Source organism: Chryseobacterium sp. HNCC26DJ239 (assembly GCF_057180445.1).
In genome coordinates this window covers 57,672-173,014 of record NZ_JBXUGJ010000007.1, presented here as the reverse complement: position 1 = coordinate 173,014, position 115,343 = coordinate 57,672, and the positions used below count along the sequence as shown (strand labels likewise).

Below are 115,343 nucleotides of genomic sequence, written 5' to 3'. Positions count from 1 at the left end.
TGTGCATCTAAAGCAATCATCCCGATTGTATCGTGATTTTCAATATTTACGATAGGTTGATATTTACTATTTTTCAGCCATTCTTTCCATTCTTTTTCGGAATCTGCTGTTAAAAGATTTTCTTTTTTAAACCCTTGAGAAATGGCAAACTGAAAAGCTCCATCTCCCACCAACATTACGTGAGGCGTCTTCTCCATCACCGCTCTTGCAACAGAAATTGGGTTTTTTATGTTTTCAAGACAAGCTACAGAACCAATATTATAATTTTCATCCATAATACAGGCATCCAAAGTTACTCTTCCGTCTCTGTCTGGGCGACCTCCATAACCAACACTTCTTTCATTAGGATCTTCTTCCACCAAACGTACTCCTTTTTCTACAGCATCCAAAGCACGACCGCCTTTTCCTAAGATTTCCCAGGCTTCTTCATTGGTTTTCAAACCAAAATTCCATGTGGAAAGAACGATGGGTTTCCCCAGTGAAGAACTTTTGTTTTCGGATGAACCTTTAGCCATCAAATCCAACGGATTTACCGCTAAAGCTAAGGAAGCAATCATTGATTTTTTTATGAACTTTCTTCTGCTCTGCATATTAGATTTATTTAATTTCGAAATTAGTGATTTTAGACATACTAAAAAATAAAAAAAGCGATGGCAAAACCATCGCTACAATTAGATTTATTGAAAAATTTAATGAGGTAATTTGTCTCTGAAATATCCATACACCCAAGTTCCCAAAACAGCACTCGTTAAAGTAACGATAACTGCGAAAGCTCCTGTTCCTATCTGAGCAAAAAGCGGCCCTGGACAAGCTCCTGTAACTGCCCAACCAAACCCAAAAATAAGCCCTCCATAAATTTGCCCTTTATTGAATTTCTTTGGAGCAATCTTTATAGTCTCTCCATAAATGGTTTTAATTTTAAATTTCTTGATGAGAAAAACGGAAATCATTCCCGTTAATACCGCGCTGCCAATTACTCCATACATGTGGAAAGATTGCAAGCGAAACATCTCCTGAATTCTAAACCAACTGATAATTTCTGCTTTTACAAATACAATCCCGAATAAAATCCCTACAACTAGGTATTTAATATTATGATACCATTTGTGTTGCAACTCGCTTTCGTTAACGCAAATGGTGTCTTGGTGACGTATATCTTCTGTTTCTTGTAACATTTTTTATTAATTATTAAAGTGAAAGAATAAGAGGCAGGATTACATTTGCCATTAAAAAACCTCCCGCCATAAAGCAAATTGTTGCCACTAATGATGGCCATTGCAAGTTAGAAAGCCCCATAATTGCATGGCCGCTTGTACAGCCACCTGCGTATCGGGTTCCGAAACCTACTAAAAACCCTCCTACAACCATGGTAACGAAACCTCTTAAGGTTAAAAGACTTGCAAAATTCATCAACTGAACAGGAACGAGGTTGCTAAAATCTGTGATTCCGTACGTTGTCAATTCTGCTTTCAATTGAGGGTTTACTGAAATCTCACCTGGATTTACGAGATATTGTGAGGCTAAAATTCCGCCCAGAAAAATTCCGAAAACGAAGAATAAGTTCCACCATTCTTTTTTCCAATCGTATTTAAAAAAACTAATATTTGCAGGAATGCACGCTGCACAAATATGTCGTAATGAAGAGCTAATTCCGAAAGATTTGTTTCCTAAAATAAGCAATGTAGGAACGGTAAGACCAATAATAGGGCCTGCAATATACCAAGGCCAAGGTTCTTTTATAATTTCTAACATAGAAATTGATTTGTTATTTAATTATTTTTTTCTTTTTAAATTGACAGAAAATAAAATTCTGAACCGTATTGAAAGGAGTTATATGATTTTGTTTAAAAGATCTTATCAACTCGAAATCTTCTAAAAAAACATTTTGTAAACGCTCTGCATCGTATTGTACAATGGGCAATCCGCTGCATTTTTGCGGCCCTTCAAAAGAAAACGCACCGATAATCATTATATCACTCACTGCATTTTTAACGATGTCTACATATTTTTTTATATCATTTTCTTCTGTAAGGAAATGAAAAGTGGCTCTGTCGTGCCATATATCGTAGGTCGCTTCGGTTTCAAATTCGCGAATATCTGAGGTAATAAACTGTACGTGTTCGGCTTTGCTTCCTAATCTTTTTTTTGCCTTTTGTAAAGCTTTAGAAGAAATATCCAAGACAGAAAGACTTTCGAATCCTCTTTCAAGCAAAAAATCTATTAATGTCCCATCGCCACCTCCAATATCAATGATTTTTGAAGTCTTATCTGCTGCTGCATTTTCAATAAGCTCTAAAGAAGTTTCGGGAATTTCTTGCGTCCAGCTTACTTCATTAGAATTTTTGGTTTCATATACATTTTCCCAATGGTTTTTATAACCTTCATTTTCAGAATTTTTCATTTTCTTATCGTAGATTTCTTATGATTTTTCAATCATTTTTTGCATTTCAACTAATATAAGGAAAAACCTTAGTTTGGCAAACGAAGTCACTTTTTGGAACTTCTGTTTGAGAGATCGCCGAAAAACCTCCTGCAATTTCACTAAAATTTCTATATCCTCTCGCCTGTAAAATACTTGCTGCCATCATACTTCTGTAGCCTCCTGCACAATGCAGATAAAAATGCTCGTTAGAATCTAGTGTATTTATCCAATCGTTAATGTACGCTAAAGGTTTATTAAAAGCATTATCAACGTGTTCTGCATTATATTCAGACTCTTTTCTTACATCGATAATGGTAGCGTTATTTTCAGAAATTTCTTTTTCAAATTGCTGAGCAGAAATTCTGTTGACTGTATCGATTTCTTTACCGCTATTTTTCCAAGATTCAAAACCGCCTTCAAGAAAACCAATTACTTCATCAAACCCTACTCGCGAAAGCCTTGTAACCGCTTCCTCTTCTTGATTTTTGTCGGCAATTAACAAAATTGGTTGTCTTACATCTACAACTAAAGCTCCTACCCAAGGTGCAAAATCTCCATTGAGGCCAATATTTACAGATTGAGGAACAAAACCTTTTGCAAAATCTTCATTGTTTCTTACATCCAACAACAAGGCTCCTGTTTGCTCTGCAGTTTCCTCGAATTTTTCAGGGGAAAGAGCGTGCAATCCTTTAGACAAAACATCATCAAAACTTTCGTAGCCTTTTTTATTCATCGCTACATTCATCCCAAAATAAGCAGGTGGCGGAAGAAGCCCGTCTGTAACCGCTTTCACAAAACTTTCTTTGTCTTTTTGGTTTAGCGCATAATTTGTCTTTTTCTGGTTTCCTAAAGTATCAAGTGTTTCCTTCTGCATATTTTTTCCGCAAGCAGAACCTGCTCCGTGGGCGGGATATACTATGATATCGTCATCTAATGGCAATATTTTTTGATATAAACTATCGTACAGCAAACCTGCTAATTCTTCTTGTGTAAGATTCGCCGCTTTTTGTGCCAAATCTGGTCTACCAACATCTCCCAAAAACAAAGTATCTCCACTGAATAATGCGACATCTTTACCGGTCTCATTACTCAATAAATAAGAAGAACTTTCCATTGTGTGACCAGGTGTGTGAAGAACTTTTATTTTGATATTTCCTATTGAGAAAACCTGTTGATCTTTAGCTATAATGGCTTCAAACTCTGGTTTTGCAGTTGGCCCGTAAACAATAGGCGCATTTGTTTTTTTACTTAAATCTACATGACCGCTCACGAAATCTGCGTGAAAATGGGTTTCGAAAATATACTTTAAAACAACACCATCTTTTTTTAATCTTTCGATATAAGGCTGTGTTTCTCTAAGCGGGTCAATAATTGCAGCTTCACCATTTGAAACGATGTAATATGCTCCCTGAGCAAGACATCCTGTATAAATTTGTTCTATATTCATTGTAATCATTTTTTTGTTATTTATTGATGCAAAATTCTGTGTTTAAATATTTCTGCACAGCTACTTTTGTTACAGAAGGGATTTTTTAATTAAATAAAAAGTTCTTTTACAATAATGTAAATTCCCATGACGAGAATAAACCATCCAAAAGCTGGTTTCAGTTTTTTACCATCTATTTTTTTTGAAAGTTGAGAGCCAATTAAAATCCCTACAATCGCAATAGATGATATCGTTGCCAGAAGCTTCCAATCAACTTCAACATTTTTTACTGAAGAGAAAAAACCTATTAAAGAGTTAAGTGAAATAATTACCAAAGATGTTCCTATTGCCACTTTCATGGGTGTTTTAAGGAGATTTACCAATGCAGGAATTATCATAAAACCACCACCCGCTCCTACAAGTCCTGTTAAAACACCAACCACAGAACCTTCTCCTGCTGCTAAGAGCGTCTTATTTTTTTCGACAGCACTATTTTGCAATTCAGGGCTTTTCTTAATCATTTTATAAGAAGCTAAAATCATTAAAACAGCGAAAATGATAAGAAGTAAAATATCTTTGGTTATTACAAAATTGCTGATGCTGAAAACCTCATCTGGAATGAGTGGTACAAGAAAATTTCTGGTAAAAAAAATGGAAATAATAGAAGGTATCCCAAAAATAAAGGCAGTTTTAAGATTTACCAAACCTTTTTTGAAGTAAGAAAGTGAACCAACAACACTGCTAATTCCGACAATAAAAAGTGAATATTCCGTTGCGATAAAAGCATCTAAGCCAAACAAATAGACCAATACAGGAACGGTAAGAATACTTCCGCCACCACCAATTAATCCTAAAGAAATCCCTATTAAAACTGACGCGATATAACCAAAAATTTCCATTTACTTTTATTTATGATGCAAAAATGGAAATCTTTGGCAACCTGTACAGCTACTTTTGTTACATAAGAAAAATTAGTTTTAGGAAAGCGTAATTTTATTGCGTCCTAACTTCAGTTTTCCAGAATCTTCAAGTTGTTTTAGAAGTCTAGAAACCACCACTCGTGCAGTTCCCAATTCGTTGGCAAGCTGTTCGTGAGTAATGATAATGGTTTTTGAGCCAAGATTTTCAGATTTTTTAAACAAAAGAGTAAGCAATCTTTCGTCTACTTTTTTGAAAGCGATTGCGTTAATAATATCGAGAAGCTCTTCAAAACGCTTATGATACAGCCTGAAAATATAATCTAACCACTCCGGATGTTCTTTAATAAAAAGCGAAACTTTGTCGACTGGTAAAAACAAAATCTCTGCATCTTCCTCTACTTCGGCTTTTACGATGCTTTTTTCATTGTGCATTCCCCCCAAAAAAGACATAATGCAGCTTTCTCCCGCTTTAATATAATACAAAAGAATTTCACGGCCATCTTCTTCGGTTCGTATTACCTTAATCATCCCCTTCATTACAATAGGAATCGAGCGAATAGACGAATTTTCATCTAAAATAATATCGCCTTCATGATACATTTTAGTGACTCCATTTTCATAGAGTTTTTCTACCAAATCTGGCGACGAAGTAAATTCAGAAGAAAGTATAGAATCTTGCATAATTCAAAAAATTTCGTGCTTCTAATGTACGCCAATTTCATCAACAAAAAGCCAGGCTTTAGAATCGGCTCCAGGATTTCCGGCAGGGATAATTCCAGCGTTTTCTATTTTAATTTTTATAAATTTTGCTTGCTGATTGCCGATATTTACTTTCATTTTTCCTTTTGTGGAAAGTATTTCTTCCTTACTAATTTCTTTAACGGTTTTAAAGTTTTCACCATCATCAGAAACTTGTATTGTTGCAGATTTTGCTAAATGAATCCAGCTTCCTTTATTGTCTAAAGTATTAAAATAAACCTCAGAAAGCGGAGTTTTTTTTCCCAAATCGATAGTGGCAACAACATCTTTCCCTTGGAAACCTAACCAAGTTTTTCCTAACTGTTTTTGATTTCCAACAATCCCATCAACCAAAGTAAAAGCCCCTCCAAAAGAATAATTTTCACTTGGTTGCTGTTCTAATGCAATCTTTTTACCCGTTGTTTTTGATGGTACAAAATCTTGCGAAGAGATAGCGCTTTTCAATTCGCCATTTTCAAAATATGCAGATTTTATCGTCATCGGTTTTAGTACCTCAATCGCGTTAGAATAAGAAGGAGATTGTGCGGTAGGAACTGTTCCGTCAATCGTAAAATGAATTTCGTTTGGGTTTTGTGAAGTCGATAATTCGTAGGCAACTCCATTTTGCGCCGGAATCACTTTTCCATTAATATTATAAATACTTTTAGCATAGTTCACACCCATTTTGTCTAAATATTTAAAATGATTGATAACCCTGCTTTCAAATTCTTTGTAATTATCTGGTTTTGAGGTTCCCCAAGCAACTTCCGAAAGTGCAAAAAGTCTCGGAAAAATCATGTATTGAACTTGCTTAAAATCAAGGACATATTCCGTCCAAAGATTGGCTTGAACGCCTAAAATAAATTTCGACTGCTCAGAATTTAATTCCTCGGGAATTGGGTTGTACGAATAGACTTTATCTAAAGGCGTGAAGCCACCAAAAGCATTTGGTTCTGTTTGTGGGTCGCCTTGATAATGGTCGAAATAACAGTAAGAACCGGGTGTCATTACTGCAAAATGGCTGGATTTCGCGGCTTCCACTCCGCCTTTAATACCAGTCCAACTCATCACCGCTGCATTTGGAGCAAGGCCACCTTCCAAAATTTCGTCCCAGCCAATAATTTTTCTTCCTTTTGAATTCACATATTTTTCAATTCTTTGAATGAAATAGCTTTGTAAACCATGTTCATCTTTCAGATTGTTTTTCTTAATTAAATCTTGGCAATGCACACATTCTTTCCAACGGGTTTTGGGACATTCATCACCTCCGATGTGAATGTATTGTGAGGGAAATAAAGTCATTACTTCATCCAAAACATTTTCTAAAAAAGTAAAAGTCTCCTCTTTCGGGCAAAAAACATCATCAAAAACGCCCCATTTTGTAGCCGATTCGAAAGGACCTTTTGTACAAGCCAATTCTGGATAAGCCGAAAGAGCCGCCAAAGCGTGACCCGGCATTTCTATCTCCGGAACTATCGTAATATGTCTTTCCTGAGCATATTTTACAACATCTTTTATCTGTTTTTGCGTATAAAAATAAGGACCGTAAGGTTTTCCGTCGAAAGTATTATCTACATATGCACCAATCATCGATTCTTTACGTTTTGAACCAATTTCAGTGAGTTTTGGATATTTTTTAATTTCAATTCTCCAACCTTGATCGTCGGTTAAATGCCAATGAAAAGTATTCAGTTTGTACATAGCCAAATAGTCGATGTACTGCTTCACTTCTTCAACGGTGAAAAAATGGCGGCAAACGTCGAGGTGCATTCCACGCCAAGCAAATTTGGGTGAATCTTGGATTTTGAGAGCAGGAATTTTCCCGTCTTTTGAAGTTTCAATTAATTGTAAAAGCGTTTGAATGCCTTGAAAAAGACCTTCAGAGTTTTTTCCAATAACCAAAATCATTTCATCGCTAACATCTAAAATGTAATTTGAATTAAACTCTTGTTTATTATCAATTTTTAAATCTTTATTTAATAGTAGAGAAATAAAATTGGGTTTTACTTTTTTTATATTTTTAGATAAATCTTTGGAGTAAATTTTCTTAAATTTTTCAGTAAAGTATTTGTATTCGTTAGATTTTTTGTCACCTACGAGAAGTGTATTCTCATTGATCTCAAAATTACCTGTTTTTAATTCAACTTTCTGTGGATAAGGGATTAAGTTTAATTGTTTTTGAGCATTGATAAATCCTAAAAAAAACAGAAAAATAAGTAGAAAGTTGTTTCGCATTGATGTTTGGTTAAATCGATTTTACGTCTGAATTTTTATCACAAATTTCAAAAATTTCCAGACGAGTAAAAATACTCATTTTTTTAGATTAGAAAAATTAGGTATTTCATGTAAGAATCAGCCAGTTTTGAGGATAAAAAAAATCACCAGAAAAATTTCTGATGATTTTAAGGATAAGCTGTTTAGTTTTATAGTTGTTGTTTTAGTCTTTCTTAAGAGCTTTATAAGTTTCTGTTTTACCGTCTTCAAATTTTACTTTCACGAAGTAAAGTCCAGATTTCAAATCTCCTAAATACACCTTTCCTGAAGGAGTTTTAAGTGTTTTCACCACTCTTCCAGAAGTATCAGATACAATGAAACTCTCGATTGCTTTTTCTGTATTTATATTGACATAATCTGTAAAAGGATTAGGATAAAAAGCAAGTTCTTTTTTACCATTTAAAGTTTCATTGGTTGCTAAAAGTGCGTCTTCCCAATATAGATCATCAATGTAATATGTTTTTCCGTCTGCAGAATTTCTAATAGCCAATCTTGCTCCAGCCGGAACTGTGTTGGGAATATCTAAAGTATACTCAGACAATGTACTTGTTGGAGAGATTACACCTAAAGGAGTAAAAGTACTTAAATCTGCAGCATTGGTCATATATCCAACATGCAATCCACTCCCTCCTGTTGATGAAACTCTTGCAAAAAAACGTAATCTGTGAGTTCCTAAATTTACATTTGAAAACTCAGGCATTACAGCAATCAAAGGTGTCTGAGCTGTAGTACACTGCAAATACAAGTTATTCGGCGTACTGTTAACATAAGTATTGTGTATATACTCAGTTCCTGGTGTAGTCTGTGGGATATTTAAGAACCAACAATTTGGAACTGTATTTTTAAGAATAACCGTACTGTTATATCCATCAAAATTTTCGTAAAAACTAGCTACTGGTAAACATGCTGTTGAAAAAACTACCGGATTGGGAATCCAAGTTCCAATATCAGTTGTTGTACATTTAGCTCTCATCCAAAAATAATATTTTGTACCCGTTGCTAAACCCGTAATAGAAGCTGTATTACCCGTAGTACTATAAGAGTTACTTGCTGTAAGCACCGTTGACGATGTTGGAGCTACGTTATTTGTAGAATAATAAATATCATATCCTGCATTGGGGTTAGATACAGAAGTTGTCCAGCTTAAAGATATCGAGTTATAGCCAATAGCTGTAGGTACAATAGCTGATGGAGGAAAGCAAGAAGGAGCTTCAAATAAATAAGTTAAGCCATTATCCGGCATTCCTGGAGGAGAATTCACTGTATGAATCTGTTGATAATCTGCACTTGTTGCCGAAAGCAGAGAAGAACTAAATAGTTGGTTAGATGCATTTATTCTTACAAGAAAATCAGCAGTGGTAGATCCTCTAAGACCAACTTGTCTTGAACTACCCGAGCTTACAGTTCCAATTAAGTTACTTCCTGAACCGTAAACAAATGCTACATTATTTGTAGTTTCAAAAAGCTGAACTTGAAAAGAAAACGCGTACACACTGGTGGTAGATGTTGAAGCTACAGGTCTGAAATTTTGCCATTCTATTACAAAAACTCTGTTAGGAGCTGTACCTCTAACTTCTTTCGTTATTCTTCCAGTTACCCCGTTAATTCCAGCAAATGAAGAACTACTTCCTGCACAGGGAGAGATTACTCCTTCAAAAGAACTTGTATTGCCTAAAGGCGCCGATAACCCAGTTGCAGGTACCGTTGCACCAAAAGTAATAAAACCTTTTGCAGACACATTAAATGCAGTATTTGCAAGATAATTTATATTATTAAATTTAAAATCAAAAGGAAGAAGTACACTATAAACACCACTACTCAAATTACCAGCAGTAGTATTATCTGTAGCAACTGCAATATCTACACCCCCTGTAATCGGGGTATAAGTTCCAACAGACTGGCTAAAAAGATAATTATTGATAACCTGCCCAAACATCAAATTACTTTGAGCAAAAAAAGCAAAAACAAGCAAAAAAGCTTTCAGGGTTCTGCTGGTTTTCAAAGTTGTTGATTTAAAAAAAAATTTAGTTTCTATCATACTCTCTAGTATTTTTGTTTGCAACCAAAAGTAAGCTAAAAACCGCTCCTATTGACTATAAAAAGCCTTTTCACGCTATCAAAATTCTAGAAATAAGGCATCGATTGTGGTCTCAGACGCGTCATTTAGGGGAAGTATTCTTTTAGAATTGAGCATGAAAAAGCCGAAAAGATTGTTTTCTTTTCGGCTTTCTGAGTATTTTTCTATTTATTTTAAAATTCCATCTCCGGAATTTCACCTTCAATAATCAAATTTGCTTCAGTAGATTGAATAATATGTTCCACTGAAACTCCCGGAGCTCTCTCAATAAGTTTGAAACCTTCAGGCGTTACATCCAAAACAGCAAGTTCAGTAACCACCCTTTTAACGCAGTTTACCCCAGTTAAAGGAAGCGTACATTTTTTTAGAATTTTACTTTCTCCTGCTTTGTTTACATGCATCATCGCAACGATGATATTTTCTGCAGAAGCAACCAAATCCATCGCTCCTCCCATTCCTTTTACCATTTTTCCAGGAATTTTCCAGTTGGCGATGTCACCGTTTTCGGCAACTTCCATGGCTCCTAAAATTGTAAGGTCTACTTTCTGCGAACGAATCATCCCAAAACTAAATGCTGAATCGAAAAATGAACCTCCATCTAAAATAGTTATCGTCTGTTTTCCTGCATTAATAATATCTGCATCTTCCTCTCCCTCAAAAGGAAAAGGCCCCATTCCTAAAACTCCGTTTTCACTTTGAAATTCTACAGAAAGATTCTCCGGAACATAATTGGCAACCAATGTTGGAATGCCTATTCCTAAATTTACATAATATCCGTCTTTTACTTCTCTTGCAATTCTTTGTGCGATTTGTTCTTTCGTTAGCATAGCATAATCTTATCCTGCCAAATTAACCATTTTTTCAGAACTATGAAATATTTTTTCCTTCTTATGCTACACTCTATTTCGCGTTACAAAATGTTGTAAATTTGTAAGCTTTTTAATTACAATAATGAAAATACTTTTAAAATATTTAAAACCATATAAATGGCTCATTATAGCCTCGCTACTTTTAGCATCTATTAATCAGGTTTTTTCTCTCTTTGCCCCTGCAATAACAGGAAATATATTAGACAAACTCGTTACACACCCCAATTTTTTTGATAAAGAAAAAATGCTTCCTAGAAACATGGATGAATATCTCTATGGAACCAGCATTTATCACGGAGTTTTCTATTTTTTAGGACTTTTAGTAGGAACCGCAATGGTGAGCAGAATTGCCAAAGCTTTTCAGGATTATGTCGTGAATGTGATTATTCAGAAATTTGGGGCTAAAATTTTCACCGATGGTTTAAAACACTCCATGAGACTTCCTTTTCAAGAATTTGAAGACCAAAGAAGTGGCGAAACGCTTTCTATTTTAACCAAAGTAAGAGAAGATTCTGTAAAATTTATCAATAATTTTATCAATGTCTTTTTCGGGATTTTGGTGAGTATTATTTTTGTTTCAGTTTACGCCATCCGTTTGCATTGGTCTATAATGCCCGTTTATGTTGTAGGAATTATTCTAATTGCAGTGGTAACTAACCTATTAAGTAAAAGAATAAAAACCATACAGAAAAATATTGTTTCAGAAACCACCAATTTAGCAGGAAGTACTACCGAAAGTCTTAGAAATATTGAAATTGTAAAAAGTTTAGGACTTACCAATCAAGAAGTTGAGCGTCTCAACAACAACACGTATAAAATCCTCAATTTAGAATTAAGAAAAGTAAAAAGTATTCGCTCTTTAAGCTTCGTACAGGGAACTTTGGTGAATTTCCTGCAACAAACCATTACTTTTACATTGCTTTTGCTAATTTTTAAAAATATCGTAACACCAGGACAATATCTTTCACTCATGTTTTACGGTTTCTTTATTTTCGGGCCGATGCAAGAAATTGGAAACATCATAATTTCTTATCGCGAAGCTCAAGCCTCACTCAATAATTTTGATAGGGTGATGAAAAAAGAAGTAGAGCCCAAACCTGAAAAGCCTAAGAAAATTGGCGCAATTGAAGAACTTGAATTCCAAGAAGTATCTTTCCAACATCAAACAGCGCATTACAAAGCTTTAAATTCAATTTCATTTAATGTAAAAAACGGAGAAACCATCGCCTTTGTCGGACCAAGTGGTTCAGGGAAAAGTACCTTGGTAAAATTGCTTGTAGGTTTGTATCGACCGAAAGAAGGTTCTATTTTATACAATAATATCAACGGAAAAGAATTCGATTTTGATGAATTGAGAAACCAAATTGGATTTGTAACACAAGACACACAACTTTTTGCAGGAACTATTCGTGAAAATTTGCTTTTTGTAAATCCTAAAGCAACCGAAGAAGATTTACAATTGGCCTTAAAAAAATCAAGCTGCACTGCACTTTTAGAACGTGCCGAAAAAGGTATCGAAACCGTTATTGGTGAAGGCGGACTAAAACTAAGCGGCGGTGAAAAACAAAGAATCGCTATCGCAAGAGCTTTGCTTAGAAAACCTCATTTATTGATTTTTGATGAAGCAACTTCCGCTTTAGACAGTATTACGGAAGAAGAAATTACGACAACCATAAAAGAAATTTCGAAAGAAAAAGAGCAAATTACCGTTCTTATCGCTCACCGTTTGAGTACGATTATGCACGCAGACCGAATTTTTGTTTTGGAACGCGGGCAAATCGTTGAAACCGGTTCTCACCTAGACCTTATTGAAGAAAAAGGCTTGTATTACGCCATGTGGAGACAACAAATTGGGGAAAGAAAACCTACGGAATTGCCCTTAAATACAAAAGATTCAAAAGATATTTAGTTTTTTAGTGAATCAACACTTTTTTAATTACAGAAACAACTTTTCTTAATTGAAAACTGAAATTCCTCCTTTGTCGGAATGACAGCTCACTTAGAAGTATGTAAAACAAAACTACCCTGAAAATTGATTTCAGGGTAGTTTTTTATGGTTAAAAAGAAATTTAGTTTCTTTTTCTTACAGTTCTCTGTTCGATTCTCTTTTCGTAATTCTCGCCTTGGAAAATTCTTTGAATCATAATTCCTGGAATATGAATTTCGTTGGGGTCTAATTGCCCCGGTTCTACCAATTCTTCTACTTCTGCGATGGTAATTTTCCCAGCTCCCGCCATTGGATGATTAAAATTTCTTGCCGAACCTTTGAAAATTAAGTTCCCTGCATGATCGCCTTTCCAAGCTTTTACGATAGAATAATCTGCCTCGAAAGCGTGTTCCAAAATATGCGGTTTTCCTTTGAAATCTTTTACTTCTTTACCTTCGGCTACTTCAGTTCCGAAACCTGCAGGTGTGTAAAATGCCGGAATTCCCGCTTGTGCTGCTCTACATTTTTCAGCTAAAGTTCCTTGTGGAGTAAGCTCTACTTCCAATTCGCCAGAAAGCATTTGTCTTTCGAACTCCGCATTTTCTCCCACATACGACGAAATCATTTTCTTGATTTGTCTTTTGTGAAGCAACAGTCCTAAACCAAAATCGTCTACTCCTGCGTTATTCGAAATGCAAGTAAGGTCTTTTACATCACTCTCTACCAATGCGTTAATTGAATTTTCTGGAATACCACACAACCCAAAACCGCCTAACATTAATGTCATCCCGTCTTCGATTCCTGCAATGGCTTCCTGAGCATTTTTTACTCTTTTATCGATCATTTTTCTGAATTAAATTTGAAGGTATTAAATTAGTATTTTTATTTGAAACTCAAAATTTTTGTTTTTAACGCATACTTCGACAAACTCAGTAGCCAGCGCAAAGATTTTTTTTGAAATTTTTCTGCATATTTTTCGGTCGCAAAGGCGTTTCACTCAGCTAAGAAAACTTTTGGTCGATGAAGTCGAAGAATGTTAGTTTGGAATTAATCAAAAAATTTATTGATTTTCTTAAAAATTGAAAAGTGAAAAAAACACATTTCTTTCGCGTGAGGGATGGAAGCGGCATCCTTTTTTTGGTTGTGGAGGGAAAGCTTTGGCAACCAAAAAAAGATACAGCGTACAGCCCGACCTGAATGAGGAAATGGAGCGCGAGCGAAGCGAGCGCGTAATGACCGAATGAAGGACACGCCCGAATTTATGGGTAATAAGTAATAGGTGATGTGTAATCATTCCATGAATGATGAATGATGAATGATGAATGATGGATTATAAGTTATGGATAATGAGGTTTTTATGAAATGTGATTTTTCTAAAATATTTTCTGTAAAGTATTTGTTATTATGAATATTTGTTTTATTTTTGCAACCTGTTATTCAACCTCTAGCGATAGTCGTGTAAGTTGCTTAGCTTAAACTTTTTATTTATTAATAATGGATTTATTAAAGTACGTACAAGACCAGTACATTACAAAAAAAGAATTCCCTGAATTCAAAGCGGGAGACACAATCACTGTGTATTACGAGATTAAAGAAGGTCAAAAAACTAGAACTCAGTTCTTCAAAGGTACAGTTATTCAATTGAGAGGAACTGGTGCTACTAAAACTTTCACCATCAGAAAAATGTCTGGTGATGTAGGTGTAGAAAGAGTTTTCCCTATCAACATGCCAGCTTTACAAAAAATTGAAGTTGACAGAAGAGGTAGAGTTAGAAGATCTAGAATCTACTACTTCAGAGATCTTAGAGGTAAGAAAGCGAGAATTAAAGACGCTGCTTACAAAAAGAAGTAATTCAGACAACAACACATACGAAAAGAGGCTTTCAGTTTTGAAAGCCTCTTTTTATTTTTGGGTTTTGAAAGTTTTTTTCTAAAACCACCCCGTATTAATTTTCTTCGAAAATTAATCCACGCCTCCACAGGAGAGGAATTTCAGGTACAAATTATATTTCAGGACGTTAACTTAAAACTTTCCTCGACTGTCTTCCAATTTCCTTACTTTATAAAATCATATAGAGCATTCCAAAATTTATCGTACACTTCGATATGAGGAAGATGACCTACGTTTTCAATTTCAACTAATTTAGAACCGGCAATTTGCTGTTGTGTTTTCTTTCCTAATTCTTGATATTGCCCCATTTTAGGCTGTAATTCTTTCGGCGCTCTGTCTTTTCCTATTGCGGTTCTGTCTCTGTTTCCTATAATTAATAAAGTGGGGACTTTTATGTTTTTAAACTCGTAGCAGACTGGCTGATTGTAAATCATATCCGAAGTTAAAGCCGCATTCCAAGCTACTTTGGGATAATCTGGATGGATTGTCCAACCTGCAATTAAATCAAGCCACGGTTGATATTCTTCTTTCCATTTATTATCGTAATAGAATTTAAGTTGATAATTTTTATAAGTTTCAGCAGTATTTTTTAGCTCTGCAGCATACGCTTTATCTAAAGTTTGATACGAAGCAAATGTTTTGTAATCTTCCAAGCCAATCGGATTTTCGAGAATCAGTTTTTCTACTTTTTCAGGATAAAGCAAAGTAAATCTTGTCGCAACCATCCCTCCCATTGAATGACCTAGAACAATTGCTTTTTCGATTTTTAATTCATCTAAAATTGCTTTAGTATTATCTGCTAATTGGGAAAAAGAAAATTGATAAGATTCAGGCTTAGAAGATTTCCCAAACCCAATTTGATCAGGAATTATAACACGAAATCCTTTGCTTAAAAGATCTTTTGCTGTTTTTTCCCAATACGCACCATTAAAATTCTTGCCATGAAGTAGCATTATTGTTTTCCCGTTTGCTTTTTGAGGCTTCACATCCATATATGCCATTTTCAAATTTTGTTTCTGAGATTGAAGCTCTAAATAATGAACTTCAAAAGGATATTGATAATTGGAAAGTGTGGCATCTAAAGGTTTAATTTGGCTAAAAGTAACCATAGGCAACATTGTAAAATAACTATATAAGATAGCTTTTCTAAAATTCAGCATAATCTATATTTTATTTACCATAATTACAAAAAACATACTAAAAAGAAAAAACTAGAAATAAAAAAGGATCAGCAATGCCGATCCTTTAAAAATTATTTTTAAGGTATTTTATTTCTTAATCAATAGTTTTGAAGAAGTGTCAATTCCTAATCCTTTTACTTTAACGATATAAGTTCCGTTAATTAAATTAGTCGTATTAATAGCTTTTTTCTCGTCAGCAGATACCTTGTATTCAGAAGCTACCAATTTTCCGCTCATATCAAAAATCTCAACATTTACTTTACCCATAGTATTCTTAGGGAAATTGATGTAAAATTCATTTTTAGCAGGATTTGGATAGATAGAAATCGTATTAGATTTTACATCTTTCACTTCATCGGTAGACAATACACATTCAGTAGGAACTGTGAAATCTTCAAACTGATCATTAATATCTGTATTACTACCTCCATTTGCATAAATCCCAAGCCCTCTGGCAGCGAATACTCTCCAAATCATACATTTGTCTTCACCATTAGTCGTAGCCATTTCTGCTTGTAAAATAGCAGTTCTACCATTAATAAAGTTTGGATTACAAACTTGCAACTTAAGAGCATCGGTCACTAGTTTAAGAACCCTTGCACTACCAGTGGTTGTACTTGAAGTAACGTCAGAAGCGTATCCATATTTTTCAACATATTTCCAGTGAAGATCCCACAACATCGTAGCCCATACAAAACCGATTGAGTGTACATCCGGCACTACAAATCCATTTGCATTAGTATATTCCATTCCATTGGTACTACCGTAAGTAAAACCATTAACAGCAAAATTTGGTGAATATTTTGCTGGACGAATACCTCCGCCAGTACTTCCTTCACCATTTACATATGTTGCCATTCCTCTTGGAACAGAAGCAGTAGCGCCTGGTTGATTAGTAAGCATTAAAGCAAAGAAATCTGACCAGCCTTCTCCCATCTGTTCTTTTGTAGTTGCAGACTGAAGACAAGTATATCCATTTCCTGTTAATCGGTTAGAAATACCGTGACCATATTCGTGTATTACAACACCATTATCGAAACTTCCATCTGGAGTGACAGCTAAAGCAGGATCATTTTTAAGAGTTACATTTACTGTTGTACCTGCTGTCATTAATCCTTTTATATATTCCCCTTCAGTATTCCCTATTAAAACAGCTGGAATGGTAATTGTAGCATCTGTTCCAGACATATTACCAACTGTGTCTCCGTTTGTAGCATTATTATAAATAATAACAGCTGTTGCTCCGGCTAATTGTGCATTCTTTACTTTTACCGTAAAATTACACGTACCTCTTTCTACAATACCAATTTTATTCGTGAGTGATCCGGCAGGAATTGTTGTACAGCCATCAAGTACACTAGATAATTGTACATTCCCTGTAACTCCAGTAGCTGTAAGAGTAGGGCCAAAAGTAGTATTTACACCCGCAATTGGCTGTCTTGGAACTGCGGCAGTTGGTGCATTATAGAAAAATATTCTATTTGAGGTAGACCACAAATACATTTGCATCCTAGGCTTTGACCCATCAGCAGGAGTAGAGAAATTAGCGTTATTCAAATTAGTATTTGGAGCAGGAATTTGTGAACCATCTTGTGATTCAGCATTTACATAATCGTTTCCAACTCCACCTAAATTAAAATTTGTTTGCTGAAAGTTTCTTGATACCTCTGTAAATCCAAATTTATAAAAAACATCATGTACTTTATTATTTACGTAAAACAAATTGGTCGTGGCCGCATCTTGTTGAGTAGCAGGTGCTGCATTTATATTAAAAGGAAAATTAAAATTTCGAGAAGCGCCACCATCAGGCGATGCCCCTACAGTATTTGTATTCATCAAATCCAAATATGCATGAACATTATTTCCTCTTGTTATTGTATAATGTGTTGTACCGTCATAATGCCAACCTTCCGGCGAAGAAGCTACAATCCAAGGATTTGAAACCAACGCTCTAGAACCAAATGTTGGAGCCTCTACAGGGAAAGGAAAAATATTATACGATGCAGGATCCGGAACTAAGAGATTAAAAGAACTTTCGGTAGATGTACCCAACAAAGGTCCAACAAACTTCTCTTCAGCTGAGTGATCATGACTATATGCTCCCGGAAGAAATGTACATGAAAGATTTAGATCTTGTTTAGATAAAACAGCTCCGTTATTAGCATCAACAATAAAGTTCCAAAGGCTTGCAGATTTTGGATCTTGAACTGTTACTTGATAGCCTAATTTTAAATTATCTTCATGGTTAATGTACAGTAGATTTTGCTTTACAAATTTGCTATTATCTAAATCTTTGTCTAATGGCTTTAGAATAGTAAAGTTTTTAACCTCTTCATTACCTAAATTAGCAGATACTACATTAAGAGCTGCTTGTGGGGTAAGTGATGGAGTATTTGAGGTTGATAAATTATAGTTTTTAATAAAAGTATCATTAAAAAACATAACCTTTCCATCTCTCACTAAAGCTGAACCAACTGCATTAATAATTGGTAAACCTTTGTATAATTGCTGAAATTTAACAACATCACCATTCATAGACTCTGAATGATCCACAACATCCACTGCTAGATCTGTAAGATCTGCTTTTTTATACTCACGAATCGTATTCTGTGAAATATAATTACCTAAGAGCTGCTTATAGTCCTGTCCATACGCATTTGATATTGCGCTGAAGGATAAAGTTACAGCAAATAAAAGAGGTAGAGTTAGCTTTTTCATATCGATTATTAAAGCGCCAAATTTACAAATAATTATCAATTAATAATCACTTTTAATTTAAAATTAACATCTTTCTTAACACGCTTTTTATTAACTCATTAATAATAGAAATCTTTTTTAATTTTGTATTAATTAACAAGGTTCTACAAAACAAAAAAAACCACTCCGAAGAGTGGCTTTATAATTGGAAAATTGGGCTGAGATTATTTACCTCCTTCCATTTTCTTTTTCAATTCTGCTAATGCATCGATATCTCCAAGAGTTGATCTTTCTTCGTTGTTTGAAGAAGAAACAACATTTCTAGATGAGTTTTCTCTTACATTCTTTTTCTCTTCGTCTCTGAAGATACCTGTGTGAGATACTACTACTCTCTTGAATTCTTTGTTGAATTCGATTACTTTGAACTCAGCAGTTTCACCTTTCTTGATTTTAGATCCGTCTTCCTTCTCTAATAATCTTGATGGGCAGAATGCTTCAACTTCAGCATCTTCGAACTGTACAGAAGCTCCTTTATCGTGAACTTCTACTGCAGAACCTGTGTGAACAGTTCCTTCAGCATATTTAGTTTCGAATTTATCCCATGGATTTTCTGTTAATTGTTTGTGACCTAGAGACAATCTTCTAGCTTGGATGTCTAGTTCTAGAACTACAACATCTAATTTATCACCAACTGCACAGAATTCAGATGGATGCTTGATTTTCTTAGTCCAAGAAAGATCAGAGATATAGATAAGACCATCGATACCTTCTTCCAATTCTACGAATACACCGAAGTTTGTAAAGTTTCTTACAGTTCCAACGTGTTGAGAACCTACTGGATACTTAGCTTCGATATTTTCCCATGGATCTTTAGATAATTGTTTCATACCTAAAGAGATTTTTCTGTCTTCTCTGTCTAAAGTAAGTACTTCAGCTTCCACTTCGTCACCTACTTTTACAAAGTCACCTGCAGATCTCAAGTGAGTAGACCAAGACATTTCAGAAACGTGGATCAATCCTTCTACACCTGGAGCAATTTCTACGAATGCACCATAGTCAGCAAGAACAACTACTTTTCCTTTTACTTTGTCTCCAACTTTCAAGTCAGCAGAAAGAGCATCCCAAGGATGAGCTTCTAATTGCTTCATACCCAATTGGATTCTAGTTTTCTCATCATCAAAATCAAGGATTACAACTTTTACAGTTTGTCCGTCCTCAAGGATTTCAGATGGGTGGTTTACTCTAGACCAAGAAAGATCTGTGATGTGGATTAATCCATCAACACCTCCTAAGTCGATGAATACACCGTAAGAAGTAATATTCTTAACTGTACCTTCAAGAACTTGTCCTTTCTCTAATTGAGCGATGATTTCTTTTTTCTGACCTTCGATATCTGCTTCGATCAATGCTTTGTGAGATACCACTACGTTTTTGAACTCAGGGTTGATTTTCACAACTTTGAACTCCATAGTTTTACCTACGAATTGATCGTAATCTTTAATTGGCTTAACGTCAATTTGAGAACCAGGTAAGAATGCTTCGATACCGTGTACGTCTACGATCATACCACCTTTAGTTCTAGATTTCACAAAACCGTTTACGATTTCACCTGTTTCGTGAAGTTCGTTTACTTTATCCCAAGCTTTAAGAGTTCTAGCTTTTTTGTGAGATAATTGTAATTGTCCTGTTTTGTCTTCTCTTCTGTCTACCATTACTTCAACTTCGTCTCCTACTTTAAGACCTTGGTTGTAACGGAATTCGTTTAGAGAAATTACACCTTCAGATTTGAAGTTGATGTCTACGATAGCTTCTTTATCAGTTAATCTTACAACTTTACCAACTAAAACGTCGTTATCGTCTAGGTTGTTTAAAGATCCGTTGTAGATTTCTTCTAAATCGCTTTTTTCTTTTCTCGCATCTGCATCAAGACCTGATTCGAAAGAATCCCAATCAAATTGTTCTGGTGCTACGTTTTGGTTTAATAAAACCTCTGCTGAATTTGTCTCTTTTGACATTTTCTAAAAAATTTGTATTCCTTCTTTTTTAATGGTCTAAATAAATGCGGTTTTAAAAAATACGGAAGTAATTAATTATTAATATTTTACTCTTTCAGACCTGTCCACAAAAAGTGACTGCAAAAATACAAAAAAAAATTAAATTTTTATATACAATTTAACATCTATAAAATGGTTGAATTTTTAGACAAAAAAAACAGAACCATTTGCATGGCTCTGTCCAAAAAAAAGAAAAATAAAAATCAATTCAAAGATTCCACAATTGTGGTGTTGAGAATGATTTTAGACATGAAATTGCTCATATTATCACACAAAGGATTTCCTGAGCTACTATTGTGTGCAACACCTCCATAATATATACTTTGCGTGGATGTGTTTGAGGTTGAAGAAATGTTTTTCGCCATTACTTTTATGGTATGGCTCCCTAATGATAAATTATTTACTAAGCCATTAAGTATAAATTTGTGCCAAGAGCAAGTAAAATTTTCTGCAGTTTTATGATATTTTCTTGTCACCACAAGTTTATCATCAACAAAAATTCCTATTGCATATTCATAAAACTCATTGGTTGTTTTATCAATTTGAGTCATTCCTTCCACAGTGAAGGCAAAAGAATTGTTTACTCTTGTAAATGTTCTTGATTCATTAATTCCCAAAGAAGTCCAACCTGTGGTTCCCGTACCCAAAGTAATAGCACCAGGAGAATATCCTGTAATTATAATATTTCCCGGAGAGACTGCGCTCGCAATGGTTATTATATCAAGTTTTGCAGCTACCTGTTCTTTATTGAGTGTTGCAAGCCATTTTCCAGATTCAAAATTAACCAGAGACTGTGGCAAAGTAGCACTTGTATTGGTATTAAAAACTATATATCCGTTTTGAGGACTTGGAACGGTAAGAATATCTGTATTAGAAGCCAAAGCAACTCTTGGATACAGTAAACCTTTGTCGTTTGAATCTAATTTTAAAATCGCACTATTATCCACAACTGGCGTTGCCACTTTATCACTTATTACCACCTGCGATAAAAATAAGGTAGGCATAAAAATGATTGCATAAATTAAAACTTTCATATTTGCGTTGTATGTGTTTTAGTATTGAAGAGGTTGACTGAGTAAAACAATTGCACTTATTGCTGCTTCATCATTAGAAATTGTTGTACACGAAGCTGATTTCTGCCCATAATTCATCATTGTTGGAGTACTTCCTGATCTATTCATTACAGCAAGTTGAATAGTATGATTGCCTACTGATAAATTTTCTTTAAACCCAGTAATGGTAAATTCTTGAAAAGAACATGTAGTATCCGTAACCAAGGTTGCTGCTTTTACCATTACCAATTCATTATCGATAAAAATCCCGAGAGCAAAATTTCTATTTTCTGAGGTTGATCCTGTATTATTCTGCTGCACCATACCTGTGAAGGTAATTAATACACTATTTACCGATCTATCAACGGTAATCGTAAATGGTGTACTTTCTGGAATCTGCAACCAAGGCGAGGCAAGCGAGGCTCCCAATACAAAAGGAGCTAAACTTCCTGTATCTGCATTATTCACATTGGTGGCAACTCCTGAAGGATAAATGCGAGAATAATATTTAGTCATCCCCAACAAAAGATTAATATTAGAATCATTAAAATAATGCGTCCACGAAGTACCATCCCAATAACACATTCCAACACCTCCCGGAAAATTTGCATTGGTATTATAAACCAATAGAGAAACAGCGGGTGCACTATTTAGAAAACTATAATCTGAAATATTATTTTCATTAAGAGAAACCTTTGGAATCATCACTGCCTTATTGGTAGAAACAAGGTCTAATAAAGCCGAATTATCTGGTGTTGCTGTACCTATTCCCACATTAGAATTCTGCCCAAACATACATCCTGCGATGAGAAGTGCAAAAGTCATTACAATTTTTTTCATAAAACGAATGGTGCTAAGATTTTTCAGTAACTTTTAAAAACATATGCATCTTGGTCATATCTGTATTGGTTGTACTCGCCAAAGAGCCACCAAAGCGCCACTGTGTGGACGAAGAATAATCATTCGCGCGCATAGAAACATAGGTTTTAATAGAATGCGTTCCCACAGAAAGATTTTTAAAAAGTGTATTGATTGAGAAAAAATCGTATTGATTACTTCTCGCGTATCTCACAGAATAATTTCTTACACTTACCAAGACACCATCTAAAAAAACACCTATTGCGTAAGTATATGTCTTTGAAAGATCTACGTTATTATTATTTGCCTGTACCATCCCCTCATTAATCACAAATACGGTATTATTTGCTTGCGTAATGGTAATATCTTTTGACATTCCCGGAACGGTAGTCCAAACTGTACCTGGAAGAGAATTCTCAGCATAATTGAGCGCACCTTGAATGGTATTAATATCTACAACCGAAGTATTAGAAACTCTATACGTTTGAGTAATACCTAATAAAGAAGATACATTTTTAGAATCTACCAACTCACTCCACTTGCTTCCATCCCAATAATTAAAGCCTTTTTTACCAGAATAATTATTATACGCCACTAGACCTACCGCAGGATTGGTAACAGGAATTGGCGAGTTTGCATTAGGAATGGTAAGATTGGGAATTAAAATCCCTTTGTTTGTAGAATTTACTTTCAGAAGTAAGTTACTCTCAACAGAAGTGGTGCCTATCCCAATTTGAGAGTAAGTTTGAATGGAGGCCGTTAGAAAACAACCCATCATCCAACACGATAATCTTTTTTTCATGTCTAAAATATTTGTGTTTGCGTTTGTTAATATTTTCAACCAACTTGCGCTTACAAATATATTTTATTTAGACAAATGATAAAATATTATAGAAAATATAAATCAAAAACGATTTAAAAACTAAATAATTAAACAAAAAAAATAGCTTTAAATTTAAAATTTAAAGCTATTCAGTTTTTATAGAAGCTTCAAGTGAAGTGTTCAAAATTTCTAATTCTTCTTTTGTGATATCTCTCCATTTTCCGACAGGAATATCAAGTTTCAAATTCATAATTCGAATACGTTTTAATTTTTTCACTTCATAACCTAAATATTCACACATTCTTCTAATCTGTCTATTTAAACCTTGAGTAAGAACAATTCGGAAATGCATATCGTCTATTTTTTCTACTTCACACTTCTTTGTAACCGTATCAAGAATAGGAACACCATTTCTCATTTTCTCTAAAAACCTAGGATTAATGGGCTTATCGACACGTACTATGTATTCTTTTTCGTGATTATTTTTAGACCTTAGAATCTTATTTACGATATCTCCGTCGCTGGTTAGGATAATTAACCCTTCACTTGGCTTATCAAGTCTTCCTACAGGAAAAATTCTTTTGGGATGATTGATAAAATCAATGATATTATTCTTTTCTCTGTGAGAATCTGTGGTACAAACAATACCAATTGGCTTGTTAAAAACGATATAAACATGGCTTTCCTGTGGCTCACGGATCGGTTTTCCGTCAACTTCCACCAAATCTTCATCTGAAACTTTAGTACCTAATTCAGGAATTACTCCATTAATAGTGATTCTTCCTTCTTCTAATAATTTGTCTGCCGCTCTTCTTGAGCAGTAGCCAACTTCAGAAAGATATTTATTGATGCGCGTCTTTTCCATTAGTCGATTCCTTCTATGGTGTAATTTTTATTGCTGAAAACGGTGATTCCGTAACTTAACCCTACAAAAAACGGATTAATCCCTCCAAATTTATATCCTTCAAAAAAAATCCCTCCTTCTTGGCTCAATCTTTTTGAATAAGAAATTTGAAGTCCAAATCTAGCGCCCCAAAACTCTGAATTTGAAACGGCTGAATTATTAATTTGCTTACCATAATTCAAATCGATATAAAATGCCTCATCACCGGGACCGAAAATAATTTTTGGCTGAATAACCCAATACACAAGATGAAAATTATCTTTTATGTAACTGTACTTCAAACCCGTTCCAAGTGCAAAGTTAGGAAGAAAATTATATCCTCCCACCGCAGTAATTCCATAAGTAAATCTGCGCAAAGGCTGTGGTTCTATGTACTGCGTGTTATTAATAACTTCTTGTTCTTTTTTCAAGTTAAAACCTGCATTAATAGAAGGATTAAAATAAAAACCCATGATTGGTTTCTCATCTGGATTTACCTGCGAAAAAGCAACACAAGACATTGCTAAAAAGCAAAAAATAAATATTTTTTTCATTATAAATTTTCGAATCTGTATTCGTTATCTAAATAATCTGAAGTAGCATCTTCTACATTATACTCCCCGATTTTTGTTCTGCGTAACTGTGTAAGATACGCTCCTACTCCCAATTCTTGCCCAATATCGTGTGCAAGACTACGGATATAAGTACCTTTTGAGCAACCTACCATAAAACTTATCAAAGGAAGATTAATTTCTACATCTTTTATATAATGAATGGTTGTTTTTCTAGACTTCATTTCTACTTCTTCACCTGCTCTTGCCAAATCATAGGCTCTTTGACCATCAATTTTTATCGCTGAAAAAACAGGTGGCTTCTGTTCGATTTCTCCTAAAAATTTTTCTAAAGCTTGGTGTACTTTTTCTTCGGTGATGGCTGAAATATCTTGCGGTAAAATTTCCGGCTTTTCAGTGTCGTAAGATTCTGTTTGAACGCCGATTTTTATTTCTGTCCAATACTCCTTTGGCGCATCTTGAATTTCAGGGATTTTCTTGGTGAATTTCCCTGTACACACAATAAGCAAACCTGTTGCTCGTGGATCTAGAGTTCCGGCGTGCCCAATTTTAAATTTCTTTGGAAGCCCAAATTCTCTTTTGAGTTTGTACTTCATTTTGTTTACCGCCTGAAAGGAAGTCCAATCGAGTGGTTTATCTAGTAAAAATATATGTCCGGATTGTAGTTGTTCGTCAGTCATGATGATGAGTAATGAGTAATTGGTAATGCTATAAACTTAAATCGGGTTAAAAAACTTCAAGTTGTACTTATACTACTTTGCAGCCCGGCCTGAGTGGAGCTCTTTTTGCCGCAGCAAAGCGGAGGCAAAAAAGCGGGAATACTTCGACAAGCTCAGCATAAATTACAGACGGAAATAGCTGCCCAAGAAAATATAAGTAATGAGTAATTGGTAATGATAAATGATTATTTGAAAAAATAAAAGTAAATCAGCAAAGCAATTCCGACAAAAATACGATACCAACCCCAAGGTTTGAAACCATATTTATTTAAAACACCAATAAAAGCTTTGATTGCAATTAATGCCGTGATAAATGCCACTACATTCCCAACTACGAAGACTAAAATATGTTCTTGAGAAGAAAGAATCATTTCATAACCTTTCATTGGAGTTGCAGTTTCTTTTCCCCAAGTTTTTACAAAAACTGAATATACAGTCACCGCCAACATGGTAGGAACTGCCAAGAAAAACGAAAATTCTGCAGCAGCTTTTCTGGTTAAACCTTGCGTCATCCCACCAATAATAGATGCAGCACTTCTACTCGTTCCCGGCATCATCGCAAGACATTGCCAAAAACCAATAGCAACTGCTTTTTTAATGGAAATTCCTTTTTCATCATCAATTTTAGGATTTTTAAACCATTGGTCTGCAAACAAAAGCACGACTCCACCCAAAACTAAAACGGAAGAAATTGCAATTTGATTTCCTAGAACCGCTTCAATCATATCATCAAAAATATATCCCAAAACCAATGCAGGAATTACCGCAAAAGCAAGTTTATAATAAAACTTAATATTTTGAAAGTCGAAAAACTTCTTCCAATACGCTACAACCACCGATAAAATTGCTCCAAACTGAATAGAAACCTGGAACATTTTTAAGAATTCGTCTTCTTTAAGCCCCATAATATTGGCTGTAAAGCCCATATGAGCTGTGGAAGAAATTGGAAGATATTCGGTAAGACCTTCTACGATAGCAATGATAATTGCCTTTAGTAAATCCATGTGATTTTTTTAATAGGATGTGAGAATACAAAAAAGCAAAAGATTCAAATGAATATTCAAATCTTTTGTTTTATTATTTTGCTGATAAATCTTTATTTTCTTTTTAAGATTGCATACACTTCAATTGCAAAACCAATCACAATAAAAAGTGGCGCCAATCTAATTCTGCGGAATGAGAAAATATCATCATTCCATACATTGGGATCAAATTTACCATCCACGGTATTTGCATCTGCTCCCATCATCAGAAGAAAACCAACTACTATGAAAGCAATACCAATAAGCATCCACTTATAATTTTGCGCTCCAAAATAGAATGTATTTTCTTGCGGTTTTTCGTTTTCTTTTCCGAAGTCGGATGCCGAAAACTTGGTTGTTTTTTTGCTCATCTATTTATTTATGAATAATATAAATCGTCTACGTTGGTTCTTAAGAATCTCCAAGTCGCAATTACTGTACTTACCACGGTGATAAAAATACCAACAAATAACACTAAAAGCACTAGCGTAAAATAATTACTGGTGTCTTGCACAAAAGACTGCCCAATTGTGTCGGTAAAGTAATACCAAACCCCAAAAAGCGCAACTAGCCCCAAAGCAGAACCAACAGCTCCCAAAACCAAAGCTTCTAGTACAAAAGGCTTCAGAATGAATCTTCTCTTTGCTCCTACCAACTGCATGGTTTTAATAATGAATCTTTTAGAGAATATTTTAAGTCTTATGGAATTATTAATTAAAACAATTGCAAGAACCAGAAAAAGAAGAGAAAACCCTAAAATCCATTTTAAAATTCTGCTCAAATTGTTGTAAACCTCTACCATTAAGCTGCTGTCGTTTTTTACATCAACAATACCCGGAACGGTTTTTATAACTTTTATTGCTTCTTCAATTTTTAAAGGATCTACATATTCTGGCTTCAAAGAAATCTCTACCGATGAAGGGAAAATATTTTCTTCGAAAAGAGCATCGCTATCGATCCCCATACTTTTTTTAGCTTCTTCTGCAGCTTTTTCTCGTGAGATGTAAATTGCTTTTTTTACCGGAGTTAATGACTGAATCTGCTTAAAAGCTTCCGCCTCTAGTTTGGCAATCTTTGCAGAATCTTTTGCATCGTAGTTTTGATCGTAGTACGCATTTACCACCAACTGCTCTTTAATATAGTCTGAATATTTTTGGGCATTAATCAAGATAAGCCCCATTAAACCCATTAAAAACAATACCAAAGCAATACTTACAACTACCGTAATATTACTAGACCTAAGTCTCTTTTTATTAAATTCATCTACAGTTCTTGCCATTAAGAATAAAATTTTTGGCTAAAATAGAAAAAATCTTCCGAAATTTGAGGCGAAAAATAGATTTTCACTGTTAACAAAATCATAAATACTTTGAGTGTAAGAGCAAAAAAACATCTTGGCCAACACTTTCTTACGGATGAAAATATCGCAAGAAAAATTGTGGAGGGCCTAAGTTTCGAGAACTACAAAAACATTATGGAAGTAGGTCCCGGAATGGGCGTACTTACAAAATACCTTTTGGAAAAAGAACAAAATATCTACCTTGCTGAGATCGATAAAGAGTCTATAGAATATCTAAAACAAAACTATTCTAAAACCAATGAAGACACTTTTGTAGGAGATTTTCTAAAGCAGGATTTTGCCTTTTTAAACGGCGAAGAAATTGCCATTATAGGAAATTTCCCTTATAATATTTCTTCGCAGATTCTTTTTCAGATTGTAGATCACTACGAATTGATCCCAGAAATGGTAGGAATGTTCCAAAAAGAGGTTGCTGAAAGAACTGCTGCTGTGCCGCGTACAAAAGACTATGGGATACTTTCTGTGTTAATACAGGCTTATTATGATGTAAGCTATCTTTTCACAGTACACGAAAACGTTTTCAACCCGCCACCAAAAGTAAAATCTGGAGTAATACGACTGGTTAGAAACCCTAAAGAAGGTCTTACAGGAAACGAGGTTTTATTTAAGCAAATCGTAAAAGCTGGTTTCAACCAAAGAAGAAAAAAACTTTCTAATGCGTTAAAAGTTTTAAATATTCCTGAAGCTTTAAAAACACATGAGTTTTTAGATAAAAGAGCAGAAGAATTGAGTGTTGCAGACTTCATCAACTTCACAAAACTCTGGAAATAAAATCTTTAGATCATTCTAACAACAAAAAAAACCTTCAGGCTATTTCCTGAAGGTTTTTTTTATTATTAGAACGTTAGTTATTCTCTGTTTTTCAGCATAATCCAACCTGAAGTACTCATCTGAGTTTTAGTTTTACTGTATTCAAAATTAAATTTGTACCAGTAAGTTCCCGTCGGTAGTTTCTTACCTCCTACTGTACCGTTCCAAATTGGCGTTTCTTTAGTAAATCTAAACATTTCTGCTCCGTATCTATCGTAGATAGATCCTTGGAAGTTCTTAAAGCTGCCCAAAGAAGTAAGATCAATCACATCATTTACCCCATCCTGATTCGGTGTAATTACGTTACTAATATGGAAAGTAAAGAACTCTAATGTACCAACACAAGTTGTACCCTTTGTTCTTACATATAAAGTATAATTGGCGTTATCTAAAAGATTAGGGAAAACATTAGAATCTTGCCAAGTTTGCCCATCTATAGAATATTCCGCACTCATCGGAATATTATTCATATTCGGAATCGTTGCATTCGCTGTAATCGTATTGTTTTCGTAATTAATATTGGTAAAGAAAGGAGTTGCTGCAGCGTGTACTTTTACTTCAAAAGTTTTTGCACAAATTCCATTATCAATAGTTACCGAATAAATCCCAATCTGGTTTACAGTGATGGTTTGCGTTGTTGCACCAGTACTCCAAACATAGGTGTAATTTGTACCTGCACCGGCATCCAAAACCATAGTATCACCAATACACATTTCAACATCTTTTAGAGGTGATGTAATAGCAGGAACAACCTCTACAGTAAATGTAGCAGGGACCAATGATGGACATCCTAAACTTCCTACCGCATATACTTGAAACGTCTGAGTTTGATTTAAAGTAACTGTTTGTGTATTACCCGTTCCTGGGAAATTAACCCAATCATAAGTAACACCTCCTGAAGCCGTAAGCGTAATTGTCTCTCCCGGGCAAACCCTAACTCTCGTTGAAGTAAGTTGCGCAACAGGTCTATTTTCTTTTGCCAAAGTAAGTTCCACTACTTTTCGGCAATAATCTTCATTATATACAACAGCGTAAATAACCTGTCCATTTGCACCATTAAAATTCAACGGAGTCTGAATATAGTTATTATTAAACGCCATCGCATCTGCCTGATTTACGTACCATCTAAAATGAGCACCTACCGTAGGACTTATTAAAGGTATTGAATTACTCAAATCAAATGTTGTAATATCTGGTGTTGCACAGAGACGTAAAGTTGCATCTTGAGCAAGAGGCGTTGAACCTCCATGAATAGTTACAGAAGCTGTTCCTGGACATGGATTTCCAGGTAAGGTAACCTCAATGGTATATGTTCCAGGGTTTATCGCTGTAATTGATGTGGTAGTTGCACCTGGAATTGCTGTTCCATTATAGAACCATTGATAATTTAAGTTCGGGCTATTAACAGAAGCATTGATAACCGTTGGCGCCAAATCACAAACGTTTATATCTGATGGAATTACCGCACCACTTGGATCTTGTAATTCTACGCCAATATTAAACGAACCTCCTTCTAGAAAAACTGCAGAATCATAAGAACTATCTGTTGCATCTGCAATAACCATTTTAAAATGATAAGCAACACCCGCCGTAACAGTAGCAGTAGCTTCTAGAGGAATTGTTCTCCCGTTGAAATTAGTCTCCGTTGGCCCAGTATTATACCCTCCAAAATAGGTAGCATTTACTGCTGCGCAAGATCCCGCAATGGCCGGGTGAATATTTGTAACACTTACAGGTCCCGCTCCCGCTGGTAAAACCGCCATATTTTGATATGGAGCTGTACTTCCCACAGGTCTTAACAACAAAGCAAATGAATCTGAATAATTACAAGGGAAACCTCCTGTGTACTCTTCAGAAGCCATTAAATAATTAAATTTAATTTGACTTGTTGTAGGAACAAAATCAAATTCTAAAATAACGGCATCGTTAAGAGAGCCTGAAGGATTTGTGGCAGCCACCAAATCTGGATCACTTCCTGTCGGTAAATCGTCACCAACAACTCCAGTCACAACAGTGTTTCCAGCATTTCTTACGTAACCTGTTTGTAAAATAATTCCATCTTTAAATGGAAAATTGGTTGTCCCACGATGAAAGTACCCCCAAGATCTATTTTGATCTGTAACGGGTAAATTAGGACTTACCGTCACATTAGAGATATTCGGTACAAAGCAAGAGCCCGGTCCTGAAGACACAAGCACATCTCTTACAAGCTGTAACGGCGTATAAGCTGATTCCGGATAACTTGCAGCGTTAACATCAATGAAAACTCCCGCCTTCTTTGATGCTTCTGAAATCACTTCTTTCTGAGGCTTTCTTGGCTCGATTTTTTGAGCACTAAGCCCACAAGCCAGAAAACTGCCGATTAAAAACAGTAGATTTTTCGTCATATAATTTTTCCTTTCAACAAATTTAATTTTTTTTTAAATAAACCACACCAAAAAGAATTTATTTTAACAAAAAAAATAACCTTTCTTTTGAAAGGTTATTAAATATCTAGTTTCTATTCTTTACCAAGATCCATCCATTGCGTAATTCAATCTTTTTACTTACTGGGTTTTCCCACTGTACTTTGTACCAATAGCTTCCTGTTGGGATATTCATTCCTCGTAGAGTTCCATCCCAGATTAGATTATTTTTAGATGCACGGAAAATTTCTGCCCCGTAGCGATCAAACACAGAAGCCGAGAAGTTATTATATCCTGAAATTCCAGAGAAATCAACCCCCTCATTTATTCCATCACGATTCGGAGTAATTGCATTTACTACAACAAAAGTAAAAAACTCTGTTGTATTGCTACATTCGGCATTTTGATTTCTAACTCTAAGAGTATAGCTTAAATTATCAGAAACATTATAGAATATATTAGAAGTTTGCCAATTTAAACCATTATCGATAGAATACTCTAAAACAGAATTGTTAGGATTCGATGCAAAAATCGTTAAAACATGATCAGCATAAGTAACGTTTGTAAACTGTGGCAATGCAGGATTTAACAATTGAGCAGTATATACTTTCGTACAAGTTCCGTTACTAATTGTTACGGTATAAGTTCCTGTTACAGCTGTAGAAATGGTTTGCGTTGTTGCCCCCGTACTCCAAATATAAGTATAATTAGGACCTGAACCTGCATCAAGAGTTCCCTCGTCTCCTGCACAAACATACACATCCTGTAAATTTGAAGTAATTGCTGGTACAACCTGGATAGTTACTGTTGCCGCAATATTGTTGGTACAGCCATTGCCCCCCAAAGCGTAAACTTGATACGTAGTTGTCGTTGTAGGTGAAACAACTTGTGTATTTCCATTTCCTGTAAGACCAACCCAATTATAAGTAACACCACCACTTGCAGTAAGAGTTACAGATTCTCCTGCACAAATTTTTGTTTTTGAAGCAACTAACGCTGCTGTTGGCGGACCTACAATAATTGTAATAGTTGCTGGCTGAGTAGATACACATCCATTTGCACCAACTGCAGCCACTGTATATGATGTCGTTACGGTTGGGGAAACGACTTGTGTATTTCCATTTCCTGGAAGGCCTGTCCAATTATATGTTGCACCTCCAGAAGCAGTAAGAGTTACCGATTCTCCTGGACAAATTTGCGGAACATTCGCTGTAACTATAGTTGTAGGAGCAACCGTATTTACCGTAACAGTTGTATTCGCAGTGTACGTACACACTAAATTGCCTGGTTGATTGGTATTAGTAACCGTTAAAGTATAGGTTCCTGCCGCATTCACTACAGGATTTAAAGTTGTTCCTCCCGATACAATATTACCTCCACCAGTTGTAGTCCAAACAACTGTTGATCCCGTCGGAATTGTTGATGCAGAAGCATTTAATGTAATCTGTGGCGTTGTACAAGTAATCGTTGCAGGTGCTGCAATATTAAGCGTTGTTACAGCTGTCATATTAAGCTGCAATGAAACCACATACGAACAAGCACCATTTACCACCCTCACATAAACAGTCTGATTTCCTGGACTCGAGAATGTTGTAGGTGTTGCAATAGTATTAGTATTTCCTGCATTGGCATCAGCTTGATTAACATAGTACGAAAATGTAACTCCAGAAGCCGAAGTAATTTGCGTTTGCGCTTGCGTCAAATCATAAACCGCCCCGCTCGGCGAGTAACATGCTAAAAGACTTGCATTCTGAACGGTAATTGGTTGTGTAACTACAATCGTAATTGTTGCTGGCGCCGATGATTGGCATCCATTTGCACTAATTGCCGTAACAGAATACGTTGTAGTTGTGGTAGGATTTACTGTTTGAGTATTTCCAGTCCCTGGAAGTGTGCCCCAATTATAAGTAGCGCCACCACCTGCAGTTAAAACCACTGATTCACCAGAACAAATTTGAACTTTTGAAGCAGTAAGAGTAGTTGCAGGAGCTGTTGTATTCGCTATTACAGTAACGTTCGAAGTGAAAGTACATGTTAAGTTTCCTGGCTGTGTTGTATTAGCAACCGTTAAAGTATATGTTCCCGCCGCATTCACTACTGGCGATAGCGTTGTTCCTCCCGAAACGATGTTACCACCACCCGAAGCTGTCCATGTAATTGTAGATCCTGCTGGAACCGTTGATGAAGATGCATTTAAAGTAATCTGAGGAGTTGTACAGGTAATTGTTGCAGGAGCTGCAATATTAAGTGTTGTAACCGGAGTCATATTAAGCTGAAGCGTTACAACATAAGTACAAGCTCCATTTTTTACCTGAACATACACAGTTTGATTTCCAGGGCTTGAATAAGCTGTTGGATTCGCAATAGTATTTGTGTTACCTGCATTTGCATCAGCTTGATTTACATAATATGCAAAAGTAGCTCCGGCAGCTGTTGTAATTTGAGATTGTGCTGAAGTTAAATTATAAACTGCACCAGTAGGAGAATAACAATTTAAAAGTGTTGCATTCTGAACAGTAATAGGCTGCGTAACTTCTATCGTTATGGTTGCAGGAGCTGAAGAACAACCATTAGCTCCAACAGCAACTACAGAATAGGTCGTTGTTGTTGTAGGACTCACTGTTTGGGTACTTCCCGTTCCAGGAAGAGTTCCCCAATTATAGGTAGAACCTCCACCGGCAGTTAACGTAACAGATTCGCCAGAACAAATCTGAACTTTAGATGCTGCAAGTGTTGCAGTAGGTGCATTACTATTTCCTGTTACAGTAACTGTTGCTGTCCCTGTACAGTTTAAATTTCCAGGTTGATAGGTATTAGAAATTGTAAGAGTATAAGTTCCAGGTGCGTTAATAACCGGATTTAATGTATTTGCACCAGAAACTATATTTCCACCAACTGTTGTCCAAGCAAAAGTTGCACCTGTTGAGTAAACAGAAGCACTCGCATCAAGAGTAATTTGAGGAGTCGTACACGTAAGAGCTGGTGGAGCAACAATAGAAGCTGTTATTTGTGGAGCTTTTACAAGTTGCAATTGAGCTACTTTAGAACAGAAACCATTTTTAACTAATACATATATTGTTTGACCACCTACACTTGAATATGCGGTAGGATTGGCAATCGTATTTGTATTTCCCGCATTTGCGTCCGCTAGATTTTGGTAGTAAGAATACGTAACTCCTGGCGTCGAACTTATTGCCGACTGAGCGGCCGTTAAATCATAAATTGCATTTCCCGAAGTGTAACAAGCGGTTAAGGTTGCATTTTGAACAGTAGGCGAAGTTCCTCCAACTATTGTAACAGAAGCTGTTCCCGGACATGAACTCCCCGGAAACATCACCACTACTTGATAAACACCAGGCTGAGTTGCCGTGTATGTTGCATTGATCGCTCCTGGAATTGCCACATTATTTAGATACCACTGATAAGTAGCGCTTGTTGATTGCACCGATGCTGTAAAAGTTTGCGGAGCATTATCACAAACATTAATTGATGACGGCAACTGGACACCATTCGGCCCTTGAATTTGAACCCCAATATCAAAAGATCCCGCTTCTAAAAATACTCCTGAATCATATGCTGAATCTTGATAATCTGCCAAAACCATTTTAATATGATAAGCCTGTCCTGCAACAACATTCGCTGTAGCAGTCATAGGAACCGTTCTTCCACTAAAATTAGTTTCAATGTTTGCCGTATTTTGTCCTCCGAAATATTGAGCATTCTTTGGTCCACAAGCATAGGTACTGGGAATTATATTAGTAACACTCACCGGTCCTGCTCCACCAGGTAACACAGCAAGATTGGTATAAGTAGTTCCACCCACAGGTTTTAACAACAAAGCAAAACCATCAGTTATACTACAAGGGAAATTACCCTCATATTCTTCAGAGGCAAAAATATACCTAAAAGAAATTTGATTAGCTGTTGGAACAAAATCAAATTCAATAAAAGATGCATCTTTCAAAACTGTAGGAGATAAGTTTAAAGCATCCGCAAGATCAGCATCACCTTGAACTGAAAGCACATCACTTAACTGCCCTGCTTGAAAATTATTACCTGTTTTTCTTGCATGCCCTGTTGATAGTACAATTCCATTAGTAAATGGAAAATTTGTGGTACCTTTATGAAAATACCCCCAACTTCTCGCCTGATCAGTAGCTGAAAGATTGGGAGACACAACGACATTACTTATATTTGGAGTAGCACAAGTAGAGTTTCCTGCAATTAATACATTAGTGACCAACTGTGTAATACTATATGATGATTGCGGATAAGATGGTGCATTTACGTCAATAAACGCTCCTACCTTCATCGTTTCTGATGTAGGCTGCTTTAAAACCTGCTTAGTTCTATTCTGTGAAAACAAAACATTTGTAGATAATAATATAGATAAAGCCAAAAATAGATTTCTTGTACTTTGTAAGACCATTTTTTTAGATTATTTACAACAAAAATAGCATTTTTTTTTAAGCCATTTAGTTTATATGAATTTTAGTTTATCATTATTACAAATAAACGACCTGTAACAACATTGATAAAAACAAAAAAGCCGACCTAAAAAAAGTCGACTTGGAAAAAAATTATTAAGGATTATTCAAAGTTTTTCAGCAAAATCCATCCCGTTTTAACCGTAGTTTGTTTACTTGCAGGATCTTCAAAAGTAATTTGATACCAGTAAGAAGCCGTTGGTAATTTCTTTGCTTGAAAATAACCATCCCAATACGGTCTAATTTTTTCGTATTTATAAACCACTTTTCCGTATCTATCAGAAACACTTGCCGTGAAATTTCTATTCCCAGCAACACCTCTAAAATCTATTTTATCATTTACATTATCACCATTTGGAGTAATTACATTTTGCATATTAAATGTATAATACTGTAATGATCCTACACAACTTGTGGTTTTAACTCTTACTTGAAGATAGATCAAAGTATTTTTAGGCACATTCGTAAAAGTATTTGAATTCTGCCATGTTAACCCGTTATTCATTGAGTATTCTAAAGCTCCATTACTAGGGTTACTTACATTAACAACAATATTATCATTATTGTAATCTACTTTTGTAATTACAGGAGGAACCGCAATATTTACCTGTGTAGAATAGACCTTACTACAAACACCATTATTAATAGTTACAGAATAAACACCTCCTACTCCTACTGTAATTGTCTGCGTAGTAGCACCTGTACTCCACTGATAAGTATAATTTGGACCTGAACCCGCGTCTAAAGTAATATTATCTCCATTACAAATCCATCCACCTGTTAAATTTGAAGTAATAGCTGGAACAACTTCGATTGTCACACCAGCAGGCTGTAGAGATTTGCAACCCTGCGCACCAATCGCATACACAGTATACGTTGTCGTTACTGACGGGCTTACAGTTCTAACCCCACCATTTGTATTAACATCTCCCCATTGATAATTTACCCCCCCTGTCGCTGTTAGAACAACAGATTCGCCTTGACAAATTCTTAGCTTGGAAGATGCAATCACAGCCACCGGAGTCTCTTCTTTTCTTAAGGTTAGCAATGCCACTTTCGAACAAAATGCCCCATTGGAGACATTAACATAGATAATCTGACCATCAGTTCCGTTAAAACTTGTTGGATTTGTAATAAAACTATTATTCCCAGCGACAGCATCAGCTTGCGTTAAATAATACTTAAAGATTGCACCAGGAGTAGTACTGATTAAAGGCTTCGCATCATCGAGATTAAATGTAAAATTACTCGTAGTACTGCATAACTTTAATACTGCATTCTGTACAGTCGGACTTGTTCCACCAACAATTGTAATACTTGCTTCGGCAGGACAATTTTGTCCAGGAATAGAAATCTTCACGGTATAAACACCCGGACTTGTCGCTGTATAATTTACATTCGTAGCTCCTGGAATTATTACATTATCCTTATACCACTGGAATGTCATTCCGGGAGTTGTAGCTACCAAAGCTTTTAAAACTTGTGGTGTATTATCACACACATTAAGAGTTTTTGGTAAAGGATTTCCTGCAGCATCAACAATCGTTACTCCTATATCAAAAGATCCAGCTTCAAGAAATACAGCAGAATCATAAATTGTATCACGAGCATCTGCAATAACCATTTTAATATGGTAAGACTGACCCGGAATTACAGTAGCTTCAGCTGTAAGAGGCACCGTTCTTCCATTATAATTGGTTGCATTAGGCAATAAAGAACCAAAATATTGTGCATTTACCGGTCCACAAGAAAAACTCGCAGGTAGAATATTAGGCACAGAAACCAATCCTGCTCCTCCCGGAAGTACTGCTAGATTTGTATAAGTAGATCCCGCAGTATTGGGCTTAAGTAACAATGCAAAAGCATCATCAAACTGCAAAGGCGGACAAGGATAACTACCTTCGTACTCATGAGAAGCAAAAATATACCTGAATTTCATCTGAGAACTTGTAGGGACAAAATCAAATTCTAAAACACAAGCATTATTGATGTTTGTAACCCCAATTGCAGCACTCAAATCAGCATCAAAGCTTCCTCCATTATTATCACTCATGGAAGCTTGAGCAGTGTTCCCTGCTTTGCGAGCATATCCTGTTGATAGTACAATTCCCTCTTGAAAAGGGAAATTAGACGTTCCTCTATGAAAATATCCCCATGCTCTATCTGTATTTGTAACGGGTTGATTGGGAGTTACTGAAACATTAGAAATATTGGGTGCACCACAACCATTTCCCGCTCCTACAAGAATGTTGGTTACCAATTGTGTTGGAGTATAAGTACTGCCTACGTACGGAGCAACATTTACATCAATGAAATCTCCCGCTTTTGCGGTAGAAGGGATTTTTTTTGGGATTTCTACTCTTGTCTGCGCATAACCAAATACACAAAAAAACAAGAACAGAAAACAACTCATTTTAAAGTAGTTTTTCGATCTATAATTTAACATTTTCCTATTATTTATTCAAAAATAGGAAAAATCTCTCAAAACACTTGCATAATAACAAAAAATACAATTGAAAATGAGAAAGATATACAATCAATAAAACAAATCAATGAACAAAGTATTTTATTAATTAAAAAACAAATAAAAGATAAAAAATCTATCAAAGCTTAACAATGCTTCAAAAATAAACTTTATTACATTTTTTAAATATTTTTCAAAACCCCTTAAAAAAACATGGGAAAGAAGAAGAATTATTCAGATTTTAGATCATCAAGCTTATTTTGAAGCTCACGTATCTTATCTTTTAACAATTTTATTTCATTTTTATTGGTACTAACACTGCTTTTTAGCATCACATTTTTTGCACGCTCAATATGATCGTCATCTTCGTCTTCCTCGTCATTAATTTCTTCGATATCTTCCTGAATATCTTCAATATCCTCACTAATCTCTTCCAGATCTTCAGAAATCTCTTCAATATCTTCACTAATTTCCTCAATATCTTCCTGAATATCTTCAATATCCTCCTGAATATCTTCAATTTTTTCGTGACTCTTATTCACCGACATTTGGATTAAAATCGAAAGATAAATCGCCTCCAAAGAAAGCACAGTCGTTAAAACCAGAAGCATTTTATCAAAATCTACAATCTTAAAAACAGGCAATAAAAATGCTGTAAGAAAGAAAAGCGTATGAATTATTAATGACGGAATTGAACCAATCCAAGAAGTAATTCCATCGGCAAGTTTTTCTAAAAGTTCTATTTTTTCTTGTGGTGATTTCATTTTTTTCTGTTTTAAAGCAATTCTTTAGTCACTCCCAATCCAAACAAAGCAAAATCATATTTTGCGGGATCTTTATCATCAAATTTTCGTATCGCTACATCCAATTCTTCCACTGTTTTCCAATCGTTTTGCGTTCTTGTTACCAATCCCAATTTCCTGGAAATATTTCCGGTATGCACATCCAACGGAATTGAAAGATGCTTTTGATCTATTTTTTGCCAAATTCCCAAGTCTACGCCGCGATTGTCTTTTCTCGTCATCCACCTTAAAAACATGATAATTCGCTTCGAAGACGAGTTTTTATAAGGTGAACTTACGTGTTTGTGCGTTCTGTGTTTTTCAACACCTAAAAATTTCTGTCTAAACCTTTCAATGGAATGTTGAAAATTATTTTCGTTTTCATGCACCAAAAACAAGTCTTCAAGACTTCTGTTTTCAGTATAAATTTCTTTAAATCTGGAAATAAAATAGCCAAAATCTTCTCCATTAAAAGTTCTGTGAATGCTTTTATCTTTAATGGCATTCAAATCAGATTCGGAATGATTTAAAACGAAATCATAAGGAGAATTTCCCATAATTTCAAGCATTTTATCTGCAGATTTTATAATCGATTTTCTATTTCCCCAAGAAATTGTCGCTGCCAAAAAACCTGCAATTTCAATATCTTGCTTCAAATTAAAACGATGCGGAATCTGAACAGGATCATCCTGAATAAACTCTACATTATTATAAACATCTGCTTTTTCGTCAAGAAAATCTTTTAATTCTGAAAAATTCAACATCATTATTTCAAGGTTAAAGCTAAGATTTAATTTAAATCTTCACCGCTTCCAAAGCTTTTGGAAGATAAGTATTTGGGAAAACCTGTCTTGCTTCGTCGGTAAAAACGGTTAAATCTCCGTAACGATTAGAAAAATGCCCCAAAATTAACTTATCAACATCAGCTTTTTTAGCAATTGTTGCAGCCTCCAAAGCGGTGGTATGACCGGTATAATCTGCCATTTCTTTCAAATCGTGCAAAAACGTTGCTTCATGATACAAAACCGTTACGTTTTTAATAATAGGAATTACACTTTCCAAATATCTTGTATCACTGCAAAACGCATACGAAACAGAAGGAGCCGGGTCGGTCGTTAAAGTTTCATTTTTTAAAACATAACCATCGCTCAGAACAAAATCTTTTCCGGCTTTCAAATTATGATAATCGCAAGTTTCAATTTCAGCATATTTCGAAACTTCTTCCATATTAATATGGCGTTCTTTCGGTTTTTCTTTAAACAAATATCCGTTGCAATAAATTCTGTGATCTAGCGGAATTGTGTACACTTCCACCCTATTGTCTTCATAAATTTTCTCTGATTCTTTCTTATCCAATTCATGATACACCACTTCAAAACCTTGATGTGTTTCTGTGATAGAAAAAATAGTTTCAAGCATTTTTTTAATCCCTTTCGGACCATAAACATGAAGCGGAACTTCTCTCCCCAAAAGTCTGAAAGATGCAATTAAACCAGGCAAACCAAAACAATGGTCGCCATGAAGATGAGATATAAAAATATGATTAATCTTCGAAAATCTAGCTTTTGCTTTTCTCAACTGAACCTGAGTTCCCTCGCCGCAATCGATAAGAAAACAACGCTCTTCCATTTCTAAAAGTTGCGCCGTTGGCGAAGTATTCACCGTCGGAATAGCCGAATTAAAGCCTAATATTGTTAAATAAGTACTCAAATCAATAGTTTATTATGGCAAATGTACGATAAAAGGTTGAGGTTGAGGTTGAGACTAAACAATTCCATTGTAAAGAAAATTAAACTTAAAATCCAACACCTTTAACCTTAACCTTAACCTTAACCTTAACCTAATCTTTCAAAAATTCCAAAAACAAATCCAACGCTTGTTTTCTGTGGCTGATTTTATTTTTATCTTCAGGATTCATCTCTGCGAAAGTAATTTCGTAATTATCCGGAACGAAAATTGGGTCGTAGCCAAAACCTTGAAACCCTTTATTTTCATGAATTAAATTTCCATGAACTCTTCCATCGAAATATTTTGCTCCGTTTTCATCATAATAACATAAAACCGTGATGAAATAAGCCTTTCTATTTTCCACACCTTCCATTTCGCCTAAAACTTTTTCAATGTTTTTTGCAAAATCATGGTTTCCTGCATAGCGAGCCGAAAAAATCCCCGGTCTTCCGTCTAAAGCTTCCACAACTAATCCGCTATCGTCTCCCAAACTTGGAATTCCTGTTTTTTCAAAACAATATTTAGCTTTAATTAAAGCATTGGCATTGAAAGAATCACCATCTTCAACAATTTCGTCGTGCAACTCGTAATCGGCTAAACTTTTTACTAAAAATTGATCGCCTAAAATCTGCTGAATTTCTTCTTTCTTGTGAAGGTTATGTGTTGCTACTAATATTTCCATTTTTATTTTTTTATTTAAACACAAAAAGCACATTTTTTTTTCATGAACATCACCGATGTTGTCGGTAAATTTCGGCTGATTATGTTATGATTTTTAGATTTAAAATTCGTGAATATTGGTGTAAAATATTCGTAAGATTTGTGGCTAAACTTTAATCAAATTTCAGTATATCGCACTTTATTTCTGAACACAAACAAATAAAAGAATATTGAGAATAATACAATTCCAATTCCTAAAAGCATCCATTCTGAAACATTAAAAGCTTCCGCGAAACTTTCTTTTTGTGTATAAAAAAATAAAATTGCCGAACAAAGATTATTGAAACCATGCAAAAGCATCGGTAAAAGCAAAGACTTTGTTTTATAGTACACCAAACCTAAAACACAACCCAACAAAGTTGCCCCCACAAATTGCCAAGGATTTCCATGAATTAACCCAAACAAAATACTTGAAAGTAAAATAGCTTTCCAAGGTTCTACTCCGTTATTTATCATACCTTTTTGCATAATTCCGCGGAAAATAATTTCCTCGAAAATAGGCGCCATAATTACCGCAGTAATAACCATTACTGCTTGGTCGTGGACAAGATTCGACATTAATCCTTCAAAAAATTTATAAAAATCTCCAAAAAAAGGTCCCGTTGTAGGAATTTGAGAAGTCACAAACTCGCCAACCAACATCATTCCAAACATCATCGGAAAAATGAGCAGATAAGTCGAAAAATTAGTAGGTGAAAAATTGAAATTCAACTTCTTTCCCGTTTTTGGTCGAACCACTAGAAAATCAAAAGATGCAATAATTGAAGGAAAAATTATCGCATTTCCTACCATCAAAAACCATGGTTTCTGCATGAAATCTATTTCAAAAATAACTTTTAAAATTAATGCTGAAAAATGAACCAACAAGCTCGACACAATATATCCTGCGAACATTATAACGCCGCCAAACCAGTCGAAAATATATTTTGAATCTTTCGTTTGCTCCATAAATTCTGATTATTTTTAAAACGAAGCAAAGATAATTGATTTAAAACGAAAATCATGTTCACGACTATTTTTTAGAACACCATTCTTCTTTTTGTCAATCCGAAGCAATACGTTTTATCTATCACAATTTTCTGTATTTAAAATTTAATCAAACTATCTTTGCAGCTCAATTTTTCTTTGCATGGACAGCTCTTTAAACCGCACAGAGAATGTAAATCTACAACTCATCACTTACGTTTGCTTTACATTTATTGGCTATTTCATTATTGGCTTATCACTTTCTGTACTTCCTATTTTCATCAATAAAAGTTTAGGATTCAGTCTTTTAATTGCGGGAATTGTGATTAGCTTACAATACATATCTACATTTTTTCTCAGAGCGTATTCAGGGAAAATTATCGACGGAAAAGGTCCAAAACCAGCGGTTTTATTCAGCATGCTTGGATTTTCTTTAACAGGAATTTTTCTCATTTTAGCATATTATTTCAAATTTTCTCCTATTTTAAGTCTCATTTTCCTAATTATTACCAGACTTTTAACCGGTTGTGCCGAAGGAATGGTGGGAGCAAGCCCCATCAATTGGGCAATTATGGCTTTAGGAGAAAAACATACTGCAAAAATTATTTCATACAACGGAATTGCTTGTTACGGAGCTTTAGCTATTGGTGCTTCTTTAGGCGTAACAATAGAGCAGGAATTCAGCTTATATGGAATTGGAATTCTTTCCATTATTTTAGGGATTTTAGGTTTTCTTTTTGCTAAAACGAAAGAAAATAAAACCAACGAAAGCCAAAAAGAAACTCAATCTTTCTGGAAAGTTTTGGGAAAAGTAGCTCCTTTTGGCGTTTGTCTGGCTTTAGGAGGAATTGGTTTTGCAAGTATTTCTACATTTATCACTTTATATTACAACCATTTCCATTGGAACAACGGTGCTTTGTGTCTTTCCGTTTTTGGGGCACTATTCGTTGCGGGAAGATTGGTTTTCAGTAATGTTATCAATAATTATGGCGGAATTAAAGTTTCTATCGCCTGTCTTTTAGTTGAAACGATTGGTTTACTTATTATTGCGTTTGCAAATACGGCACAAATCGCTTTAATCGGAGCCGGCGTTACAGGTCTTGGTTTTTCACTAATTTTTCCAGCTTTAGGGGTGGTTGCCATCAAAAGCGTTCCTCCTTCCAACCAAGGTTCTGCTTTGGCGGGTTATGGACTTTTCATTGATATTTCTCTCGGTGTTGCAGGACCAATTATTGGAAGCGTTGCAGATTATTTCGGGATGCAATTTATCTTTCCTTTCAGTGCAGCAATGGTTTTCATTGGTTTAGGTTTAGCCTATTTCTTAAAAAGAAAAACGAATTTGAGTAAAATTGAGGATTAATTTTAATGTCCCACAGATTACACATATCTTCACAGAAAAAATCTTCTCAACTCTTTTTTGAACTTCTGCACGCAATCATTTAAACTTAAAGCATAACAAATTCTTTTGTGACTTTTGCGGTTAAAAAAATCTCCCACAGATTTTACTAATAAAAAAATTCTTTGTGTGATAGGACTTCATCCTATCCTATAGTAATGCGTCCCTTCGGGACTATAATAGAAAATCTTTGATTTTTAAAAACTCATGTGCTCTAAAATATTCTCAATTATTTTAAACTAAAACTCATGTGACTAATGTGTCAAAATCTCCCACAGATTTTCACAGATTAAAAACAAACCTGTTTTGAGTTTTTATTTTCACAGTGATAAACTTTTATAAAATCATATAAATCTTTTGTGACTTTTGCGGTTAAAAACAAGTTATTACAATTTAGAAATCCGATTTTCAGAATCCGATAAAAATCACGATTTTTGCAACTTCAAAATACGATATGTCAGACTTAATCAAAGAAATACAAAAAAGAAAAACCTTCGGAATTATCTCTCACCCCGATGCCGGAAAAACCACCCTTACCGAGAAATTACTACTTTTTGGAGGAGCAATTCAGGAAGCAGGTGCGGTAAAATCGAATAAAATTAAAAAGGGAGCAACTTCCGATTTCATGGAAATTGAGAGACAGAGAGGGATTTCTGTGGCAACTTCCGTGTTGGCTTTTGAATATAGAGACCACAAAATCAACATTCTCGATACGCCTGGTCACAAAGATTTCGCAGAAGATACATACAGAACTTTAACGGCTGTAGATTCCGTAATCGTTGTAATCGACGTTGCAAAAGGGGTTGAGGAACAAACTGAAAAACTAGTTCAGGTTTGTAGAATGAGGAATATCCCAATGTTGGTATTCATCAATAAACTTGACCGTGAAGGTAAAGATGCTTTCGATTTATTGGATGAAGTTGAACAGAAACTTGGTCTTACGGTTTGTCCGCTTTCTTTGCCAATCGGTATGGGAAGTGACTTCCAGGGAATTTATAATATTTGGGAAAACAACATTCAGCTTTTCTTGGAAGAGAAAAAACAGAAAGTTGGAGACACGATGAAGTTTGACGACATCAACGATGCTTCTATCGATGAAGTAATTGGTGAAAAAGCAGCGACAACATTAAGAGAAGAACTCGATTTAGTACAATCTGTTTACCCTGAATTTAATCGTGAAGATTATATGAAAGGAGATTTACAACCCGTTTTCTTTGGTTCTGCATTGAATAATTTTGGAGTTCGTGAGTTGTTGGATGCCTTTATCGACATCGCACCAATGCCACAACCAAAAGAAAGCGATACGCGTATTGTAAAACCTGAGGAAAACTCTTTCACCGGATTTGTATTTAAAATTCACGCCAATATGGACCCGAAACACAGAGACCGTTTGGCTTTCGTGAAAATTGTTTCCGGAACATTTAAAAGAAACGAAAACTATCTTTTGGTAAGAGAAGGCAAAAAGATGAAATTCTCTTCACCAAACGCATTCTTTGCAGATAAAAAAGAGGTGGTAGACGAAAGTTTCCCTGGAGATATTGTTGGACTTCACGATACAGGAAGTTTCAGAATTGGAGATACTTTGACTGGAGGTGAGAAACTGAGCTTTAAAGGAATTCCGAGTTTTTCTCCGGAACATTTTAGATATATTAACAATAACGACCCACTGAAGGCTAAACAATTGGCAAAAGGTATCGACCAATTAATGGACGAAGGTGTTGCACAGCTGTTTACGCTTGAAATGAACGGTAGAAAAATCATCGGAACAGTGGGTGCTCTTCAGTACGAAGTTATCCAATACCGTTTGGAGCACGAATACGGTGCAAAATGTACTTATGAGCCACTTTCTATGCACAAAGCTTGTTGGGTAGAAGCCGATGAAAAATCTGATGAATTCAGAGAGTTTGCGAGGTTGAAGCAAAGATTCTTGGCAAGAGACAAATACAATCAATTGGTATTCCTTGCAGATTCTTCGTTCACGATTCACATGACGCAGGAGAAATTCCCGAATGTGAAATTGCACTTCATTAGTGAATTTAGAAACGCTTAAAAGAATTAAACTTGATATACAATCCGCAGATTTTTCTGCGGATTTTTTTGTTGTTTTGTAATCTGAATAATTCTAATCATTAAAGACATAATGCCAAAATCAGAATTCGAATACTTAGAATTTCAAAACACCTTAGAAGAACTTACAAAAACAGGCAGTCCGAACATAAAACTCGGTCTATTCTCAATGTTCACCATAAACATAAGCTCCAAACCGTTTTATGGAAGAATTATAAAAAACCAATTCAAGATTACTAAAAATGCTAAAATAAATCTCGCTTACTGTTCTATTCAGGGATATTTTAAAAAGAGTGGCAAAGTAACAGAGGTACAATATGAAGTAATTCAAAATCAATTTGCAAAGTTCTGGCATAAATTCTATCCTATATTTATTAATTTCATTGCGTTAATTTCATTAGGTTGTTTAATTTCAGAAGACGAAGATATAGACTTTAGAAAACTCCTTTCATGGAAACCAATACTTATAATCGTGCTCGCAGAAGCGTTTTTATTTCTTGCGCCAACTTTTCTTTTCAAGTTTAAAATTCGAAAATTTGAAAAAGAATTCAAACGAAAAATGAAAATTATCGATGAAATAAAACCAAATCACTCTTTGTAAAACCTCAAAACCTATTTTACAAAACACAAAAAATCAATTACTTAAAAATTTACATTTAGAAAACATTTCCTTTACAAACATTACAAGAAATTACCCGATAGCTTTACATCAACAAAATTAAACGTTATGAAAAAAGCTATTTTGCTACTTGCAATATCAAGTACATTTATCATGTGTAAAAAGGGAGAAGCTGCAACTGAACCCATAAGTGAAGCGCTACAAAATGCAGACAGCACCCTATCTGATTTCTCTGAAAAAGCAGAAAAAATTCATGAAGAAACTGAAGCCGTTTTCGATTCTGCACAGGTGAAAATTAAAGATTTCGACCAAACTTCAAAAGATTTAAAAGAAAAATTTGAAAAAACCACCTCTTCTATCGATTCTTTGGGTGACAAAATTTCCAATGTAAAATTCGATTCTAAACCGTCTATCAAAAAAGACTCAACTGAGAAAAAAGAAGAAAAAATTGTAGTGAATGTTCCTGCTCCAAAAGTAATTAAGGAAACAAAAATCGTTTATAAAAACACAGAAAAACCGCAAAACAACGCGATAAGTTTTCTAAAAAAGACTGCCAATCTTGAAGTTGAGGTTAATAATACGTATGATGCAAAAAATTACGTCGAAAATCAAATTAAAAAATACGACGGAAAAGTAAGAAGCGAAAACTTACGAGTGAATAGCGACGATAGCAAAACAGCGTACTTGAGGTTGCAAATTCCATTAGATAATTTTGATTATTTTATGGATGATGTAACTTACAATTTTGGAAACATCATAGATAAAACCATCAGCAGTTCAGGCGAAAAATATGTTGGAAAAACCATCTGCGACATCGATATTACTTTATACGGAAACGAAAAAAATGCGGAAGTTGCTGTAACAAAGCCTGAAACTTTTGGCGGAAAATTTTCATCAGGAATAGATTCTGGATGGGATGTCATTACAGGAATTTTCCTATTCTTTGTTCCGTTTTGGCCATTATTTCTTGCCGGAGGAATTGGATATTATTTTTACAAAAAGAAGAGAAATAAAGGGTCTGAAGAGGCTTCAGAAAAAATTTAATGAAATTTTAATGATTCGATAAGAATAATTGAATTATGATTTGTATTTTTGCACCGCATTATTGGTTAAGCAATTTGACCCATAATTTTATATAAAAGTTTGTGTTTAGTTACAGCAAAGGCTTTCAGAATACTGAAAGCCTTTGTTATTTTATCTAAAAAGAGGTTGCTTATTTCGCAATACTTCTAGAAATTACAATTTTCTGAATTTCTGAAGTTCCTTCATAAATCTGCGTAATCTTCGCGTCTCTCATCATTCTTTCTACGTGATATTCTTTCACATATCCGTATCCACCGTGAATTTGAACGGCTTCAATTGTAGTATCCATCGCCACTTGAGAAGCGTAAAGTTTTGCCATTGCACCACTTTCAGAAATATCTTTACCTGCATCTTTCTCACAAGCTGCCTTGAAGCAAAGCATTCTCGCAGCAGTAATCTGAGTTGCCATATCTGCCAATTTGAAAGCAATTGCTTGGTGATTAATAATTTCAGTTTTGAAAGCTTTTCTGGTTTTAGCATATTTCAAAGCCAATTCGTAAGCTCCAGAAGCAATCCCTAAAGCCTGAGAAGCAATACCAATTCTACCTCCGTTCAACACAGCCATTGCAAAGTTGAAACCGAAACCATCTTCCCCGATTCTGTTTTCTTTAGGAACTTTTACATTGTTGAAAATCAAAGAATGCGTATCACTTCCTCTGATTCCTAATTTATCTTCTTTAAGACCAATTTCGAAACCTTCCCATCCTTTTTCTACGATGAAAGCGTTGATTCCTTTATGTTTCTTTTCAGGATCTGTTTGTGCAATTACGATGTAATATGAAGCTGTACCCCCGTTTGTGATCCAGTTTTTAATACCATTTAAAAGATAATAATCTCCTTTATCTTCAGCTGTTGTTTTTTGTGAAGTAGCATCAGAACCTGCTTCTGGCTCAGAAAGAGCGAAAGCTCCAATTACTTCTCCGCTTGCTAAAGGCGTAAGATATTTTACTTTTTGTTCTTCAGACGCAAATTTTTCAAGACCTGCGCAAACCAGAGAGTTGTTTACAGACATTACAACGGCTGCAGAAGCATCTACTTTTGCAATTTCTTCCATTGCTAAAACGTAAGAAACGCTATCCATACCTGCACCACCGTATTTAGGGTCTACCATCATTCCTAGAAGCCCCATTTCCCCCATTTTCTTTACCTGTTCCGCAGGAAACTTCTGATCGCGATCTCTTTCGATTACTCCCGGTAAAAGTTCGTTTTGTGCAAAATCTCTTGCTGCCTGCTGAATCATCAGCTGTTCTTCTGATAAATTAAAGTCCATAAAAATTTTCGAATTATATGGTCGCTAATTTACACTTTTTAGGCAAATATGAAAACTATAATTTTTTGATACTTTTTTTGAAGGAATAATATTTGAACTTCATTTTATTGTCTCTTCAAAAAAAGTTCATTTTTATTATGCCAAAAACAGCTTATATTACCTTTTATTAAAAGAAAGTTCTGCAGTTAAAAAAAATGCTTATATTTAAATTTATTAAAAATCATACAAAAGATTATGACGATTAAAAGATTATTTGATATCCCACAACATGCTTTAGAAAACTATCCTAAAGACGATATGTTTGTGACGAAATACAATGGCGAATGGAGAAAAACGTCTACTCATGAATTTATTTATGAAGCCAATAAAATATCAAGAGGACTCCTAAAGCTAGGCATAAAACCGGGTGACAAAATTGCTCTCATTACCACCAATTCTCGCACAGAATGGGCGATTATGGATCTTGGTCTATCTCAAATTGGCGTTATTTCAGTTCCTGTTTATCCAAGTATTTCGCCTGAAGATTACGAATTTATCTTTAGCAATGCAGAGATTAAATACTGTTTTGTATCCGACAAAACGTTACTAGATAAAGTAATGAAAGTGAAACACAACATCCCAAGTTTACAGGGAGTTTTTACTTTCGATACTATTTCTGGTGCAGCAAACTGGCGAGAAATTCTAGACCTTGGTGAAGACGATTCTACACAAATTGAAGTGGAAGATTTGGCAAAAGCCATCAATCCAGAAGATATAGCAACTATAATTTACACTTCAGGAACCACAGGAAGACCAAAAGGAGTAATTCTTACCCACGAAAATATTGTTTCCAACGTTTTGGGCTCTGTTCCAAGAATTCCGAGAAAGAAAAGTCTAGATTATAAAGATACCCGAGTTTTAAGTTTTCTTCCGATTTGCCACATTTTTGAGAGAATGCTTTTCTATCTTTTTCAATACAATGGTTTTTCGATTTATTTCGCGGAAAGCATTGATAAAATGGGCGAAAACGTAAAAGAAGTAAAACCACATTACATGAGCGTTGTACCAAGATTGGTAGAGAAAGTGTACGATAAAATCTACGCAACAGGCTCTTCTGCTGGTGGTTTGAAGCAAAAAATATTCTTCTGGGCTTTAGATTTAATTCAAAAAAAGAAAACGGTTTCTAAACCTTCAGGTTTACAGGAAATTATTGCCGATAAATTGGTTTTCAAAAAATGGAGAGAAGGTTTGGGAGGAGAAATTGTAACTTTAGTTTCGGGTTCTGCAGCACTTTCTACAAGGTTAAATTTAATGTTCCAAAATGCGGGAATTCCTATTCTTGAAGGATATGGTTTAACGGAAACATCACCTGTAATTTCGGTAAACGCATTCGGAAAAATGAAAATCGGAACAGTAGGACAACCTTTGGATAATCTGAAAGTAAAAATTCAGGAAGATGGTGAAATTACAGTGAAAGGCCCCTCTGTTTTTAAAGGATATTTCAAAAATGAAGAGCAAACGAAAGAATCTTTCACAGAAGATGGTTTCTTTAAAACTGGTGATATAGGGCACATCGACAGCGATGGATTTTTACAAATTACCGACCGTAAAAAGGAAATGTTCAAAACCTCTGGAGGAAAATATATTGCTCCTCAAACCATTGAAAATCTAGCGAAAGCTTCAAAATTCATCGAACAGATTATGGTGGTTGGAGATGGCGAAAAAATGCCAACCGCTTTAGTACAGCCCGATTTTGAATTTGCTAAAAGCTGGGCAATGCGAAACAATATTACCATCGGAACCACTCCAAAAGAAATTGCACAAAACAGCCAACTTAAAGATAGAATTACCAAGGAAATTGAAGGCATAAACCAACATCTTGGAAATTGGGAGCAAATTAAAAAAATTGAATTAACCCCAGAAATCTGGAGCATTGAAGCTGGACTTTTAACCCCAACTTTAAAGCTGAAAAGAAAGGCTATTAAAGAGAAATTTATTGATTTGTACAATAGAATGTATGGTCATGAAGGATAAAAATAAAACCGCTTCTTTTGAGGCGGTTTTTTTATATTTAATTTCTTAGTACATAATTTTTGTAAATTCATTACGTAAACCTTACATTCAAATAAATTACATGTATTTTCAATCTTCTAAAAAAGAAAAATCTTACCCTATATAATTTCACAAAAAAAGACCGGAAAAAATCCCGGTCTTTATATTTTAGAATGTAATTCTTAGAATTTAATTACAGATTTCATTCTTTCAGTCTCTTCGATAACCAATTCGTCGTCTACCAAGATTTTTCCTGAATGCTCATCGATAATGATTTTCTTTCTCTGAGCGATTTCCATTTGCTTTTGTGGTGGAATTGTGAAGAAAGATCCTTTTGGAGCTCCTCTTTCAAGACCTACAACTGCAAGACCGTTAATAGAGTTTGTTCTGATTCTGTTGTAAGAAGCCAACAATCTATCGTCGATTTTTGAAGCATATTCTTTAGACTGCTCAATAAGATATTCTTCTTCTTTTTGAGTTTCAGAAATAAGACCTTCCAACTCTTCTTTTTTGAATTTAAGGTGGTTTTTAAGATCTTCGATTTTGCTATTCAGCTCATCTAAAGTTTCGTTTTTGTGAGCAATTTTAGCTCCAAATTCTTTAATTCTTTTTTCAGCAAGCTGAATTTCAAGCTCCTGATATTCGATTTCTTTTCCTAAAGCTTCAAATTCTTTATTGTTTCTTACGCTATCTTGCTGAGATTTGTATTTTTCAATTAAAGATTTTGCATGGTTGATCACTTCATTTTTAGTATTGATTTGATCATTTTGCTCTTTAATATCCGCATGGAATTTTTCAGCTCTTTTTTCAAGACCTGCGATCTCGATATCAAGATCTTCCACTTCGATTGGCAATTCTCCTCTTGTATTTCGGATTTCATCCAATCTGGAATCAATGATCTGCAAATCATATAAAGCTCTCAATTTTTCTTCAACTGAAATATCGGTGGTTTTTGCCATATCTAAAGGAAATAATTTACTGGGTTTGTTTTTTCGTTAGATTTCAAGACTGCAAATGTACTAAAAATTTGTGACAAAATTTCAAATAATTGTTCACTTACCCATTGCTCAGATTCATAATGCCCCACATCACAAAGCAACATCTTAGATTCTGCAGAAAAATAGTCGTGGTATTTTAAATCTCCTGTAAGATAGGCGTCGCATTTTTTAGAAAGCGCAGCTTTAATTCCGCTCGCACCAGAACCACCCAAAACGCCTACTCTTTTAATTTTTTTATCTGTAAATTGAGAATGCTTAATGAGATCTATGCTAAATTTTTCTTTAACAAATTTTAAAAAATCTACCTCATTCATTTCCTCTTCAAACTCACCAAACATTCCGAGACCTGCATAATGATTTTCGTTGTCTAAACTATAAATTTGATGCGCTACTTCTTCATATGGATGGGCATTTTTCATCGCCGCAACGATTCTATATTGTTTGAAAGATTCAAAAATCACAGAAAGCAATACCTCATCTGCGTTTTCGCGTACGTTTTGCGTTCCAGAGAATGGATTTGAACCTTCTATCGGTCTAAAAGTACCTTCTCCTGCAATTTTAAAACTGCATTGGTCATAAAAGCCAATATTTCCTGCGCCCGCTTCAAACAAGGCTTCTTTAACAGTTTCAGCATGATCTTTCGGAACAAAAACAGTAAGTTGTTTCAAATTATTTTTCTTTGGCTGAAGAATCTGAAGGTTTTTCAATCCTAATTGTTGGCAAATTCCGGCGTTTACACCAAAATAGTCATTATCCCATGCAGTGTGAATCGCATAGATTGCAATTTTATTTTCAATAGCCTTCAATACTGCTTTTTCGACATAATTTTTCCCTGTTAAAGATTTTAACCCTGAAAAAATAATCGGATGAAAACACACTATTAAATTGCAGTTTTTAGCAACAGCTTCCTCGACCACTTTTTCTAACGCATCATGACAAACGAGTATCCCACTCACATTTCTCTCCGGAACTCCGCACAGAAGGCCAACGTTATCAAAATCTTCTGCTTGTGCAATTTGTATTCTTTTTTCTATTTTTGAGATTACCTCTTGTATTGTCATTTTATTCTGTAAGTTTGTTACGAAATTACTTAATATTTACTGAAACAAAAAACTGATGGAAAGAGAGCACAATCTAATTCCCGGAGATCAATTATGGAAAAGATTTTTATACCGAGTCATCTATCGTGCAGACACAAGATTAGGTATGCTTTTCGATGTAGTCTTACTTATTTTGATTCTTTGCAGCACCTTGATCGTGATGATGGAGAGCGTGCCCAATCTGGATAAGAAATTCCACCGCATTTTTATTATTTCTGAATGGATTATTTCTATTCTTTTTACCATTGAATACGCATTGAGAATCGCGGTACTTAAAAACAAGAAAAACTACATTTTCAGTTTTTTTGGTATTATCGACTTGCTTTCGCTCGTTCCGTTTTTCTTAAGTTTTTTCTTCCCTATTACCAAATATTTCCTCATTTTCAGAATGCTTAGAATGCTGCGCGTTTTCAGGGTATTCAACCTAATGGATTTTATGAATGACGGAACGGTAATTATGAGAGCATTAAAAAACAGCTCAAGAAAAATCTACATCTTTCTTTTGTTCCTTATAATCTTTTCGGTTATTGTAGGCTCTATGATGTTTATGGTAGAAGGCGGCAGACCTGGTTTCGACAATATACCGCAATCGATTTACTGGGCAGTAGTTACCGTAACTACAGTTGGTTATGGAGATGTCTCTCCTATTACTCCCATGGGAAAATTTTTCGCCGTAATCTTAATGTTGGCTGGTTACTCTATCATTGCAGTTCCTACTGGTATTGTAACTGCCGAAATGCGCAACAAAAGACAAAACAAAGAACTTGTATGCGATCGTTGCGGAAATGAAGACATAGATGATGATGCAAGATATTGTAAACAGTGTGGCAAGAAATTAGCTTAGCATTAATTATGATCTAAATTTCACATAATTAATACGCTAAATCATGGAACCAATACAAAAAAACAAACCCAACGCACTTGTCATTACATTAATTGCTCTAGTTGCCTTAATGATCGTAATTTACTTTATTCTGGTGATGTTTTTCCCTGCTATTTTCGACGGACTGAGTACAGGTGAATTGCAACCAGTACCCTCTAAATAATTCTTAAATATTAAATAAAAAAACAGATGACTTTTTGAGACATCTGTTTTTTTACTATATAATTGATTCCTAATTTATTTTTTAATAACTTTTTGAGTTTGCTGAGAACCGTCTTTCATTTTTAGAATTAAAAGATACATTCCAGAACTAAGCTCTGCCATTCTTAAAGCAGAATCTACCTTATCAAATCTTTTAACAATTCTTCCATTGAAATCTGCAACAGAAACCGATTGTACTTTTTCAGAATTTTTAATATTTATAACATCTGTAAAAGGATTTGGATATACAGCAATTTTATCTTCAACCTTACTATTTTCATTAGTGGCAAGATTTACAATTTGCTCTACGGTAAAATTATCAATAAAGAAATCATAATCTTCAGCATCGTTTACTACACCATCAGAGCCAATAAATGCAAAGAAAGTACTTGCAGAATTATAATTCGTAAGATCTAACGAAAACTGAGTTGATGTATTGGATGGCGCATTAGAAGCATTCCATGTTTGTAAAGCCGTCCAAGTAGAGCCTCCATTTGTAGAAATTGCAAAAGTAAGCGTATCATCTGAACCCATTGCAGAAGCTACTGTATCTCCCCAAGCTGTAACTGCGTAATCAAATTTCACTCTATAACCACCTGCAGATAAATTAAACTCATTACTTTTCAACCAACCCACAGTATCCTGATAATATAAATTAATCTTCATTGATTGGTTTGAACCAGAATTTAAGAAATCATCCGAATACCAATTGGTAATAGTATCAGTTGGTCCCGATGCAAGAGTTCCACCCGATGCTTGTGACCAACAAGGTGAAGGATCAACGCTAAAATCATTTGTATAAGATGGAACTACAGCCGCACAAGGAGTTGTAAAGGATGTATAAAGTGACCACGCGCTTTTCTCGGTTGTACTGCATACAGAACGCACCCAGACTCTATAATTAGTTGTTGCCGATAAATTTATAAGAGGAACTGAAACAACACCCGCTCCCACACTTCCCGTTGCCGCAGTAGTGGCAGTAGGAGATGCAAAATTTGATGAATAATAATATTCGTACCCTGAAGAAGGCGCAGATGGAGGCGCTGTCCACTGAAGATTTGCCGTAAAAGCAGTAACCGCTGAAACATTTACACCAGAAGGAGCAAGACAACTTGGTGCAGCAGCAATAGACACAGTATAATCATGAGCTTCACCATAGCCATCCAAATTACATGGTATAGGTTCGGTATAATATCTATCCGCAACTCTCATTCTATGATTACCGACAGGTGCAGTAGCAGGAATTGCAATGATTGAGTTGGTTACATTTGTTGTTCCATCATAAGTGCTCGTTCCTGAACCCACCAGTTCTGAGGTTCCATCAAAGGTTCCATCATTATTGAAATCAATCCAAATTTTAACATACTGACTTCCGTATCCGTGGGTAACGCTGAAGTCATAATTCAAACCCGCATTTAAAGTAATAGTTTGCGCCGTATAATCTCCATAGGCATTTGCAGAACAACCTGTAGAAGAATGAGTAAAAGATGCAGAAGAAATTTGAAAACTATCAATAACATCCCCATAGTCGCATCCACTAGAAAATTCAGGAGTGCAGTAAGTTTGTGCAAAGGAAAGGGCACCAATAAGCACCCCTGCAACCGATAAGCATTTTTTCATATTCAATATTTTAATGATACCGGCTAAATTATAAAAATATCCTAAAGAAAAAGCATATTCAATACAAAAACAATACGCAATTACACTTATTTACAATAAATATTATTTTTTTACAAGTTTAATAACAGATGTAGTATTATCTTTTTTCTTAATAGCAACAAAATACTGTCCTGCAACCATATTAGTTACATCAATTTTCGACACAGCATTTTCCTCTGTCTTAACAATTTTGCCTGTAACATCAAAGATCTGAACAGATTTTATCATTTCAGATTTGGAAATAATAAAATAATCACTTGTTGGATTTGGATAGAGATAAATAGCATCATTTACCTCAATATTATCTACTGTAGACAAACTAGCATTACTTTCCACAGTAAAATTATCTACGAAAAATTGATAATCCTGAGAATCTACAACTGAACCATCTGATGCAAAAAATGCAAAAACAGTATTCGCAGAATTATAGCTTGAAAGATTTAAAGAAAACTGATTATTAGTATTTGAAGGCGTATTTGAAGCGTTCCACGTCTGAAGTGCTGTCCAACTCGTCCCCCCATTGGTAGATACCAACAACTGTACAACATCATCTGACCCCATCGCCGATGAAGAAGTACTATTAAAAGCAGTAATTCCGTAATTAAATTTCAATGTATAACCTCCAGAAGACAAATTAAATACAGGACTCTTAAGCCACCCTCTACGATTCTGATCAAACAAATTTATAGAAGCCGCACCGGTGTAGTTTATGTTTAAAAAACCATCTTCTACCCAGTAAACATCAGTTCCTGAAGGTCCTGTTGCTGCCGATCCACCTGAAGCCTGCGACCAACAAGAACCAGGAAAAGTATTAAAATTATTTGTGTACGAAGGGGTGATTGACAAGCATGGTGTAGCAAAGCTTAATACAGCCGACCAAGAACTTTTCGATGCAGAGCTGCAAACCGAACGCACCCAAACATAATAATTTGTAGCAGGAGAAACCGCTAAAGTTGCATTTAAAACTCCTGCACCAACACTTCCCGTTGCCACCGTTGAAGAAACCGGAACCGAAGAATTGGTTGATAAAAAATATTCATATCCTAAAGAAGCTTGACTTGCAGAAGCAGACCATGATAAGGTAGCTGATGAAGAAGTAATGTTTGAAACCAAAAGATTATCGGGAGCCAAACAGGAAGGAGTACCTCCAATAGAAACAGTATAGTCGTGAGCTTCACCAAAACCATCTATATTACATGGAAGAGGCTGATATTCGAAGCGATCTGCAACTCTCATTCGGTAAAGCCCAGAAGCAATTGTTGAAGGAATTGAAATCGTTCCATTTGTAACATCTACATTCGCAACAAAAGCACTTGATCCTGTAGCCACCAATTCTGGAGCAGTATCAGTAAAAGTTCCATCGTTATTAAAATCAATCCAAATTCTAACATTTTGCTGACTAAAACCATGGGTTGTGCTAAAGGCATAATTAACACCTGCACTTAAATTAATGGTTTGCGAAGTATAATCCCCATAGGAACTAGGAGAACATCCTGTATTTTGATGATTAAATCCAACGGAAGGAATTGAAAAGCTATCTATTTGATCACCCTGGTTACAACCATAAAAAAAACCAGGAGCACAGTAGGTTTGTCCTGAAAAACAACAACTTAAAAACAAAAACAACAACAATAAATGTTTATTCATTACAAAATTTAATAAAATAAATGCAAATTTATGAAAACTTAAAATATATAACCTAATACGAATATAAAAATTAAAAAAGCCGATAGCATTTATACTATCGGCTTGAATTAATTAAGCAGAATTTATTTATCTCTTAATAGCTTTAACAGTCTGTCTAGAACCGTCGTTCATATTTAAAATCACGAGATACATACCTGCATTTAGATCTCCTAAACGTAAAGTAGATTCTGGTTTTTGAATTGTTTTCACAATTTTACCAGACATATCAGAAATCATAATAGATTTTACATCTTTCACATCCGAAATTGTAAGTAAATCTGTAAAAGGATTTGGATAAGCTTTTACCTCCTCCTTTTTAACACTCTCTAAAGTTGCAAGATTCGTACAACCTTGAGTTATTGAAACACTATAATTTCCTATTCTAGCAGCAGTATATCCTGTTAACAAAATATAATAAGTTGTACCTGCAACACCTGTAAATGTAACAGTTGGAGAATTATAAAGATTCGATGTACAACCACTATCAGCATAACCTACACCAACAGTATTACTGAAACAAGTAAGGGCAGAACAAGAACCTGTATAAACCCTCAAATATGCATCATACTGAGTTCCACAAGCATCCACCACAATTGGTCCATTTTCTGTTGCGCTTACAGTAAACCAAACCCCCTTATAACTCGCAGTTGTCCCTGAACTTCCACAAGTAGAAGTAGGTAGCGCATCATCTGTAGCCAAAGCATTGTTACCTTGAACAGTCCCACCACAACTAATTGCAGTAGCTGTTGCACAAGTATCGTTAGATGGAACGGTAGGAGTTGTTACAGCAATCTGGAAACTAGAAGTTGTAGTACTTGTACTAGTACTTGAATATACCCTCACATAATACGTCTGGCCAATAGTAAGATTTTGTAGTAACATACTCGAATTCCCTAAACCTCCATCAAAACATGAAACCGCAGTTAAGCTTCCACAAGCTCCTGAATATATTTGAGTGGTTGTAGCATTATCCGAATATAAAACTTGTACAAAATGCGTCGTAGCCGATGCAGTAAAAGAATACCATACGTCATCATTAATTCCAGAAGCGCTACAACCAGGCGTAGTTCCAGTACTTTGAGTTGCACTTACCGTTGAACCTGTAACAAACGTGCTTGTGTCATTAGTACTTACGGTTAGGCTCGTAGCATTTGCGCAATCATCATTAGTTGGTGGCGGCGGTGGTGTTCCAATACAAATATTAAATGTATTAGCATAGATGGATGTTGTATTTGTATTAGAATTATAAACTCTTACATAATAAACCTGTCCAGGAGTAAGCCCCGTAAGATTTGTCGTAGTTGTAGTACCACATTTTATGCTTGTCAAAGAACCACATGCTCCACTAAACACCTGCGTATATAAACTTGTTGAAGAAGAATTCCCTACAGACAAAACATTGGACAACACCACCGTATGCGCTGTACCGATAGCAGTAAAAGAATACCACACATCATCATCAGGAGTTCCTGTACAAGTACCTACTGCAACATTTGAATTAGTTGCCGAAAGTGTTGTTCCTGCTACAGGAGCAGAACATGTTAAAGTAGAATTAACCACTAAAGATGTTGCAGATGAACAATCATCATTCGCTGGAGCAGCAGGAAGTGTTCCTACGCAAACATCAAAGTTATGTGCATAAAAAGTAGCACCAGAATTAACCTCGTAGGTATAAACTCTTACATAGTAAGTTTGCCCTACCGTTAAACCTGTTAAATATGAAAAATTAGTATTAGAGCTAATACAATTTAAACTTGTTAAAGTACCACAAACACCACTAAACACCTGTGAGTATAGAGAAGATGAAGACGAAGTACCTACTGAAACCACATTTTTCAACTGTATTGTATGAGCCGTAGATGTAGCCGTAAATTTATACCAAACATCATCATCAGCTGTTCCAGAACAAGATCCCAAAGCTACACCAGAACTTGTACCTCCTAATGTTGTACCCGAGGTAACAGCACCACAATTCATATCCGGATTTACATTTAATGAAATTGCATTAGCACATTCATCATTTACCGGAGGTGCCGGAGGTGTACTTACACAAATATTAAAGCTTGCACTAGCTGTTGCCGCTGCAGAATATGTGTAAACTCTAATGTAATAAGTCTGTCCTACAGTAAGACCTGTAACAGTGTTTGATTCTAGATCTGAACACAACATACTTGTCATATTACCACAAGATCCAGATAACACTTGAAAGTACATATCTGTAATACCAGTTGTTGTTCCCGTGGAAACAATGTTAGACAATGTAACAATATGACTTGGCGAAGTTGCAACAAATGTGAACCAAACATCGTCATTTGGTGTCACGAGACATGATGTTGCCGCCATTGACATCGATGACCCTAATGTATTCCCAGACGTAGTAGCAGTACATGTTAATGAAGGATTCACAGTTAATACAACTGCATTCACACATTCGTCATTTGCAGGAGGAACTGCTGTTCCTGTAGTGAAATTTCTTTCAGTACATCCACTCGACACATTAGCTCCCTGGTAAGATTTAACAGTATAAAAATACTGCGTAGACGGATTTAAATTGCTAGCAAATGTGTATGTAAGAACATTACCCAGATCAATATTATTTAAAATATCAGTTCCACCAGCAGTAGTACCTACAGATAATTTATATCCTGTAACACCTGCTACCGAAGACCACGTAATCGTAGGCTTAAGAGATGTTCCCACTGCGGCGGTTGCCGGTTGAGAGACAGAAGGACATGGTACTGCTATAGTTGTAAACGATGATTCTATACAACCAGTAGCACTTCCAATATTATTTGATGGTATAACTGTTGCGTAATATGTCGTAGCATAATTAAGTTGATTTGAACTAGAAAAAGCATACGAAGTATTTAACCCGGCATTATAAGCATTAAGAACATTGATTCCACCACTTGTAGTACCAAGATTAACATTATATGTATGAGCATTAGAAACCGCACCCCAAGTAAGTGTTGGCGTAATAGATACACCAGTTGCAGCATTCGCAGGCGCAGTTAAGGTACTACACGCAGGCACTACAGTTGCTGGCGGCATCGTTACATTAAAACCAATCAATGGTCTACGATAATCACTTGATCCCAATGTAGCCCCAAATGCAGAAGTAGTATTAGAATATTTTGTTGTATTAGAATTAGAAGTATTAACACATGGTGAAGTATATTCATAATTCCAAGAAATTGAGGCTGCTTGGGCAGTAGTCTGCACATATTCTAAGTAAACAGCTAAATTACTTCCAGAAGTATAAACGAAGTTTGTGGAATGTGCAAATTCTTTCCACCCTTCTGCACTACCAACAGCAGCTTGCGGATTAGAATCGTAAACCAAAGTTGCAGATCCAATTTCTGTAGACCAAGTCGGAGAAGTTGAACCAAAATCTGTAGCAGTTACATTTTTAAGATAAATCTTAAAAGTTGTATCCGCATTTAAAGCACCGGTTGTTGTAACCCTCTTAAAAAATGTTGAGGTAAATGTTCCACCAGCAACTGCAGACAACTGCGATGCAGGAATAATAAAGGCCGTTCGGTTTTTACTGTTTGCAGTTGCTACGCTATTCATCGGGCCATACGTGTTAGATCCAAGATTAGAGCAACTAGAAACCGTAAACCCTTGCGCCAAATACATTTGGCAGGCAAAAACACCTACCAAAAGCATAAACAAAAAGTTTAATTTTCTCATACTTATTTTAATTTTTAAAACTGGCTTTAAAATTATATTTTTTCAACGAAATTCATTCAATTTATTTCAAATTATCATCCAAAATATAATTAATATAAATTATTATTAAACAATCATTTAATTTAACATAATTATCAAAAAATCGTAACACATTGTTTATTAGTCTATTAATTTATTAGACTTTTAGATTTTGTATTAAAATCATAAATAACTCCACAAAAACGCATTAAAAAAAATCTCCATAAAAACATGTAAACCAATGCATAAAAACAAAAAAAGGGATGAAAAATCATCCCCTTATCATATTTTTTTTCACCATTAATTAAGGTAAAACTCGTATTTATTCATCAACTGAATATTTTGTATTAAATCACTGTTTAAATTTACAGAGTACTTCATAGATTGAACCTCAATATGCTGCATGGTAAAATCGTCGTCGTAATCTCTTATATAAAACTTCAACTTTTGATTTCCTTGATTCCGTTCTAAAACATTTCTAAAAAAGTTCAAATCTTCCGGTCTGAAATCCATCACATCCATCACCAAAGAAATACTTTTTGCAAATCGCTCGAATGCTTCCTGAAGCTCGATCACTTCATTCACATTCACAAATACACGCCCGTCTTTTACCTGAGCAAATTTTATTTTCAAAATCACAAAACGCTGTACTTCCAATTTTTCCTTCAACTTCATATAATCTCTGTCTCCAAGCCTGAAAGAGTACGAACCAGAGTAATCTTCTAAAGTAAGGAAAGCCACTTTTTCGCCACTTCTGAAACCGTCTTTCACGACATATTCTGTAATCAATCCGGCAACAGTGTATTCTTTTCCGCCACCGCCATTTTCTCTTTCTTTTTGCAGTGTTTTCCAGTCTTTTTTCTTTTCTTCAAACAGTTCTTCTTGCTTGTTTGCAAAAGCTATTTCCTTGTAAGCATCGACCTCATCGAGATTTAAAAACAGAAAATTCCCTTTGGGTTCAGCTTTTTTAGTTACTTCTTCAATTATTTCCTCTTCTTCGCCTGCAACAATATCATCAACGACAATTTCCGTTAAATCTGCCACTTCATCAACTGAATCTTTTTCAAGAATCGGAGCTTCATCGGTTACAATTTTTGCTTCCTCGTCTTTTTCTAAAATTGCTTTTTTAGACAAACTTCCCTGCATAAACTGAAACTGATATTTAAATTCATCCAAAGGATGCGCAGAAAGATAGAAGCCAATGGTTTCTTTTTCTTTATTAAGCTTATGCATATTCGGCCATTCCGGACAAGGGGCAAGTTTTGGCTGCTCAATTTGAACTTCCTCTGCAAAATCTGCAAAAAGAGAGTTTTCCATCTCGTTTTTACTTTCCTGGAAGCTTTGTCCGTAGCGAATTAATCGTTCCAAATTTGTTCTTCCCGCCATATCAATATCGAAATACTGACCTCTGTGAAAAGAATCCAATTCATCAAAAGCACCTGCAACCACCAAACTTTCTGCCACTCTTTTATTCATTTGAGAAGGCAAAATCCTTTCAAAGAAATCATAAATATTTCTAAATCTTCCGTTTTCACGTTCTCTCGTAATGGCTTCACTTGGCCCTTCTCCAATTCCTTTAATCGCACCTAAACCAAAGCGAATCTGCCCTTTTTCATTTACCGAAAATTTATATTGAGATTCATTTACATCCGGCCCTAAAACATCAACACCCATACTTTTACAATCTTCCATGAACATGGTAATCGATTCTGTATTGTTGATGTTATTACTCATTACACTCGCCATATATTCAGCAGGATAATTCGCTTTTAAAAACGCAGTTTGATACGCAATAAAAGCATAACAAGTAGAGTGAGATTTGTTGAAGGCATACTCCGCAAAGGCTTTCCAGTCGTTCCAGATTTTTTCTAATCTTTCTTCATCCAGATTATTTTTCCTTCCTCCTTCAATAAATTTTGGGTACATTTTATTCAGAACGTCAATCTGTTTTTTACCCATCGCTTTTCTCAAAGTATCGGCTTCACCTTTGGTGAAATTTGCCAATTTTTGAGACAGCAACATTACCTGCTCCTGATAAACGGTAATTCCGTAAGTTTCCTTTAAATATTCTTCGGTTTCTGGTAAATCGTAGACAATTTCTTCAATCCCGTGTTTTCTGTTGATAAAGTTTGGAATATATTTAATAGGACCCGGTCTATACAATGCGTTCATGGCAATAAGGTCGGCAAAAACTGTTGGTTTAAGCTCTCTCATGTACTTTTGCATTCCGGGACTTTCATATTGGAAAATCCCCACCGTTCTTCCTTCTTTAAATAACTGATAGGTTTTGGTATCATCCAAAGGAATCAAATCTGGGTCGATATCAACTCCGTGTCTTGCTTTTACAATTTTTAAAGCATCTTTAATAATGGTTAAAGTTCTCAGACCCAAAAAGTCCATCTTCAAAAGACCTGCACTTTCCGCCACCGAGTTATCAAACTGAGATACCAAAATATCAGCATCTTTTGCCGCAATCGTTACCGGAACCAGATTACTCACATCTTCCGGTGTAATAATTACTCCACAAGCATGAATCCCTGTATTTCTAATGCAACCTTCCATTTTTTTAGCACTTGCTAAAACCCCATGTCGAGGGTCTTCCGGACTGCTTAGAACCAGCTTCATTTCATCAACAAGTTGCTGTTCTTCTGGTTTTAATTTATCGTATTTAGATAAAGCTTTCGCGATGTTCATCCCCGGTGTTGAAGGAATCAATTTCGCAATATTATTGGTATCCGGAATCGGAACATCTAAAACTCTTCCCGCATCTTTAATTGCCGATTTTCCACCCAAAACCGAGTATGTAATAATCTGTGCAACCTGCGTTTTACCATATTTTTCGACAACCCATTTAATGATTTTATCACGACCTTCATCATCAAAGTCAATATCAATATCGGGCATCGAAACCCTTTCCGGATTCAAGAATCTCTCAAAAAGGAGGTCGTATTTAATTGGGTCTACATTAGTAATCCCAATACAATAGGCAACTGCAGAACCAGCTGCAGAACCACGACCTGGACCAACCCAAACTCCCATTTTTCGGGCTTCATTACAGAAATCCTGAACAATTAAGAAATAACCAGGATAACCCGTATTTGCAATAACTTCAAGCTCGAAATCCAAACGCTCCTTTACATCGGGAGTTATTCCGTCATCGCCATATCTTTTTCTCGCTCCTTCGTAAGTTAGGTGCGTTAAATATGCCATTTCACCACGTTTTCCGCCATCTACATCGTCTTCCGGATGAATAAATTCTTCTGGAATATCAAATTTTGGAAGGAGAACGTCTCTTTTTAAAGTATAAGGTTTAAATTTCGCTGTAAATTCTTCATACGCTTCAAACGCATCGGGATAAGCAAGAAAAGCTTCTTTAATTTCTTCTGCAGTTTTTATATAATATTCGGAAGTTGCTAATCCTCTTCTCTTTCCAAAACCTTTACCAACGGGCGTTGTAAGCTTTTCACCGTCTTTAATACAACTTACAATATCCTGAATATTAGAATCATCTTTATTTGAATAGTAAGTTTCGTTTTGTGCTAAAATTTTAACATTATATTTATCTGCAAAGTGCAGTAAAACGTCATTCAAATGCTCTTCTTCAGGAAGTTTATGGTTTTGAATCTGTACATAAAAATCATCCTGAAAAGTATCTTTCCACCACTTGAAAAGTTCCTCCCCTTTTTGTTCACCCGTATTTAAAATTGCATCGGGAACATCACCGTTGATTCCTGAAGTTAAAGCGATTATTCCTTCTTTATATTCAGCAATCAACTCACGACTTATCCTTGGAACTCCGAAATAAAATCCTTTTAAAAATCCAATACTCGAAAGTTTTGCTAAATTTTTATATCCGTTAAAGTCTTTTGCCAATAAAACCACCTGCGTTCTTCTGTCGGGGTCGTCTTTGGTAAACTGTTTTTGCTCGTATCGGTCTGAAATATAAAACTCGCAGCCCACCACAGGAATTAAAGGTTCGGAAGGCGGTTCAACTTCTGTAAACTCCTCTCCTTTTTCTTCTGCTTCCTGTTTTTTTGCTAAATATTCTTTATGTTTTTTTGCCCTGTCTCCATTTGCACCTTCAACTGCCGAAACAAATTTGAAAGCTCCCATCATATTTCCTAAATCGACCATTCCGACTGCTGGAAAATTATCATCAGTTGCTTTTTTAATTAAATCATTAATTCCCGAAGTCGCCTGCAAAGTTGAAAACACACTGTGATTGTTGAAGTTGAAATATCTTCCTAAATCAATCTCATCAACACTTCCGAAATCCTGTTGTTTTTTCTTATTGTTGAAATCTGCAACCTGCCTTCTGATAACTATTTCAAAAGGTTTTATCGGGTCTGGATATAGCGTTTTAAAATAAGCTAATTGGTCTTCAGAAACTTTTAAAACTTCCGCAGGAATTACGCCAATTCTCATCATTTCGAAGAAAACCTGAGCTGTTGCGTTTACGTCGGCTGCTGCGTTGTGCGCTTCATCAAATTTATGACCGTAAAGCTTTTCGTACAACTCTTCCAATTTTGGAGATTTGTAACGACCGCCTTTTCCACCTCCAAGTTTACAATAATCTGTTCCCAAAACCATTGTATCGGCTCTTGGTTTTTCCTGAAGATTGTCTGTAATATTTTTTCGGTAAAATTCTGCACCAACGATATTGTAATCGAACTCTACATTGTGACCAGAAACTACCCTTACTCTTTCTAAAACCTTAGAGAATTCGTGTAAAACTTCTTCTAGATCACGACCTTCTTCGTTGGCAATTTTCGTCGTAATCCCGTGAATTCTTGCGGCGTTGAAGGGAATATCATATCCTTCAGGTTTAATGATATAATCCTGATTTTCAATTAAAGTTCCGTTATCATCATGCAATTGCCAAGCAATCTGAACCATTCTTGGCCAATTGTCTGAATCTGAAAGTGGTGCGTTGAAATTCTTTGGTAAACCTGTGGTTTCCGTATCAAAAACTAAGTACATTTTAAATTTTTGCCTTTTTTATTTTGAAAAAAGAGAATGTAAAGTTATGGTAATTTTTTGTGTTTTGAAATTTGTTTAGTCTAAAAAAATAATGAATATACGTTAACATTTTCGTAAGCTCAAAATTTGTTAAAACCATCAAAAATTCCTATAACAATTTAAAAATCAATTAAATAATCATAAACACTAACAATTGTTCGGATTTCTAATTTTATGTATATTTGCTCGCTATGGAAAATACACTTCACGAAAAAGTTTCTCAAGATATATTATTAAAAGCTTACAACCACATGATGCTTGCCAAAGCAATGGCAGATATTTACGAAGAAAACAGAAATGTTTGTAAATATGTACACAGTACATCTAGAGGTCACGAAGCGATTCAATTGGCAACCGCCTATCAACTACAAAAAGAAGACTGGGTTTCTCCTTATTACAGAGACGAAAGTATTCTTTTAGGAATCGGTTTTGAGCCTTATCAATTGATGCTACAGCTTTTAGCAAAAGCAGAAGATCCTTTTTCTGGAGGTAGGTCTTACTATTCTCACCCTTCAAGCAGAGACGAAAATAAACCTAAAATAATTCATCAAAGTTCTGCAACAGGAATGCAGACAATTCCTACAACAGGAGTTGCACAGGGAATTAAATATATTCAGGATTTCAACTTACAGCAATTCGAAAACAACCCAGTTGTCGTTTGTAGCTTAGGAGACAATTCTGTAACAGAAGGTGAAGTAAGCGAAGCTTTTCAGTTTGCAGCTTTACACCAGCTTCCTATTATTTTCTTGGTTCAAGACAACGAATGGGGTATTTCTGTAACAAAAGACGAAGCAAGAACTTGTGACGCTTACGATTTTGTAGCAGGTTTTGAAGGTTTAGGCAGAATGAGAGTAGACGGAACTGACTTTGTAGAAAGTTTCGAAGTGATGAAAAAAGCCGTTGATTTTGTAAGAACAGAAAGAAAACCTTTGGTTGTTTGTGCTAAAACCGTTCTTATCGGTCATCATACTTCTGGGGTAAGAAGAGAATTTTACAGAGACGAGGAAGATTTAACAAAACACAGAGCAAAAGACCCAGGAAATATCCTAAGAAATCAATTGCTTGAAGCGGGTGTTGATGAAGAACTTCTAAAACAAATCACCAAAAAAGCACGTTTGGAAGCTGAAGAAGCTTTCGACAGAGCACAAAAAGCCGAAGACCCAAAACCGGAAACGGTAATGAACCATGTTTTTGCACCTACTCCAATTACTGAAGAAGTAGGAACGCGCGAACCTGAAGGTGGAGAAAAAATAGTGATGGTAGATGCGGCAATTCATGCGATTCAAGAGTTGATGTGGAAACATCCAGAAGCATTATTGTACGGACAAGATGTTGGTGAAAGAATTGGTGGTGTTTTCCGTGAAACGGTTACTTTAGGAAAGAAATTTGGAAGCAAAAGAGTTTTCAATACAGCCATTCAAGAAGCATATATCATTGGTTCGACTGCCGGAATGAGTGCAGTTGGCTTAAAACCTATTGTTGAAGTTCAGTTTGCCGATTATATTTATCCGGGAATCAACCAATTGATTACTGAAATTTCAAAATCGAGTTATTTAAGTCAAGGAAAATATCCTGTAAGTAACATTATCCGTGTTCCAATCGGCGCTTACGGCGGTGGCGGACCTTATCACAGTGGAAGTGTTGAAAGTATTTTAGCTAATATTAAAGGAATAAAAATCGCTTATCCAAGCAACGCTGCAGATTTCAAAGGTTTATTGAAAGCAGCTTATTACGACCCGAATCCTGTGGTAATGTTGGAGCACAAAGGTTTATACTGGAGTAAAGTTCCAGGAACGGAAGACGCAAAAACTATTGAGCCTGCTGAAGATTATATTTTACCTTTCGGAAAAGGAAAAGTAATTATCGAAGCAGACAAAAACGAAACCGAAAAAGGAAGAACTTTATTGGTTGTAACCTACGGAATGGGCGTTTATTGGGCGAAAGAAGCTGCGAAAAACTTCAACGGAAGAATTGAAGTTATCGACTTAAGAACTATTATTCCTTTGGACGAAGAATTGGTTTTCGAAAGAGTAAAAGCACACGGAAAATGTATCGTTTTAACAGAAGAACAATTGAATAATTCTTTTGCTGAAGCTTTTGCACACAGAATCTCTAAAAACTGTTTCAAATATTTGGATGCACCGGTTGAAACGATGGGTTCTCTAAATACACCTGCAGTTCCTATCAATTTAGTTTTGGAAAAAGAAATGCTTCCAAACGCAGAAAAATTAACTGCCAAAATCGAAGAATTGCTGAAATATTAATTCAACTCAGAAAAAAATATCAACCTCTAAAATTTTTTAGAGGTTTTTTTGTGGCAATTTCTTACTTTTAATCAACTTTTTTAAAAAAACAGGAATGATTACTACAAAATATTTAAGCTACAGATATATAATGAACTTAGCCGGTTTCCATATTATATGGCTTACTGCGTGGTGTACATTTGTTTCGGCTGTTTTTTATTTTTTAGAGTGGCATTGGATGACGATTCCTTGGGTACCTGTTGCGTTAATTGGTACTGCAGTGGCATTTTTTGTTGGTTTTAAAAACAATCAAGCATACGACCGACTTTGGGAAGCCCGAAAAATATGGGGAGCCATCGTAAATGTAAGCCGTTCTTTCACCTCCATGTTGTATGGTTTTGATACTGAAAATGCCGATGCCGGAATTACAAAAATTCAGAAAAGAAAACTTGTTTATCGACATATTGCATGGCTTTATACGCTTAGAGAACAGCTTCTGGAGCCAACAGAATGGGAGCACCTAAAACTTAAAGGTCATTTTGGTTCTATCAACGAAAAACGAAATAGATTAATAAAAGCAGGTTTCTCAGATTACAGCAGAACACATCTTTTTCAGAAAAAATATCTTTCAGACGAAGAATTTGAAGCATTGGATATATACAAAAACTTTGCAACATTCCTGAATTCTCAACAGGCAAAGGATTTGAACGCATTAAAAAACAGCGGCGCTATTACAGATTTTAATCACATGCAATTACAAAGCTGTTTAAATGATTTATTCGATTGCCAAGGACAAAGTGAACGAATTAAAAAATTTCCTTCGCCAAGACAGTTTGCCAATTCTGGGTTTATTTTTATCGTAATATTTATTATTCTTTTGCCACTTGGTTTGGTGAGCGAATTTAGTACATTAGGAGCATGGGGAATTTGGTCCTGCATTCCGTTTTGCGTTGTTGTAGGCTGGATATATATTGTGATGGAGTTGGTTGGAGATTATTCCGAAAATCCTTTTTCTGGATTAATGTTCGACATTCCTATGCTTTCAATTTGCAGAACCATAGAAATTGACCTTCTGCAAATAGTGGGCGAAAAAGATTTACCAGAATCTATCACTGCTAAAAATGGTGTCATTATCTAAATTCATAATTGGTTTAAAATAAAATAATTCATTAAGATTTGTTAACTTTTTAAACTTTAAAGAAAAAAAATTAATGATATCAATCAAGCTTATTGCTTACAATTAGATTTACCTTTTTATTTAATCATTTTTAAACCTTCATAATCCTGAAGGGCTTAATTTACTTATTAACAATCTAAAACCTCAAGAAATTTACAGGACAATTTCCGTAGTATTTTTTACCTCAGAAATTGTGAAAGCACTGTGCGTACTTGCAATATGTTGCAAAGTAGTTAATTTTGAGAGCATAAAATTTCTGTAATCTTCCATATCACGAACGCAGATTTTAAGGATATAATCGTAATCGCCACTTACGTGAAAGCACTCTGTAACTTCGTGAAGATTCAACACCTCTTTTTCGAACTGAATCACAAACTCCTTTTTGTGTTGTGTAAGTTTAACATGGCATAAAACAACAAACTTTTTGTCGACTTTCTTTTTATCGACAATCGCCACATATTTTGAAATAACTCCAGAATTTTCGAGCTTTTTGATACGCTCATAAACTGCCGTAACCGACAAACCTAGCTTGTAAGCAAGTTCTTTGGTGGTTTGTTTGCAATCTTCCTGAAGATATTTCAGTATTTTCTTATCAGAATCATCAAAAGTCATAGATAAATTTTTGTTAAAGATTTAAAAAGCTCAAATATAACAAACATATTTTCTATTAAAATAAATTATGCCAGATTTATAATCTAAAATTTAAATTAATTCTTGTAAAAACAGCGGAACATTTTCATATTTATAAAAAATAAAAATCGATATGCAAGACTTTAAAGCAGCCAACGAAATTCAGGATTTGCAATACTTTGGCGAATTTGGCGGGGTAAACCCATCAATTTCTGATAGCTCTACCTATACTTTCCTTTCTGCTAAAACGATGTTCGACACATTTGAAGGAAATGCAGACGGTTGCTATTTATATTCCAGACATTCTTCTCCAATGAATTTATATCTTGGTGAAGCATTAGCAAAAATGGAAAATACAGAATCTGCAAACGTTACTGCTTCCGGAATGGGCGCCATTACTTCGGTTTTAATGCAACTGTGCAAAGCAGGAGATCATATTATTTCGAGCAGAACAATCTATGGTGGAACGTATGCTTTTCTAAAAAACTTTCTTCCTCCTTTCAATATTACAACCACTTTTGTAGACATTAACAACTTTGAGTCTATAGAAAACTCTATCCACGAAAACACAAAAATTATATATTGCGAAACCGTAAGCAACCCACTTCTTGAAGTTGCAGACTTAAGAAAATTAGCAGAAATATGTAAAAAACACAATCTAAAACTGGTTGTAGACAACACATTTTCGCCGCTTACGATTTCGCCTACACTTTTAGGTGCAGATGTTGTAATCCACAGTTTAACAAAATTCATTAACGGTAGTAGCGACACAGTTGGAGGTGTTTATTGCGGAACGAAGGAATTCATTAATGCAACAAAAAATGTAAACGACGGCGCTTGTATGCTTCTCGGGCCAACAATGGACAGTTTCCGTTCGGCAAGTATTCTTAAAAATCTAAGAACGCTTCATATTAGAATGAAACAACACAGCCACAACGCTTTATTCCTAGCTGAAAGATTTGAAAAAGACGGTTTAAAAGTTTCGTATCCAGGATTGCCTTCTCATAAAAACCATGAACTTATGAAAAGTATGATGCATAATGAATACGGATTTGGTGGATTATTAACAATCGACGCAGGAACAACCGAAAAAGCCAACGAATTGATGGAAATGATGCAAAGAGAAAACTTAGGATACTTAGCCGTAAGTTTAGGATTTTATAAAACTTTATTCTCGTGCTCCGGAAGCTCCACATCATCAGAAATTCCTGAGGAAGAACGTGAAGCAATGGGAATTTCAGACGGCTTGATAAGATTCTCCATCGGTCTTGATAACGACATTGAAAGAACTTACGAAAAAATGAAAGAATGCATGATAAAAACAGGCGTTCTACAGGAAGAAACCATATCATCCATATTCTAAATATATTTTTATAAAAGCTGTTGAAATTCAACAGCTTTTATTATTTTTTTTTAAAGCAAAATCAAACTTTGTGAAAATGTTTCGGGAACGCATCTTCTGGTTTTTTCTTGAAAATATTCAGCAAAATCCACGATTGTAAAAAACCATATCCATACGAAAACATCTGAATATAAGTAGAAACAACCGCCATTGCAGCAATCGAAATATTTTTAGTCACAATCATAGCATGTACAAAAACCATAAACGTGTACAAACCATACATCGAAAGAATAAAACCTTGTCTAAGGATAAAATATTCTAAAAATCCTAAAATATATCCCAACAAAAACAAACTAGGAAACGCAAAAGAAATCTTTACATAATTAGGATGTCTTTGGTTCAGAATAGGTCTTGCGCAACCGAATTGATAGACTTGTTTTGAAAATTTACCAAAATCTACTCTTCTTTTATGATACACTGCAATGGTATCGAAGAACGCCGTAGTAAAGCCATTTTCCCAAAGCGTCATCGACAAATCTGGGTCTTCGCCGATTCTCATTTCAGAGAAACCGCCCACTTTTTCAAATACTTCTTTTTTCACGCCCATATTAAAACTTCTGGGCTGAAATTTAGAAACCGCCTTTTTATTCCCACGAATTCCGCCCGTTGTAAAAACAGAAGTCATGGAATAAGAAATCGCTTTTTGCATTAAATTGAACCCTTTATGCGCTTTATCTGCACCACCAAAAGCATCACACGGAATTTCCACAATGCTTCTTTTGATGTTTTCAATATAATCTTTCTCTACAATTACGTCGCTATCCACAAAAACCAACCAATCGTTTGCGGCTCTTTTTGCACCGTAATTTCTCGACAAACCAGGTCCGGAATTATCTTTTCTGAAATATTTAATCGTTAAAATATCTTCAAATTGATGAATGGTAGGTTTTAAATCGACAAAAGAACCATCATCTACAATAATGATTTCAAAATCCTTATCAGATTGTGCATTGAGAGAGTTGAGCAACTCGAAAAGCTCGTCTTTTCGGTTAAAAATAGCGACAACAATAGAAATAGTAGGTTTCAAATTGAAAATTTTTCAAAATTACTTATTTGAAAAGGAATCTCAATGTATTTTAAAATAATTTATGATTTAAAACTACATCATAAACTTGAAATAAATCATCAAAACAACTGAAATAGCAAGCAAAAGGAAAGAAATTGTAAACAAAAGAAATTTCCAAACACTTTTAAAATAGAAAAGATTGAGGTGATACAATGAAAAAAACACCATGAAAGAAAACGCAAAACCCGCAAGCGCACAAAGAAGAATTGTTTGTACTAAATTTTCTTTTGGTAAAGGATTTTTAAAAACAAAAAAATAAAGAATGGAAGCCATCAAAAGAAAGCTTCCACTCCATAATTCTATTTTATATCTTGATTTTTTATGAGGTTTTTTATCATGATTCAATGTTGAAGAAGAGCTTAAAGAACTACCAAAATTCAACAAATCTCCAATTATATTCAAACCATCAAGAAAATCAAAAGGCATATTTATTTTTCTTCCAGTTTATGAACTTTTTTCGTTCCTTCATACATTTCGTACTGTAAAAATCGGGTTTCCAATTTACCGTTGAAAAGCTTGATTTTCCTTGAAGGACGAAGCCCAATTTTCTTTACCGCTTCCAAATCTGAGGAAATCAGCCAAGCCAAAGTGTTTGGATAATTGGTTTTGAAAGTATCTCCTATTTTTTTGTAGAAATCGTCATCATTAATAGAAATTCTCTCGTCATAAGGTGGGTTGAACACCATCAACAAAGGGAATAGCTCTTTTTTAGAATCGAAAAAGTTTTGTTTTCTTACCTCAATTACATCTTCCAATTCGGCAGATTCAATATTGGTTCTTGCCGCATTCAACATTCTTGCATCGATGTCGTAGCCTACAATTTTCCCTGTGAATTCTTTCACACGATTAATTCTGAATTCTTTTATTTTTCTGAATAATTCAGCATCATAATTATTCCAATTCTGGAATGCAAAACCTCTTCTGAAAATCTGCGCCGGCAAATCCAAAGCAATCATCGCAGCTTCAATTAAAAGCGTCCCAGAACCACACATTGGGTCTAGGAAGTTTCCTTTTCCGTCCCAACCTGCCAATTGCAACATTCCGCTTGCCAAAACTTCGTTAATCGGAGCTTGACCCTGCTCTCTTCTATACCCCCTTTTAAACAAAGGGTCGCCCGAAGAATCCAACGAAATTGTCACCAATTCTCTATCGATATGAAGATGAAATTTAATCTCTGGATTTCTTGTTTCAATGTTCGGTCTTCTTTTAAATTTATCTTGAAAATAATCTACAATCGCGTCTTTCATTTTTAAAGTCACAAATTGCGAATGCTTGAAAGTCTCAGAATTCACCGTAGAATCGATGGCAAAAGTCTGGTCTACATCCATAAAATCTTCCCAAGGAAATTGTGAAAGTTTATTATAAAACTGATGCTGATTAAAAGCTTTAAACTCATAAACAGGCACCAAAATCTTTAATGCAGTACGTGCAGAATAGTTAATTTTGTACAGAAAACCAAGGTCTCCTTCACAGTTTACAGCCCTGTTTTTTAATTCTACATTACGGCCTCCTAGTTTTTTAATTTCTTCAAAAAGAATCTGCTCTAGTCCGAAAAAAGTTTTAATCTGTATCTTAATGTTTTCTGTATCCATTTTGCAAAAATAACGATTTTAGTTGTTGGTTGTCAGAATATAGTTCATGGAATCTTTGCATCTAATAAAAACCATCAACAAACAAACATTAAACATCAACCAAAAAAGACTATTTTTGCAGCATGGAATGGTTCGAGTCTTGGTTTGACACCCCTTATTATCATATTCTCTACAGCAACAGAGATTATACAGAAGCTGAAAATTTTATTACTCAGCTTACTGCAGAATTACAACTTCCGAAATCTTCGGAAATTATCGATTTGGCTTGCGGAAAAGGCAGACATTCGGTTTTTCTGAATAAATTAGGATATAAAGTTCTCGGTCTTGACCTTTCAAGACAAAGTATTGAGCACAACAAACAATTTGAAAACGAAAATCTTCAATTTAAAGTTCATGATATGCGCGACAAAGTACAACATGAGCCTGTAGATGCGGTTTTCAACCTGTTTACGAGTTTTGGATATTTTGATTCTGAAGATGATGACCGAAAGGTTTTCGAATCTGTTTCAGACATTTTAAAACCGGGTGGCTATTTTGTTTTAGACTATCTTAATGAAAATTATGTAAGAAAAATGATTGTTTCCGACTCTAAAATCGAGCGCGAAAATATTGAATTTTCTATCTCTAAAAAAATTGAAAATCAACACGTTGTAAAAGACATTAAATTTACAGCAGACGGAAGAGATTTCAACTTTTTTGAAAAAGTAAAACTTCACACACCCGAATCTATTCAAAAATATGCTGAAGATAACGGTTTCGAAAGAATTAAAATCTGGGGAGATTATCAACTGAATGATTTCAACAGAGAAGATTCTACGAGATGCATCAATTTATTCAGAAAGAAATAATTTTTGTAGCAAATCTTTTTTTATAAAAAGAAAAAGCTCCGTAGGAGCGACACCTTTGTAAAATATTATAGTACTTGGTTGAATAATGATTTCAAACATTATTTTTTTGATTTTGACATTGTTTTCCATTTATTCCGCAATTAAGTTTGGGTGGACGAATAGCCATACTCCTCCCCCACAGTTTATCATTTCGTTGTTATTATTTTTTTTAGGTTTACTTTTTATTTTGTTTAAAAAAAGACTATTTGCAAAAACTATTGATTTTGGAATTCATTTAATTTTGATTGCCGTAAATTTGCTGATTGTTCTATTTTGTTTATTTCCGATATTAAAATAATGATAGTTTTCTTACTTATATTAAGTGTTCTTGTTGGGGTTTTCCTTGGAAAGTTTTTTGGGCAGAAAGAAAAATTTGCAAAGAATTTACTGATTCTAAGCGCAGGTTTTTTAATTACCATTTGCCTGAATGAAGTTTTCCCTGAAGTGTACCATTATCACAATGAAGAAGGTATAAATCTTGGGATTTTCGTGATTGGAGGAGTTCTTCTTCAAATGATTTTGGAAGCTTTAACCAAAGGTTTTGAACATGGCCATTTCCATCATCACAACGAAAACAATATTCTTCCGATGGCGCTTATGGTGGGACTTTTCATCCATGCGTTTATCGAGGGAATTCCTTTAGCGAATGAGAAAGATGCATTTTCGCCGTATCTTTTAGGAATTGTATTTCACAATCTTCCGATTTCGTTTATTTTGGGAGCGTTTTTATTCAACAGAAAAGGTACAAAAACATCTTATCCATCGATGCTCATCGTAGCTTTATTTGCTTTGGCATCACCTTTTGGAATGTTTTTAGGAAATTATTTCAACCCAAATTGGCAACCGTATTTCTTAGCCATTGTTGGCGGAATTTTCCTTCACATTTCTTCGGTAATTATTTTTGAAAGCAACAAAAACCACAATATTAATTGGACTAAGATTGGACTTGTAATCGTGGGGGTTTCATTAGCTTTGTTAATGCACGTTTTCCATTCTCACGAACATCTACATTAAATACATTTCCATAGAAAATAAAAAAAAGCTCCGCAATTATTTTGCGGAGCTTTTGTATGTAAAATGATTGTCTGTTCTTTAGAACTTCCAACCAAATGTAATATAGAAATTATTGATTACGTTTTTCACATCAGAAACCACGTAAGAAGAGCTACTAATTAAGCTTGTTGGCGAATAATAGCCAGCTTCCCAATTTGTCGACGAATCAACTTCTCCATACAAGAAAGGATTGCTGTATTTTGAGCTAATATTTTGGTAAGAAGCATCAATATAGAACGATTTGAAATCATATCCCAAACCGAAAGACAAAGCATTTCTATTACTTAACATCATATTGTTATAAGATTGATCTGCAACGTCTCCGTTATTAGCAAATCTACTTACTGTAAGCGCATCAAAAGGACTTGCCGAATAAGCATAACCTCCTCTTATTCTAAATTGTTTTACACGATACTCACTTCCAACTCTAACTTCCGATAAGTTTTTAGCATTGTCATCAAAGAAATTGTTAAGCTCTGCTTCTGCACCTCCGTAAACTTTATATGAAGGCTTCGTTAATCCAATAGTATAGTCTACATTTAAAGAGAAATTTTTACTTGCCACGAAAGCAGCACTCACTGTTGCTTTCATAGGGGATGTAAGCTTTCTGTTTTCAACAGCATAATCATCTCCGTATTGAGGATCATTGTAGAAGTTATAACTTCTATCGATGTCCCAAAAAGTTGGAGTTTCTATAGCTGCCCCTAATCTGAAATAAGGATTCAGTTTTCCGATAACCCCAAATGAAGCAGAAAAACCTGTTGATCTTTCATAGAATGGAGTATTTTGTTTGTTGAAATAATCTATGCTTCCATTTTGTAAAGATTGAAATGCTGCAGTATCAGATTGATCCATTGATACATTAGAGAAGTTCAAACCCATCCCTAAATAAAGGTTGTGGTTGTAATTTGCTCCTATCCCAAAACTTGTTTTAGACTGATACCCATATCTATCGTAAGCATGTCTTGCTAAATACGAACTGTTATTGGCATCAAAATCATAAATTAAATTACTATTTCCAGGCGTTTCAATATAATTATCCAAAGCTCTGTTTGAGTAATTAACACCTACATTTACGAACTTCCAAGCACTTTCCGTCATTAATTGAAAAGTCATCACACCTCCAACATTTCCAAGATCTCCGTTGTTTATTTTATATCCAACAGAAGAACCTGCATAACTGGATGTGTTCTTATTAGAGGTAATAGAAAGCGTCGCAGCAATTTCTCCAGAAATAGCAACTCCTAAACCTGCAGGGTTGGTTAAAAGAGCATTGGCATCTCCTCCTAAAGCTCCATTTGCACCTGCCATTGCATTGAATTTTGCCGAACCTCCCATTTGGGTGTTAGAGTACACATCAACTGTGTTCCTGATAAGTGATACATCCTGTGCCTGAGCAAAAAAAACTGCAGACACAGACATGATGATTAAAGATTTTTTTAACATTACTATTTAGAATATGTTGAATTTATTACTATCTACCTCCACGGAAGCCACCACCGCCACCGCCACTGCGGAAGCCGCCACCACCTACAGAACCGCCGCCGCCTCTAAAGCCGCCACCGCCTGAACTAGGAGAATTCCAACCTCCATTTGATCTTGGTGTAGTATCATTTCTAAAGCCCCCATTATTATTAGGATTATATCTTGGCTGAGATTGACTGTTATAATCAGGTCTTGTACCCGTATTATTTCTGAAGCCACCCTGTTGTGGTCTATTATAGCCAGATTGCGGTCTAGTCCCTGTTGTATTTGGATTTCTAAATCCTGTATTTCCTTGATTTCTAAATCCTCCTGTATTGTTAGAGTTTCTAAACCCTGAATTGTTTGAAACTCTATTACCGTTTGCTCCAGAATTTCTAAAGCCATAACCAGGTAATGTATTTCTACTTACAATATTAGAGTTTCTGTTTGTAAAGCCATATCCATTAGCACGACTTCTTCTATACATTGGGCTATAGTAACCTCCTCCATAGTATCCGCCACCATAGTAACCAGCACCCCATCCCCAATAAGGATTTCCGTAATACGGGCTATACCATCCCCAGTAAGGATAGCCCCAACCCCAGCCGTTGTTCCAGCCCCAATATGAGCCACCCCAGCCCCAGCCGAATGACATACCCATACCCCAGCCGTAACCGCCGTAGCCACCATACCATCCCATTCCCCAAGGACCACCCCAACCCCAATAGTTGTTGTAGTTGTAATAGTTGGTTTCACTTCCTGCATAAATTCCCCAGTCAGAATCTGTACCAGTTTGATCATAGCTAGAATTCCAAGAATTGTAAAGGTTATTTTGTTCTTGGTTTGTTGCCTCTGCATTTTGAATTGTTGTATTCTCATCTGCGTAGTAATCATAAGACTCACCAACTTTATTTCCTCCTTCATTTACAATTACCCCTTCTGGTAATGTATCTTTATTAGGATCATAATAAACCCCATCCGTCTCACTGTAACCTCCCATCTGTGCACCACAAGAAACAAGAAGCAACCCACTTGAAATTGCTAAAATCCCTTTCGATTTAAGCATCCCCAGTAAATTTTTATGTATATTTTTTTTCATGATAACGTAAAAATTTTTTATTTAAATTATATTTGCATTTTGTACTAAAAATTTCCAAACAAGTTGGTTACAAAAATCTATCAAAAATAGATTTTTATTTTTAGATTAAAAAATTTTAGAAAAGTTAAAAAAATTAAAAAAATATTAATGGCAAAATTAACTTCAAGAAGCGAAGATTACAGCAAGTGGTATAATGAGCTAGTGGTGAAAGCAGATTTAGCTGAAGCATCAGGAGTGAGAGGGATGATGGTGATTAAACCTTACGGGTATGCTATCTGGGAAAAAATGCGTGACGAAATGGATAAAAAATTCAAAGAAACTGGTCACGTAAATGCATACTTTCCGCTTTTTGTACCCAAAAGCTTATTTGAAGCTGAAGAAAAAAACGCTGAAGGTTTTGCTAAAGAATGTGCTGTAGTAACTCATTACAGACTTAAAAACGATCCTGATAATCCAGGAAAACTTATCGTAGATCCCGAAGCTAAACTAGAAGAAGAACTTATTGTACGTCCTACTTCCGAAGCAATTATATGGAATACTTATAAAGGATGGATTCAATCTTATAGAGATTTACCTTTATTAATTAATCAATGGGCAAACGTTGTTCGTTGGGAAATGAGAACTCGTCTTTTCCTGAGAACGGCAGAATTCCTTTGGCAAGAAGGTCACACTGCACATGCTACAAAAGATGAAGCCATTGAAGAAGCAGAAAAAATGAATAAAGTATATGCAGATTTTGCCGAAAACTTTATGGCAATCCCTGTTGTACAAGGTCTTAAAACGCCTTCAGAAAGATTTGCTGGCGCAGATGAAACGTATTGCATTGAAGCTTTAATGCAAGACGGAAAAGCGCTTCAAGCAGGAACTTCTCACTTCTTAGGACAAAATTTTGCTAAAGCTTTCGACGTAAAATTCACCAACAAAGAAGGAAAAATTGAACACGCTTGGGCAACTTCTTGGGGAACATCAACTCGTTTGATGGGTGCTTTAATTATGACGCATTCCGACGATTTTGGTTTAGTTTTACCTCCAACCTTGGCGCCAATTCAGGTAGTAATTGTTCCTATCTTCAAAGGAGAAGAGCAATTAGAACAAATAAGCGAAGTAGCTTTAGATATTAAGGCGAAGCTTCAAGCAAAAGGAATTTCTGTGAAATTCGACAACGATACACAAAACAAACCAGGTTGGAAATTTGCTGAGTACGAACTGAAAGGTGTTCCGTTGAGAATTGCGATGGGGCCAAGAGATCTTGAAAATAAATCGGTAGAAATTGCAAGAAGAGACAATCTTACTAAGGAAACAGTTTCAATTGAAGGTTTAGACAACTACGTAGAAGATCTGTTGAAAACCATTCAAAAAGATATTTTCGAAAAAGCTTTAAACTACAGAAAAGAACATATTACAAAAGTGGATTCTTATGAAGAGTTTAAAAAAGTTTTAGAAGAAAAAGGAGGTTTCATCTATGCACATTGGGACGGAACTGCAGAAGAAGAAGAGCAAATAAAAGATGAAACTAAAGCAACAATTAGATGTATTCCTTTAGATGATGATATTGAAGAAGGAGTTTCTTTAATCTCAGGAAAACCTTCAGCAAGAAGAGTGTTGTTTGCTAAAGCATACTAAAATTCAATTTATATACAATATAAAAGGTCGCAATTAGCGGCCTTTTTTCGTTTTATCATAACATCAAATTAATTTAACATAATTTATATTTAATACATGAAAAACAGCATTAATCATGAAAAAAATTAATCAAAAATAAAGTTTTTTATTTTTTTTAATAATTGGACAGATTTTTGTTAACTTTAAAAAACATTAATTTTAAACACAACTATTATGTCATCAAAACTTATTGAACTCATTAAAAGTCAGCTCAGTCCGGCTTTAATTCAGCAAACGGCTTTACAACTTGGGGAAAGCGAATCCGGAATTTCTAAAGCCATTGGAGGCTTACTTCCTGCTGTTCTTGGCGGCTTAGCAGATAATTCTGGCAATTCTTCCATCATCGATTCAATTCTTAAAAGTGGAAGTACCGAAACACTATCAAACCTCAATGAAAGCACTACTGAAAACAGCTGGATTTCAAATCTCGTACAGTCTATTTTTGGCAACCAGCTCTCTCCTCTTATCAATTCCATCGCGTCGTTTGCAGGAATTAGCACCAATTCTACCAGTAGCCTTTTAAATCTAGTTACTGGAGCTACCACTGGTTCTGTCGCAAAATTTGCACAAGAAAATAATCTAGACAACACACAAGTTTCAAATCTGTTAAGCGAACAGAAAACTTGGCTTTCAGGGTTATTACCTGCAGGATTATCTCTTTCAGCCTTAAACTTAGGAAACTGGGCAAAAGGTTATGGTTTTGAAGGCAACGAAAATCCCGCAACTAGAGCCACAGAAACAACCCCACATGCCGAAGTTACAAGAAGTATCGCAGATGAAGGCACTTTCCCAAACAGAAACGACAACGAAGGTGGCTCTATCTGGAAATGGCTTTTACCTCTAATTTTATTACTTTGTGTAGGATATTTTGTCTGGAAACAATGCGAGAAAAAAGAAACCACCACCACTACAACTGCTAAAGATTCTACCACTGTAGTTTCTGATACAATGAATGCCAACTCCAGTGATTCCAATATGAGTACATCAACAACGAAAACTGATGAGAGTATCGATTTGAACGGAATCACCTTAATGGGATACAAAGACGGAATGGAAGACAAAATGATTGCTTTCCTAAAATCTGATGGATACAAAAATGCAGCTGATGACGCTGCATTAAAAGAAGTTTGGTATGATTTCGACCATGTAAACTTCAAAATGGGTAGTTCTACAGAATTGGAAGCTGGATCTGAAGGTCAGCTTGAAAACTTAGCTAAAATTTTAAAAGCTTTCCCTGATGCAAAAATAAAAATTGGAGGCTACACCGATAAAACTGGAAACGAAGCAAGCAACGTAAAACTTTCCACAGCAAGAGCTAATTTCATCAAAGATTGGTTAACAAAAAATGGTGTTGGCGCACAAGTTTTAGGAGCAGAAGGATACGGAAGTTCATTTGCGAAAGTAGACGCTTCAGCTTCTGATGAAGAAAGAGCTTCAGACAGAAAAATGTCTGTAAGATTCGCTAAATAAGTTCTTTAGAACTATTAAAAATTAAATCCCGGAAATATTTTCTGGGATTTTTCATGTCTAAATATTTCTCAGTTTATATAGATTTAAGTACATTTGTTAGTCATTTCTAACATTTATGAATTTGAATTTAAAAAACGCTTGGCGAAAAGATAAAACGCTCCACTCTTTACCTGAAGTATATTCTTCGGTAAAAATCCCTAAAAACGGCAGTTTTTGGAGAAAATACCTTGCTTTTGCAGGACCCGGTTTAATGGTTGCAGTTGGTTACATGGATCCTGGAAACTGGGCAACAGATATTGCGGGAGGTTCGCAATTTGGCTACACATTGCTCTCTGTTATTTTAATCTCGAATATTTTTGCGATGGTTTTGCAACATCTTTCTGTGAAATTAGGAGTAGTTGCAGAACGAGATCTTGCACAAGCTTGTAGAGATCATTTCAAACCCACAACCAATTTTATACTTTGGGTTTTTTGTGAAATTGCCATTGCGGCATGCGATCTCGCAGAAGTTATCGGTTCGGCAATTGCTCTCAATCTCCTTTTTGGAATTCCTTTAACCTGGGGAATTGTGATTACAACAATTGATGTTTTAATTATTCTACTGCTTCAAGCAAGAGGTTTTCGCTGGATAGAAAGTATCGTTGGAGGTTTAATTTTTATCATTTTAGGATGTTTTATTTATGAATTAATCATTTCAAAACCTGCATTAAATGAAGTTTTTGGAGGATTAATACCTAAAAAAGAAATTATTTCAAATCCTGCAATGCTCTACATTGCCATTGGGATTTTAGGCGCAACTGTAATGCCCCATAATCTATATTTGCACAGCAGCATCGTACAAACAAGAGATTACGACCGAACTCGTGAAGGTAAAAAAGAAGCCATAAAATTTGCGACTTTAGATTCTTCGGTATCTTTAATTTTAGCGTTTTTCATTAATGCAGCCATTTTAATTTTAGCCGCTGCAACCTTTCACACTAGCGGAAATACGCACATTGCAGACATTCATGACGCCTACAAAATGCTAACCCCAATTTTAGGAGCTTCTATGGCAAGTATTGCATTTGCGATTGCACTTTTAGCTTCTGGACAAAACTCTACTTTAACAGGAACTTTAGCCGGACAAATTGTAATGGAAGGCTTCCTGAATATTCGATTAAAACCTTGGTTACGAAGATTAATTACTCGATTAATTGCTGTAATTCCCGCTTTAATTGTAGCCATTTTATACGGCGAAAAAGGCACAACCGATTTACTCGTTTTAAGCCAGGTGATTCTTTCCATGCAATTAAGTTTTGCTGTTGTCCCTTTGGTAATGTTCACCAATGACAAAGCAAAAATGGGCGAATTTGCCAACAAAACTTTTCTAAAAACCTGTGTTTGGATTATTGCAATTATTATTATCGTTCTTAATATTTATCTTTTGTATCAAACGTTTACAGACTAATTGATAATTGATAATTGATAATTGATAATTGATAATTGATAATTGATAATTGATAATTGAAGTTAAGACGTTTCACATATTCTAATTAAAACCTGCCTTATTGTCAGTATTTTTTCTTTGGCAAAATCTTTGTGAAAGTACCACTAAAAGTTATTAGAAATATGGAAAATCAGGATATCAACGAAGAAAACATCAATCAGCAGGAAGAAACAACAGTTCAAAACGAAACGGCTACTGCAGAAAATGTGACAGTAGAGCCGACTGCAGAAGAACTTTTGGCACAGGAAAAGGATCGTTATATTCGTCTTTATGCTGAATTTGAAAATTATAAAAAAAGAACTTCTAAAGAAAAAATGGAGTTCTTCCAATACGCAAATCAAGAAATGATGGTTTCTATGCTTGGTGTTTTGGATGATTTTGAAAGAGCATTGAAAGAAATTGCTAAAAACGGAAACGAAGCAGACCTTCAAGGGGTAGAATTAATCTACAATAAATTCAAAAACAAATTGGTTGAAAAAGGTTTGAAAACGATGGAAGTAAGAGCTGGAGACAGTTTCAACGTAGATTTCCACGAAGCAATTACCCAAATCCCTGCTCCAACGGAAGATTTGAAAGGTAAAATCGTAGACGTAATCGAAACAGGATATACTTTGAGCGACAAGGTAATCAGATTCGCAAAAGTAGTAACAGGTAACTAAATTTAAATGAATGATAAATGATGAGTGATAATTGATAACTACCTCATTTTTAAATATCTTTTATCATTTATCAATAATCAATTATAAAAAGAAATGTCAAAAAGAGATTATTACGAGGTTCTTGAGATTAGTAAATCTGCATCTGCCGACGAAATAAAAAAAGCATACCGCAAAATGGCTATCAAATTTCACCCAGATAAAAATCCGGGAGATAAAGAAGCCGAGGAAAAATTCAAAGAAGCAGCAGAAGCTTACGAAGTTTTAAGTGACGAACAAAAACGTGCAAGATACGACCAATTCGGACACGCAGGAATGGGCGGAAACGGTGGCTTCGGCGGCGGTGGCGGCTTTGGCGGCGGCATGAACATGGAAGATATCTTTAGCCAGTTTGGTGATATTTTCGGTGGCGGTTTCGGAGGATTTGGTGGCGGCGGTGGAGCTCGTCAACAAGTAAAAGGTTCAAATTTAAGAATCAGAATCAAGCTGAATCTTGAAGAAATGGTAAACGGTACGCAGAAAACCATCAAAGTTAAAAAAATGAAGATGGCAGAAGGCGCAACCTCAAAAACATGCCCTACTTGTGGAGGTTCTGGAGTTCAGATGAAGGTGATGAACACTATGTTTGGACAAATGCAAACGCAAACCACTTGCGGAACTTGCCAAGGAATCGGTAAAGTTGCTGATAAAATTCCTGCAGGAGCCAATGCGCAAGGTCTAATAAAAGATGAGGAAGAAATCTCAATCAACATTCCGGCAGGAGCAAGAGACGGCATTCAGCTTAATGTAAGAGGAAAAGGTAACGACGCACCATTTGGAGGAATTCCGGGTGACTTGTTGGTGATTGTAGAGGAAGAAGTAGACAAAACCATTAAAAGAGAAGGCGATAATCTTCACCAAGAATTATACATTTCTTTCGCTGAAGCGGCTTTAGGAACGAAAAAAGAAGTTCCAACTGTTGGTGGAAAAGTTAAAATTACAGTAGATGCAGGAACTCAGTCTGGTAAAATCTTGAGATTAGCAGGAAAAGGACTTCCAAGTATCGATAGTTATGGCAAAGGAGACATGTTTATTCATATTAATGTTTGGACTCCTCAAAAACTTAACAAAGAACAAAAAGATTTCTTCGAAAAACAAATGAACAGCGGAGAAATGGTTGCAGAACCATCTGGAAAAGAAAAAACTTTCTTTGATAAAGTGAAAGATTTATTCAACTAAAATAAAAAAAGAGGCGATTCAAACTACGAATCGCCTCTTATATTTTATGCGACAGAAACTCCAAAGAGATGTCCGATTAAAGCAGTGACGCCCATTGCAACTGTTCCCCAGAAACAGATTCTTAAGACAGAAATTCCGACCTTCGAGCCGCCTGTTTTCGCTGAAATTGCTCCTAAAATCATCAAAAATACAATCGAGAATCCATATTGAAAATACACCATTTGCTTAATAGGTGCCAAAAGTGAAACCGCAAATGGAAGTAATGCTCCCAAAGCAAAAGAACCAAATGAAGCCATCGCCGCCTGCATTGGTTTTGCTTGTGTAATTTCGTTAATTCCTAACTCGTCATGAGCATGAGCTGCTAAAGCATCGTGTGCCGTAAGTTCGGTCGCCACTTTTAACGCAGTTTCTTTGCTCACACCTCTTCTTTCGTAAATTTTAGCCAACTCAAGCAATTCGAATTCTGGCATTTCTTCAAGTTCGCGTTTTTCTCTTGCTAAATCACCTTTTTCTGTATCTTCCTGAGAACTTACCGACACATATTCACCTGCAGCCATCGACATTGCACCGGCAATCATCCCTGCTAAAGCAGCAAGAATAATCGTATTTCTATCCGGAGAAGCAGCAGCAACTCCAATTACAATACTTGTAGTGGAAAGCAGGCCGTCATTCGCTCCCAAAACCGATGCACGAAGCCATCCTACTCTATTGACGTAATGTTTTTCTAATTGATGATGCATACGTTTTCGTTTTTAATTAAACACAATGAGTATTAAAATTTTCACAAAAAACACAAAACTTAATTACTGTTGTAACAAAAAAAGTGTTCTTTAAAGTAAATCTCAAACATAAAAATCACTGAAAATCATATCATTCACAATACGAATTCGATGTTAAAATTTTGTAAAACATCAATAGGAATGGGCTTTAGCCCATTTATACTATTTAAATTTACAATTGGCTTTAGCCAAAATTTAACATAAATTTTGGCTAAAGCCTTTATTATTCTGTCATTGTATAGTTGGGCTAAAGCCCAACCCTATTGATTTAGATTCAAATAAATAACAACCATTAATTAAAATTGTATCATTAATCAAAGTCAGAATATTTATTTAAATCTTAAATTTAATGAAATAATATTTGAAGTCATCCCAACAGATTTCGTGTAATGACCGTACCTGATTTCCAACATATTCAATCTTTCTACGCCAAACAGACCGTTTTTAGGATTAAATCTAATTCCAGCACCGTAAAAATTACTATTAAATTTAGATAAATCATAATTACTCGTGTAATAATCATCAAAAGCCGTATGTTGTTGATAAGGTGCAAAATATTTTGCGGCAGTCTGGGCATAATACCTGTAAAATGGCGTCACAGAAACAAATGGTGAAATTTTAACAGGCGTTTCCAAACTGATGGTATTCGATTTCAAGCCCCAATCGTCGGTGTAATATCTGTAATATGCTCTCAAAATCACTTTATCTCCGAAGAAATAATTAGCTCTCACGCCAACCGGAAGCTTAAATCTCGTGTCCGGTAAAGTTTCCTGATGAACCGAATTATCATTAAAATAAACCCGGTGAAAAGGCAAACTTAAATAACCCGTCTGTTGAACCGCATCGGTAAGAAATTCAACCTGAAAATTTTGGTTGATAATCTGTGAGTACGCCAAAGACAAAGCATAGGTATTTCTTCCGCTTGTTCCTTCGTTTTGAGCAGTTCTCAATTCTATTGGAGCAATCAATTTCACCTGGTCAAAATAGGCTTGGAATTTAGCGGTAAATTCTCCCATTTTATTGGGTGTTTTTTTAGCAAAACCAATATTTGCGCTATACGATTGATAATCAAACTCTGATGAAGCTGAAACTCCCGCTAAAATTGTTGTGCCTTTACTTTCGTTTTCACGACTCCAACTTAAAGCAGGATAAATTCTCGTATCCGCATGTGAAGCGGAAGAATTGGCTTTCAAATCAATCATATCCGAAGAAGCCGAAGTATAATGGTCTATACCGACACTGAAACCAAACTTATTTTTACGGTCTTTTTTATCATATTTTACCAAAGTAATGTCAATCGCGTTGGAGATGTCGTTCAACTTCTCAGAACCCACGCCGCCCATTACAGCAGAATTATTTCCGTCTTGTTTATAATAACTTGAAACCAAATTGGCTTCATCCACTGACAATTTTTTTGGCTGTTCGTTGCTTGTATTTTCCTGCGCTTTTGCATTGAAAATTCCTAAAAGAGCAACAATACTTACTATAATTTTTTTCATCTTTTTAAATCACAATTAAATTTTACTGCTGCTTTTTTAGTTGCAACCGCAACCACCACCTACTTTTCCGGCATTTGCACCAGAAGATCCTTCTCTATACGACTGAAAACTGAGTTCGGTTTTTTCTACCGTTCTGTTTCCTAGAGCCATTTCGGCATCGTTTAATTTATTTTTTTCGTATTCTTTTACGGTGGTGCAAGATTGCATTGAAGCAACGATTGCTAAAAAACACACCGCCATTTTTATTTTAGTTTTACTATTTCTTTTCATTTTAAATTGATGTTTTTAGATGAATAAATCTTGTTGTTATCGTCGATGATTACGCATTCTAAATGGTTGATTTGATTCACCATATTCAATGCAGCATCGATTCCCATAATACTTACCGGAGTTGCCATTGCATCGGCAATTTCTGCGTTTGGACAGAAAATGGTAACGCTTTTTACGCCCGAAACCGGCATTCCAGTTTTTGGATTAATGGTGTGAGAATATTTTTTACCGTTGATGATTACGAATTTTTCATAATTTCCGGAAGTTGCAACCGCCATATCCGTAATATTCATGTAAGAAAATGGTTGTTTTGAATTATCTGGGTCGGCAATTCCGACGGTCCAAGGTTTTCCGTTGGCTTGATTTCCCCATGTCGTTAAATCTCCGGAAGCATTCACAATGCCAGAAACCACGCCTCTTTGCTGAAGAATTCTTTTCGCCATTTCTGCAGCGTAACCTTTCCCAATTCCTCCAAAACCAATGCGCATTCCTTCTTCTTTTAGAAAAACGGTTTGATGGGCTTGATTTAAAATAATGTTTTGATAATTCACTAATTTCAGATGACTTTTTATCAATTCCGGGTTGGGAAGCTCTTGCATTTCACGGTCAAAATTCCAGAAACTTTTATCGATTCCGCCGTAAGAAATATCAAAATACCCATCGGTAATATTGCTGATTCTAATGCTTCTTTCAATTAAATCAAAAATCTCGGCATCTACTTTTACAGGTTGAATTCCTGCATTTCGATTGATGAGATTGGTTTGACTTTCTTCATTAAAAGTCGTTAGAAGCCTTTCAATTCTACGGATTTCTTCAATAGCAGCATCGATGTGACGATTCCCCGAAGTTTCGTTTTCATCAACTACGGTAATTTCAAAAGCATTCCCCATTAATTTTTGAGGTCTTTTGAATTCTCTCAACATATTCGTCTAAGGTTTTTGATTTTCTTTAATCTCTCTAATCTCTTTGCTGAACGCCAAAGCATCGCCAGAAATAAGACCTTCCCAACTTTTCAGTATTTTACCTTCAGAATTTAATAAAATCGTGTACGGAAAAATTCCTTTTTTATTGTATTGGTCGGCAAGTGCGGCATTTTCTTTCTTAAGTTCTGCCGAAAGTTGGTTCTTTTTATTTCTCGGAAAATCTGCATTGAGATAGACAATCACATTGTCGTTTTGCAACTTTTTAAAATCTTCGGTTTCGATGATGTTCTTATGAAGTTTAATGCACGGAACGCACCAATCTGAACCGGAAAAATTTAGCAGAATAAGTTCGTTGTTTTCTGCTGCAGTTTTTTTGGCAGTTTCCCATCTGTTTTGAGCATGGAAAACCACGGAAAATACAACCACAAATAGGGCTGAAAATATTGTTTTCATATAAATTCGAATGAAATTAAAAATTAAGACTTTTGACTTTTCATTTTAGAAAAAATCATAAAACAGCTTTAAGATATATATTTAGGAGGCTCCCAAACTAGATTTCTAAAGCCTTTACAGAACACATGCTCATCAAAAGAAGGTATTTTTTGCAACGTTATAGTCTTCTGTAAGTCTTTATTTATCACAATATTCAAATTGGGACTTACCATAAAAACCAAAACCAACGGTTGTGCATGAATTACAAAAGGAAGCTTCTGGTCTTTACCAAAATCTCCGTCTTTTGCCGGATGGTCGTAATGTGTTTTTAGAAAAGCGATAAGAGGCATTTCAGGGTTAAGATTTTTGTGTTCCCAGTAATGCTCTATAAGTGTAGGTATTTTCAAAAGCTGATACAATTCGGTTGTAGAAACCAAAAACAAAGTAAGCATTACTATGGAAATCAACTTTTTCACTCAATCAAAATTATGAAATGTTTTGTTAAGAATGATTTTAAATAGAGAAAATAAACAATACCACAAAACTAAATACAAATAACTGAAAAACAATAATATAAACCTAAAACTTTATACTAAATTTAACACTTCTTAAATATTTCTAAAAGCCATGGTACAACCTTTGTGATAGTTGTGCCAAATAGAATAATATGAAAAACTTTAAAACCAAATACCGCAAAGTAATTGAATATCTAAAACGTAAAATCTTTATAGATAATGTGGTATAAAAAAAGAGTTATCGTGATGACAACTCTTTTCTACAATTTACTCGGCCTTATTTTTCAACAACATCAGAAGGCTGTACGCTCCTTTTTGAACTATCTTTTTGCCTCGTAAAGGGTCTGCCTTTAAAATTTCCGTGAACTGGTCATCAGAAATTCCGGTTTCTACAGGAAGCATTTTGTATTTTTTGTTGCCCACTTCTTCGAAAACGTAGCTTTTATTTTCATATGAAACCACGGCTTCATTGGGTAAACCTTGCGTAAACCTACTGTTTATAGACACTTCGGCATTAATGTACATTCCTTTAATAAAATCTGGATTAGATGAAGAAAGTTTCGCAATTGCCATCGATGAGCCTCCGTTTTCAATACTTGGAACGATGTTAATAATTTTCGCCGCCAATTTTTTCTCCGGACTTTGGTTGTTGTACACTAAAATCTCTTGCCCAACTCTCACATCATTTACATCGTTTTCAAAAACTTTTAATTCAAGCAACAAACCAGAAGGATTAATTAATTCAAACAACGTATCCGAAGGATTTACATATTGCCCATTCGTAACCAAAACTTTGCTTACAAAACCGCTGAAAGGTGCATAAACATTGATTCTGCTTCTAATATTTCCAGAATGTAAACCATTTGCATTAATTCCTATAATTCTCAATTTTTCCTGCAAACCTCGCAACGTTGCATTTAAAGTTGAATAATCTGCTTGAGCCGTTTGTAATGCTTTATCGCTCGTTGCTTTGGTGGTATTCAGATCTTTTTGACGTGCTAAATTCAATCTTGCGGCCTCCAATTGCGCTTTCGTCACCAAATAATCCTGTTGCATTTGTATAAACTGAGGGTCTTCAACCACCGCCAAAACCTGTCCTTTGCTGAAACGTGTCCCATTCATCACATTAATAGATTTGATGTGACCGCCCATAATGCTTGAAATAGAACTGATATCAGAAGGTGCAATTTCAACTTTACCATTCAAACGTATGAATTTCTGCATCGTTTTTTCCTGAATTTCCGTTAATGATAAACCTGTCGCCTGAATTTGTTTATCCGACATCTGAACCGTATTTTGGTCCTGTCCTTTTTCTTGAAATTTTGTGTTTTCGTAGACTGTTTTTTCCTCATCTTTTTTACCGGAGCAAGAAGACAAAGCCAAAACCAAACTTACACTGTAGATTGCTATATTTTTAAGATACATTTCGCTGTTATTTTGATAATAAGAAATTAAGTTCTGCCCCAATTTGGTTGAGTCTTTCGAGATTGTCGATGTAATCTACCTTCGTTTTCACTGCCTGATTGGCAAGAATTACCCAGTTCAGATAATCGATTTCGCCAACTTCTAATTGTTTTTGAACCGTTTTCAAAATAGTTTCCGATTTCGGAAGCTGTTTTTGCTCGTAATTTTCTACGATTCTTAATTGGTTGTTGTAATTGCTCACTTGCTGTTTCAATCTGCTTTTCAACTCCATTTCTTTACGTTGAAATTCGTTTTCAGAAATTGCTACTTTTGCTTTTGTTGCTTTCGCTAAAGCACGTTGACCTTTCGTAAACAAAGGAATTCCGACCCCAACTTGAACCGCATTAAAGCGATTATTGTTCAGGTTTTTCATGCTTTGATTTGTGTAACCAATCAATAAATCGGGCAATAATTTGGACTTTTCAAATTGAGCTTCTGCTTCGTTGATTTTAATTTGCTGATTCAGATACTGCAATTCTGGATGTTGCTGAATCATTTCTTCTGAAATCTGAAGATTTACATTCATCATCGGCTCATCAGAAACCGGTTGATATTGAACGTCCGACTGCAACAGCAATTGAAGCTGAAGTTTGGCAATGTTCAAATCATTTTCCAGCATATCGAGTTGCGTTTTCGCTTGCTCGTTCTGAATTTCGGCGGTAGATTCTTCCAAAATATTACTTTCGCCTTTTTTCAGTCTTAAACTCGCTTTTTCTGCAAAACTGCTGTACAATTTGCTGATGTAATCAATCACTTTTTTCTTTTCCTGAAGCGTTAAAATTCGGTAAAAAACGTCTGAAACTTCTTTTGCCAACTGCGCTTTCGTTAAGTTTTGATTGATAACACTTGCGTTCCACTGCGCATCCAACATTTCTTTTCTTTTGGTATATACCGTCGGAAAACTGATGCGTTGCGAAATCGTGAAAGAATTATCGGTTTCAACTCCATTAAACTGACCAATTTGCGCATTGACTTCCGTTTGAGGAATATCCAAATAAGTCGCTTTTAACTTCTCTTGATATTCAGAAATTAATTTTGAATTTTTTAACGTTCCGTTTTGTTGAAAAGCCTTTTCCAAAGCCTGTTCAAAGGTGATATTTTCTTGCGCAGAAAGCATTCCGAAGGAAATCAGAAAGAAGAATGCGCTTAGCTTTTTATGATTGTTTGAAAATTTCATTTTAATTAAATTACAATTGATTAATGAGTTTGAAATTTTTTCTTTTTGGAAATTCCTTCAAATAAAACGTAAAGGATGGGCAAAACGAATAAAGTTAATAACGTTGCCAACATCAACCCTCCAATAACCACGGTTGCCAAAGGTCTTTGAACTTCCGCACCCGCTCCGTTACTGATTGCCATTGGTAAAAATCCTAAAGAAGCAACAAAAGCCGTCATTAAAACTGGACGAAGACGAATTCTCGTTCCCATTAAAACAATTCTGCTCAAATTAGTAACGCCATCTTTTTTCAGTCTATTAAACTCTGAAATCAAAACAATTCCGTTCAAAACAGCAACGCCGAAAAGAGCGATAAAACCAACTCCTGCACTGATGCTGAAAGGCATTCCTCTCAACGCTAAAAAGTAAACGCCACCAATCGCCGATAAAGGAATTGCGGTATAAATCAGCAAACTATGTTTTACAGAACCGAAAGCAAAGAATAACAACAAGAAAATCATCACCAAAGAAATAGGAACGGCAATTCCCAATCTTGCTTTGGCTTCATTTAAATTTTCAAAAGCTCCGCCGTAAGAAATGGTGTAACCTGGAGATAATTTCAAATCTTTATTAACCTTCTGCTGAAGCTCTTCCACAATACTTTGAACGTCTCTTCCACGAACATTGAAACCGACCACAATTCTACGTTTGGTGTCTTCTCTTTGAATTTGATTCGGGCTTTCCTTTAATTCTACTTTCGCGAGTTGATACAACGGAATTTGCTCTCCATTCGGCGTCGGAACCAATAAATTTTGTATGCTTGAAATGTCTTTTTTATAATCGTTATCCATTCTTACAACGACATCAAATTTTCTTTCACCTTCGTACAAAGCACCTGCAGTTTGCCCTGCAAAAGCCATATTGATAACTCTGTTGATTTCTGCAACTGAAATATTGTAACGTGAAAGTTCGGCACGATTATAATCAATAACCACTTGCGGAGCACCTACAATAGGCTCTAAGTACAAATCTTGAGCACCTTTTACCGTAGAAATTACGCCACCTAATTTTTTAGCATATATCGCTAAACTGTCTAGATTTTCACCGTAAATTTTACAAACAACATCCTGTCTTGCTCCCGTCATCAATTCGTTAAAACGCATTTGCACCGGGAACTGGAAACCTGTCGTTAAACCAGGAATCACCTTCAATGCATTGCTCATTTTTTCAGAAAGTTCTGGGAAAGAGTGTGCAGAAGTCCATTCTTTTTTAGGTTTTAGAACAATAATCATATCTCCCGCATCCATTGGCATTGGTTCGGTTGGGATTTCTGCGCTTCCGATTTTGGTTACCACTTTTTGAACTTCAGGAAATTGTTTCAACAAAATTTGAGCAGCTTGTGTGGTTACTTTTTTGGTTTCTTCGATGTTACTTCCTTGAAGAATCCTCATTTCAACTGCAAAATCGCCTTCTTCTAATGACGGAATAAACTCTCCACCCATTTTCGACAAAATGAAAACCGCTCCTGCAAACAATACAATAACTGTCGCGATGATCGTTTTTCTGAATTTTAAAGCTTTAATCAATAAATTTTGATGCCCCACTTCAACTTTCTCCATTACTCGGTCCGAAATGTTGTCTTTTAATTTTTTCTTTCGGCTTAAAACCAACGAACTCATCATTGGAATGTAGGTTAATGACAGTAAAAATGCTCCAATCAACGCAAAAGCTACGGTTTGCGCCATTGGTTTAAACATTTTCCCTTCAATTCCTTGTAAAGTAAAAATGGGAAGATAAACGATAAGAATAATGATTTGCCCGAAAACAGCACTGTTCACCATTTTTGTAGCCGAAGTTGAAACTTGCGCATCCATTTCCGGTTTAGAAAGCATATTGTCTGTTCCGAAATGTTTTTTGTGTGCTAGTTGATGCAAAACAGCTTCCACAATAATCACAGCGCCATCCACAATCAATCCGAAATCGAGAGCTCCGAGACTCATTAAGTTTCCTCCGACTCCGAAAATATTCATCATAATAATGGCAAAAAGCATTGCCAAAGGAATCACAGAAGCAACTAATAATCCCGCTCTAAAATTTCCGAGGAATAAAACCAAGATGAAAACTACGATAAGCGCACCTTCCATCAAATTGGTTTTCACGGTACTGATGGTATTTTTCACCATTTTTGCTCTATCTAAAAACGGTTCAATTACAACGCCTTCCGGTAAAGATTCTTGAATTTTATCTAATCTTTGCTTAATGTTTCCAATTACTTCGTTGGCATTTTCGCCTTTCAGCATCAAAACAATCGCCCCAGAAACTTCGCCTGTGTCGTTGAATGTCATTGCACCATAACGTGTTGCGTAGCCAATCTTCACACTTGCAACGTCTTTAAGATGAACCGGAATCCCTTCTTGCGTGTTAGAAACCTGAATATTTCCAATATCTTCAACCGTTCCTAAAAGTCCTTCGCTTCGAATAAAAAGTACCGTTTCTTTCTTTTCGATATACGCACCTCCTGTATTTTGATTGTTTTTTTCTAAAGCAGCAAACACATCATTAATATTGATGTTAAAAGCCTGAAGTTGATTAGGGTTAATGGCGATTTCGTATTGTTTTAGCTTTCCACCAAAACTACTTACATCGGCAACGCCTTTTGTTCCTAATAACTGACGACGAATAACCCAATCCTGAATGGTTCTAAGTTCGGTTTCGTCATAAACGTGTTCATAACCTTTTTTAGCTCTTACAACATATTGAAAAATTTCTCCCAAACCTGAAGAAATAGGTCCTAATTCTGGCTTTCCAATTCCTTCGGGAATATTATCCTGAACCAATTGCAAACGCTCCTGAACTTGCTGTCTTGCCCAATACACATCGGTATCATCGTCGAAAACAACCGTTACTAAAGACAATCCAAAACGGGAAAAACTACGAAGTTCGGTAATTCCGTTGATGTTGCTTGTTGCCTGCTCAATAGGAAAAGTGACCAATCTTTCTATATCTGCCGCACCATAAGATGGCGCCACAGTAATTACCTGAACCTGATTATTGGTAATATCGGGTTGCGCATCTATCGGAAGTTTAGTGGTTTCATAAACTCCAAACAAAATGAGCGCTATTGTAAACAGCCCGATAATGAGTTTGTTCTTTACAGAAAACTCAATAATTTTATTTAACATAAAAATTTATTAATTGAATTAAATACCAATCAACTGCTTTAGAAAGCATTCTAAAACATTGACTATTACATTAAAAATCAATTAACAAAACCGTGGAGGCTGGAAAATAGTAGAAAGATAACTGCTGGAAAAGTCTTTTTCCTGATAAACAGTTGATTTTTGAGAAATAATGATTTCTTTTATTTTTTCGAAATGAAAAGTGGTTTCCGGAAGTTTTGCATACACCATCAACACAATCGGCGGATTGAAGAAAGGTAATTTTTGGTCGGTATCCCAATCTGCATCTTTTTGGTGATTATCGTAATGGTCTACCAAAAACTCTGCAATGCTTCCCGGATAATCCATAAGATGTTCTATAAATACGGGCATCTTCAATACTTCCGCCACATTTGTTGTAGCGATTGAGTACGTAAGCGCGCAAAATATAGAAATCCATTTTAACATCATTGCAAAGATAAGGGATATACATTAAATAGTAAATGTAGCTAGCTTAATTTTAGCTAATTTAGAATCTTTACATCATATTATAAAATATATTTTAGCTTTTTATTGATAAAAACCAACAACAAACTGGAAATAATCAACGCACTGAAAAACAGTAAGTCTTCGTATTTTAAAATGGTTACATTTTTAGATTTAAATATGTAAAACATCAACAAAGGATGAATAAGATACATGGCTGTAGAAAAACTTGCCAAAATTTTCGACTCTGTTTTGAACGGTAAATTTTTACAATAAATAAACAAAACCGGACAAGCCAAAAGCAAAGTAAACAACAAATCTACACTGTCTTTTAATGGTAATTTTAAAACTTTAATATTAAAGAAAGCTTCTGCGACAACAGCTAAAATAGAGAATATAACCAAGCCTAAAGAAGGTTTTCTTTTTACATCGATTTCATATTTTTTAATTAAAAAACCAATCGCCAAAAACGGAAAACACACGAAAAGAAAATTCCTGTACAAAGGAAAGAGATTAAAAAAAACATCTGTTTGTCCCGAAAAATAATGTGAATTTCCTAAAAACTGAAGTGTATAACCGCAAAGAAAAAACAAAGCAATTAAAAAAACAATCGACTTAAAACTGGCGTTTCTTACCAAATAAAGCAAGATTCCGGCAAAAAAAGTTCCGATAAGATACCATAAATGATGATAGCCAAAAACGATGTTACTAAAAACCTCTCCTTTTTTCCACAAAGGAATATAGATAATGCTCCAAATGGCATACAAAAGAAAAATTCTGATGAGCCATTTTTTTAATTTCACAACATCATTTACGAAGTAAAAATAATATCCGCTAATGATTAAAAAAACCGGAACGCCAAGACGAAATAGTCCGTTTACCAAAACGTAACTAAGCTCTGGAAAGCCTTTTCGAAGAAAATGCATGTGCAACCCGACAACAAAAAAAGCGAGTACAATCTTCAACAAATCTATGGCTAAACTTCTCATAGTAAACAAAAAAGTTTACGAATGTACTCAAAAAAGTATTCTCGTAAACTTTATATTTTTTATTGAACTCTCAACTTTTACTTTTTCGCTACTAATGCGTAAGCTTTTTTTATGGCTGTAAAAACGACCACTCCAACCAAACCGCCCACAATTCCAAAAACGATTTGCTTAAGAGTTTCGTTCCAGGTAGGTAAACTGTGGTGTAAGAAATCTACATTATGGTCAAAAATACCACCTGCAACCATAATTAAAGCAATTGTTCCGATTACACCAAGAGATTTAATCACCCAAGGAAGTGCATCTACCAAAAGTTTTCCTAATTTCGAGAAAAACCCTTTACCATTACTTTTTCGAATCAATTTAAAACCAGCATCATCCATTCTTACAATAAGAGCTACAATACCGTAAACTCCTACCGTTGCAACAATAGAAACAATGGCAACAGAGGCAATTTCTACCACAAGAGGATCAAACTGAGACTTCAAAGACTCGTATTTATCTTTGGCAGAAGCCAATGCGATAATCACAATTTCTAGAGACAAGATAAAATCGGTTGCAATAGCAGATTTAACCTTTGTATTCTCTGTTACTTCATTTTCTTCTACCACTTCATCTGCTTCTTCAATTACTTCATGACCTTCTTTTTCTCTGTGAAACAAAAATTCAATAATTTTCTCTACACCTTCATATGCTAAATACAAACCACCAAAAATTAGAATGATCTTAATAGCCGGAGAATACAGCCATTCTAAGAGAAAAACGACAGGAACGATAATTAATTTATTGATAAAAGACCCTTTCATGATTTTCATCAAAACCGGAATTTCTCGTGAAGAAAGGAAGCCAGTAGCTTTTTCGGCGTTTACAGCGAGGTCATCGCCCAAAATCCCAGCTGTTTTCTGAGTCGCTACTTTACTTGTTACCGCCACATCGTCCATTAACGCCGCAATATCATCAAGAATTGCAAAAAAGCCTGAAGCCATAATTTTTAATATATTTTTAAGTATTGTTAAAATAAAACAGGAACAAAAATAATGTTTTAATTTGGTACTGAAAAAGTTTGTACTCAAAAGCTTTCGTTATGAAGAGAAAATCGGTCTGTAGAGTCACCGCAAAGTGTAAAATTCCATCTAAAAAATTTCAAGATTTGTATTTTAGGGGTTTGAATTTAAAAATGAAACACACCATCTTCATTCTATTTCTTCCATTTTTTTGCTTTTCTCAGAAAGATATTAGCCGAATTGAATGTACCATAAAATCTTTTGAAACCACTTGTCTTGAAAATTCAAAAGTGATTTCTAAAATTCAGTATAAACTTCCTTATTCCACTTATCATAATTCAAAAATTGAACGAATTTTTGGGCGTTTTGAAGATTTGAACCGCGCCTTATCTTATAAAAATTTCAAGGAAAACGATATTGATTGGACGTGCAACGAAAAATTTATGGAACTCAACAATCCGCCGGTTTATTTTGCTCAAAAAATTGATGATTCGAGAAGTTTTTATTTCCTACATAACTACGACAGACATCAGATTTACAAGGGAACACAAGATTTATGGAAGATAAAAACCATCAGCTTAACCGACCCTAAAAAAAATCTGCATTTATATAATCGAGAGCATGAAAATGATGATAATTTTGAAGCAACTTTCAATTACTATAATGAAAGCGGAAGAATTATTTACATCTATCATCAACGAGGAAATCAATTTGATGAATTTCGATATGAATATGATGACAGTTCGCTGAATTACTCAATTTACAAGAACGAAATACTCTGGGAAACCTATTCTACTTTTTATAATAGTGAAAACGGTACTGAAGATGTAGAAATTACCCAACATAACGTTTCTGAATCTTATCAGTTTGATAAAAAGAACAATGCATTTTTAGCAAAATCAAAATTTGAAAAAGAAAACAAAAATTGCGATTGCAAAGAAGGATTTGTTACAAAAATTGAATTTTGGAATGAAAACAAATGCAGACAACCCATTATTTTAGAATAAAAGTCATATTTTTAAAATTGCTCAACTTTATGATTTTCACTACATTTAAACTATGAAAAAACTGATTCTTCAATATCATTTTTTTGTTTTGGGCTTAATCAGTTTTGTCCTCAATTCCTGCAATACCAAATTCCGAGTTTGGGTAGGAAATAACTCGCAGAAAGTATACAATTTAAAATACGGCGAACATAAAAAACAAAAAATGGATATTTTTCTTCCTGAAAACTATCCGCAAGATTCGCCTGTAGTGCTTATTGTACACGGCGGCGCTTGGAAACACGGGAATAAAGAGCACATGATTCACATTCAAAAGATGCTTTTTAAGAACAATATTCCGAGTGTAAATATGAATTATCGCTTACTTTCTAAAGGTATTACGTACAAAGAACAACTTCAAGATATTGATTCTGCCATTTTAAAATTCAATTCTTTAGCCGAAAAGGCGGAACTTTTGCCTAATAATTTTATCATTTTAGGAGAAAGTGCGGGTGGACATTTGGCTTTACTTTACGGGTATCAAAATCCGGATAAAATAAAGAAAATCATTTCCTTAAGTGGTCCGACAGATTTTTATTCTGAAGAATATTTGTCGTCTTTTTACTCAAGATATACTTCAAGAACGATTCAAAAAATGGTGGGCGTAAAATTTAAGAGAAAAAATCTTTCTGAAGCTTTCAAAAAAGCAAGCCCCATTGCGAATGTTTCAAACGTTCCTACTCTTTTATTTCAAGGAAACAGCGATTTTTTGGTCAATCATAAGCAAGGTTTAGCGTTAGATTCTGTTTTAACGAAAATGGAAATCCCACACAAATTGGTTTACATGAAAAATACTGGTCATGCGCCAAGGTTTTTCAATAAAAAAAAGAGAGACACGCTTATTTATCCTAGTATTTTGGAATGGATAAAGGATGAGCAATGGGTAATGGGTAATGAGTAATTAGTAATAAATTGATAATTGATAATTGATAATTGATAATTGATAATTGATAATTGATAATTTTAATATTTTAGATATTCTATATTCAAAACAAAAAAACCTGCAAAATGCAGGTTTCTATTTTATATTTTAACAAATTATTCTTCGTCTTTGTTGATGAGTTCATCAAGTCTTTCATCTTCAGCTTTATGGTCTGTTTTTGGAGCTCCGAAAATAAATTTCAAAACAACAGGAACTGTCGTAATCAAAACGATAACAATAATAATTAATTCTAATTTCTTCTTAAGGTCTATTCCAAACTGTTCTAAAAACAATTTATCTAAATAATGCCCTGCAAAAATCAAAATAAATGACCACAGAAAAGCACCAATAATATTATCTCTTAAGAATGCTTTTTTATCCATTTTTACAATACCCGCTACAATCGGTGTAAAAGTTCTTACCACCGGTAAAAATCTAGCCATAATGATTGCTAAAGCCCCATTTTTCTCGAAAAAATCATGTGCTTGATACAAGTATTTTTTCTTAAAAAGGAAAGTATCTTCTTTCTTATAAAGAGCGGAACCTGTTCTTAAGCCGAAGTAATATCCAACCTCATTTCCAATAATTGCAGCAAGGGCAACCGCAGTGGCCAAAATTGTGGTATCTAGAAAATCACTTCCCGTAGAGCCAAAAGTTTCTTTAATAATTTCTACCGCATAGATTCCGGATACGAAAAGTAATGAATCGCCCGGTAGAAAAAAGCCTACAAAAAGACCGGTTTCTGCAAAAATAATGAACAAAATGAGCCAAAACCCACCCATCTTAATATAAAACTCAGGGTTTAATAAATCCTTCCAACTGTGAAAATCTTCCATAAATATTGATGAGTAACAAAAATACAGCTAATAAACTATAGCACGAAATATATTAGCATATTTTAACGAAAATTTATAGGTCTAAATCATCGTCAGAAACTGCAGTTCCATCGGCCATTAAAAAGGCTTTAAGGAATGGCGTAAGATTTCCATTCATCACAGAATCTACATCCGAAGTTTCGTAACCAGAACGCACATCTTTCACCAATTTATAAGGATGCATTACGTAGTTTCTGATTTGGCTTCCCCACTCAATTTTCATTTTATTAGCTTCGATTTCGTTTCTTGCCTTCATTCTTTCTTCCAATTCCATTTCGTACAATCTTGAACGAAGCAATTGCATTGCTTTTTCCTTGTTCTGAAGCTGCGAACGAGATTCTGAGTTCTCAATGATAATTCCTGTAGGTGCGTGACGAAGACGAACGGCAGTTTCCACCTTGTTTACGTTCTGACCTCCCGCTCCGGAAGACCTCATCGTTTCAAATGAAATATCTGCCGGATTAATATTAATCTCAATCGTATCATCAACCAAAGGATACACGTACACAGAAACGAAACTTGTATGTCTTTTTGCATTAGAATCGAAAGGAGAAATTCTCACCAAACGATGTACGCCGTTTTCACCGCGAAGATATCCAAAAGCAAATTCGCCTTCAATTTCAAGCGTAACAGTCTTTACACCAGCAACATCGCCTTCCTGAAAGTTGAGTTCACGAATTTTATAGCCTTGTTTTTCCGCCCACATTGTGTACATCCTCATCAACATCGAAGCCCAATCGCAACTTTCTGTCCCACCTGCTCCTGCCGTAATCTGTAAAACAGCAGAAAGCTCATCTCCTTCATTAGAAAGCATATTTCTGAATTCTAAATCTTCAATTTTCTCCAATAAAAGAGGGAAAGTTTCATCCAATTCCTGTTCAGAATCTGGGTCTTCTTTGGCAAACTCTAGCAAAACCTGTAAATCTTCAAACTGAGTGTTGATTTCTTCATAATCTTCTACCCATTTTTTCTTAGAACGAAGTTGCTTAAGAAAAACTTCTGCCGTTTTAGGATTGTCCCAAAATTCTGGAGAAGCAGTTTTTTCGTCGTCATTAGCAATTTCAATTTTCTTTTTATCAATCTGAAGATATTTTTGAAGGTCTTCAATTCGAGCTTGCGTTTCTTTTATCTGGTCGTTGTTTATCACGATTTTTTAATTTGTGCAAAAATAAGAAGAATATTTTGGGAATGTAAGTGTATTTTGTTTTGAGAGACAAATAATAAAAAAAGCAACCTTGCATTATACAAAGTTGCTTTACCTAAAATTAAAATTTTTCAGTTTGATCTAAATTTTATTCGACAGTCGAAAGACATGTTTTTTCTGTTTTATTAAAAAATTTCAACTAGGCTTTGCTATTAGAATAGCACTTTTTTTTCTTTTTTTTCTTTTCTCATCATTTGTGTATTACAAATCTACCGTAAAGTGTAAAAAAAAGAAAAAAATGAGCGTTGCAAAAGCGTTGCATTTTAAAAAACTACCAGTCAACACGTTAGAGAAAACAAATCGCAAAAAACCTTTAAATGAAACGTTCTTGAAACGGTTATTACGAATAAAATTAAAGATCTTGAGTAATCTCCTGTAAGTTCTTATCATTAAAATGTGGATTTTTTTTCTTGAAGCGATGCCATGTACTTCTTATCGTTTCAGAAGAAACTCCTTGCGCTTGCGCAATTTCTTTGTAAGAGAAATGAAGTTTAGAAAGACAAAGCATTCTAATTTCTGCCGCAGTAATATCCGGAAACTGAATTCTGAGTTTTTCTACAAAATCAGGAAAAACATTTGTAAAGTCTTGACTAAAGTTTTTCCACTGCTCTTCGGTAAGAATAGTTGCTTCTTTCAGGTTCGAAATAATACTTTCATTTTCTTCTAGCTTTTTACTTTGAAGTTCTTCTATCAATTTATTATTTTCTTGAACATGAACTAATAAATTCTGGAGTTTATCCTGAGCAATTTTCAGTTCTTGCTCTGCCAATTTTGTTGCAGCTTCAGTTTCTATCTTCAATTTTTCAGCTTCAAATTTTTCTTTGGCTAATTTTATCTCAAGGTCTCTCTTTTCCAGTTCTTTTCTGATAATTTTCCTACGAGACATAATAATAAAAACGGTAATTGCCAAAAAGCTTAGTGACAAAAAAAGAATTATATAGACGAGCGTATAGGTAAAATCCTGCTTATTCATTCTTTAAAAATACTTTCAGTTGTTTATTTACAAAATACTGGTAAACAATAAAGAAAATGTAATTGAAAATCCAAATATCAACAAACGGTTTTTCCCACAAAATCAAATCATAGTTACCAGAAATATAAATTACACTGCTGCATAACATGAAAAGAGTAATGCCCATACAAAAATTATAGTATGTATCTTTTTCCCCCAGCGTTGTGTATAAGTATACAAGACCCAAAATAAATAAAGATATTGAGATAAACAAAATTTCAAACAAATTGAATCTCCAAAAAAGCGTCGGATCTTGAAAATACTGTATGCCCAAGATTAAATAAAAAATAGCCGACGCAAGTACAATTACTTTTTTAACCCACTGAACATCAATAACATTATAAAAAAAGAATGATAAAAAAGTATATTCACAATGAAATATAAAGTGTGATAGAAATAAATTACTATTCGTTTCTGCAATCCCTACGATATGACAAGTTACTTCGATAATGGCCGTCGAAAGCAGATAGAAAGACAACAATTTATAAATTTTCGAAGAGTTACTTTTTTTATGACGCCAATATTGATAAGTATTAAAAATCAAAAAAAACAGACCTATAAAGCTAATCGCATATAAAAACCAATACATATTAATCCCTTTTAATTGCTTAAATTTTCACTTATGTAAGATAACTTATACAGCAGAACAAGTAAACAAAACAGATGATTTTAAAATAATTCACCCATAATCAAATACTTATACTAAAAACTCATCAACTTACCTCTTTGAAAGTACGATTTTTTTTTCAATTATAAAGAATTATAGTACTTTAAAGTTTATTCTTTATCAACTTCATCATTATGCTGAAAACCGATTGCTCTTCTTGGTTCTTCCACAGCTTTGTATGTTTCCAACTCATCTTTTAAAGCTTTAATTCTAAATTGAAAATCATCCACATTATTAATAATTGCATCATGCAAAAATTGAGCAACCTGGCTAAGGTATTCCTCTGTAAGCTTAGCTGCAGCCTCGCGCAACGCACCGTGCATTATCTTTTGGTCTATCACTAACTTTTCATTTCTGGTTTTTTGATAAATTTTCTTAATTCTCTTCTTTAAACTCTGGCTAAAATCAATAATCATCGTATTACTGAACGCTTTCATTTGGGCTGCAACTCCTTTCCAGAAAGGAATTTTATCTGCTTTATTATATTTTAAAATTTTGTACAATAAAGAGTCGTCTTCCAAATCTTTTAGCATAGAAAACAAAATAAATTCGGCTCTTTCCGCTGCATTCGGAGGAAAAACAGGCACTAGAACATCAAATCTGCCGGCTGCCAAAATTTCTTCTTCAATCTCCGCCACAGAATTTGCAGAACCCAACATCAAAATATTCTCTGAGGTAAACTTTCCAATATGATGCAAAACCACATCCTGTGTGGCCAAATTTGCTGCAGAAACACTGTTTTCATCATTTCTTTCAAGCATAATTTCGTCGAAATCTTCCAAAAAAAGTGCTGTTTTTTGTTCTTTCAGCATATTTACCAAAAAATCGTTGAAAGTTGTCTTATTTCCATCTACATACGTCGTAGAAAGATAATATCTTTTAATCTCTTTAAATTTATATCCTATAATTTCAGCAATTTTAGTTGCCCAAAAGATTTTTCCGCTTCCGGGAGGGCCGTACAAAATAATTCCTGCAGGTTTGTGAATTCCCCAATCTTTAATCTGACGCGGATTTAAAAACGGCTCCAAAACACTCGAAATGTAAAAGAATAAATCTCGATAACCGATAAAATCTCTTTGCTGAAGACTGGTTTTATTGCCAAAATAATCATATACAAATTGGTAATTTCCGCCTAATTTTTTATCAATTCCAAAACTAGAAATCGAAGAACGGAAAAAACCATTATCAAAAATATTTCCCTGTGATTCTTTAATAATTTTCTCTACCTTATCTTGTGGTTGATTGATGGTTTCAGCAATTTCTTTCGCTGATTTTTCAGCATCTAGGTCTTTTTCGTATTGACGAAGAAAATCGATGTTTTCACGTACAAATTTTTCAAAATCATCTTTAATTTCGAAATTCGTAAAAATGCATTCGCAAAGGTCTAAATCAAAATCCTGAATAAACCTTTTAATGGCTTCTGCCGAAATATTGAGTTCGCGTGCGAGTTCTGTAAGCTTCATAATCAAATATAATCAATTTTGTGGAATCGTGATTCGGAGTGCGTGATTCGAGTTTCGGGGTTCAAGATTTGGGATAAAAATTCTTCCCACTTCCCACTTCCCACTTCCAACATTTCCCATCCAACATCGCACCAAAAATATATTTCACCTCTTCATGTAACAAAACATCTCGTTATTCTACTATTTAAAGGTAAAGCAAATTATCATGGAAAAAATTTTATCAGTAAAGAATCTGACAAAAAAATTCAAAAGAGTTGTGGTAAACGAAATTTCTTTTGATGTCGAAAAAGGCAACGTTTACGGACTTCTCGGTCCCAACGGAAGCGGGAAATCTACCACTTTCGGTATGTTGCTTTCTACCATCAATCCTACTTCTGGAGAATGGTATTGGTTTGGCAAAAAAGGAACAGAACCCGAAACATTAAAAAAAATCGGGGCAATTATTGAGCAACCCAACTTTTACCCTTATTTAAGCGCCGAAAAAAATCTAAAAATCGTAGCCGAGATTAAAGGAACTCCTTACAGCAGAATCGATGAAGTTCTTTCTACTGTTGGGCTTTTAGAGAGAAAAAAAGATACTTTCAAAACCTATTCTTTAGGAATGAAACAACGTTTGGCGATTGCTTCTTCTCTTCTTAACAACCCTGAAGTTTTAATTTTAGATGAACCAACAAACGGTTTAGACCCGGAAGGAATTATTCAAATCCGTGAAATTATCTCAACTATTGCGCAGCAAGGTATCACTATTATTATCGCAAGTCACCTTTTGGATGAAATTGAAAAAATTTGCAGCCATGTGATTGTTTTAAAACAAGGAACTGCCATTTATTCTGGGAGAGTAGATGAAATGACGAGCAACAAAGGATTTTTTGAGTTGAAAGCAGACAACAATACCGCGCTTCTTCAAACTTTGCAAAATTTAAACTGGTTCAGTTCGATAAACACGGAAGGCGATTTCATCAAAGCGCATATTCGCGATGATGCTTCTGTTTCCGCATCGATGCTAAACCAAACTCTTGCTGAAAAAGGTATTTATCTATCGCATCTCAACAAGAAAAAATTATCTCTTGAAACTCAATTCTTAGAACTTGTAAAAAACGCTAACTAATCATGATAAAATTATTAAAACTAGAATACTACAAAAACCTAAACTATATGCCGTTTAAGGTTTTCAGCATTATTTATTTTGCGATTCTGATTGGTTTTTTATTCATCGGTCTTGTTGATCTTAACTTGAGTGAAAACTTCAAACTCAATCTAAAAGAACAGGGAATGTATGATTTCCCTGGAATTTGGAATTTTACCACATATTTTGTCGCTTTACTCAAAATATTTTTAGGATTAATTATTGTTTTTTCAATCTGTCAGGAATTTACCAACAGAATGTTTAAACAAAATACAATCGACGGATTGAGCCGAAAAGAGTTTATTGCTTCAAAGCTTTTGACGATTTTCGTTTATACATTGATATCGACACTTATTGTCTTTTTAATCACCCTTTGGCTTGGATATTCTTATTCAAAAACTACAGATTCTGCTTTAGTTACAAAGGAAATATTTTTCATAGGACATTATTTTCTTAAGCTATTTACTTTTTTCAGCTTTATGCTTTTCCTTTCTGTATTATTCAGAAAATCGATTTTTGTGCTGTTATTTTTCTTCTTTTTTTGGATTGCAGAATTTATCATCTCTAAAATTGAAGTTTTTATGCACATTAAAAATCTTAATTCAAAGCAACAGATTGATGCCATGAATAACGATTTTTTCTTTTCAAGGTTTTTCCCTTTAGAAAGCATGTCGAATCTAATTCCTTCGCCATTTTTCAGAATGCAGATCATGCAGGCATTTGGTAAATACGAATTCCACTACCCAACAGAAAGTTTAATTGCCTGTCTTGTTTGGTGTGTAATCTTTATCGGTGGTTCTTATTTAATTTTGAAAAAGAGAGATTGGTAGAGAGAGCTTAAGGTTAAGGTTTGAAGACTTTGGAGAAACAAAACCTTTGTAGCAAATGTTTATCGTGTTTGCGGAGCTCCGGAGGAGCGACACCTTTAATCTTAACTTTGAATACTATTTTTAAACATAAAAAAGTGATTCCAAAAGAATCACTTTTGTTTTTTATTTGATACATTTAAAAGTCAAAACCAAGCGATGAAAAACACAATATTCAGCCTTCTAATTTCTTTCATTTTATTACAAATTTCCTGTTCCAAAGGTCAAGGAAATATATTTTCCGTGGGAAATGAAAACTCAGCTGAAATCACGACTAAACCTGAACTTGACACCATAAAAACCCATAAAAAAGCACAAGAGGCCCTTGAATTTTGCAAGAAAAAGAAATTCAACACCGATTTTGCTATTTTAATTGATATGAGCTTACATTCTGGTGTAAAAAGACTTTTTGTTTACGATTTTAACGAAAATAAAATCATTCAAAAACATCTTGTTGGTCACGGTTGCGGAATCCATCAATGGAGTTTTGATGGTTCTAAAGACAGTCCGAAATTCAGCAATGAAGACGGAAACCATTTATCTTCGCTAGGAAAATACAAAATTGGTGAGCGCGGTGTGAGTGAATGGGGCGTAAAAACAAAATATTTAATGCACGGTTTAGAAGAAAGCAACAACAATGCACTCAAAAGATTTATCGTCTTTCATTCTTGGGAAAAAATGAGCGACAAGGAAGTTTTCCCGAACGGTTCGCCTGAAGGTTGGGGTTGCCCAACAGTTTCCAATAATGCTTTCCGAGCGATAGACCCGATATTAAAAAACTCCAAAAAACCTGTTTTGATGTGGATTTACCAATAAAAAAAGAAACCGCCTTACGACGGTCTCCTTACCAAACACTAATAAACTATGAAAAACATTTATTTTTTATCTAAAAGCGGAAGATATTCTCCGTAACCTTTTTCCTGCATTTCGGCTTTCGGAACAAACTTCAAAGACGCTGAATTGATACAATATCTTAAACCTCCTTTATCTTCCGGACCATCATTAAAAACGTGTCCCAAATGCGCATCTCCTGTTTTGCTACGTACTTCTACTCTAGTCATTCCTGCAGATTTATCGAGTTTTTCGGCAATTAATTTTTTAGTAATTGGTTTAGAAAAACTTGGCCATCCACAACCAGACTCAAATTTATCTGTTGAAATAAACAACGGCTCTCCTGTGGTAATATCTACATAAATTCCTTCGCGGGTTTCGTCCCAATATTCGTTTTGGAAAGGCATTTCTGTACCATTTTCTTGCGTAACTCTATATTGCTCCGATGTAAGTTTTTGCTTTAAAACTGCCTTATCCTGTTTTTGATAAGTCTCTGTTTTTTTTGGCGGATTCGCATTTCTTGCAATTTCAAAAAGACCAGGTTCAATATGACAATATCCTCCCGGATTTTTATCTAAATAATCCTGATGATAATTTTCTGCCGCATAAAAATTCTTCAACGGAATAGTTTCTACTACAACAGGTTGAGCGTAATTCTTTGCCAATTTTGCCACTTCCGCTTTTACAATAGCTTCCGTTTCTTTGTCGGTGGAGTAAATTCCGGTTCTATAATTATCACCTCGGTCGTTTCCTTGTTTGTTGAGGCTTGTTGGGTCGATGGTTTTAAAATACAAATCAATTAATAATTTTAAATCCACAATTTCTGGGTCGTATTTCACCTTTACAGCTTCCGTAAAACCTGTGGTATGACTTACCACTTCTTCATAAGTTGGATTTTTTTTGTTCCCGTTTGCGTATCCTACTTCCGTAGAAACAACCCCTCTAATCTGTTGAAAAAAATGCTCGGTTCCCCAAAAGCAACCTCCTGCAAAATACACTTCCTTAAGATTTTTATTATCCATTTCTTCTTTATTTTCCTTTTCATTAAGGCTTTCATTTGGTTTTATAGATTTCTCGCACGAATTGGCGAAAGCCGTAATTCCCAACACAAAAGCCAGTAAAACCAATATATTCTTCATTTTTTCTTTATTAAACATTTGTATACTATTATTATTTTTGAAAGCCTTCTTTATTCAACAAAGATTGGGCTAATTTTCTTATATATTGAAAGATAATTTCTATTACAGAAATAATAATTTCTTATCTCATCCTCCTTTAATAGAATATACGAAATCTTACATTTTTTGGATTTCAAGAACATAAAAAATCCCGAAAAATTCGGGATTAATTATTCTAGACTAAATTTTTATTTTTTAGATTTTTCTTTAAGTTCTTCTTTGTCTTTATCAGAAGGGTTCCAAACTTTCACCTCATCATCTTTCGTAATTCCTGAAAGAATTTGAACATTAATTCCGTCGCTTGCGCCTAATTTTACAAATACTTTTTTGAATTTTCCATCTTTCTGTTTCACTTCAACGAAAGGAACGTCTTTCCCGTTCTTTTTCTCGTACTGAACCAAAGATTCATCCAAAAGCAAAGCATTTTTTTCTGATTTCAAAACTATTTCTCCGTTTGCCGAAAACCCTGCTCTAATATACTCGTTGTTTGGATTTTGAACATCACCTTCCACTGGGAATTTAATAGTTCCGTTTTCGTCTTTTCCTTTCGGAGCAATCATCGTAAGTTTTCCAGGGAAATTTTTATTCTGTAAAGCACCGATAATGATGTTCATTGTCATTCCTTGCTTTAATTTTCCAGCTTGAGCTTCATCAATTTTTCCTTCAAAAATCAATGAATTTAGATTTGCAATCGAACAAATAGTAGTTCCTGCGTTAAAAGAGTTTGCTTCAATTACCTGACTTCCTATTTTCACAGGAACTTCAAGTACGGTTCCTGATGCTTTAGAACGAATTTGGGTAGTTGCCAAACCTTGAAGTTCTGGAGTTGCCCCTGTTTTAGCAATCTGTAAAGCTTTCAAAGCTGTTACCAATTGTTGGTTTGCGTTTTTCAAAGATTGTTGCTGTGTGAAGAGCTGCTGTTGTGCTGTAAGATATTCCTGCTTAGAAATTACGCCTTGTTTGAAAAGTTTTTCAGACATGGCAAATTGATTTTGCACGTTGGCAACATTCATTTTAGCGTTATTAATCTGAAGTTGTGCATTTTGCACGTTTTGCTGTGCATTATTTACTTCTGCAATATTAGGAACGATTCTAACCGTAGCAATTAATTGTCCGGCTTCTACTCTATCTCCTTCATCCACCAAAATTTTATCGATAATACCGGCAATATTGGGTTTAATTTCAATTTCTTCTTTAGGAACAATTTTTCCCGTTGCCATTACCTTGTCTTCCATGTTTTGGATGGTAGGTTTTCTGGTAAGGAAGGCTTCATTTTCTTTCTTATTGGATTTCACCAAATAACTGATTCCCAGAACAAGTATTCCGGCAAAAATAATTCCGAGGACAATGTAGATTGCTTTTTTCCAGTTGAACTTCTTTTTCATATATAGTTTATTTTTTTCTTTATTAATTTCGCCCTTTCAGGGCTCTTTTATATTTATTCAGTTCTTAATGCTTCAATTGGGCGAATTTTCACCGCTCTTTGTGCAGGGATCATCCCAATAATTAATCCTAACAAAACCATTACTCCCATCGCACTGAAAACGTTGCCATAATTTACAGTCGGGTTATAAAATGGAAACGCGTCCTGGCCTTTCGTCATCATATCTAATCCCATAAGAAGCAGAATTCCAAACATGAAACCGAGAAGCCCGGAAGAAAGTGTAATCACGACACTTTCCAGCAAAATTTGGTTTCGTACTTCGGCTGGTTTTGCGCCTAAAGCTCTTCTGATTCCAATTTCTTTGGTTCTTTCTTTTACCGTAATCAAAAGGATATTTGAGATGGCAATTACACCGGCAAGAATGGTTAAAGTTCCTACAATGATGGTCAGTAACTGCATTCCGTCTAGGAAACCTGTTAATTTTTTAAATTCTTTCCCTAAATTGAATGTTCCAAAAGCATTCGTATCGTTGGGAGAAACTTTATTTTTAGTTTTTAAAACGTCTTTAATTTTAACCTCAACATCACTTACTTCGGCGTCGGGTTTACTTACGACAGAAAAAACATCTACTTTATCGCCATTATTAAACAGTCTGGTAAAAGACGAAAGCGGAATATATACCGTTCTGTCATTTTCCATAGGACCGCCTCTTTTTACTCTGAAAACACCAATTACGTTAAAGAAAACACCTTTAATATTGATAGATTTCCCGAGCGGGTCTTCATTTTTTTTAGCATCGAAAAAGTTTTTGTAAATCTCTTCTCCGATAACGGCTACATTTTTATTTTGAGAAAGGTCGGCATCATTTAAGTATCTTCCAAAAATGAGTTTTTTCTCAGAAATTTTATTTCCGATCGGGGAATCTCCCGTTAAAGAATAGGTTGCATATTTCCCATTTCTAGACATTTGCTCACCTGCACTTCCAAAATTACCTCGTGAGTTTTGAGGAGAAATATAATCTACTTGCGGAACTTTCCTTTCTATAAGTTCAATATCTGAAAGATGCAAATCCATTGGTCTGCCTTTCGGGAAACCTTCGTAAGGGATGGATGTACTTTGCGCCCACAAAAAAATAGTATTGGTCGCAAAACCTGAAAACAATTTATCGAAACCGTTTTCCATTCCTTTTGCAGCGCCCAAAAGACTTACGTAGAGAAACATTCCCCAACCTACACCAATCATGGTAAGGAAGGTTCGAAGCTTATTATTCCTCAAAGAATAATAAATCTCTTGCCATGTATCTTTGCTAAATAAAATATTCACGTTCTTTATTTATAATTGATGAATGATGCTAAATTATTCTGTTCTTAACGCTTCAATTGGTTTAATTTTCGAAGCTCTGTAGGCAGGAACAAAACCTGCAATTAAACCAGAAAATACCAACGCGATAAATGCCATTACTATTTCTGTAACTCCTACGCTTGGATTTTTTATGAAATAAGTTTCTAAGCTATCCCCAATAAGATGAAGTGTTAAAATCCCAACAGCTACGCCTACCAAACCAGACACGACGGTAATTACCACGCTTTCTTGAACGATAAGGCCTACAATACTTTTAGGTTTTGCACCAATAGCTTTTCTCACCCCAATTTCTTTGGTACGTTCTTTTACAATGTAAACCATAATGTTGCTGATTCCGATTATACCTGCGAGAAGCGTTCCCAAGCCAATAAACCCTACAATTGCTGTGAGTACTGCCAAAAACACAAAAGTGTCATTCATGTTTTGTGCATTATTCCAAACACGCACTCCGTTTTCGTCATTAGGCGAGACATTTTTTCGCGATTTCAATTTACTTTCCAGTTCCTCACCATATTTTATGGCTTGGTCAGGCGTAAGATTTTCATTATACGCAATATAGACTGTACTTACCGTATCTGAACCTTTTTTCATTTGCTGGAGTGTAGAAATAGGTACAGAAATATGTCTTTCGTCCCAATCTCCTCCATCATCTGAGAAAACTCCAATTACTTTAAACATGGTTCCGTTGATGTCGATTTCTTTTCCAACCGGATTCCCGTTTTTTATGAGGTCGCGTTGTACCATTCTTCCGATTACCGCAACTTGTTGTTTATTTTGCAAATCATTCGGAGAAAGATATCTTCCTTCTAAAATCTTTCTGTTTTCGATGTATTTTTCTTCAGTTCCTGCTCCGTTAATTTGGTAGTTTCCACTTTCTTTTCCGTATTTCACCAAAAGATTTGCGGTATATCTCGGACTTGCGTAGCCTACTTTTTCTTTATCTGCATTTACTAGAAAATCATAATCATCATTATTCATCGTAACTTCACGGTCAGACTGAAGACCTTTATAAGCCTCCGTAGTTCTTCCTGTAAAAATAGATATAAGATTTTGAGCATCTCTTGCGAAACCCTCCGTAAATGCATTCTGAAGCCCTTTTCCTATCCCAAAAAGAACAATAAAAATAAAAAGTCCCAATGCTACGGTAAACCCAGAAAGCACCGTACGCAAAACATTACTGCGTATCGAACTGAATATTTCTTGCCAACGATCTAGATCAAACATATTCTTTGAGTTTGAAGCGGGAAGTTAGATGCTAGAAGTTTTCAAACCTACCGCTGATTTTTTTATTTAATAATAAACATTTGTAATTATGAACGATTCTGAAATTACGAGAATCATATAAACTTCCCACTTCCATCATCCATCATCCAACCTCTACAATACAAGCTGCTTAATAAACTCGTCGCTTTCGATGATGCCGTCTTTTAAAACTACGTTTCTTTTGGTTTGTGCGGCAACGTCTGGTTCGTGCGTTACAACGATGATGGTTTTGCCTTCATTATTAATTTCCTGAAGAAGCTTCATAATATCATGCGTTGTTTTAGAATCTAAAGCTCCGGTTGGCTCATCGGCTAAAACTACTTTTGGATCGGTAATTAAAGCTCTTGCAATCGCAACCCTTTGCTTTTGCCCACCCGAAAGTTCGTTTGGTAAATGATTTGCCCATTGCGCCAAACCTACTTTCTCTAAATATTCCATCGCTTTTTGATTACGCTCCTTTCTTGGAACATTTTGATAATACAAAGGAAGCGCAACGTTGTCGAGCGCAGATTTATATCCGATAAGATTAAACGATTGGAAAATAAAACCTAAGAAACGACTTCTATATTCAGCTGCTTTTATTTCAGTTAAATGTTCAATAGGAATTCCGTCTAATTCATAAATTCCTGAATCTTTCTCGTCCAAAATCCCAATAATATTAAGAAGGGTAGACTTTCCGGAACCCGAACTTCCCATAATAGAAACAAACTCCCCTGCTTCTATCGTAAGATTGATGCCCTTCAAAACATGAAGTTTACTTTTCCCGGTGTCGTATGACTTGTGTAAATCTTGAATTACTAACATTGAGCGATCATTGTTTTAGTTCTCAATAAGTAGCAGAGAGAAAAGATTTGTTACAAACTTAAAAATGAATTTAAAAAAAAGATATGTTTAACTTTAAATGCCTAATAAATAATATATTTTAAAAAACTGTTTAATTCTATATCACACAGAAACTGCATTTAAAAGCCATAAAGTACTCTAAACCAATAACAGAGCGAGTTTCGGGTAATTGTGGAAAACTTTTCGGTCTAAAAGTCAAAGATTTAGGCTTTTACCCTTTCAAAATAAGGCGTTGTTTTCTAACTTTGTGCTTCGCAGGAAACAGGATAGGATGAGGAGGAAAAGTGGATAACTTTACAAAGCAACACGCTGAATTTCAAACCAATAATTATATCCTGATATTTTTACACACAGATCATTTAATTTAGTTTATTTAAAAAAGTAATTGTTTTACGTATGGGAATTTTTGACAAAAGAGTAAGTTATAAGCCATTTGAATATCCTGAAGTTCTTCAGTTTGTTGAAGCCATCAACAAATCTTTCTGGGTACATTCCGAAGTAGATTTCACAGCAGATATACAGGATTTCCATTCACAATTGGAGCCGCACGAGAAAAACGCGATTAAAAATGCCCTACTTGCAATTGCACAGATTGAAGTAAATGTAAAAACTTTCTGGGGTAATCTTTACCACCACTTACCAAAACCAGAACTGAATGGTTTGGGAGCCACTTTTGCAGAATGCGAATTCCGTCATTCTGAAGCTTATTCTAGACTTTTGGAAGTTTTAGGATACAATGACGAGTTCCTAAACGTTGTAGAAATTCCTGCCGTAAAAAACAGAATCGAATTTTTAGGAAACGCCTTGAAGCACGCTAACTCTGCAACGCCAAAAGAATACGTTTCTGCACTTCTATTATTCAGTATTTTGGTAGAAAACGTTTCGCTTTTCTCACAATTTGCCATCATCCTTTCTTTCACAAGATTTAAAGGATTCATGAAAAATGTTTCCAACATTATTGCATGGACTTCTGTAGACGAGCAAATTCACGCCAATGCAGGGATTTACCTTATCAACAAAATCAGAGAAGAGCAACCAGACCTTTTAACAGACAGCGATATTGAAGACATCTACACATTGGTAGACGAATCTATCGAAAGAGAAGGCGACATTCTTTCTTGGATTTTCGAGCTTGGTGAAATCGATAACGTATCTAAAGAAGACCTACTAAACTTTATGAAATACCGTGTTGACGACAGCTTAAAGAAAATCAACATGAAAACAAAATACAACGTAACACCAGAACAATACAGACCAATGGTTTGGTTTGAAGAAGAAGTTTTCGCTAATTCTATGGACGATTTCTTCGCAAAAAGACCGGTAGATTACACAAAACACGATAAAAGTATTACAGCGAACGATTTGTTTTAAATTCAAGATTTAAAATTGAGGATTTAAAATTCCTCTTCTTTGAAGGGGTGGCAAAAATTTAGAAAATTTTTGACAGACTAGTTTTTGGGCGCCTTTATCCGCCTTCCGCTCCCGCTTTTTTGTAATTGCTCTTCGCAATCACAAAAAGAGCTCCGCTCAAGTCGGGGCGCGAGCGAAGCGAGCGCCAAAACAGTTAGTATTAGAGACATAAAAAGAACCTAACGGGTTTTAAAAACCCGTTAGGTTTGCTTGAAAATAAAAACTCAAAACTTTGTCAAAGTAATCTTCTTTGAAAACAAACTTTGAC

General features: G+C 35.1%; 89 protein-coding genes and 1 pseudogene (1 of these 90 only partly in view). 26 read left to right on the top strand and 64 right to left on the bottom strand.

All coding sequences use genetic code 11. The features are described 5' to 3' along the window. The 10 genes from AC2A1D_RS15895 to AC2A1D_RS15850 form a co-directional block, all read right to left on the bottom strand. Positions 1 to 590, bottom strand: the 5' portion of a protein-coding gene (locus AC2A1D_RS15895; RefSeq protein WP_484044558.1) for an isoaspartyl peptidase/L-asparaginase family protein. It extends 406 nt beyond the left edge of the window; the window shows 590 of its 996 coding nt (coding positions 1-590); the start codon lies at positions 588 to 590; its stop codon lies beyond the left edge, outside the window. A gap of 99 nt (positions 591 to 689) precedes the next feature. Next, a complete protein-coding gene (locus AC2A1D_RS15890) occupies positions 690 to 1,175 on the bottom strand; it encodes a DUF6691 family protein (protein ID WP_484044557.1) in 486 nt (161 codons plus the stop codon). A 13-nt stretch (positions 1,176 to 1,188) separates the two neighbouring features. Next, positions 1,189 to 1,752 (bottom strand): YeeE/YedE family protein, encoded by a 564-nt coding sequence (locus AC2A1D_RS15885; protein WP_484044556.1) that lies wholly within the window; start codon positions 1,750 to 1,752, stop codon positions 1,189 to 1,191. 13 nt (positions 1,753 to 1,765) lie between these two features. Beyond that, a complete protein-coding gene (locus AC2A1D_RS15880) occupies positions 1,766 to 2,401 on the bottom strand; it encodes a class I SAM-dependent methyltransferase (RefSeq protein WP_484044555.1) in 636 nt (211 codons plus the stop codon). Between the two features lie 46 nt (positions 2,402 to 2,447). Next, positions 2,448 to 3,869, bottom strand: a complete 1,422-nt coding sequence (locus tag AC2A1D_RS15875) for an MBL fold metallo-hydrolase (RefSeq protein WP_484044554.1) — start codon at positions 3,867 to 3,869, stop codon at positions 2,448 to 2,450. Between the two features lie 89 nt (positions 3,870 to 3,958). Continuing rightward, positions 3,959 to 4,747 carry a sulfite exporter TauE/SafE family protein gene (locus tag AC2A1D_RS15870; protein ID WP_484044553.1) on the bottom strand — a complete coding sequence of 263 codons (789 nt, stop codon included), beginning with the start codon at positions 4,745 to 4,747 and terminating at the stop codon, positions 3,959 to 3,961. 78 nt (positions 4,748 to 4,825) lie between these two features. Further along, positions 4,826 to 5,449, bottom strand: a complete 624-nt coding sequence (locus AC2A1D_RS15865; RefSeq protein ID WP_484044552.1) for a Crp/Fnr family transcriptional regulator — start codon at positions 5,447 to 5,449, stop codon at positions 4,826 to 4,828. A gap of 21 nt (positions 5,450 to 5,470) precedes the next feature. Beyond that, complete coding sequence (locus AC2A1D_RS15860) at positions 5,471 to 7,741, bottom strand: glycoside hydrolase family 20 protein (RefSeq protein WP_484044551.1); 2,271 nt, start codon at positions 7,739 to 7,741, stop codon at positions 5,471 to 5,473. A gap of 202 nt (positions 7,742 to 7,943) precedes the next feature. Further along, complete coding sequence (locus AC2A1D_RS15855) at positions 7,944 to 9,782, bottom strand: T9SS type A sorting domain-containing protein (RefSeq protein ID WP_484044550.1); 1,839 nt, start codon at positions 9,780 to 9,782, stop codon at positions 7,944 to 7,946. Between the two features lie 248 nt (positions 9,783 to 10,030). Continuing rightward, positions 10,031 to 10,684 (bottom strand): CoA transferase subunit B, encoded by a 654-nt coding sequence (locus AC2A1D_RS15850; RefSeq protein ID WP_484044549.1) that lies wholly within the window; start codon positions 10,682 to 10,684, stop codon positions 10,031 to 10,033. Positions 10,685 to 10,808: 124 nt separating this feature from the next. Here AC2A1D_RS15850 and AC2A1D_RS15845 point away from each other — a divergent pair, with 124 nt between their 5' ends. Further along, positions 10,809 to 12,635, top strand: coding sequence for an ABC transporter ATP-binding protein (locus AC2A1D_RS15845; protein WP_484044548.1), 1,827 nt, complete (start codon positions 10,809 to 10,811; stop codon positions 12,633 to 12,635). Positions 12,636 to 12,795: 160 nt separating this feature from the next. Here AC2A1D_RS15845 and AC2A1D_RS15840 read toward each other — a convergent pair whose 3' ends face one another. Then, on the bottom strand, positions 12,796 to 13,497 hold the full coding sequence (locus tag AC2A1D_RS15840) for a CoA transferase subunit A (protein ID WP_484044547.1): 702 nt from the start codon (positions 13,495 to 13,497) through the stop codon (positions 12,796 to 12,798). 650 nt (positions 13,498 to 14,147) lie between these two features. Between AC2A1D_RS15840 and rplS the strand changes: the two genes are divergently transcribed. Next, positions 14,148 to 14,504, top strand: a complete 357-nt coding sequence (gene rplS, locus AC2A1D_RS15835) for a 50S ribosomal protein L19 (protein ID WP_484044546.1) — start codon at positions 14,148 to 14,150, stop codon at positions 14,502 to 14,504. Positions 14,505 to 14,707: 203 nt separating this feature from the next. Here rplS and AC2A1D_RS15830 read toward each other — a convergent pair whose 3' ends face one another. The 12 genes from AC2A1D_RS15830 to AC2A1D_RS15775 form a co-directional block, all read right to left on the bottom strand. Beyond that, the gene (locus AC2A1D_RS15830; protein WP_484044545.1) at positions 14,708 to 15,703 is read right to left on the bottom strand and encodes an alpha/beta fold hydrolase; all 996 of its coding nucleotides are present in this window, start codon (positions 15,701 to 15,703) and stop codon (positions 14,708 to 14,710) included. 108 nt (positions 15,704 to 15,811) lie between these two features. After that, positions 15,812 to 18,442, bottom strand: coding sequence for a T9SS-dependent M36 family metallopeptidase (locus tag AC2A1D_RS15825; protein WP_484044544.1), 2,631 nt, complete (start codon positions 18,440 to 18,442; stop codon positions 15,812 to 15,814). A gap of 203 nt (positions 18,443 to 18,645) precedes the next feature. Further along, on the bottom strand, positions 18,646 to 20,436 hold the full coding sequence (gene rpsA, locus AC2A1D_RS15820; protein ID WP_484044543.1) for a 30S ribosomal protein S1: 1,791 nt from the start codon (positions 20,434 to 20,436) through the stop codon (positions 18,646 to 18,648). A gap of 242 nt (positions 20,437 to 20,678) precedes the next feature. Beyond that, positions 20,679 to 21,509, bottom strand: a complete 831-nt coding sequence (locus tag AC2A1D_RS15815) for a hypothetical protein (RefSeq protein ID WP_484044542.1) — start codon at positions 21,507 to 21,509, stop codon at positions 20,679 to 20,681. Between the two features lie 18 nt (positions 21,510 to 21,527). Next, positions 21,528 to 22,367: a hypothetical protein gene (locus AC2A1D_RS15810; protein WP_484044541.1), complete on the bottom strand. Its 840-nt coding sequence runs from the start codon at positions 22,365 to 22,367 to the stop codon at positions 21,528 to 21,530. A gap of 13 nt (positions 22,368 to 22,380) precedes the next feature. Beyond that, positions 22,381 to 23,187: a hypothetical protein gene (locus tag AC2A1D_RS15805; protein WP_484044540.1), complete on the bottom strand. Its 807-nt coding sequence runs from the start codon at positions 23,185 to 23,187 to the stop codon at positions 22,381 to 22,383. A gap of 166 nt (positions 23,188 to 23,353) precedes the next feature. Beyond that, positions 23,354 to 24,073, bottom strand: coding sequence for a 23S rRNA pseudouridine(2604) synthase RluF (gene rluF, locus AC2A1D_RS15800; protein ID WP_484044539.1), 720 nt, complete (start codon positions 24,071 to 24,073; stop codon positions 23,354 to 23,356). Continuing rightward, positions 24,073 to 24,645 carry a hypothetical protein gene (locus AC2A1D_RS15795; RefSeq protein WP_484044538.1) on the bottom strand — a complete coding sequence of 191 codons (573 nt, stop codon included), beginning with the start codon at positions 24,643 to 24,645 and terminating at the stop codon, positions 24,073 to 24,075. Before AC2A1D_RS15795 ends, rluF begins: the two co-directional genes overlap by 1 nt. Beyond that, positions 24,645 to 25,343 (bottom strand): tRNA pseudouridine(55) synthase TruB, encoded by a 699-nt coding sequence (gene truB / locus AC2A1D_RS15790; protein WP_484044537.1) that lies wholly within the window; start codon positions 25,341 to 25,343, stop codon positions 24,645 to 24,647. Before truB ends, AC2A1D_RS15795 begins: the two co-directional genes overlap by 1 nt. A 224-nt stretch (positions 25,344 to 25,567) precedes the next feature. Then, positions 25,568 to 26,386 (bottom strand): undecaprenyl-diphosphate phosphatase, encoded by an 819-nt coding sequence (locus AC2A1D_RS15785; protein WP_484044536.1) that lies wholly within the window; start codon positions 26,384 to 26,386, stop codon positions 25,568 to 25,570. A 92-nt stretch (positions 26,387 to 26,478) separates the two neighbouring features. Beyond that, positions 26,479 to 26,775: a DUF3098 domain-containing protein gene (locus tag AC2A1D_RS15780; RefSeq protein WP_484044535.1), complete on the bottom strand. Its 297-nt coding sequence runs from the start codon at positions 26,773 to 26,775 to the stop codon at positions 26,479 to 26,481. 8 nt (positions 26,776 to 26,783) lie between these two features. Continuing rightward, on the bottom strand, positions 26,784 to 27,683 hold the full coding sequence (locus tag AC2A1D_RS15775) for a cell division protein FtsX (protein WP_484044534.1): 900 nt from the start codon (positions 27,681 to 27,683) through the stop codon (positions 26,784 to 26,786). A gap of 90 nt (positions 27,684 to 27,773) precedes the next feature. Here AC2A1D_RS15775 and rsmA point away from each other — a divergent pair, with 90 nt between their 5' ends. After that, positions 27,774 to 28,535 (top strand): 16S rRNA (adenine(1518)-N(6)/adenine(1519)-N(6))-dimethyltransferase RsmA, encoded by a 762-nt coding sequence (gene rsmA, locus AC2A1D_RS15770; protein WP_484044533.1) that lies wholly within the window; start codon positions 27,774 to 27,776, stop codon positions 28,533 to 28,535. 77 nt (positions 28,536 to 28,612) lie between these two features. Here the strand turns inward: rsmA and AC2A1D_RS15765 are convergent, their stop codons facing one another. The 8 genes from AC2A1D_RS15765 to AC2A1D_RS15730 all read right to left on the bottom strand — a co-directional run bounded on the left by AC2A1D_RS15765 (position 28,613) and on the right by AC2A1D_RS15730 (position 42,108). Beyond that, entirely contained in the window at positions 28,613 to 30,961 is a 2,349-nt protein-coding gene (locus tag AC2A1D_RS15765) for a choice-of-anchor L domain-containing protein (RefSeq protein ID WP_484044532.1), read from the bottom strand. A gap of 106 nt (positions 30,962 to 31,067) precedes the next feature. Then, complete coding sequence (locus AC2A1D_RS15760; protein ID WP_484044531.1) at positions 31,068 to 35,408, bottom strand: choice-of-anchor L domain-containing protein; 4,341 nt, start codon at positions 35,406 to 35,408, stop codon at positions 31,068 to 31,070. Between the two features lie 161 nt (positions 35,409 to 35,569). After that, positions 35,570 to 37,879 carry a choice-of-anchor L domain-containing protein gene (locus AC2A1D_RS15755; protein WP_484044530.1) on the bottom strand — a complete coding sequence of 770 codons (2,310 nt, stop codon included), beginning with the start codon at positions 37,877 to 37,879 and terminating at the stop codon, positions 35,570 to 35,572. Positions 37,880 to 38,160: 281 nt separating this feature from the next. Beyond that, entirely contained in the window at positions 38,161 to 38,694 is a 534-nt protein-coding gene (locus AC2A1D_RS15750; RefSeq protein ID WP_484044529.1) for a DUF1003 domain-containing protein, read from the bottom strand. A gap of 11 nt (positions 38,695 to 38,705) precedes the next feature. Further along, on the bottom strand, positions 38,706 to 39,476 hold the full coding sequence (locus AC2A1D_RS15745) for a TIGR02757 family protein (RefSeq protein WP_484044629.1): 771 nt from the start codon (positions 39,474 to 39,476) through the stop codon (positions 38,706 to 38,708). Between the two features lie 31 nt (positions 39,477 to 39,507). Beyond that, complete coding sequence (locus AC2A1D_RS15740; RefSeq protein WP_484044528.1) at positions 39,508 to 40,422, bottom strand: ribonuclease Z; 915 nt, start codon at positions 40,420 to 40,422, stop codon at positions 39,508 to 39,510. A gap of 130 nt (positions 40,423 to 40,552) precedes the next feature. Beyond that, positions 40,553 to 41,128, bottom strand: coding sequence for an RdgB/HAM1 family non-canonical purine NTP pyrophosphatase (gene rdgB / locus AC2A1D_RS15735; RefSeq protein WP_484044628.1), 576 nt, complete (start codon positions 41,126 to 41,128; stop codon positions 40,553 to 40,555). A gap of 149 nt (positions 41,129 to 41,277) precedes the next feature. Beyond that, entirely contained in the window at positions 41,278 to 42,108 is an 831-nt protein-coding gene (locus AC2A1D_RS15730) for a lysostaphin resistance A-like protein (protein ID WP_484044527.1), read from the bottom strand. A gap of 181 nt (positions 42,109 to 42,289) precedes the next feature. Here AC2A1D_RS15730 and AC2A1D_RS15725 point away from each other — a divergent pair, with 181 nt between their 5' ends. The 4 genes from AC2A1D_RS15725 (at position 42,290) to AC2A1D_RS15710 (ending at position 47,252) form a co-directional block, all read left to right on the top strand. Continuing rightward, a complete protein-coding gene (locus tag AC2A1D_RS15725) occupies positions 42,290 to 43,486 on the top strand; it encodes an MFS transporter (RefSeq protein ID WP_484044526.1) in 1,197 nt (398 codons plus the stop codon). Positions 43,487 to 43,976: 490 nt separating this feature from the next. Continuing rightward, the gene (locus tag AC2A1D_RS15720) at positions 43,977 to 45,572 is read left to right on the top strand and encodes a peptide chain release factor 3 (protein ID WP_484044525.1); all 1,596 of its coding nucleotides are present in this window, start codon (positions 43,977 to 43,979) and stop codon (positions 45,570 to 45,572) included. A 90-nt stretch (positions 45,573 to 45,662) separates the two neighbouring features. Beyond that, complete coding sequence (locus AC2A1D_RS15715) at positions 45,663 to 46,190, top strand: hypothetical protein (RefSeq protein ID WP_484044524.1); 528 nt, start codon at positions 45,663 to 45,665, stop codon at positions 46,188 to 46,190. A gap of 126 nt (positions 46,191 to 46,316) precedes the next feature. After that, on the top strand, positions 46,317 to 47,252 hold the full coding sequence (locus AC2A1D_RS15710) for a DUF4349 domain-containing protein (protein ID WP_484044523.1): 936 nt from the start codon (positions 46,317 to 46,319) through the stop codon (positions 47,250 to 47,252). A gap of 169 nt (positions 47,253 to 47,421) precedes the next feature. Here AC2A1D_RS15710 and AC2A1D_RS15705 read toward each other — a convergent pair whose 3' ends face one another. Then, positions 47,422 to 48,561, bottom strand: a complete 1,140-nt coding sequence (locus tag AC2A1D_RS15705) for an acyl-CoA dehydrogenase (protein WP_484044522.1) — start codon at positions 48,559 to 48,561, stop codon at positions 47,422 to 47,424. A 234-nt stretch (positions 48,562 to 48,795) separates the two neighbouring features. Between AC2A1D_RS15705 and AC2A1D_RS15700 the strand changes: the two genes are divergently transcribed. Then, positions 48,796 to 50,574: an AMP-dependent synthetase/ligase gene (locus AC2A1D_RS15700; protein WP_484044521.1), complete on the top strand. Its 1,779-nt coding sequence runs from the start codon at positions 48,796 to 48,798 to the stop codon at positions 50,572 to 50,574. A gap of 200 nt (positions 50,575 to 50,774) precedes the next feature. On the opposite strand, the gene AC2A1D_RS15695 is transcribed toward AC2A1D_RS15700, so the two are convergent. Both AC2A1D_RS15695 and AC2A1D_RS15690 read right to left on the bottom strand, forming a co-directional pair. After that, positions 50,775 to 51,551, bottom strand: a complete 777-nt coding sequence (locus AC2A1D_RS15695; protein ID WP_484044520.1) for a zinc ribbon domain-containing protein — start codon at positions 51,549 to 51,551, stop codon at positions 50,775 to 50,777. A gap of 2 nt (positions 51,552 to 51,553) precedes the next feature. Beyond that, positions 51,554 to 52,651 carry a Nif3-like dinuclear metal center hexameric protein gene (locus AC2A1D_RS15690; RefSeq protein ID WP_484044519.1) on the bottom strand — a complete coding sequence of 366 codons (1,098 nt, stop codon included), beginning with the start codon at positions 52,649 to 52,651 and terminating at the stop codon, positions 51,554 to 51,556. 55 nt (positions 52,652 to 52,706) lie between these two features. Here AC2A1D_RS15690 and AC2A1D_RS15685 point away from each other — a divergent pair, with 55 nt between their 5' ends. After that, complete coding sequence (locus tag AC2A1D_RS15685; protein ID WP_484044518.1) at positions 52,707 to 53,534, top strand: ion transporter; 828 nt, start codon at positions 52,707 to 52,709, stop codon at positions 53,532 to 53,534. 43 nt (positions 53,535 to 53,577) lie between these two features. Further along, on the top strand, positions 53,578 to 53,736 hold the full coding sequence (locus tag AC2A1D_RS15680; RefSeq protein WP_484044517.1) for a hypothetical protein: 159 nt from the start codon (positions 53,578 to 53,580) through the stop codon (positions 53,734 to 53,736). 74 nt (positions 53,737 to 53,810) lie between these two features. Here the strand turns inward: AC2A1D_RS15680 and AC2A1D_RS15675 are convergent, their stop codons facing one another. The 4 genes from AC2A1D_RS15675 to dnaE all read right to left on the bottom strand — a co-directional run bounded on the left by AC2A1D_RS15675 (position 53,811) and on the right by dnaE (position 65,810). Beyond that, positions 53,811 to 55,394 carry a GEVED domain-containing protein gene (locus tag AC2A1D_RS15675; RefSeq protein ID WP_484044516.1) on the bottom strand — a complete coding sequence of 528 codons (1,584 nt, stop codon included), beginning with the start codon at positions 55,392 to 55,394 and terminating at the stop codon, positions 53,811 to 53,813. 102 nt (positions 55,395 to 55,496) lie between these two features. Continuing rightward, complete coding sequence (locus AC2A1D_RS15670; RefSeq protein WP_484044515.1) at positions 55,497 to 57,080, bottom strand: GEVED domain-containing protein; 1,584 nt, start codon at positions 57,078 to 57,080, stop codon at positions 55,497 to 55,499. Between the two features lie 126 nt (positions 57,081 to 57,206). After that, a complete protein-coding gene (locus tag AC2A1D_RS15665; protein ID WP_484044514.1) occupies positions 57,207 to 60,812 on the bottom strand; it encodes a T9SS type A sorting domain-containing protein in 3,606 nt (1,201 codons plus the stop codon). Positions 60,813 to 61,130: 318 nt separating this feature from the next. Then, positions 61,131 to 65,810 carry a DNA polymerase III subunit alpha gene (gene dnaE, locus AC2A1D_RS15660; protein ID WP_484044513.1) on the bottom strand — a complete coding sequence of 1,560 codons (4,680 nt, stop codon included), beginning with the start codon at positions 65,808 to 65,810 and terminating at the stop codon, positions 61,131 to 61,133. Positions 65,811 to 66,040: 230 nt separating this feature from the next. Here dnaE and AC2A1D_RS15655 point away from each other — a divergent pair, with 230 nt between their 5' ends. Together AC2A1D_RS15655 and AC2A1D_RS15650 are read left to right on the top strand one after the other, a co-directional pair. Then, the gene (locus tag AC2A1D_RS15655; RefSeq protein WP_484044512.1) at positions 66,041 to 68,113 is read left to right on the top strand and encodes an alpha-ketoacid dehydrogenase subunit alpha/beta; all 2,073 of its coding nucleotides are present in this window, start codon (positions 66,041 to 66,043) and stop codon (positions 68,111 to 68,113) included. Between the two features lie 94 nt (positions 68,114 to 68,207). After that, on the top strand, positions 68,208 to 69,230 hold the full coding sequence (locus AC2A1D_RS15650) for a bestrophin family protein (RefSeq protein ID WP_484044511.1): 1,023 nt from the start codon (positions 68,208 to 68,210) through the stop codon (positions 69,228 to 69,230). Positions 69,231 to 69,422: 192 nt separating this feature from the next. Here the strand turns inward: AC2A1D_RS15650 and AC2A1D_RS15645 are convergent, their stop codons facing one another. Beyond that, positions 69,423 to 69,881: an Lrp/AsnC family transcriptional regulator gene (locus tag AC2A1D_RS15645; protein ID WP_484044510.1), complete on the bottom strand. Its 459-nt coding sequence runs from the start codon at positions 69,879 to 69,881 to the stop codon at positions 69,423 to 69,425. A gap of 151 nt (positions 69,882 to 70,032) precedes the next feature. Here AC2A1D_RS15645 and AC2A1D_RS15640 point away from each other — a divergent pair, with 151 nt between their 5' ends. Next, positions 70,033 to 71,262 (top strand): aminotransferase class I/II-fold pyridoxal phosphate-dependent enzyme, encoded by a 1,230-nt coding sequence (locus tag AC2A1D_RS15640; protein ID WP_484044509.1) that lies wholly within the window; start codon positions 70,033 to 70,035, stop codon positions 71,260 to 71,262. Positions 71,263 to 71,323: 61 nt separating this feature from the next. Here AC2A1D_RS15640 and AC2A1D_RS15635 read toward each other — a convergent pair whose 3' ends face one another. From AC2A1D_RS15635 to AC2A1D_RS15625, 3 genes are all read right to left on the bottom strand, one after another. Then, positions 71,324 to 72,328, bottom strand: coding sequence for a glycosyltransferase family 2 protein (locus AC2A1D_RS15635; protein ID WP_484044508.1), 1,005 nt, complete (start codon positions 72,326 to 72,328; stop codon positions 71,324 to 71,326). 72 nt (positions 72,329 to 72,400) lie between these two features. Continuing rightward, on the bottom strand, positions 72,401 to 72,793 hold the full coding sequence (locus tag AC2A1D_RS15630; protein ID WP_484044507.1) for a hypothetical protein: 393 nt from the start codon (positions 72,791 to 72,793) through the stop codon (positions 72,401 to 72,403). 2 nt (positions 72,794 to 72,795) lie between these two features. Beyond that, on the bottom strand, positions 72,796 to 73,959 hold the full coding sequence (locus AC2A1D_RS15625) for a THUMP domain-containing class I SAM-dependent RNA methyltransferase (protein WP_484044506.1): 1,164 nt from the start codon (positions 73,957 to 73,959) through the stop codon (positions 72,796 to 72,798). A gap of 122 nt (positions 73,960 to 74,081) precedes the next feature. Here AC2A1D_RS15625 and AC2A1D_RS15620 point away from each other — a divergent pair, with 122 nt between their 5' ends. Next, positions 74,082 to 74,807: an SAM-dependent methyltransferase gene (locus tag AC2A1D_RS15620; RefSeq protein WP_484044505.1), complete on the top strand. Its 726-nt coding sequence runs from the start codon at positions 74,082 to 74,084 to the stop codon at positions 74,805 to 74,807. A 336-nt stretch (positions 74,808 to 75,143) separates the two neighbouring features. Next, the gene (locus AC2A1D_RS15615; protein ID WP_484044504.1) at positions 75,144 to 75,860 is read left to right on the top strand and encodes a ZIP family metal transporter; all 717 of its coding nucleotides are present in this window, start codon (positions 75,144 to 75,146) and stop codon (positions 75,858 to 75,860) included. Positions 75,861 to 75,938: 78 nt separating this feature from the next. Here the strand turns inward: AC2A1D_RS15615 and AC2A1D_RS15610 are convergent, their stop codons facing one another. After that, a complete protein-coding gene (locus AC2A1D_RS15610) occupies positions 75,939 to 77,345 on the bottom strand; it encodes an OmpP1/FadL family transporter (RefSeq protein ID WP_484044503.1) in 1,407 nt (468 codons plus the stop codon). Positions 77,346 to 77,373: 28 nt separating this feature from the next. Further along, positions 77,374 to 78,462 carry a prolyl-tRNA synthetase gene (locus AC2A1D_RS15605; RefSeq protein ID WP_484044502.1) on the bottom strand — a complete coding sequence of 363 codons (1,089 nt, stop codon included), beginning with the start codon at positions 78,460 to 78,462 and terminating at the stop codon, positions 77,374 to 77,376. Positions 78,463 to 78,609: 147 nt separating this feature from the next. On the opposite strand from AC2A1D_RS15605, the gene proS reads away from it, so the two are divergent. From proS to dnaJ, 5 genes are all read left to right on the top strand, one after another. Then, the gene (gene proS / locus AC2A1D_RS15600) at positions 78,610 to 80,085 is read left to right on the top strand and encodes a proline--tRNA ligase (protein ID WP_484044501.1); all 1,476 of its coding nucleotides are present in this window, start codon (positions 78,610 to 78,612) and stop codon (positions 80,083 to 80,085) included. 213 nt (positions 80,086 to 80,298) lie between these two features. Then, complete coding sequence (locus AC2A1D_RS15595; RefSeq protein ID WP_484044500.1) at positions 80,299 to 81,594, top strand: OmpA family protein; 1,296 nt, start codon at positions 80,299 to 80,301, stop codon at positions 81,592 to 81,594. Positions 81,595 to 81,709: 115 nt separating this feature from the next. After that, a complete protein-coding gene (locus AC2A1D_RS15590; protein WP_484044499.1) occupies positions 81,710 to 83,041 on the top strand; it encodes an Nramp family divalent metal transporter in 1,332 nt (443 codons plus the stop codon). Positions 83,042 to 83,202: 161 nt separating this feature from the next. Then, the gene (locus AC2A1D_RS15585; RefSeq protein WP_484044627.1) at positions 83,203 to 83,739 is read left to right on the top strand and encodes a nucleotide exchange factor GrpE; all 537 of its coding nucleotides are present in this window, start codon (positions 83,203 to 83,205) and stop codon (positions 83,737 to 83,739) included. 93 nt (positions 83,740 to 83,832) lie between these two features. Beyond that, positions 83,833 to 84,954 carry a molecular chaperone DnaJ gene (gene dnaJ, locus AC2A1D_RS15580; RefSeq protein WP_484044498.1) on the top strand — a complete coding sequence of 374 codons (1,122 nt, stop codon included), beginning with the start codon at positions 83,833 to 83,835 and terminating at the stop codon, positions 84,952 to 84,954. Positions 84,955 to 84,998: 44 nt separating this feature from the next. Here dnaJ and AC2A1D_RS15575 read toward each other — a convergent pair whose 3' ends face one another. The 11 genes and pseudogenes from AC2A1D_RS15575 to AC2A1D_RS15525 form a co-directional block, all read right to left on the bottom strand. Then, the gene (locus AC2A1D_RS15575) at positions 84,999 to 85,694 is read right to left on the bottom strand and encodes a VIT1/CCC1 transporter family protein (RefSeq protein ID WP_484044497.1); all 696 of its coding nucleotides are present in this window, start codon (positions 85,692 to 85,694) and stop codon (positions 84,999 to 85,001) included. 368 nt (positions 85,695 to 86,062) lie between these two features. Then, complete coding sequence (locus AC2A1D_RS15570; RefSeq protein ID WP_484044496.1) at positions 86,063 to 87,232, bottom strand: DUF3570 domain-containing protein; 1,170 nt, start codon at positions 87,230 to 87,232, stop codon at positions 86,063 to 86,065. Positions 87,233 to 87,268: 36 nt separating this feature from the next. After that, positions 87,269 to 87,472 (bottom strand): DUF4266 domain-containing protein, encoded by a 204-nt coding sequence (locus AC2A1D_RS15565; RefSeq protein WP_484044626.1) that lies wholly within the window; start codon positions 87,470 to 87,472, stop codon positions 87,269 to 87,271. 26 nt (positions 87,473 to 87,498) lie between these two features. Beyond that, positions 87,499 to 88,425: an FAD:protein FMN transferase gene (locus AC2A1D_RS15560; protein ID WP_484044495.1), complete on the bottom strand. Its 927-nt coding sequence runs from the start codon at positions 88,423 to 88,425 to the stop codon at positions 87,499 to 87,501. Positions 88,426 to 88,431: 6 nt separating this feature from the next. Continuing rightward, positions 88,432 to 88,878, bottom strand: a complete 447-nt coding sequence (locus AC2A1D_RS15555; protein WP_484044494.1) for a thioredoxin family protein — start codon at positions 88,876 to 88,878, stop codon at positions 88,432 to 88,434. A 68-nt stretch (positions 88,879 to 88,946) separates the two neighbouring features. Further along, positions 88,947 to 89,333 carry a hypothetical protein gene (locus AC2A1D_RS15550; RefSeq protein WP_484044493.1) on the bottom strand — a complete coding sequence of 129 codons (387 nt, stop codon included), beginning with the start codon at positions 89,331 to 89,333 and terminating at the stop codon, positions 88,947 to 88,949. Between the two features lie 306 nt (positions 89,334 to 89,639). Then, positions 89,640 to 90,797, bottom strand: coding sequence for an efflux RND transporter periplasmic adaptor subunit (locus AC2A1D_RS15545; RefSeq protein ID WP_484044492.1), 1,158 nt, complete (start codon positions 90,795 to 90,797; stop codon positions 89,640 to 89,642). Between the two features lie 7 nt (positions 90,798 to 90,804). Further along, positions 90,805 to 95,174 (bottom strand): annotated as a pseudogene (locus tag AC2A1D_RS15540) (CusA/CzcA family heavy metal efflux RND transporter). Between the two features lie 81 nt (positions 95,175 to 95,255). After that, on the bottom strand, positions 95,256 to 95,621 hold the full coding sequence (locus tag AC2A1D_RS15535; RefSeq protein ID WP_484044491.1) for a hypothetical protein: 366 nt from the start codon (positions 95,619 to 95,621) through the stop codon (positions 95,256 to 95,258). Positions 95,622 to 95,698: 77 nt separating this feature from the next. Then, positions 95,699 to 96,625 carry an acyltransferase family protein gene (locus tag AC2A1D_RS15530; protein WP_484044490.1) on the bottom strand — a complete coding sequence of 309 codons (927 nt, stop codon included), beginning with the start codon at positions 96,623 to 96,625 and terminating at the stop codon, positions 95,699 to 95,701. Positions 96,626 to 96,702: 77 nt separating this feature from the next. After that, positions 96,703 to 97,608, bottom strand: a complete 906-nt coding sequence (locus AC2A1D_RS15525) for a DUF808 family protein (RefSeq protein WP_484044489.1) — start codon at positions 97,606 to 97,608, stop codon at positions 96,703 to 96,705. Positions 97,609 to 97,799: 191 nt separating this feature from the next. Here AC2A1D_RS15525 and AC2A1D_RS15520 point away from each other — a divergent pair, with 191 nt between their 5' ends. Continuing rightward, positions 97,800 to 98,633, top strand: a complete 834-nt coding sequence (locus AC2A1D_RS15520; protein ID WP_484044488.1) for a hypothetical protein — start codon at positions 97,800 to 97,802, stop codon at positions 98,631 to 98,633. 52 nt (positions 98,634 to 98,685) lie between these two features. Next, the gene (locus AC2A1D_RS15515; protein WP_484044487.1) at positions 98,686 to 99,570 is read left to right on the top strand and encodes an alpha/beta fold hydrolase; all 885 of its coding nucleotides are present in this window, start codon (positions 98,686 to 98,688) and stop codon (positions 99,568 to 99,570) included. A 137-nt stretch (positions 99,571 to 99,707) separates the two neighbouring features. On the opposite strand, the gene AC2A1D_RS15510 is transcribed toward AC2A1D_RS15515, so the two are convergent. The 4 genes from AC2A1D_RS15510 to AC2A1D_RS15495 all read right to left on the bottom strand — a co-directional run bounded on the left by AC2A1D_RS15510 (position 99,708) and on the right by AC2A1D_RS15495 (position 104,812). Continuing rightward, positions 99,708 to 100,427, bottom strand: a complete 720-nt coding sequence (locus AC2A1D_RS15510) for a DedA family protein (protein ID WP_484044486.1) — start codon at positions 100,425 to 100,427, stop codon at positions 99,708 to 99,710. Positions 100,428 to 100,500: 73 nt separating this feature from the next. Then, complete coding sequence (gene prfB, locus AC2A1D_RS15505) at positions 100,501 to 101,613, bottom strand: peptide chain release factor 2 (RefSeq protein WP_484044485.1); 1,113 nt, start codon at positions 101,611 to 101,613, stop codon at positions 100,501 to 100,503. Between the two features lie 409 nt (positions 101,614 to 102,022). After that, positions 102,023 to 102,643, bottom strand: coding sequence for a hypothetical protein (locus tag AC2A1D_RS15500; RefSeq protein WP_484044484.1), 621 nt, complete (start codon positions 102,641 to 102,643; stop codon positions 102,023 to 102,025). A gap of 816 nt (positions 102,644 to 103,459) precedes the next feature. Then, the gene (locus AC2A1D_RS15495) at positions 103,460 to 104,812 is read right to left on the bottom strand and encodes an AAA family ATPase (protein WP_484044483.1); all 1,353 of its coding nucleotides are present in this window, start codon (positions 104,810 to 104,812) and stop codon (positions 103,460 to 103,462) included. A 205-nt stretch (positions 104,813 to 105,017) separates the two neighbouring features. On the opposite strand from AC2A1D_RS15495, the gene AC2A1D_RS15490 reads away from it, so the two are divergent. From AC2A1D_RS15490 to AC2A1D_RS15480, 3 genes are all read left to right on the top strand, one after another. After that, positions 105,018 to 105,920: an ABC transporter ATP-binding protein gene (locus AC2A1D_RS15490; protein WP_484044482.1), complete on the top strand. Its 903-nt coding sequence runs from the start codon at positions 105,018 to 105,020 to the stop codon at positions 105,918 to 105,920. Between the two features lie 2 nt (positions 105,921 to 105,922). After that, positions 105,923 to 106,768 carry an ABC transporter permease gene (locus tag AC2A1D_RS15485; protein ID WP_484044481.1) on the top strand — a complete coding sequence of 282 codons (846 nt, stop codon included), beginning with the start codon at positions 105,923 to 105,925 and terminating at the stop codon, positions 106,766 to 106,768. 195 nt (positions 106,769 to 106,963) lie between these two features. Continuing rightward, positions 106,964 to 107,620, top strand: a complete 657-nt coding sequence (locus AC2A1D_RS15480) for a murein L,D-transpeptidase catalytic domain-containing protein (protein ID WP_484044480.1) — start codon at positions 106,964 to 106,966, stop codon at positions 107,618 to 107,620. Positions 107,621 to 107,679: 59 nt separating this feature from the next. Here the strand turns inward: AC2A1D_RS15480 and msrB are convergent, their stop codons facing one another. From msrB to AC2A1D_RS15455, 5 genes are all read right to left on the bottom strand, one after another. Beyond that, the gene (gene msrB, locus AC2A1D_RS15475) at positions 107,680 to 108,774 is read right to left on the bottom strand and encodes a peptide-methionine (R)-S-oxide reductase MsrB (RefSeq protein WP_484044479.1); all 1,095 of its coding nucleotides are present in this window, start codon (positions 108,772 to 108,774) and stop codon (positions 107,680 to 107,682) included. A gap of 227 nt (positions 108,775 to 109,001) precedes the next feature. Next, positions 109,002 to 110,198 (bottom strand): efflux RND transporter periplasmic adaptor subunit, encoded by a 1,197-nt coding sequence (locus tag AC2A1D_RS15470; protein WP_484044478.1) that lies wholly within the window; start codon positions 110,196 to 110,198, stop codon positions 109,002 to 109,004. Positions 110,199 to 110,251: 53 nt separating this feature from the next. Then, positions 110,252 to 111,520: an ABC transporter permease gene (locus AC2A1D_RS15465; RefSeq protein ID WP_484044477.1), complete on the bottom strand. Its 1,269-nt coding sequence runs from the start codon at positions 111,518 to 111,520 to the stop codon at positions 110,252 to 110,254. A gap of 33 nt (positions 111,521 to 111,553) precedes the next feature. Beyond that, positions 111,554 to 112,783: an ABC transporter permease gene (locus AC2A1D_RS15460; RefSeq protein WP_484044476.1), complete on the bottom strand. Its 1,230-nt coding sequence runs from the start codon at positions 112,781 to 112,783 to the stop codon at positions 111,554 to 111,556. A gap of 153 nt (positions 112,784 to 112,936) precedes the next feature. After that, a complete protein-coding gene (locus tag AC2A1D_RS15455) occupies positions 112,937 to 113,626 on the bottom strand; it encodes an ABC transporter ATP-binding protein (protein WP_484044475.1) in 690 nt (229 codons plus the stop codon). 435 nt (positions 113,627 to 114,061) lie between these two features. Between AC2A1D_RS15455 and AC2A1D_RS15450 the strand changes: the two genes are divergently transcribed. Further along, a complete protein-coding gene (locus AC2A1D_RS15450; protein ID WP_484044474.1) occupies positions 114,062 to 115,036 on the top strand; it encodes a ribonucleotide-diphosphate reductase subunit beta in 975 nt (324 codons plus the stop codon). The last annotated feature ends 307 nt before the right edge of the window (positions 115,037 to 115,343 follow it).

Bases quoted from the DNA above. Each gene is read 5' to 3' on its own strand.
- AC2A1D_RS15890 (WP_484044557.1), bottom strand. From the start codon at position 1,175: ATGTTACAAGAAACAGAAGATATACGTCACCAAGACACCATTTGCGTT.
- AC2A1D_RS15885 (WP_484044556.1), bottom strand. From the start codon at position 1,752: ATGTTAGAAATTATAAAAGAACCTTGGCCTTGGTATATTGCAGGCCCT.
- AC2A1D_RS15880 (WP_484044555.1), bottom strand. From the start codon at position 2,401: ATGAAAAATTCTGAAAATGAAGGTTATAAAAACCATTGGGAAAATGTA.
- AC2A1D_RS15875 (WP_484044554.1), bottom strand. From the start codon at position 3,869: ATGAATATAGAACAAATTTATACAGGATGTCTTGCTCAGGGAGCATAT.
- AC2A1D_RS15870 (WP_484044553.1), bottom strand. From the start codon at position 4,747: ATGGAAATTTTTGGTTATATCGCGTCAGTTTTAATAGGGATTTCTTTA.
- AC2A1D_RS15865 (WP_484044552.1), bottom strand. From the start codon at position 5,449: ATGCAAGATTCTATACTTTCTTCTGAATTTACTTCGTCGCCAGATTTG.
- AC2A1D_RS15860 (WP_484044551.1), bottom strand. From the start codon at position 7,741: ATGCGAAACAACTTTCTACTTATTTTTCTGTTTTTTTTAGGATTTATC.
- AC2A1D_RS15850 (WP_484044549.1), bottom strand. From the start codon at position 10,684: ATGCTAACGAAAGAACAAATCGCACAAAGAATTGCAAGAGAAGTAAAA.
- AC2A1D_RS15845 (WP_484044548.1), top strand. From the start codon at position 10,809: ATGAAAATACTTTTAAAATATTTAAAACCATATAAATGGCTCATTATA.
- AC2A1D_RS15840 (WP_484044547.1), bottom strand. From the start codon at position 13,497: ATGATCGATAAAAGAGTAAAAAATGCTCAGGAAGCCATTGCAGGAATC.
- rplS (WP_484044546.1), top strand. From the start codon at position 14,148: ATGGATTTATTAAAGTACGTACAAGACCAGTACATTACAAAAAAAGAA.
- AC2A1D_RS15830 (WP_484044545.1), bottom strand. From the start codon at position 15,703: ATGCTGAATTTTAGAAAAGCTATCTTATATAGTTATTTTACAATGTTG.
- AC2A1D_RS15825 (WP_484044544.1), bottom strand. From the start codon at position 18,442: ATGAAAAAGCTAACTCTACCTCTTTTATTTGCTGTAACTTTATCCTTC.
- rpsA (WP_484044543.1), bottom strand. From the start codon at position 20,436: ATGTCAAAAGAGACAAATTCAGCAGAGGTTTTATTAAACCAAAACGTA.
- AC2A1D_RS15815 (WP_484044542.1), bottom strand. From the start codon at position 21,509: ATGAAAGTTTTAATTTATGCAATCATTTTTATGCCTACCTTATTTTTA.
- AC2A1D_RS15810 (WP_484044541.1), bottom strand. From the start codon at position 22,367: ATGAAAAAAATTGTAATGACTTTTGCACTTCTCATCGCAGGATGTATG.
- AC2A1D_RS15805 (WP_484044540.1), bottom strand. From the start codon at position 23,187: ATGAAAAAAAGATTATCGTGTTGGATGATGGGTTGTTTTCTAACGGCC.
- rluF (WP_484044539.1), bottom strand. From the start codon at position 24,073: ATGGAAAAGACGCGCATCAATAAATATCTTTCTGAAGTTGGCTACTGC.
- AC2A1D_RS15795 (WP_484044538.1), bottom strand. From the start codon at position 24,645: ATGAAAAAAATATTTATTTTTTGCTTTTTAGCAATGTCTTGTGTTGCT.
- truB (WP_484044537.1), bottom strand. From the start codon at position 25,343: ATGACTGACGAACAACTACAATCCGGACATATATTTTTACTAGATAAA.
- AC2A1D_RS15785 (WP_484044536.1), bottom strand. From the start codon at position 26,386: ATGGATTTACTAAAGGCAATTATCATTGCTATCGTAGAAGGTCTTACC.
- AC2A1D_RS15780 (WP_484044535.1), bottom strand. From the start codon at position 26,775: ATGAGCAAAAAAACAACCAAGTTTTCGGCATCCGACTTCGGAAAAGAA.
- AC2A1D_RS15775 (WP_484044534.1), bottom strand. From the start codon at position 27,683: ATGGCAAGAACTGTAGATGAATTTAATAAAAAGAGACTTAGGTCTAGT.
- AC2A1D_RS15765 (WP_484044532.1), bottom strand. From the start codon at position 30,961: ATGACGAAAAATCTACTGTTTTTAATCGGCAGTTTTCTGGCTTGTGGG.
- AC2A1D_RS15760 (WP_484044531.1), bottom strand. From the start codon at position 35,408: ATGGTCTTACAAAGTACAAGAAATCTATTTTTGGCTTTATCTATATTA.
- AC2A1D_RS15755 (WP_484044530.1), bottom strand. From the start codon at position 37,879: ATGAGTTGTTTTCTGTTCTTGTTTTTTTGTGTATTTGGTTATGCGCAG.
- AC2A1D_RS15750 (WP_484044529.1), bottom strand. From the start codon at position 38,694: ATGAAATCACCACAAGAAAAAATAGAACTTTTAGAAAAACTTGCCGAT.
- AC2A1D_RS15745 (WP_484044629.1), bottom strand. From the start codon at position 39,476: ATGTTGAATTTTTCAGAATTAAAAGATTTTCTTGACGAAAAAGCAGAT.
- AC2A1D_RS15730 (WP_484044527.1), bottom strand. From the start codon at position 42,108: ATGGAGCAAACGAAAGATTCAAAATATATTTTCGACTGGTTTGGCGGC.
- AC2A1D_RS15725 (WP_484044526.1), top strand. From the start codon at position 42,290: ATGGACAGCTCTTTAAACCGCACAGAGAATGTAAATCTACAACTCATC.
- AC2A1D_RS15720 (WP_484044525.1), top strand. From the start codon at position 43,977: ATGTCAGACTTAATCAAAGAAATACAAAAAAGAAAAACCTTCGGAATT.
- AC2A1D_RS15715 (WP_484044524.1), top strand. From the start codon at position 45,663: ATGCCAAAATCAGAATTCGAATACTTAGAATTTCAAAACACCTTAGAA.
- AC2A1D_RS15710 (WP_484044523.1), top strand. From the start codon at position 46,317: ATGAAAAAAGCTATTTTGCTACTTGCAATATCAAGTACATTTATCATG.
- AC2A1D_RS15705 (WP_484044522.1), bottom strand. From the start codon at position 48,561: ATGGACTTTAATTTATCAGAAGAACAGCTGATGATTCAGCAGGCAGCA.
- AC2A1D_RS15700 (WP_484044521.1), top strand. From the start codon at position 48,796: ATGACGATTAAAAGATTATTTGATATCCCACAACATGCTTTAGAAAAC.
- AC2A1D_RS15695 (WP_484044520.1), bottom strand. From the start codon at position 51,551: ATGGCAAAAACCACCGATATTTCAGTTGAAGAAAAATTGAGAGCTTTA.
- AC2A1D_RS15690 (WP_484044519.1), bottom strand. From the start codon at position 52,651: ATGACAATACAAGAGGTAATCTCAAAAATAGAAAAAAGAATACAAATT.
- AC2A1D_RS15685 (WP_484044518.1), top strand. From the start codon at position 52,707: ATGGAAAGAGAGCACAATCTAATTCCCGGAGATCAATTATGGAAAAGA.
- AC2A1D_RS15680 (WP_484044517.1), top strand. From the start codon at position 53,578: ATGGAACCAATACAAAAAAACAAACCCAACGCACTTGTCATTACATTA.
- AC2A1D_RS15675 (WP_484044516.1), bottom strand. From the start codon at position 55,394: ATGAAAAAATGCTTATCGGTTGCAGGGGTGCTTATTGGTGCCCTTTCC.
- AC2A1D_RS15670 (WP_484044515.1), bottom strand. From the start codon at position 57,080: ATGAATAAACATTTATTGTTGTTGTTTTTGTTTTTAAGTTGTTGTTTT.
- AC2A1D_RS15665 (WP_484044514.1), bottom strand. From the start codon at position 60,812: ATGAGAAAATTAAACTTTTTGTTTATGCTTTTGGTAGGTGTTTTTGCC.
- dnaE (WP_484044513.1), bottom strand. From the start codon at position 65,810: ATGTACTTAGTTTTTGATACGGAAACCACAGGTTTACCAAAGAATTTC.
- AC2A1D_RS15655 (WP_484044512.1), top strand. From the start codon at position 66,041: ATGGAAAATACACTTCACGAAAAAGTTTCTCAAGATATATTATTAAAA.
- AC2A1D_RS15650 (WP_484044511.1), top strand. From the start codon at position 68,208: ATGATTACTACAAAATATTTAAGCTACAGATATATAATGAACTTAGCC.
- AC2A1D_RS15645 (WP_484044510.1), bottom strand. From the start codon at position 69,881: ATGACTTTTGATGATTCTGATAAGAAAATACTGAAATATCTTCAGGAA.
- AC2A1D_RS15640 (WP_484044509.1), top strand. From the start codon at position 70,033: ATGCAAGACTTTAAAGCAGCCAACGAAATTCAGGATTTGCAATACTTT.
- AC2A1D_RS15630 (WP_484044507.1), bottom strand. From the start codon at position 72,793: ATGCCTTTTGATTTTCTTGATGGTTTGAATATAATTGGAGATTTGTTG.
- AC2A1D_RS15625 (WP_484044506.1), bottom strand. From the start codon at position 73,959: ATGGATACAGAAAACATTAAGATACAGATTAAAACTTTTTTCGGACTA.
- AC2A1D_RS15620 (WP_484044505.1), top strand. From the start codon at position 74,082: ATGGAATGGTTCGAGTCTTGGTTTGACACCCCTTATTATCATATTCTC.
- AC2A1D_RS15615 (WP_484044504.1), top strand. From the start codon at position 75,144: ATGATAGTTTTCTTACTTATATTAAGTGTTCTTGTTGGGGTTTTCCTT.
- AC2A1D_RS15610 (WP_484044503.1), bottom strand. From the start codon at position 77,345: ATGTTAAAAAAATCTTTAATCATCATGTCTGTGTCTGCAGTTTTTTTT.
- AC2A1D_RS15605 (WP_484044502.1), bottom strand. From the start codon at position 78,462: ATGAAAAAAAATATACATAAAAATTTACTGGGGATGCTTAAATCGAAA.
- proS (WP_484044501.1), top strand. From the start codon at position 78,610: ATGGCAAAATTAACTTCAAGAAGCGAAGATTACAGCAAGTGGTATAAT.
- AC2A1D_RS15595 (WP_484044500.1), top strand. From the start codon at position 80,299: ATGTCATCAAAACTTATTGAACTCATTAAAAGTCAGCTCAGTCCGGCT.
- AC2A1D_RS15590 (WP_484044499.1), top strand. From the start codon at position 81,710: ATGAATTTGAATTTAAAAAACGCTTGGCGAAAAGATAAAACGCTCCAC.
- AC2A1D_RS15585 (WP_484044627.1), top strand. From the start codon at position 83,203: ATGGAAAATCAGGATATCAACGAAGAAAACATCAATCAGCAGGAAGAA.
- dnaJ (WP_484044498.1), top strand. From the start codon at position 83,833: ATGTCAAAAAGAGATTATTACGAGGTTCTTGAGATTAGTAAATCTGCA.
- AC2A1D_RS15575 (WP_484044497.1), bottom strand. From the start codon at position 85,694: ATGCATCATCAATTAGAAAAACATTACGTCAATAGAGTAGGATGGCTT.
- AC2A1D_RS15570 (WP_484044496.1), bottom strand. From the start codon at position 87,232: ATGAAAAAAATTATAGTAAGTATTGTTGCTCTTTTAGGAATTTTCAAT.
- AC2A1D_RS15565 (WP_484044626.1), bottom strand. From the start codon at position 87,472: ATGGCGGTGTGTTTTTTAGCAATCGTTGCTTCAATGCAATCTTGCACC.
- AC2A1D_RS15560 (WP_484044495.1), bottom strand. From the start codon at position 88,425: ATGTTGAGAGAATTCAAAAGACCTCAAAAATTAATGGGGAATGCTTTT.
- AC2A1D_RS15555 (WP_484044494.1), bottom strand. From the start codon at position 88,878: ATGAAAACAATATTTTCAGCCCTATTTGTGGTTGTATTTTCCGTGGTT.
- AC2A1D_RS15545 (WP_484044492.1), bottom strand. From the start codon at position 90,797: ATGTATCTTAAAAATATAGCAATCTACAGTGTAAGTTTGGTTTTGGCT.
- AC2A1D_RS15535 (WP_484044491.1), bottom strand. From the start codon at position 95,621: ATGATGTTAAAATGGATTTCTATATTTTGCGCGCTTACGTACTCAATC.
- AC2A1D_RS15530 (WP_484044490.1), bottom strand. From the start codon at position 96,625: ATGAGAAGTTTAGCCATAGATTTGTTGAAGATTGTACTCGCTTTTTTT.
- AC2A1D_RS15525 (WP_484044489.1), bottom strand. From the start codon at position 97,608: ATGGCTTCAGGCTTTTTTGCAATTCTTGATGATATTGCGGCGTTAATG.
- AC2A1D_RS15520 (WP_484044488.1), top strand. From the start codon at position 97,800: ATGAAACACACCATCTTCATTCTATTTCTTCCATTTTTTTGCTTTTCT.
- AC2A1D_RS15515 (WP_484044487.1), top strand. From the start codon at position 98,686: ATGAAAAAACTGATTCTTCAATATCATTTTTTTGTTTTGGGCTTAATC.
- AC2A1D_RS15510 (WP_484044486.1), bottom strand. From the start codon at position 100,427: ATGGAAGATTTTCACAGTTGGAAGGATTTATTAAACCCTGAGTTTTAT.
- AC2A1D_RS15500 (WP_484044484.1), bottom strand. From the start codon at position 102,643: ATGAATAAGCAGGATTTTACCTATACGCTCGTCTATATAATTCTTTTT.
- AC2A1D_RS15495 (WP_484044483.1), bottom strand. From the start codon at position 104,812: ATGAAGCTTACAGAACTCGCACGCGAACTCAATATTTCGGCAGAAGCC.
- AC2A1D_RS15490 (WP_484044482.1), top strand. From the start codon at position 105,018: ATGGAAAAAATTTTATCAGTAAAGAATCTGACAAAAAAATTCAAAAGA.
- AC2A1D_RS15485 (WP_484044481.1), top strand. From the start codon at position 105,923: ATGATAAAATTATTAAAACTAGAATACTACAAAAACCTAAACTATATG.
- AC2A1D_RS15480 (WP_484044480.1), top strand. From the start codon at position 106,964: ATGAAAAACACAATATTCAGCCTTCTAATTTCTTTCATTTTATTACAA.
- msrB (WP_484044479.1), bottom strand. From the start codon at position 108,774: ATGAAGAATATATTGGTTTTACTGGCTTTTGTGTTGGGAATTACGGCT.
- AC2A1D_RS15470 (WP_484044478.1), bottom strand. From the start codon at position 110,198: ATGAAAAAGAAGTTCAACTGGAAAAAAGCAATCTACATTGTCCTCGGA.
- AC2A1D_RS15460 (WP_484044476.1), bottom strand. From the start codon at position 112,783: ATGTTTGATCTAGATCGTTGGCAAGAAATATTCAGTTCGATACGCAGT.
- AC2A1D_RS15455 (WP_484044475.1), bottom strand. From the start codon at position 113,626: ATGTTAGTAATTCAAGATTTACACAAGTCATACGACACCGGGAAAAGT.
- AC2A1D_RS15450 (WP_484044474.1), top strand. From the start codon at position 114,062: ATGGGAATTTTTGACAAAAGAGTAAGTTATAAGCCATTTGAATATCCT.